At 66.2% G+C, this 113,156-nt stretch carries 103 protein-coding genes and 1 pseudogene (2 of these 104 cut by a window edge); 74 read left to right on the top strand and 30 right to left on the bottom strand.

The genetic code is table 11. The annotated features are described in order from the left end of the window. The 9 genes from pilW to ACAW63_RS26600 all read left to right on the top strand — a co-directional run. On the top strand, positions 1–146 hold the final stretch of the coding sequence (gene pilW, locus ACAW63_RS26640) for a type IV pilus biogenesis/stability protein PilW (RefSeq protein WP_371230400.1). 613 nt of this gene lie to the left of the window's left edge; only the last 146 of its 759 coding nucleotides appear in the window; its start codon lies beyond the left edge, outside the window; it ends in the stop codon at positions 144–146. After that, on the top strand, positions 143–1,174 hold the full coding sequence (locus ACAW63_RS26635; protein ID WP_371230398.1) for a helix-turn-helix domain-containing protein: 1,032 nt from the start codon (positions 143–145) through the stop codon (positions 1,172–1,174). The genes pilW and ACAW63_RS26635 overlap by 4 nt, the downstream gene beginning before the upstream one ends. Positions 1,175–1,176: 2 nt before the next feature. Continuing rightward, a complete protein-coding gene (gene ispG, locus ACAW63_RS26630; protein WP_275608359.1) occupies positions 1,177–2,289 on the top strand; it encodes a flavodoxin-dependent (E)-4-hydroxy-3-methylbut-2-enyl-diphosphate synthase in 1,113 nt (370 codons plus the stop codon). Between the two features lie 18 nt (positions 2,290–2,307). Continuing rightward, on the top strand, positions 2,308–3,597 hold the full coding sequence (gene hisS / locus ACAW63_RS26625) for a histidine--tRNA ligase (RefSeq protein WP_371230396.1): 1,290 nt from the start codon (positions 2,308–2,310) through the stop codon (positions 3,595–3,597). A 25-nt stretch (positions 3,598–3,622) separates the two neighbouring features. Beyond that, on the top strand, positions 3,623–4,267 hold the full coding sequence (locus ACAW63_RS26620; protein ID WP_371230394.1) for a YfgM family protein: 645 nt from the start codon (positions 3,623–3,625) through the stop codon (positions 4,265–4,267). A 1-nt stretch (position 4,268) separates the two neighbouring features. Further along, positions 4,269–5,411, top strand: coding sequence for an outer membrane protein assembly factor BamB (bamB, locus tag ACAW63_RS26615; RefSeq protein WP_371230392.1), 1,143 nt, complete (start codon positions 4,269–4,271; stop codon positions 5,409–5,411). 85 nt (positions 5,412–5,496) lie between these two features. Further along, complete coding sequence (der, locus tag ACAW63_RS26610; protein WP_275608355.1) at positions 5,497–6,984, top strand: ribosome biogenesis GTPase Der; 1,488 nt, start codon at positions 5,497–5,499, stop codon at positions 6,982–6,984. A gap of 81 nt (positions 6,985–7,065) precedes the next feature. Continuing rightward, on the top strand, positions 7,066–8,214 hold the full coding sequence (locus ACAW63_RS26605; RefSeq protein ID WP_371230390.1) for a pyridoxal phosphate-dependent aminotransferase: 1,149 nt from the start codon (positions 7,066–7,068) through the stop codon (positions 8,212–8,214). Continuing rightward, the gene (locus tag ACAW63_RS26600) at positions 8,202–8,996 is read left to right on the top strand and encodes an amidohydrolase (RefSeq protein WP_371230388.1); all 795 of its coding nucleotides are present in this window, start codon (positions 8,202–8,204) and stop codon (positions 8,994–8,996) included. Before ACAW63_RS26605 ends, ACAW63_RS26600 begins: the two co-directional genes overlap by 13 nt. 151 nt (positions 8,997–9,147) lie before the next feature. On the opposite strand, the gene ACAW63_RS26595 is transcribed toward ACAW63_RS26600, so the two are convergent. Next, entirely contained in the window at positions 9,148–10,101 is a 954-nt protein-coding gene (locus ACAW63_RS26595; protein ID WP_371230387.1) for an aldo/keto reductase, read from the bottom strand. A gap of 367 nt (positions 10,102–10,468) precedes the next feature. On the opposite strand from ACAW63_RS26595, the gene dapA reads away from it, so the two are divergent. Together dapA and ACAW63_RS26585 are read left to right on the top strand one after the other, a co-directional pair. Further along, complete coding sequence (gene dapA, locus ACAW63_RS26590) at positions 10,469–11,335, top strand: 4-hydroxy-tetrahydrodipicolinate synthase (RefSeq protein WP_371230386.1); 867 nt, start codon at positions 10,469–10,471, stop codon at positions 11,333–11,335. Positions 11,336–11,399: 64 nt separating this feature from the next. Continuing rightward, positions 11,400–11,732, top strand: coding sequence for a DUF5629 family protein (locus ACAW63_RS26585; protein ID WP_371230384.1), 333 nt, complete (start codon positions 11,400–11,402; stop codon positions 11,730–11,732). Positions 11,733–11,915: 183 nt separating this feature from the next. On the opposite strand, the gene leuA is transcribed toward ACAW63_RS26585, so the two are convergent. After that, positions 11,916–13,586, bottom strand: a complete 1,671-nt coding sequence (gene leuA / locus ACAW63_RS26580; RefSeq protein WP_371230382.1) for a 2-isopropylmalate synthase — start codon at positions 13,584–13,586, stop codon at positions 11,916–11,918. A gap of 396 nt (positions 13,587–13,982) precedes the next feature. On the opposite strand from leuA, the gene ACAW63_RS26575 reads away from it, so the two are divergent. The 5 genes from ACAW63_RS26575 (at position 13,983) to ACAW63_RS26555 (ending at position 19,266) form a co-directional block, all read left to right on the top strand. Beyond that, on the top strand, positions 13,983–14,474 hold the full coding sequence (locus tag ACAW63_RS26575; RefSeq protein ID WP_371230381.1) for a DUF2946 domain-containing protein: 492 nt from the start codon (positions 13,983–13,985) through the stop codon (positions 14,472–14,474). A 107-nt stretch (positions 14,475–14,581) separates the two neighbouring features. Further along, on the top strand, positions 14,582–16,675 hold the full coding sequence (locus ACAW63_RS26570; RefSeq protein ID WP_371230379.1) for a TonB-dependent copper receptor: 2,094 nt from the start codon (positions 14,582–14,584) through the stop codon (positions 16,673–16,675). A 51-nt stretch (positions 16,676–16,726) separates the two neighbouring features. Continuing rightward, on the top strand, positions 16,727–18,097 hold the full coding sequence (locus tag ACAW63_RS26565; RefSeq protein WP_371230377.1) for a PepSY-associated TM helix domain-containing protein: 1,371 nt from the start codon (positions 16,727–16,729) through the stop codon (positions 18,095–18,097). Positions 18,098–18,226: 129 nt separating this feature from the next. Continuing rightward, a complete protein-coding gene (locus tag ACAW63_RS26560; RefSeq protein ID WP_371230375.1) occupies positions 18,227–18,724 on the top strand; it encodes a copper chaperone PCu(A)C in 498 nt (165 codons plus the stop codon). Next, the gene (locus ACAW63_RS26555) at positions 18,724–19,266 is read left to right on the top strand and encodes a GNAT family N-acetyltransferase (RefSeq protein WP_371230373.1); all 543 of its coding nucleotides are present in this window, start codon (positions 18,724–18,726) and stop codon (positions 19,264–19,266) included. The genes ACAW63_RS26560 and ACAW63_RS26555 overlap by 1 nt, the downstream gene beginning before the upstream one ends. Here ACAW63_RS26555 and ACAW63_RS26550 read toward each other — a convergent pair. The 4 genes from ACAW63_RS26550 to xseA all read right to left on the bottom strand — a co-directional run bounded on the left by ACAW63_RS26550 (position 19,247) and on the right by xseA (position 22,737). After that, entirely contained in the window at positions 19,247–19,636 is a 390-nt protein-coding gene (locus ACAW63_RS26550; protein ID WP_371230372.1) for a DUF2809 domain-containing protein, read from the bottom strand. The genes ACAW63_RS26555 and ACAW63_RS26550 overlap by 20 nt on opposite strands. Continuing rightward, positions 19,636–20,472, bottom strand: a complete 837-nt coding sequence (locus ACAW63_RS26545; RefSeq protein ID WP_371230370.1) for a peptidoglycan DD-metalloendopeptidase family protein — start codon at positions 20,470–20,472, stop codon at positions 19,636–19,638. The genes ACAW63_RS26550 and ACAW63_RS26545 overlap by 1 nt, the downstream gene beginning before the upstream one ends. 123 nt (positions 20,473–20,595) lie before the next feature. Continuing rightward, positions 20,596–21,351, bottom strand: a complete 756-nt coding sequence (locus ACAW63_RS26540) for a M15 family metallopeptidase (protein WP_371230368.1) — start codon at positions 21,349–21,351, stop codon at positions 20,596–20,598. A gap of 6 nt (positions 21,352–21,357) precedes the next feature. Then, the gene (xseA, locus tag ACAW63_RS26535; RefSeq protein ID WP_371230367.1) at positions 21,358–22,737 is read right to left on the bottom strand and encodes an exodeoxyribonuclease VII large subunit; all 1,380 of its coding nucleotides are present in this window, start codon (positions 22,735–22,737) and stop codon (positions 21,358–21,360) included. Between the two features lie 148 nt (positions 22,738–22,885). Here xseA and guaB point away from each other — a divergent pair, with 148 nt between their 5' ends. The 5 genes from guaB (at position 22,886) to ACAW63_RS26510 (ending at position 29,804) form a co-directional block, all read left to right on the top strand. After that, positions 22,886–24,355 carry an IMP dehydrogenase gene (gene guaB / locus ACAW63_RS26530; RefSeq protein WP_371230366.1) on the top strand — a complete coding sequence of 490 codons (1,470 nt, stop codon included), beginning with the start codon at positions 22,886–22,888 and terminating at the stop codon, positions 24,353–24,355. Positions 24,356–24,435: 80 nt separating this feature from the next. Continuing rightward, positions 24,436–26,013: a glutamine-hydrolyzing GMP synthase gene (gene guaA / locus ACAW63_RS26525; protein WP_275608338.1), complete on the top strand. Its 1,578-nt coding sequence runs from the start codon at positions 24,436–24,438 to the stop codon at positions 26,011–26,013. A gap of 239 nt (positions 26,014–26,252) precedes the next feature. Then, positions 26,253–27,656, top strand: a complete 1,404-nt coding sequence (locus ACAW63_RS26520) for a multicopper oxidase family protein (protein WP_371230364.1) — start codon at positions 26,253–26,255, stop codon at positions 27,654–27,656. Next, positions 27,644–28,177, top strand: coding sequence for a tRNA adenosine(34) deaminase TadA (gene tadA / locus ACAW63_RS26515; RefSeq protein WP_371230362.1), 534 nt, complete (start codon positions 27,644–27,646; stop codon positions 28,175–28,177). The genes ACAW63_RS26520 and tadA overlap by 13 nt, the downstream gene beginning before the upstream one ends. A gap of 370 nt (positions 28,178–28,547) precedes the next feature. Further along, complete coding sequence (locus ACAW63_RS26510) at positions 28,548–29,804, top strand: aromatic amino acid transport family protein (RefSeq protein WP_371230360.1); 1,257 nt, start codon at positions 28,548–28,550, stop codon at positions 29,802–29,804. 76 nt (positions 29,805–29,880) lie between these two features. On the opposite strand, the gene mltF is transcribed toward ACAW63_RS26510, so the two are convergent. Then, positions 29,881–31,353, bottom strand: a complete 1,473-nt coding sequence (mltF, locus tag ACAW63_RS26505) for a membrane-bound lytic murein transglycosylase MltF (protein ID WP_371230359.1) — start codon at positions 31,351–31,353, stop codon at positions 29,881–29,883. A 289-nt stretch (positions 31,354–31,642) separates the two neighbouring features. Between mltF and purL the strand changes: the two genes are divergently transcribed. The 3 genes from purL to ACAW63_RS26490 all read left to right on the top strand — a co-directional run bounded on the left by purL (position 31,643) and on the right by ACAW63_RS26490 (position 36,405). Continuing rightward, complete coding sequence (gene purL / locus ACAW63_RS26500) at positions 31,643–35,539, top strand: phosphoribosylformylglycinamidine synthase (RefSeq protein WP_371230358.1); 3,897 nt, start codon at positions 31,643–31,645, stop codon at positions 35,537–35,539. 207 nt (positions 35,540–35,746) lie between these two features. Then, positions 35,747–35,896 carry a CDGSH iron-sulfur domain-containing protein gene (locus ACAW63_RS26495; protein WP_371234796.1) on the top strand — a complete coding sequence of 50 codons (150 nt, stop codon included), beginning with the start codon at positions 35,747–35,749 and terminating at the stop codon, positions 35,894–35,896. 191 nt (positions 35,897–36,087) lie between these two features. Then, a complete protein-coding gene (locus ACAW63_RS26490; RefSeq protein WP_207887456.1) occupies positions 36,088–36,405 on the top strand; it encodes a YqfO family protein in 318 nt (105 codons plus the stop codon). A gap of 49 nt (positions 36,406–36,454) precedes the next feature. On the opposite strand, the gene ACAW63_RS26485 is transcribed toward ACAW63_RS26490, so the two are convergent. Next, the gene (locus ACAW63_RS26485; protein ID WP_207887455.1) at positions 36,455–36,955 is read right to left on the bottom strand and encodes a murein L,D-transpeptidase family protein; all 501 of its coding nucleotides are present in this window, start codon (positions 36,953–36,955) and stop codon (positions 36,455–36,457) included. Between the two features lie 52 nt (positions 36,956–37,007). Beyond that, complete coding sequence (locus ACAW63_RS26480; protein ID WP_371230355.1) at positions 37,008–37,559, bottom strand: NUDIX hydrolase; 552 nt, start codon at positions 37,557–37,559, stop codon at positions 37,008–37,010. 139 nt (positions 37,560–37,698) lie between these two features. Here ACAW63_RS26480 and ACAW63_RS26475 point away from each other — a divergent pair, with 139 nt between their 5' ends. From ACAW63_RS26475 to ACAW63_RS26455, 5 genes are read left to right on the top strand one after another with little or no spacing between them, the layout of a single operon-like run. Next, complete coding sequence (locus tag ACAW63_RS26475; protein WP_371230354.1) at positions 37,699–38,295, top strand: CoA pyrophosphatase; 597 nt, start codon at positions 37,699–37,701, stop codon at positions 38,293–38,295. Positions 38,296–38,340: 45 nt separating this feature from the next. Next, positions 38,341–38,865, top strand: a complete 525-nt coding sequence (locus tag ACAW63_RS26470) for a gamma carbonic anhydrase family protein (RefSeq protein ID WP_371230352.1) — start codon at positions 38,341–38,343, stop codon at positions 38,863–38,865. Then, complete coding sequence (locus ACAW63_RS26465) at positions 38,862–39,050, top strand: DUF1289 domain-containing protein (protein ID WP_371230351.1); 189 nt, start codon at positions 38,862–38,864, stop codon at positions 39,048–39,050. The genes ACAW63_RS26470 and ACAW63_RS26465 overlap by 4 nt, the downstream gene beginning before the upstream one ends. A 53-nt stretch (positions 39,051–39,103) precedes the next feature. Next, positions 39,104–40,285 (top strand): formate-dependent phosphoribosylglycinamide formyltransferase, encoded by a 1,182-nt coding sequence (gene purT, locus ACAW63_RS26460; protein ID WP_371230349.1) that lies wholly within the window; start codon positions 39,104–39,106, stop codon positions 40,283–40,285. After that, the gene (locus tag ACAW63_RS26455) at positions 40,282–41,007 is read left to right on the top strand and encodes an SGNH/GDSL hydrolase family protein (RefSeq protein WP_371230348.1); all 726 of its coding nucleotides are present in this window, start codon (positions 40,282–40,284) and stop codon (positions 41,005–41,007) included. Before purT ends, ACAW63_RS26455 begins: the two co-directional genes overlap by 4 nt. Before the next feature lie 97 nt (positions 41,008–41,104). On the opposite strand, the gene ACAW63_RS26450 is transcribed toward ACAW63_RS26455, so the two are convergent. The 3 genes from ACAW63_RS26450 to ACAW63_RS26440 form a co-directional block, all read right to left on the bottom strand. Then, positions 41,105–42,418, bottom strand: coding sequence for an MFS transporter (locus tag ACAW63_RS26450; RefSeq protein ID WP_371230346.1), 1,314 nt, complete (start codon positions 42,416–42,418; stop codon positions 41,105–41,107). A gap of 286 nt (positions 42,419–42,704) precedes the next feature. Next, positions 42,705–44,000 carry an HlyC/CorC family transporter gene (locus tag ACAW63_RS26445; protein ID WP_371230344.1) on the bottom strand — a complete coding sequence of 432 codons (1,296 nt, stop codon included), beginning with the start codon at positions 43,998–44,000 and terminating at the stop codon, positions 42,705–42,707. Positions 44,001–44,049: 49 nt separating this feature from the next. Then, a complete protein-coding gene (locus tag ACAW63_RS26440) occupies positions 44,050–44,850 on the bottom strand; it encodes an inner membrane protein YpjD (protein ID WP_275608326.1) in 801 nt (266 codons plus the stop codon). A gap of 220 nt (positions 44,851–45,070) precedes the next feature. On the opposite strand from ACAW63_RS26440, the gene ffh reads away from it, so the two are divergent. From ffh to ACAW63_RS26410, 6 genes are all read left to right on the top strand, one after another. Beyond that, positions 45,071–46,444: a signal recognition particle protein gene (gene ffh, locus ACAW63_RS26435; RefSeq protein ID WP_275608325.1), complete on the top strand. Its 1,374-nt coding sequence runs from the start codon at positions 45,071–45,073 to the stop codon at positions 46,442–46,444. Between the two features lie 144 nt (positions 46,445–46,588). Then, the gene (rpsP, locus tag ACAW63_RS26430) at positions 46,589–46,837 is read left to right on the top strand and encodes a 30S ribosomal protein S16 (protein ID WP_015478455.1); all 249 of its coding nucleotides are present in this window, start codon (positions 46,589–46,591) and stop codon (positions 46,835–46,837) included. A 5-nt stretch (positions 46,838–46,842) separates the two neighbouring features. Then, entirely contained in the window at positions 46,843–47,379 is a 537-nt protein-coding gene (rimM, locus tag ACAW63_RS26425) for a ribosome maturation factor RimM (protein WP_371230342.1), read from the top strand. Between the two features lie 26 nt (positions 47,380–47,405). After that, the gene (gene trmD, locus ACAW63_RS26420) at positions 47,406–48,149 is read left to right on the top strand and encodes a tRNA (guanosine(37)-N1)-methyltransferase TrmD (protein WP_152225264.1); all 744 of its coding nucleotides are present in this window, start codon (positions 47,406–47,408) and stop codon (positions 48,147–48,149) included. 44 nt (positions 48,150–48,193) lie between these two features. Beyond that, positions 48,194–48,544: a 50S ribosomal protein L19 gene (gene rplS / locus ACAW63_RS26415; RefSeq protein ID WP_009616363.1), complete on the top strand. Its 351-nt coding sequence runs from the start codon at positions 48,194–48,196 to the stop codon at positions 48,542–48,544. 165 nt (positions 48,545–48,709) lie between these two features. Next, positions 48,710–49,123, top strand: coding sequence for an acyl-CoA thioesterase (locus tag ACAW63_RS26410; protein WP_371230339.1), 414 nt, complete (start codon positions 48,710–48,712; stop codon positions 49,121–49,123). Between the two features lie 124 nt (positions 49,124–49,247). On the opposite strand, the gene ACAW63_RS26405 is transcribed toward ACAW63_RS26410, so the two are convergent. Next, entirely contained in the window at positions 49,248–49,925 is a 678-nt protein-coding gene (locus ACAW63_RS26405) for a hypothetical protein (RefSeq protein WP_371230337.1), read from the bottom strand. Positions 49,926–50,023: 98 nt separating this feature from the next. Further along, on the bottom strand, positions 50,024–51,868 hold the full coding sequence (locus ACAW63_RS26400) for a cation:proton antiporter (protein ID WP_371230335.1): 1,845 nt from the start codon (positions 51,866–51,868) through the stop codon (positions 50,024–50,026). 92 nt (positions 51,869–51,960) lie between these two features. Between ACAW63_RS26400 and xerD the strand changes: the two genes are divergently transcribed. The 5 genes from xerD (at position 51,961) to ACAW63_RS26375 (ending at position 57,134) form a co-directional block, all read left to right on the top strand. Further along, positions 51,961–52,857 (top strand): site-specific tyrosine recombinase XerD, encoded by an 897-nt coding sequence (gene xerD, locus ACAW63_RS26395; RefSeq protein WP_371230333.1) that lies wholly within the window; start codon positions 51,961–51,963, stop codon positions 52,855–52,857. Positions 52,858–53,024: 167 nt separating this feature from the next. Next, positions 53,025–53,753: a DsbC family protein gene (locus ACAW63_RS26390; protein WP_275608319.1), complete on the top strand. Its 729-nt coding sequence runs from the start codon at positions 53,025–53,027 to the stop codon at positions 53,751–53,753. Between the two features lie 174 nt (positions 53,754–53,927). Next, entirely contained in the window at positions 53,928–55,232 is a 1,305-nt protein-coding gene (locus tag ACAW63_RS26385) for a homoserine dehydrogenase (RefSeq protein ID WP_371230331.1), read from the top strand. A 51-nt stretch (positions 55,233–55,283) separates the two neighbouring features. Next, positions 55,284–56,693: a threonine synthase gene (thrC, locus tag ACAW63_RS26380; RefSeq protein ID WP_371230330.1), complete on the top strand. Its 1,410-nt coding sequence runs from the start codon at positions 55,284–55,286 to the stop codon at positions 56,691–56,693. A gap of 159 nt (positions 56,694–56,852) precedes the next feature. Continuing rightward, positions 56,853–57,134, top strand: coding sequence for a DUF3509 domain-containing protein (locus tag ACAW63_RS26375; protein ID WP_371230328.1), 282 nt, complete (start codon positions 56,853–56,855; stop codon positions 57,132–57,134). Positions 57,135–57,484: 350 nt separating this feature from the next. Here the strand turns inward: ACAW63_RS26375 and ACAW63_RS26370 are convergent, their stop codons facing one another. Continuing rightward, positions 57,485–58,684, bottom strand: coding sequence for a CaiB/BaiF CoA transferase family protein (locus ACAW63_RS26370; RefSeq protein WP_371230327.1), 1,200 nt, complete (start codon positions 58,682–58,684; stop codon positions 57,485–57,487). A 259-nt stretch (positions 58,685–58,943) separates the two neighbouring features. Here ACAW63_RS26370 and ACAW63_RS26365 point away from each other — a divergent pair, with 259 nt between their 5' ends. The 11 genes from ACAW63_RS26365 to ACAW63_RS26315 all read left to right on the top strand — a co-directional run bounded on the left by ACAW63_RS26365 (position 58,944) and on the right by ACAW63_RS26315 (position 71,427). Then, positions 58,944–60,122 carry a diguanylate cyclase gene (locus tag ACAW63_RS26365; protein WP_371230325.1) on the top strand — a complete coding sequence of 393 codons (1,179 nt, stop codon included), beginning with the start codon at positions 58,944–58,946 and terminating at the stop codon, positions 60,120–60,122. Positions 60,123–60,183: 61 nt separating this feature from the next. Continuing rightward, a complete protein-coding gene (locus ACAW63_RS26360) occupies positions 60,184–60,723 on the top strand; it encodes a YaeQ family protein (protein WP_152225232.1) in 540 nt (179 codons plus the stop codon). A 68-nt stretch (positions 60,724–60,791) separates the two neighbouring features. Beyond that, a complete protein-coding gene (recJ, locus tag ACAW63_RS26355) occupies positions 60,792–62,507 on the top strand; it encodes a single-stranded-DNA-specific exonuclease RecJ (RefSeq protein WP_371230323.1) in 1,716 nt (571 codons plus the stop codon). Between the two features lie 79 nt (positions 62,508–62,586). Beyond that, positions 62,587–63,330 (top strand): histidine utilization repressor, encoded by a 744-nt coding sequence (gene hutC / locus ACAW63_RS26350; RefSeq protein ID WP_275608313.1) that lies wholly within the window; start codon positions 62,587–62,589, stop codon positions 63,328–63,330. 406 nt (positions 63,331–63,736) lie between these two features. Then, entirely contained in the window at positions 63,737–65,410 is a 1,674-nt protein-coding gene (gene hutU, locus ACAW63_RS26345; protein ID WP_371230321.1) for a urocanate hydratase, read from the top strand. Positions 65,411–65,420: 10 nt separating this feature from the next. Beyond that, positions 65,421–66,593: a CaiB/BaiF CoA transferase family protein gene (locus ACAW63_RS26340; protein WP_371230320.1), complete on the top strand. Its 1,173-nt coding sequence runs from the start codon at positions 65,421–65,423 to the stop codon at positions 66,591–66,593. Further along, on the top strand, positions 66,590–67,735 hold the full coding sequence (locus tag ACAW63_RS26335; protein WP_371230318.1) for an acyl-CoA dehydrogenase family protein: 1,146 nt from the start codon (positions 66,590–66,592) through the stop codon (positions 67,733–67,735). Before ACAW63_RS26340 ends, ACAW63_RS26335 begins: the two co-directional genes overlap by 4 nt. A 107-nt stretch (positions 67,736–67,842) precedes the next feature. Beyond that, positions 67,843–69,252, top strand: coding sequence for a cytosine permease (locus tag ACAW63_RS26330; RefSeq protein ID WP_371230316.1), 1,410 nt, complete (start codon positions 67,843–67,845; stop codon positions 69,250–69,252). A gap of 184 nt (positions 69,253–69,436) precedes the next feature. Beyond that, positions 69,437–69,757, top strand: a complete 321-nt coding sequence (locus ACAW63_RS26325) for a ferric uptake regulator family protein (protein WP_371230314.1) — start codon at positions 69,437–69,439, stop codon at positions 69,755–69,757. 91 nt (positions 69,758–69,848) lie between these two features. After that, positions 69,849–70,955 carry an NADH:flavin oxidoreductase/NADH oxidase gene (locus ACAW63_RS26320; RefSeq protein WP_275608307.1) on the top strand — a complete coding sequence of 369 codons (1,107 nt, stop codon included), beginning with the start codon at positions 69,849–69,851 and terminating at the stop codon, positions 70,953–70,955. A 142-nt stretch (positions 70,956–71,097) separates the two neighbouring features. Next, positions 71,098–71,427, top strand: a complete 330-nt coding sequence (locus ACAW63_RS26315) for a hypothetical protein (RefSeq protein ID WP_371230312.1) — start codon at positions 71,098–71,100, stop codon at positions 71,425–71,427. 158 nt (positions 71,428–71,585) lie between these two features. Here ACAW63_RS26315 and ACAW63_RS26310 read toward each other — a convergent pair whose 3' ends face one another. The 10 genes and pseudogenes from ACAW63_RS26310 to ACAW63_RS26265 all read right to left on the bottom strand — a co-directional run bounded on the left by ACAW63_RS26310 (position 71,586) and on the right by ACAW63_RS26265 (position 81,916). Beyond that, the gene (locus tag ACAW63_RS26310) at positions 71,586–72,416 is read right to left on the bottom strand and encodes a cache domain-containing protein (protein ID WP_371234795.1); all 831 of its coding nucleotides are present in this window, start codon (positions 72,414–72,416) and stop codon (positions 71,586–71,588) included. A 33-nt stretch (positions 72,417–72,449) separates the two neighbouring features. Next, positions 72,450–72,743: pseudogene (locus ACAW63_RS26305) on the bottom strand (methyl-accepting chemotaxis protein); the annotation flags it as partial. Between the two features lie 180 nt (positions 72,744–72,923). Continuing rightward, positions 72,924–73,400, bottom strand: a complete 477-nt coding sequence (locus ACAW63_RS26300; protein ID WP_371230310.1) for an ester cyclase — start codon at positions 73,398–73,400, stop codon at positions 72,924–72,926. A 103-nt stretch (positions 73,401–73,503) separates the two neighbouring features. Then, positions 73,504–74,928: a gamma-aminobutyraldehyde dehydrogenase gene (locus ACAW63_RS26295; RefSeq protein WP_371230309.1), complete on the bottom strand. Its 1,425-nt coding sequence runs from the start codon at positions 74,926–74,928 to the stop codon at positions 73,504–73,506. A gap of 103 nt (positions 74,929–75,031) precedes the next feature. Then, positions 75,032–75,838, bottom strand: a complete 807-nt coding sequence (locus ACAW63_RS26290) for an ABC transporter permease (RefSeq protein ID WP_017521096.1) — start codon at positions 75,836–75,838, stop codon at positions 75,032–75,034. Further along, a complete protein-coding gene (locus ACAW63_RS26285; protein ID WP_371230306.1) occupies positions 75,828–76,778 on the bottom strand; it encodes an ABC transporter permease in 951 nt (316 codons plus the stop codon). The genes ACAW63_RS26290 and ACAW63_RS26285 overlap by 11 nt, the downstream gene beginning before the upstream one ends. 1 nt (position 76,779) lies before the next feature. Next, complete coding sequence (locus tag ACAW63_RS26280; RefSeq protein WP_371230304.1) at positions 76,780–77,808, bottom strand: ABC transporter ATP-binding protein; 1,029 nt, start codon at positions 77,806–77,808, stop codon at positions 76,780–76,782. Between the two features lie 199 nt (positions 77,809–78,007). After that, complete coding sequence (gene ydcS / locus ACAW63_RS26275) at positions 78,008–79,153, bottom strand: putative ABC transporter substrate-binding protein YdcS (RefSeq protein WP_371230302.1); 1,146 nt, start codon at positions 79,151–79,153, stop codon at positions 78,008–78,010. 129 nt (positions 79,154–79,282) lie between these two features. Continuing rightward, positions 79,283–80,737 (bottom strand): gamma-aminobutyraldehyde dehydrogenase, encoded by a 1,455-nt coding sequence (locus ACAW63_RS26270; RefSeq protein ID WP_371230300.1) that lies wholly within the window; start codon positions 80,735–80,737, stop codon positions 79,283–79,285. Positions 80,738–81,004: 267 nt separating this feature from the next. Further along, positions 81,005–81,916, bottom strand: a complete 912-nt coding sequence (locus ACAW63_RS26265) for a LysR family transcriptional regulator (RefSeq protein ID WP_207888017.1) — start codon at positions 81,914–81,916, stop codon at positions 81,005–81,007. Positions 81,917–82,170: 254 nt separating this feature from the next. On the opposite strand from ACAW63_RS26265, the gene ACAW63_RS26260 reads away from it, so the two are divergent. The 4 genes from ACAW63_RS26260 (at position 82,171) to ACAW63_RS26245 (ending at position 85,190) form a co-directional block, all read left to right on the top strand. Continuing rightward, complete coding sequence (locus ACAW63_RS26260) at positions 82,171–82,887, top strand: tellurite resistance TerB family protein (protein ID WP_371230299.1); 717 nt, start codon at positions 82,171–82,173, stop codon at positions 82,885–82,887. A 197-nt stretch (positions 82,888–83,084) separates the two neighbouring features. After that, a complete protein-coding gene (locus ACAW63_RS26255) occupies positions 83,085–83,861 on the top strand; it encodes a tellurite resistance TerB family protein (RefSeq protein WP_371230298.1) in 777 nt (258 codons plus the stop codon). Positions 83,862–83,970: 109 nt separating this feature from the next. Further along, the gene (gene eco / locus ACAW63_RS26250) at positions 83,971–84,453 is read left to right on the top strand and encodes a serine protease inhibitor ecotin (protein ID WP_371230297.1); all 483 of its coding nucleotides are present in this window, start codon (positions 83,971–83,973) and stop codon (positions 84,451–84,453) included. Positions 84,454–84,644: 191 nt separating this feature from the next. Beyond that, positions 84,645–85,190 carry a DUF4256 domain-containing protein gene (locus ACAW63_RS26245; protein ID WP_371230296.1) on the top strand — a complete coding sequence of 182 codons (546 nt, stop codon included), beginning with the start codon at positions 84,645–84,647 and terminating at the stop codon, positions 85,188–85,190. Between the two features lie 147 nt (positions 85,191–85,337). Here ACAW63_RS26245 and ACAW63_RS26240 read toward each other — a convergent pair whose 3' ends face one another. Beyond that, positions 85,338–86,243, bottom strand: coding sequence for a LysR family transcriptional regulator (locus tag ACAW63_RS26240; RefSeq protein ID WP_371230294.1), 906 nt, complete (start codon positions 86,241–86,243; stop codon positions 85,338–85,340). Positions 86,244–86,366: 123 nt separating this feature from the next. Here ACAW63_RS26240 and ACAW63_RS26235 point away from each other — a divergent pair, with 123 nt between their 5' ends. From ACAW63_RS26235 to ACAW63_RS26225, 3 genes are all read left to right on the top strand, one after another. Further along, positions 86,367–88,031, top strand: a complete 1,665-nt coding sequence (locus ACAW63_RS26235) for a GMC family oxidoreductase (protein WP_371230292.1) — start codon at positions 86,367–86,369, stop codon at positions 88,029–88,031. Positions 88,032–88,214: 183 nt separating this feature from the next. Continuing rightward, entirely contained in the window at positions 88,215–89,837 is a 1,623-nt protein-coding gene (locus tag ACAW63_RS26230) for an MFS transporter (RefSeq protein ID WP_343572250.1), read from the top strand. 148 nt (positions 89,838–89,985) lie between these two features. Next, positions 89,986–90,270 carry a hypothetical protein gene (locus ACAW63_RS26225; protein WP_371230290.1) on the top strand — a complete coding sequence of 95 codons (285 nt, stop codon included), beginning with the start codon at positions 89,986–89,988 and terminating at the stop codon, positions 90,268–90,270. A 624-nt stretch (positions 90,271–90,894) separates the two neighbouring features. On the opposite strand, the gene ACAW63_RS26220 is transcribed toward ACAW63_RS26225, so the two are convergent. From ACAW63_RS26220 to ACAW63_RS26210, 3 genes are all read right to left on the bottom strand, one after another. Next, positions 90,895–91,287 (bottom strand): hypothetical protein, encoded by a 393-nt coding sequence (locus tag ACAW63_RS26220; RefSeq protein ID WP_371230288.1) that lies wholly within the window; start codon positions 91,285–91,287, stop codon positions 90,895–90,897. 63 nt (positions 91,288–91,350) lie between these two features. After that, entirely contained in the window at positions 91,351–92,961 is a 1,611-nt protein-coding gene (locus ACAW63_RS26215) for a methyl-accepting chemotaxis protein (protein ID WP_371230286.1), read from the bottom strand. 140 nt (positions 92,962–93,101) lie between these two features. Next, positions 93,102–93,539 carry a YqaA family protein gene (locus ACAW63_RS26210; RefSeq protein WP_371230284.1) on the bottom strand — a complete coding sequence of 146 codons (438 nt, stop codon included), beginning with the start codon at positions 93,537–93,539 and terminating at the stop codon, positions 93,102–93,104. A 215-nt stretch (positions 93,540–93,754) separates the two neighbouring features. Here ACAW63_RS26210 and ACAW63_RS26205 point away from each other — a divergent pair, with 215 nt between their 5' ends. The 16 genes from ACAW63_RS26205 to ACAW63_RS26130 all read left to right on the top strand — a co-directional run bounded on the left by ACAW63_RS26205 (position 93,755) and on the right by ACAW63_RS26130 (position 110,571). After that, positions 93,755–95,374, top strand: coding sequence for a methyl-accepting chemotaxis protein (locus ACAW63_RS26205; protein WP_371230282.1), 1,620 nt, complete (start codon positions 93,755–93,757; stop codon positions 95,372–95,374). Next, the gene (locus ACAW63_RS26200; RefSeq protein WP_371230280.1) at positions 95,349–95,858 is read left to right on the top strand and encodes a chemotaxis protein CheW; all 510 of its coding nucleotides are present in this window, start codon (positions 95,349–95,351) and stop codon (positions 95,856–95,858) included. The genes ACAW63_RS26205 and ACAW63_RS26200 overlap by 26 nt, the downstream gene beginning before the upstream one ends. Continuing rightward, positions 95,855–97,108, top strand: a complete 1,254-nt coding sequence (locus tag ACAW63_RS26195) for a CheR family methyltransferase (RefSeq protein ID WP_371230279.1) — start codon at positions 95,855–95,857, stop codon at positions 97,106–97,108. The genes ACAW63_RS26200 and ACAW63_RS26195 overlap by 4 nt, the downstream gene beginning before the upstream one ends. Then, positions 97,101–97,787 carry a chemotaxis protein CheW gene (locus ACAW63_RS26190; protein ID WP_371230277.1) on the top strand — a complete coding sequence of 229 codons (687 nt, stop codon included), beginning with the start codon at positions 97,101–97,103 and terminating at the stop codon, positions 97,785–97,787. The genes ACAW63_RS26195 and ACAW63_RS26190 overlap by 8 nt, the downstream gene beginning before the upstream one ends. Further along, on the top strand, positions 97,784–100,060 hold the full coding sequence (locus tag ACAW63_RS26185; protein ID WP_371230275.1) for a hybrid sensor histidine kinase/response regulator: 2,277 nt from the start codon (positions 97,784–97,786) through the stop codon (positions 100,058–100,060). Before ACAW63_RS26190 ends, ACAW63_RS26185 begins: the two co-directional genes overlap by 4 nt. Further along, complete coding sequence (locus tag ACAW63_RS26180; RefSeq protein ID WP_371230273.1) at positions 100,060–101,067, top strand: chemotaxis response regulator protein-glutamate methylesterase; 1,008 nt, start codon at positions 100,060–100,062, stop codon at positions 101,065–101,067. Before ACAW63_RS26185 ends, ACAW63_RS26180 begins: the two co-directional genes overlap by 1 nt. An 8-nt stretch (positions 101,068–101,075) precedes the next feature. Continuing rightward, complete coding sequence (locus tag ACAW63_RS26175; RefSeq protein ID WP_371230271.1) at positions 101,076–102,086, top strand: diguanylate cyclase domain-containing protein; 1,011 nt, start codon at positions 101,076–101,078, stop codon at positions 102,084–102,086. 120 nt (positions 102,087–102,206) lie between these two features. Then, positions 102,207–103,302, top strand: a protein-coding gene (gene prfB, locus ACAW63_RS26170; protein WP_275608282.1) for a peptide chain release factor 2 whose coding sequence is annotated in 2 segments (ribosomal slippage) — positions 102,207–102,278 and positions 102,280–103,302 — 1,095 coding nt in all. Because the reading frame shifts where the segments join, the coding sequence is not laid out codon by codon here. Between the two features lie 82 nt (positions 103,303–103,384). Continuing rightward, a complete protein-coding gene (lysS, locus tag ACAW63_RS26165; RefSeq protein ID WP_370599916.1) occupies positions 103,385–104,890 on the top strand; it encodes a lysine--tRNA ligase in 1,506 nt (501 codons plus the stop codon). A gap of 419 nt (positions 104,891–105,309) precedes the next feature. Next, positions 105,310–106,026 (top strand): TetR/AcrR family transcriptional regulator, encoded by a 717-nt coding sequence (locus tag ACAW63_RS26160; RefSeq protein ID WP_371230268.1) that lies wholly within the window; start codon positions 105,310–105,312, stop codon positions 106,024–106,026. Between the two features lie 98 nt (positions 106,027–106,124). Next, the gene (locus tag ACAW63_RS26155; RefSeq protein WP_371230266.1) at positions 106,125–106,688 is read left to right on the top strand and encodes a hypothetical protein; all 564 of its coding nucleotides are present in this window, start codon (positions 106,125–106,127) and stop codon (positions 106,686–106,688) included. Continuing rightward, on the top strand, positions 106,685–107,989 hold the full coding sequence (locus ACAW63_RS26150; protein ID WP_275608278.1) for a flavohemoglobin expression-modulating QEGLA motif protein: 1,305 nt from the start codon (positions 106,685–106,687) through the stop codon (positions 107,987–107,989). The genes ACAW63_RS26155 and ACAW63_RS26150 overlap by 4 nt, the downstream gene beginning before the upstream one ends. 46 nt (positions 107,990–108,035) lie before the next feature. After that, positions 108,036–108,782 (top strand): TIGR00266 family protein, encoded by a 747-nt coding sequence (locus ACAW63_RS26145; protein ID WP_371230264.1) that lies wholly within the window; start codon positions 108,036–108,038, stop codon positions 108,780–108,782. After that, on the top strand, positions 108,779–109,702 hold the full coding sequence (locus ACAW63_RS26140) for an alpha/beta hydrolase (RefSeq protein ID WP_371230262.1): 924 nt from the start codon (positions 108,779–108,781) through the stop codon (positions 109,700–109,702). Before ACAW63_RS26145 ends, ACAW63_RS26140 begins: the two co-directional genes overlap by 4 nt. Then, positions 109,699–110,022, top strand: a complete 324-nt coding sequence (locus tag ACAW63_RS26135; protein ID WP_275608275.1) for a hypothetical protein — start codon at positions 109,699–109,701, stop codon at positions 110,020–110,022. Before ACAW63_RS26140 ends, ACAW63_RS26135 begins: the two co-directional genes overlap by 4 nt. Positions 110,023–110,061: 39 nt before the next feature. Further along, positions 110,062–110,571, top strand: a complete 510-nt coding sequence (locus ACAW63_RS26130; protein ID WP_371230261.1) for an O-acetyl-ADP-ribose deacetylase — start codon at positions 110,062–110,064, stop codon at positions 110,569–110,571. A gap of 296 nt (positions 110,572–110,867) precedes the next feature. Here the strand turns inward: ACAW63_RS26130 and ACAW63_RS26125 are convergent, their stop codons facing one another. Beyond that, positions 110,868–113,156, bottom strand: the 3' portion of a protein-coding gene (locus tag ACAW63_RS26125; protein ID WP_371230259.1) for a heavy metal translocating P-type ATPase. The gene runs 69 nt beyond the window's last position; the window shows 2,289 of its 2,358 coding nt (coding positions 70–2,358); its start codon lies off the right edge, out of view; the stop codon is at positions 110,868–110,870.

Raw genomic sequence — 113,156 nt, 5'->3', positions numbered from 1 at the left:
GCCCGCAGACCGCGCGCAGCCTGCTGCTGGGAATTCGACTGGCGAAGATCTTTGACGACCGGGATACCGCTGCCAGCTACGGGCTGCAACTCAAGCGCCTGTATCCCGCTTCTCCTGAATACCAGGCATACCAGGCGGATAAATGATGAGCACGTCGCAGTCCGATGTCATCGGCACGACCCGCGCCAATCCTGGCGACACGCTGCGCCAGGCGCGCGAGAACAAGGGCTGGAGCGTTGCCCAGGTCGCGGGCCAGCTGAACCTGACCGAGCATTCCCTGCGCCAGCTGGAGCAGGGCTCTTTCGATCAACTGCCCGGCCATACTTTCGCCCGTGGCTACGTTCGCGCCTACGCCAAGCTGCTGGGCATGGACCAGGGACAGATGGTCCAGGCATTCGACCAATACACCGGCACCGACGCCACCGGCAGCAACGTGCACAGCCTCGGCCGCGTGGTCGAGCCGGTACGCCTGTCGCGTAATCTGCTGCGTCTGTTCAGCCTGATGCTGCTCGCCCTGCTCATCGGCTTCGGCTACTTCTGGTGGCAGGAGCGAGCCGCCCGCACCGCCGAGAGCGGCAGCCTGAACATGGAGCACGTCGAGGTCGAGAGCGCCGACGGCACCACCGAAATCCATACGCTCGACGAGCCGGAAGACCAGGCCGTCGCCGAAGACCAGGCCAATCCCTCGACCGTGCCTGCCGAGCCGGCCGGCGATAACGCCACTGCCGAGGCGCCGGCCGAAGGCACGCCGCCGGTTGCGGCCAACCCCGCTGCTCCGGCGCTGCCGAGTGCGCCCGTCGCCACCGAGGCCGCTCCGGCCCAGGCTCCGGCAGCTCCCGCTCAACCAGCCGGCGCTCCGCAACCTGCTGCACCGGTCGCTCCGGCTGCACCGGTCGAAGCCCAGCCGGCCGCTCCGGTGGTCGCCGCCGCGGGTCAGGGCGTGGTCAAGATCCAGTTCACTGAAGACTGCTGGACCCAGGTCACCGATGCCGATGGCAAGGTCCTGTTCGGCTCGCTCAAGCGCAAGGGTGACACCCTGGAGCTGGCGGCCAAGGCTCCGGTACAACTGCGCCTGGGCTTCGCCCGCGGTGCGCAGGTCAGCTACAACGGCCAGCCGGTCGCAGTGACCCCGGCGCGCGGCGGTACCGCGCGTGTGACCCTGGGTGGACAGTAACGATGCATTGCGAGTCTCCGATCAAACGCCGCCCGTCCCGCAAGATCTGGGTGGGTAACGTGCCGGTGGGTGGGGATGCCCCCATCGCCGTGCAGAGCATGACCAACACCGACACCCTGGATGTGGCCGCCACCGTTGGCCAGATCCGCCGTCTGGAAGAGGCCGGCGCCGACATCGTGCGCGTCTCCGTACCGGACATGGACGCCGCCGAGGCGTTCGGCAAGATCAAGCAGCAGGTCAAGGTCCCGCTGGTTGCCGACATCCACTTCGACTACAAGATCGCCCTGCGCGTCGCCGAACTGGGCGTCGACTGCCTGCGCATCAATCCCGGCAACATCGGTCGCGAAGACCGCGTGAAGGCCGTGGTGGATGCTGCCCGCGATCGCAACATCCCGATCCGTATCGGCGTCAACGCCGGTTCCCTGGAAAAGGACCTGCAGAAGAAGTACGGCGAACCGACCCCGGAAGCCCTGTTGGAATCGGCCATGCGCCACGTGGATCACCTCCAGCGCCTGGACTTCCAGAACTTCAAGGTCAGTGTGAAGGCCTCCGACGTGTTCATGGCGGTGGCCGCCTACCGCCTGCTGGCCAAGGAAATCGAACAACCCCTGCACCTGGGCATCACCGAAGCCGGTGGCCTGCGTTCGGGCACCGTGAAGTCCGCCGTCGGCCTGGGCATGCTGCTCGCCGAAGGCATCGGCGACACCATCCGCATCTCCCTGGCCGCCGATCCGGTGGAAGAGATCAAGGTCGGCTTCGACATCCTCAAGTCGCTGCGCCTGCGCTCCCGTGGCATCAACTTCATCGCCTGCCCGAGCTGCTCGCGGCAGAACTTCGATGTGGTGAAGACCATGAACGAGCTCGAAGGCCGCCTGGAAGACCTGCTGGTCCCGCTGGACGTGGCCGTGATCGGCTGCGTGGTCAACGGCCCCGGCGAAGCCAAGGAAGCCCACATCGGCCTCACCGGCGGCACGCCGAGCAACCTGATCTACATCGACGGCAAGCCGGCGCAGAAGCTGCAGAACGAAAACCTGGTGGATGAGCTGGAACGGCTGATCCGCGAAAAAGCGGCCGAGAAGGCCGAGGCCGACGCCGCACTGATCGTGCGCGGCTGACCGCAACAAGGACCCTACGTGAGCAAGTCCCTGCAAGCCATCCGTGGCATGAACGACATCCTGCCGGAGCAGACCCCGGCCTGGCGCTATCTGGAAAGTACCTTCGCCGAGCTGCTCGACGGCTACGGCTACAAAGAAATCCGCATGCCGATCCTGGAGTTCACCGAACTCTTCGCCCGCGGCATCGGTGAAGGCACCGACGTGGTCGACAAGGAGATGTACACCTTCCTCGACCGCAACGGCGAATCCCTCACCATGCGTCCGGAAGGTACCGCCGGCTGCGTGCGCGCGGTGCTCGAACACGGCCTTTCCGGCGGCGGCCAGGTGCAGAAGCTCTGGTACACCGGCCCGATGTTCCGCTACGAGAAGCCGCAGAAGGGCCGCTACCGCCAGTTCCACCAGATCGGCGTGGAAGTCTTCAACCTGCCCGGACCGGACATCGATGCCGAGCTGATCATCCTCACCTGGCGCCTGTGGCAGAAGCTGGGCATGGCCGATGCCGTGACCCTGCAGTTGAACACCCTGGGTTCCAGCGAGGCCCGTGCGCGCTACCGCGATGCGCTGGTCACCTATCTCCAGGATCGCTTCGACCAGCTCGACGAAGACAGCCAGCGCCGCATGACCACCAACCCGCTGCGCATCCTCGACAGCAAGGTGGAGAGCACCCAGGCCCTGCTGGTCGGCGCGCCGACCCTGCACGACTATCTGGACGAAGAGTCGCTCGCCCACTTCGAGGGCCTGAAGGCCCGTCTGGACGCGGTCGGCCTGCGCTACGAGATCAACCAGAAGCTGGTGCGCGGCCTGGACTATTACTGCCGTACCGCGTTCGAGTGGGTTACCGAGAAGCTCGGCTCCCAGGGCACCGTTTGCGGCGGTGGCCGCTACGACGGCCTGGTCAGCCAGTTCGGCGGCAAGCCGACGCCGGGCGTGGGCTTCGCCATGGGCGTGGAGCGCCTGGTGCTGCTGCTGGAAACCCTGGACCTGGTGCCCGAGGAACTCAGCCGTCCGGCCGACCTCTACCTCTGCGCCTTCGGTGAGGCGGCCGAGCTTGCCGGACTGAGCCTGGCCGAGCGCCTGCGCGATGCCATCCCCGGCATCCGCCTGCTGGTCAACGCCGGCGGTGGCAGCTTCAAGAGCCAGTTCAAGAAGGCCGACAAGAGCGGTGCACAGTTCGCAATGATTCTGGGTGACGACGAACTGGCCAACCGCGTGGTAGGTTTCAAGCCCCTGCGTGGCGAGGGCGAACAACAGAACATCGCCTGGGACGCTCTGCCCGAGCACCTGGCAGCCTGCCTGCAGCAGGCTTGAGAATCGAGCGGATAGGAGTATTGGGGTGAGTACGCGTACCGAAGAAGAACAGATCGCCGACATCAAGGACTGGTGGCAGCGCAACGGCATGCCCCTGCTGACCGGTGCCGCACTGGCACTGGTGGTGGTATTCGGCTGGCAAGCCTGGAAGAAGTACCAGAACAACCAGGCCCAGGGTGCCTCCGTGGTTTACCAGGCCCTGCTGGAAACCGCCCTGAACCCCACTGGCAAGCCGGATACCGCCAAGGTCGCCGAGCTGGCCAACAAGCTGACCAGCGAATACGCCGGTACCCCGTACTCCCAGTATGGCCGCCTGTTCGTCGCCAAGGTCGCGGTGGACAGCGGCAAGCTGGATGACGCCGTCCTGGAACTCAAGGCCATCGTCGACAAGCCGGTGGACGCCACCCTTGGCGAACTGGCGCGTCAGCGCCTGGCCCGCGTGCTGAGCGCCCAGGGCAAGGCCGAGGAAGGGCTGAAGCTGCTCGAAGGCAACGTCGACAAGGCCTATGTCGCCACCCGCGAAGAACTGCGCGGCGACCTGCTGGTCCAGCTCAAGCGTGAAGACGAGGCGCGCAGTGCCTACGAGAAGGCCAAGGCCGCCCTGCCGGAAGACGCCGCCGTCGGTGCCCTGCAGATGAAGCTCGACGACCTGGCCAAGGGAGACGCCTGACATGTTGCGCTGGAAACATGCCGCGCTGCTCGCGCTGACTCTGTTGGCCGTAGGTTGCAGCAGCAACAGCAAGAAAGAACTGCCGCCGGCGGAACTCACCGATTTCAAGGAAGAGGTTCGCCTGGAGAAGCAATGGAGCCGCTTGGTTGGTGACGGCCAGGGCGAGCTGTACAACCTGCTCGAACCGGCGGTGGATGGCCAGACCATCTACGCCGCCTCCGCCGAAGGCCGGGTCATGGCGATCCAGCGCGAAAGCGGCGACGTGCTGTGGAAAAAGGATCTCGATTTGCCGGTCTCCGGCGCCGTCGGCGTTGGCAACGGGCTGGTCCTGCTGGGCACCATGCGTGGCGACGTGATCGCCCTGGATGCCGGCAGCGGCGAACAGAAGTGGCGCGCCAAGGTCACCAGCGAAGTGCTGGCGGCCCCGGCCACCAACGGTGACGTGGTGGTGGTGCAGACCCAGGACGACAAACTGATCGCCTTCGATGCCGCCACCGGCAACCAGCGCTGGATCTACGAAGGCACCGTACCGGTGCTGACCCTGCGCGGCACCGGCGCGCCGCTGATCGACGGTCGCCTGGCGCTGGCCGGTCTGGCCAGCGGCAAGGTCGTCGCTGTGGACGTGCAGCGTGGCCTGCCGGTGTGGGAACAGCGCGTTGCCATTCCCCAGGGCCGTTCCGAACTGGACCGCGTAGTCGACATCGACGGTGGCCTGCTGTTGCAGGACGGCGTTCTCTACGTAGTCAGCTACCAGGGCCGTGCCGCTGCGCTGGACGAAACCACCGGCCGCGTACTGTGGCAGCGTGAAGCCTCCAGCTATGTCGGTGTCGCCGAAGGTACTGGCAGCGTGTTCGTCAGCCAGGCCTCCGGCACCGTGGAAAGCCTGGATTCCCGTGGCTCGTCCTCGCTGTGGAGCAACGACGCCCTGGCTCGCCGCCAGCTGTCCGCTCCGGCCGTGTTCTCGAGCAACGTGGTAGTGGGCGACCTGGAAGGTTACGTGCACCTGCTCAGCCAGGTGGATGGTCGTTTCGTTGGCCGCGAGAAGGTCGACGGTGACGGCGTGCGGGTTCGTCCGCTGGTAGTCGGCAGCTGGATGTACGTGTTCGGCAACAGCGGCAAGCTGGTCGCCTACACGCTCCGCTAAGCTGAGTGTTACTGCCGGCCGCTGCCGTGAAAAACGGCAGCGGCCGTCGTGTTTTCTGAAAATCTGAAATTTCCTGGAGAGCCGCATGGTTCCCGTAATAGCCCTGGTGGGCCGCCCGAACGTCGGCAAGTCCACCCTGTTCAACCGCCTGACCCGCACCCGTGACGCCATCGTCGCCGAGTACGCAGGGCTCACCCGCGACCGCCAGTACGGCGAGGCCAAGTGGCAGGGCAAGAAATTCATCGTCATCGATACCGGCGGTATCTCCGGTGACGAAGAGGGTATCGACGCCAAGATGGCCGAGCAGTCGCTGCAGGCCATCGAAGAGGCCGATGCCGTCCTGTTCATGGTCGATTCCCGCGCCGGCCTCACCGCCGCCGACGAGATGATCGCCGAGCACCTGCGCAAGAAGAACAAGCGCAGCTTCCTGGTGGCCAACAAGGTCGACACCGTCGATCCGGACATCGCCCGCGCCGAGTTCAGTCCGCTGGCCCTGGGGCACGCGATCCCGATCGCCGCCGCCCACGGTCGCGGCATCACCCAGATGCTGCAGGAAGCCCTGGGCGAGATGTTCGCTCCGGAGCCCGAGGCGCCGGAAGACAACGACCTGCCCGGCGAGCTGGAAGAAGTCGCCGAGGGCGAGGAAGCCAAGCGCATCCCCGGTCCGAGCGAGAAGGATGGCATCAAGATCGCCATCATCGGCCGGCCCAACGTCGGCAAGTCCACCCTGGTCAACCGCATGCTCGGTGAAGAGCGGGTGATCGTGTACGACCAGGCCGGCACCACCCGCGACAGCATCTACATTCCCTTCGAGCGCAACGAAGAGAAGTACACCCTGATCGACACCGCCGGCGTGCGCCGTCGCGGCAAGATCTTCGAAGCGGTGGAAAAGTTCTCCGTGGTGAAGACCCTGCAGGCGATCCAGGATGCCAACGTGGTCATCTTCGTCATGGACGCCCGCGAAGGCGTAGTCGAGCACGATCTCAACCTGCTCGGCTTCGTGCTGGAGACCGGCCGCGCGCTGGTCATCGCCCTGAACAAGTGGGACGGCATGGAGTCGGCCGAGCGCGAGTACGTGAAGACCGAGCTCGAGCGCCGGCTGATGTTCGCCGACTTCGCCGACATCCACTTCATCTCCGCGCTGCATGGCACCGGTGTCGGTCACCTGTACAAGTCGGTGCAGGACTCCTTCCGCTCCGCCGTGACCCGCTGGCCCACCAGCAAGCTCACGCAGATCCTGGAAGACGCCATCCAGGTGCACCAGCCGCCGATGGTCAACGGCCGTCGCATCAAGCTGCGCTATGCCCACCTGGGCGGCGCCAACCCGCCGCTGATCGTGATCCACGGCAACCAGGTGGATGCGGTGCCCAAGGCGTATACCCGCTACCTGGAGAAGACCTATCGCCGCGTCCTCAAGCTGGTCGGCACGCCGATCCGCATCGAGTACAAGGGCGGCGACAACCCGTTCGAGGGCAAGAAGACCCAGCTCACCGAACGCCAGGTCAACAAGAAGCGCCGGCTGATGTCGCACCACAAGAAGGCCGAGAAGAAGAAGAAAGACAAGCGTAAATAACGTCTGTCGGACTTCAGGCGTACGGCTGTAGGCGATAGAGTAGGGGCCTCCCTCTTATCGCCCGCAGCCTGTAGTCACGCCATGCTCACCAGCAAACTGCCGAACGTCGGCACCACCATCTTCACCCGCATGTCCCAGCTCGCCGCCGAATGCGGTGCGCTGAACCTCTCCCAGGGTTTCCCCGACTTCGACAGCCCCGCGCCCTTGCTCGAAGCCGTCGCCCGCCATGTGCTGGCCGGGCATAACCAGTACAGCCCGATGACCGGCCTGCCGGCCCTGCGCGAGCAGGTCGCGCTGAAGGTCGCCGACTTCTACGGCCGCAAAGTCAGCGCCGATGCCGAGGTGACCATCGTTCCCGGGGCTACCGAAGGGATCTTCTGCGCGGTGCAGGCGCTGATTCGCCCGGGTGACGAGGCCATCGTCCTCGACCCCTGCTACGACAGCTACGAGCCCTCGGTGGAGCTGGCCGGCGGCCGCTGCGTGCATGTGCCCCTGAGCCTGCCGGACTTCCGCATCGACTGGCAGCGCATGGCCGACGCCATCACCCCGCGCACGCGCCTGATCTTCCTCAATAGCCCGCACAACCCCAGCGGCGCGCTGATCGAGCGCGCCGACCTGGATCGCCTGGCGGCGCTGATCCGTGACCGCGAGATCTACGTCATCAGCGACGAGGTCTACGAGCACCTGATCTACGACGGCGTGCAGCATGCCAGCGTGCTGGCCCACGACGAGCTGTATCCGCGCGCCTTCGTCATCAGTTCCTTCGGCAAGACCTACCACGTCACCGGCTGGAAGACCGGCTACGTGGTGGCGCCACCGGCGCTGTCGGCGGAGATGCGCAAGATCCACCAGTACGTGAACTTCTGCGGCGTGACCCCGCTGCAGTGCGCGCTGGCCGACTTCATGGCCGCGCACCCCGAGCACCTGCGCGAACTGCCGGGCTTCTACCAGGCCAAGCGCGACCTGTTCTGCGACCTGCTGGAAGGCTCGCGCTTCCGCTTCCAGCGCGCCGCCGGCACCTACTTCCAGGTGGTGGACTACTCAGCGATCCGTCCGGACCTGGATGACGTCGCCATGTCCGAATGGCTGACCCGCGAACACGGGGTGGCCGCCATCCCGGTCTCGGTCTTCTACCAGCAGGCCCCGGCGGACATGCGCCTGGTGCGCTTCTGCTTCGCCAAGAAAGAGGAGACGCTGCGCCAGGCGGCGGAAAGACTATGCGCGATCTGAGTCAACTGCCCGACCTCAAGCTGGCCCTGGTGCAGACCACCCTGGTCTGGCATGACGCCAGGGCCAACCGCGAGCGCTTCGAGGCGCTGCTGGAAAGCGCCCGCGGCGCGGACGTGGCGATACTCCCGGAGATGTTCACCACCGGCTTCTCCATGGAGTCCGAGGCGCTGGCCGAAGGGGTGGAGGGCGAGACCTACGCCTGGCTGCGTGGGCAGGCCGCGAAGCTGGATGCCGTAGTCTGTGGCAGCGTGATCATCCGCGCCGCCGACGGCAGCCACCGCAACCGCCTGCTCTGGGCTCGCCCGGACGGCGAGGTGCAGCACTACGACAAGCGTCACCTGTTCCGCATGGCCGGCGAGCACAAGCACTACACGCCGGGCGAACAACAGGTGCTGCTGGAGTGGAAGGGCTGGCGGATTCGCCCGCTGGTCTGCTATGACCTGCGCTTCCCGGTGTGGAGCCGCGATGCCCGGGACACCGACCTGTTGCTCTACACCGCCAACTGGCCGGCCGCGCGCCGCCAGCACTGGAACCGTCTGCTGCCGGCGCGGGCCATCGAGAACCTGTGCTATGTCGCGGCGGTCAATCGCGTCGGCGAGGACGGCAAGGGCCACGCCTATTCCGGCGACAGCCAGGTGCTGGACTTCCAGGGCGACAACCTGCTGGCGGCGGGGAGTGCCGATGGCGTGTTCCAGATCGCCCTGAGTTCGGCGGAGCTGGCGGCTTACCGCGAGCGCTTCCCGGCCTATCTGGATGCGGACCGGTTCGATATCCAGCTCTGATATCAGTTCGTCCGCGATGCTCTTAAGAGTCCGACATTCCAGCGACCCAGGATCGATGCGGCTTTTGTAGGAGCGAGCTTGCTCGCGAACCACCCCGCTCAAGAGCCAGAGCGTTCGCGAGCAAGCTCGCTCCTACAGGTCTATTCGGCCTTCAGTACGCGCTGGCGGTGTTCAGCCGCTGGATCGCCTCATCGCCGAGCCTCAGCTCGATCGCCGCCAACAGGTCCGGTAACTGCTCCAGCTTCGATGCACTGGCGATCGGCGCGGTGATGGTCGGCCGCGCCATCAGCCAGGCCAGGGCGACCTGCGTCGGCGTCGCGTTCGATTCGTTGGCCACTTCCTCCAGCGCATCGATGATGGCGAAGCCGCGCTCGTTCATGAAGTTCTTCACCTTGTAGCCGCGCACGCTGCTCTTGTTAAGGTCCGCCTCGCTGCGGTACTTGCCGGTGAGGAAGCCCGCCGCCAGCGAGTAGAAGCTGATCACCCCGAGCCCCAGTTGCTTCACCGTGGGCTCCAGGTTGGTCTCGTAGTTGGCGCGGTCGTAGAGGTTGTAGTTGGGTTGCAGGCTCTGGTAGTTCGGCAGCTTCAGGCGGTCGCAGAGCTCGCGGGCCTCGCGCAGACGCCGGGCATCGAGGTTGGAGGCGCCGATCACCCGCACCTTGCCGTTCTCCACCGCCTCGGCGAAGGCGCCCATGGTTTCCTCCATGGAGGTGTGCGGGTCGTCGCAATGGGCCTGGTAGAGATCGATGTAGTCGGTCTGCAGGCGCTTGAGCGAACGCTCCAGGGCCTGCTCGATGTACACCGCCGACAGGCCCTTGTGGCCGTTGCCCATGTCCATGCCGACCTTGGTGGCGATCTGCACCTGATTGCGCTTGCCGGTCTTCTTCAGCCACTTGCCGATCAGGATTTCCGACTCGCCGCCGACGTGTCCGGGCACCCAGCGCGAATACACGTCCGCCGTGTCGATGCAGTTGATCCCGGCGTCGACCACCGCATCCAGCAGGCGAAAGGAGGTGGCTTCGTCCGCCGACCAGCCGAACACATTGCCGCCGAACACCAGGGGCGGAATCGCCAGTCCGGACTGGCCCAGTTCGCGACGTTTCATCTGTCAGGTCTCCCCCGGCTGCACTGTCGTTGAACCAGCATAGACGGCGGAGACGTGATAGACGTGGGACATGGTTGACAGGTGCATAGGAGCTTGCGCACTATCGGTGGCCTGATTTCGTACACAGAAATTGCCCATGCTTGCCAACCTCGACTCCTCGCTGCCGCTCCCGGGCTTCTCCGCCCAGGCTGGCGTATGCGTCGTCGTTGCCAAGAAATCGAAGAAACAGTCGCTCATTTGACCGGGGCGTGCTGTCCCGTCAGATGGGCTGACAGGACACAAGGCGCCAGGTCTTCAATTCTCCCCGCTTGATTCCCGCATCCCTCCCTGACGGCGACCAGACGGTCAGCCACAAGGAGTTTTTTGCATGTCTACGTTTCGTGGAATCTGGGTGGCCCTGGCCACTCCCTTCCGTGCCGGGGAAGTCGATTTCGCCGCGCTGCACAACCTGGTTTCCCGACTGCTGGAAGACGGCGTCGCCGGCTTCGTGGTCTGCGGCACCACTGGGGAGGCGGCGGCGCTGAGCCATAAGGAACAGCTCGCCGTCCTCGATGCCGTGCTGCAGTGGGTGCCGCCCGCGCAGGTGATCATGGGCCTGGCGGGCAACAACCTGCGCGAGCTGCTGGCCTTCCAGAAAGAGATCCAGCGCCGCCCGCTGGCCGGTCTGCTGGTACCGGCGCCGTACTACATCCGTCCGTCGCAGGCGGGGCTGGAGTCCTTCTTCCAGACCGTGGCCGACGCCGCCACTGTGCCGGTGGTGCTTTACGACATTCCCTACCGCACCGGTGTGCGCATCGAGCGCGAGACCCTGCGGCGCATCGTGCGTCATCCGCGCATCGCCGCGGTCAAGGACTGCGCCGGCGACCTCGAGACCACCCTGGCGCTGATCGCCGATGGCGAGGTCGAGGTGCTCACGGGCGAGGACCTGCAGATCTTCAACAACCTGTGCCAGGGTGGAGCCGGGGCGATTTCCGCGTCAGCCCATGTGCGCGCCGACCTCTATGTGCGGATGCAGCGCCAGGTCGAGTCGGGCGATCTGGCCGGTGCGCGGGCGACCTTCTACCGTCTGTTGCCCTGGATCCAGGTCGCCTTCGCCGAGCCCAACCCGGCGGCGGTCAAGGCGGCGTTGGCCTTGCAGGGGCTGATCGCCGACGAGCTGCGCGAGCCGATGCAGCGCTGTGCCCCGTCCACCATCGAACGGCTGCGCGGGGTGCTGGCGGCGCTGTCGGATTAGGAGGGGAGGGCCGGCAATGGGTTTTGCTCTATCATGACGGCCTGCCCATTGCCGAGTGCCCATCATGACCACGACTCCCTACCTGCTGGACCAGCTGGAAACCGCCGACATGCTGTTGATCGACGGCCTGCACGCCTGGCAGTTCGAGCTGAACGAGTCACTGCTGGACCAGGCCGATGCCGCCGCTCACTCGGACCAGCCCTTCGCCAGTGAGGAGGTGGTGCTGTTGATCGAGTCCATCGATGGCCGCGACCGCCGTCAGTGGGCCTTCACCTACAACGAGGTGATGGAGGCGCGCTATCAGGCTGGGGAGCAGGCATGGCTGCTGCACGCCGGTGACAAGGAGCATCGCCTGTGCTGCCTTGGCGCGGTGAGCGCCAGCGGCGACGACGAGTAAGACGTAAGGGCCCCGATGGGGCCTTCGTTGTTTTCTGGCCGTGCCCGGAGAAGCTCAGGCGTCCATGCCAGCGGTCAGGCAAGGATCAGGAGAAAAACGAGGGCAGCCCGCTCTCTCCTTCGAAAACAGCCCCGGACGCACAGGGCGTCCGGGGCAAAGGGGACAGCGGTGTTACCGGTCGGCTTACGCGGCTTTCGCGTGACCCAGCGTCACGGCGCGGTTCAGGGCGCTGAACAGCGCACGGAAGCTCGCGGTGGTGATGTTTTCATCGATGCCGATGCCGTGCAGCGAACGACCACCCTCGACGCGCAGTTCGATGTAGGCGGCCGCGCGGGCGTTGGTGCCGGCGCCGATGGCGTGCTCGTTGTAGTCCATGATCTCGACGTCCACCGGCAGCGAGGCGACCAGGGCTTCCAGGGTGCCCTTGCCCTTGCCGTGCCAGCGGTGCTGCTCGCCCTTGTGGGTCACGTCGATGTCGATGGCGCAGATGCCGTTCTCTTCCTGCAGGCGGTAGTTCTTCAGGCCGAACGGGGAGACGGCCTGCAGGTACTCGTTCTGCAGCAGGTTGTAGATCTGCTCGGCGGTCATTTCGAGGCCCAGGCGATCGGTCTCGTTCTGCACCACCTGGCTGAACTCGATCTGCATGCGGCGCGGCAGGCTGATGCCGTATTCCTGTTCCAGCAGGAAGGTGATGCCGCCCTTGCCGGACTGGCTGTTCACGCGGATGACGGCCTCGTAGCTGCGGCCGATGTCCGCCGGGTCGATCGGCAGGTACGGCACTTCCCACACGGCGTCGTCCTTCTGCTGGGCGAAGCCCTTGCGGATGGCGTCCTGGTGGGAGCCGGAGAAGGCGGTGTGGACCAGGTCGCCGACGTACGGATGGCGCGGGTGCACCGGAATCTGGTTGCACTCTTCGACCACCTTGCGCACGGCGTCGATGTCGGAGAAGTCCAGCTCGGGATCGATGCCCTGGGTGTACATGTTCAACGCCATGGTCACCAGGCACAGGTTGCCGGTGCGCTCGCCGTTGCCGAACAGGCAGCCTTCGACGCGGTCGGCGCCGGCCATCAGGGCCAGTTCCGAAGCGGCCACGCCAGTGCCACGGTCGTTGTGGGTGTGCAGGCTGATGATCACGCTGTCGCGCTTGTTGATCTGGCGGCCGAACCACTCGATCTGGTCGGCGTAGTTGTTCGGCGTGGCGCACTCGACGGTGGCGGGCAGGTTGAGGATCAGGCGGTTGGCCGGGGTCGGCTGGAACACGTCGATCACCGCGTTGCACACCTCGACGGCGAAGTCGGTCTCGGTGGAGCTGAACACTTCCGGCGAGTACTCGAAGCCCCACTGGGTTTCCGGTGCGGCGGCGGCCAGGCGCTTGATGGTCTGGCCGGCGGCCACGGCGATGGCCTTGACGCCAGCCTTGTCCTGGTTGAAGACGATCTTGCGGAAGCTCGGCGCGCAGGCGTTGTAGTAGTGGACGATGGCCTTCTTCGCGCCTTTCAGGGACTCGAAGGTACGCTCGATGAGGTCGTCGCGGGCCTGGGTCAGCACCTGGATGGTGACGTCATCGGGAATGTGGCCGCCTTCGATCAGCTCGCGAACGAAGTCGAAGTCGGTCTGCGAGGCGGACGGAAAGCCCACTTCGATTTCCTTCAGGCCGACCTGAACCAGGCACTTGAAGAAGCGCATCTTCTTCTCGGCGTCCATCGGCTCGATCAGCGACTGGTTGCCGTCGCGCAGGTCGGTGGACAGCCAGATCGGCGCCTTGTCGATGATCTTGTCCGGCCAGGTGCGGTCGGGCAGGGTGATCTGGGTGAAGGGGCGGTACTTCTTCGACGGATCTTTCAACATGCTCATGAGCGGAATCCTTGTTCTTTCTGGCCAGCGGGCCTGCGCGAAAAAATGAAAAAGAGATGAAACCGGGAAGAGGGTTCAGCCACGCAGTCGCGGGCTGACCAGGCGCAGGCAGGCGTGTTGGCGAAGCAGGATGAGGGTGTGTGCGGTTTTCATGAGTGCCAACCTAATGGCCTGAGAGGCCGATGGCAAGCATTCGTTAAAAATTGGTAGAAAAACTCTCTTAGTCGTTTATGGGGGTAAAAAATTGCTGGAACTATGATGTTCTAGCAATTTTTATTAGATGCCTTCGCTGTGCTTAACTGATTCTGCGTCCACGTGCCGCAGCGGAGCTGCGGAACTCCGTGCGATCATTGCGCACCCGCTCAAGGTGGGGCTTTCCATCCGCAAGGACATTTCGTGACCCGTCGCACCCGACAAGGCATAGGAACCTGGCTGGCGCTGTTCGCCATGCTGATGATCTATGTCGGCCCGCTGGTATCCCAGTCGCTGCCGATGGATCACCCTATGCCCATGGATCACGTCATGCCGATGGAGCATGGCGCGTCCGCGGCGCACCACGACGGGATGCGGCACGGCGCTGGCATGGCGGCGCACGACATGGCCGGCATGGACGAGATGGCCTGCTCCGACGGCCATCGCGCTGCGGACCAGCACGCCGCCCCGCCGCCCCACGACGGGAAGCCGTTCACCGCCGATGCCTTCATGGAGAAGTGCGGCTACTGCAGCCTGCTGATCCATAGCCCGCCGCTGACGCCGCCGCCGGTCCTGCTGGACCACGGCCAGCCTGCCGTCGGTACACCCGCTGTCCAGTTCACCTCCAGCTCCATTCCCGCCTCGCCGGTCTTCCCCGGCGCACGCTCCCGCGCTCCACCGGCCCTGATCGGCTGATCCCTTCTCCCCAACCCATCGACCGCAGGCGCGGATGACCGCTGTTGCCTGTGCGCCGTGCGTGTCTGCATGGAACGGGCGTATTCACCGATCATGGAATAGATGCAATGTCCCGCATGCCAATGCGCCGTCGGCCCCGTGCCGTCGGCTTGCGCGCCCTGTGCGCGCTGACCGCCCTTGGCGGTTTCACTGCTGTCCCGGCCCTGGCCGAGAATGATGAGCACGCCAGCCACGCGGTGGAGCTGGAGCCCAGCGTCATCACCGCCGTGGCGCAGAGCTCGCCGCTCACCGTCGTCACCGACCCGAAGCAGCCGCGCCAGCCGATCCCCGCCAGCGACGGCGCCGACTACCTCAAGACCATTCCCGGCTTCTCCGCCATCCGCAACGGCGGCACCAATGGCGACCCGGTGCTGCGCGGCATGTTCGGTTCGCGCCTGAACATCCTCACCAACGGCACCACCATGCTCGGCGCCTGCCCGGCGCGCATGGATGCGCCCACCTCCTATATCTCGCCGGAAACCTACGACAAGCTCACCGTGGTCAAGGGCCCGGAAACCGTGATCTGGGGGCCGGGCGCTTCGGCCGGCACGATCCGCTTCGACCGCGAGCCGGAACGCTTCGGCGAGCTGGGGTCGCGGATCAACGGCAGCCTGGTGGCCGGTTCCAACGGCCGCTTCGACCGTGTTCTGGATGCCGCCGCCGGAGGGCCGGAAGGCTACCTGCGCTTTACCGGCAACAAATCGCAGTCCGATGACTACGAGGATGGCGCCGGCGACACCGTACCCTCGCGCTGGAACAAGTGGAACGGCGACGTGGCCGTGGGCTGGACGCCGGACGCCGACACCCTGGTCGAACTCATCGCCGGCAAGGGCGACGGCGAGGCCCGCTACGCCGGGCGCGGCATGGATGGCTCGCAGTTCAAGCGTGAAAGCCTCGGCCTGCGCTTCGAGAAGTCCAATCTCGGCGAGGTGCTCGACAAGCTGGAGGCGCAGGTCTACTACAACTACGCCGACCACGTGATGGACAACTACAGCCTGCGCACGCCCTCGGGCACAGGGATGATGGCCGGCCCCATGGCCTCCAACGTCGACCGCCGCACCCTCGGCGGGCGCCTGGCCGCCACCTGGCGCTGGGACGACTTCAAGCTGGTCTCCGGTGTCGATGCGCAGACCAATGAGCACCGCGAACGCATGGGCATGGGCATCAATACCTACGATGACCAGCCGTGGAACAAGGACGCGGTCTTCCACAACTACGGCGCTTTCGGCGAGCTGACCTGGTACGCCGCCGAGCGCGACCGGGTGATCAGCGGCGCGCGCCTGGACCGTGCCTCGGCCAAGGACTACCGGCAGACCACGGGATCGGGGCACATGACCCATCCCAATCCCACCGCCGACGACACCCGCGCCGATACCCTGCCCAGCGGCTTCGTGCGCTACGAGCACGACCTGGCCGATACGCCGACCACCCTGTACGCCGGACTTGGCCACGTGCAGCGCTTCCCCGACTACTGGGAGCTGTTCTCCCCTGACAGCGGCCCGGCCGGCTCGGTCAACGCCTTCGACAGCATCAAGCCGGAGAAGACCACCCAGCTGGACTTTGGCGCCCAGTACGAGGACGAGAAGCTCAAGGCCTGGGCTTCCGGCTATGTCGGCGTGATCCGCGACTACATCCTGTTCGAATACAGCGACGGCATGATGGGCACCACCTCCCAGGCGCGGAACGTCGATGCACGCATCATGGGCGGAGAACTGGGCGCCGCCTATGCGCTCACCACGAACTGGACGACGGACGCGACCCTGGCCTACGCCTGGGGCAAGAACACCACCGACGACCGCGCCCTGCCGCAGATGCCGCCTCTGGAAGCGCGCTTCGGCCTGACCTACGAGCGGGACGCCTGGAGCGCCGGCGGTCTCTGGCGGGTGGTGGCGCGCCAGGGACGAGTCGCCGAGGGGCAGGGTAACGTCGTTGGTTACGACTTCGACGAAAGCCCGGGCTTCGCGGTGTTCTCGCTCAACGGCGCCTACAAGCTGAGCCAGCACTTCAAGGTCAGCGCCGGCGTCGACAACCTGTTCGACAAGGACTACGCCGAGCACCTGAACCTGGCGGGCAACGCCGGCTTCGGCTACCCGGCGGACAACCCCGAATCGATCCACGAACCGGGCCGTACGCTCTGGACCAAGGTGGACTTCAGCTTCTAAGCCTGACCGGCCCCCGCCGGTCGGGGGCCTCCTTGCGTGAGGAGACCACGAATGCAGAACAAGACATTCGATTTCTACAACCTGGCCTGGCGCTGGCACTTCTACGCCGGGCTGTTCGTCGCACCCTTCATGATCCTGCTGTCGATCACCGGGATCATCTACCTGTTCAAGCCGCAGCTCGATCCGCTGATGTACGGCGACCTGCTGCAGGTGACGCCGGGACAGGTGCGGCTGTCCGCCGACGAGCAACTGCTGCACCTGCATCAGCAGAACCCGCAGCTGCAGGTCAGTCAGTACCTGCCGGCACCGGCGGCCGATCGCAGCGCGCAGTTCGTTGCCCAGCTCGACGGGCGCGAGGTGAACGCCTTCGTTGATCCTTATAGCGGCAAGCTGCTCGGCCTGCAGGATGCCAGATCCAACCTGCAGGCCATGGCTCGTGCGCTGCACGGCGAGCTGATGATCGGCACCGTGGGTGACCGGCTGATCGAGCTGGCCGCCGGCTGGGGCATCGTGCTGGTGGTGTCTGGCCTTTACCTGTGGTGGCCGCGCAAGCGTTCGTTGCGCGTGCTGCTGTGGCCGGACCTGTCGCGTCGCGGCCGCGCGCTGTGGCGTGACGTGCACATGGTGGTCGGTTTCTGGGGCTCGCTGCTGATGCTGTTCATGCTGCTCACCGGCATGACCTGGACCGGCTTCTGGGGCAAATCCTTCGCCGACGTGTGGAACCGCTTCCCGGCGGCCATGTGGAACGAGGTGCCCAGGTCGGACCTTGAGGCGCGCACGCTCAACGAGGCGCACCGCCAGACCATCCCCTGGGCCATGGAGAATACGCCGATGCCGATGTCGGGCGGCGCCCACGCCGAGCACATGGCCCACGGCTCCAGCGGCATGGCCATGCCGCAGATCAGCCTGCAGCAGGTGGTCGATAGCGCCGACCAGGCCGGCGTGACACCGGGCTACGCCATCGCGTTGCCCAAGGGGGCGGAAGGCGTGTTCACCGTCTCGGTGTTCGCCGACGACTCGCGCAACGACGCCACCCTGCACATCGACCAGTACACCGGCAAGGTGCTCGCCGACGTGCGCTGGAAGGACTACGGGCTGGTAGCCAAGAGCGTCGAGTCCGGCGTGATGCTGCACGAAGGCAAGATGTTCGGCCTGTTCAACCAACTGCTGATGCTCGCCGTCTGCCTGATGATCCTGCTCAGCGCCGTCAGCGGCCTGTGGATCTGGTGGAAGCGCCGTCCGCAGGGCCGTCTCGGCGTGCCACCGATGCCCCACGCGCTGCCGGTGTGGAAGGGCGGCGTGGCGATCATGCTCATCCTCGGTGTCGCCTTCCCGCTGGTGGGCGCCTCCCTGCTGCTGGTGTGGGCGCTGGACTGGGCCGTGCTGTCGCGCATCAAGCCGCGCAGCCCGGACATGGGCTGATACGTGCGTTGTTTCAACCTGACGCCTGTCGCGAGGCAGGCTATGCTGCGGCGCGATCGTTGCGTCCGTGGCGCCAAGCTCTGCCGCCGTATTGGCGGACCCGATCACAAGCCAACTGGAGTTTCGAACATGCGTAAAACCCTGCTCGCTTTCGCTGCCCTGCTGGGCTTCTCCGGCGCCGCCATGGCTCATGAATACGAGGCTGGCAACCTGCACATCGATCATCCCTGGTCGCTGCTGCTGCCGGCCAATTCGGTGAACGGCGCCGCCTACTTCGTCGTGGAAAACCACGGCAAGGACGCCGACCGCCTGCTCGGCGCCGAGACCGAGCGCGCCGCCAGCGCCGAGATCCACCAGCACGTGGAGAAGGACGGCATGATGAAGATGCAGAAGGTCGAGGGCGTGGACATCCCCGCCGGCGGCAAGCTGGTCTTCGCCCCCGGCCAGTACCACCTGATGCTGTTCGGCCTGAAGAAGCCGCTGGCCGATGGCGAGCGCTTCCCGCTGACCCTGCACTTCCAGAAGGCCGGCGACGTGAAGGTCGAGGTCGCCGTGCAGAAGGAAGCTCCCAAGGGAACAGGCGGCACCGACATGGGCCACGATATGCACGGCATGAAGATGGACTGATGAGGGACCTGCTCCTGCGCCCGCTGGTGTGGGCGCAAGACGGTGAATGGCTGCGCGGGTTCGATGGCAGCTACTCGAGCGACTCGATCCTGCGGATCGAGTCCGCCGCCGATGGCTTCATCCTGCGCGAGGAGCGCCTGCCCGAGGCACAGACCAAGCGCTATCCCTTCGCTGATCTGGAAGACGATGTGGCGGCGGCCGACTGGACCGCCGTCGCCGTCGACGAGGAGGGCGAGCGCCTGGGCTTTGCCATTGCCCACTACGAAATCTGGAATCGCCGCGCGGTGCTGGACGACCTGTTCGTCCTCGCCGACGTTCGCGGGCGCGGTGTCGGCAAGCTCCTGCTGGACGCCTGCCTGGATTGGGCGCGAGGCACCGAGGCGCGCCACCTGTGGCTGGAAACCCAGAACCTCAACCTGCCGGCGGTGGCCTTCTACCGCTCCCGTGGATTTGCCCTGAGCGGCCTGTCCACCGACCTCTACGACCCGGCGCAGGTGCTGCCGGGGGAAATGGCGCTGTACTTCAGCTATCTGCTGCCCTGAGGGTGGGGCCCAGGCGGCGCGCCAACAGGATCAGTGCGAAGCCGATACAGTAGGCCAGTACATCCAGCCAGTCCGGCGTTGCGCCCAGCACGATGCGCAGGGCGCGGTTGCCGATCTGCCAGTGCAGCGTCGCGGCGAGGAACTGGCCGAACTCGATCAGCAACCCGCAGGCCAGCGCGGCAGCAGCCAGCCAGTGCGCCGGCGCAGCGAGTGCCGTGCGCAGCAGGCAATACAGCCAGATCACTGCCAGTACGTCACCACCGAAGCCACGTAGCCAGCCGAGGTTCGCCCCGGCCGTGGCAAGCCAGACCAGGGCGGCGAACCCGAGCAGGGCGAACACCGCGCTGCGTGAATCGAAGCGAAAGCGCATCAGGGCTTGAACGCGCCGATGAAGATAGCCGGATCGACCCGTGCGTCGTTCAGGCTGACGTTCCAGTGCATGTGCGGCCCGGTGGCGCGACCGGTGGCGCCGACGCGGCCGACCACGCCGCCGCGCGGGAGCTGGTCGCCGAGTTTCACGTCGATCTTCGACATGTGGCAGAACATGCTGATGAAGCCCTGGCCGTGGTCGACGAATACGGTGTTGCCGTTGAAGAAGTAGTTGCCGATCAGGATCACCTTGCCGGCGGCCGGGGTCTTGATCGGGGTGCCGGCGGGCACCGCGAAGTCCAGGCCCGAGTGCGGGTTGCGTTCCTCGCCGTTGAAGAACCGGCGCAGGCCGAAGGGGCTGGAGAGCGGGCCGCTGACCGGCTTGTCCAGCACCAGGTTGCTCGGCGTGCCGGGGCTGAAGCTGCGGTAGGCGGCGGTCTGCTCGGCCAGTTCGCGGTTGATGCGCTTGAGGTCCTCCGGCAGCGGGTTCACCTGGCGGGTGTTCTTCAAGGTGATGTGCTGCTCTTTATAGTGCTTGCTGCCGACGCTGAAACCGAGGTTGCGGCTGGCGCCGGACTGCTTCACGACGATCTGCTGGGCGCCGGCCTTGGTGGTCAGCGGGATGCCGACGATGGCGATCCAGTCACGGCCTTCCTCGCGCACCACCAGTACCGGCTTGCCCTGGAAGGTGGCTGTGGGCACGGCGGCGTCCTGGCCCAGTTGCACCACGGCGACGCCGCCCGGCACCGGCTTGTTCAGGGTGCGGCTGATGAAGCCTTCGGCGTGGGCGGTCAGGGCGAGGAGGGAGGCGATGAACAGGCTGCAGAGTCGGAGCATTTTGCTATCCGTGGACGTGTCGGCGGATGAAGCGGGCAGTCTACACGGGGCGATTCGGCGAGCGGGGCGATTTCGTCGAAAGCGGATCGCCGTGGCGGGTTGCTCTTCGTTAGGAGCGAAAAGCTACCGGCGCAGGCCTTCGAGTTGCTGGCGCCACAGCTGCTCCAGCGGCAGCACCTGCGCCGGACCGAAGATGGCGTGGGGCTTGCCCAGGTGTGCCGCCCACAGCTGGTCGCCATAGTCGTAATGCCACCACTCGCTGGACAGGTTGCTGAAACCGGCCGCGCTCATGGCATTGAACAGGATTCGGCGGTTGTCGCGGATCTGCCGCTGTTGCTCGTCCGGCGCGGCGATCTCTTCGTAATGACGGGTATAGGAACGCGGCGTGGCCTCGTCGAACAGGCTGCCCATGTCCAGCCAGCGGCCGTCGCGGTCGCACAGGGTGAGATCGATGGCGCCGCCGGTGAGGTGCGGGCTGGGCGACTCGGCGCGGGTACTGGGCGGGGCGACGAACTCTCGGGTGCGGCGGGTCAGCTCGGCCGTATCGGCGTCCGGTTCGTGCTGGCGGAGGATGTCGTAGAGCGTGTCGTACAGGTGCTGCTGCACCGCGAACGGCCGCCAGGCATCGAGGATCACCAGGCGCAGACCGTCCGGCAGTAGACGGGCGGCCTGCAACAGTCGCTCGAACACTTCGCTGCGGGCGTAGCACTCCGGTTGCGCATTGGGGACGCCCAGGCGGTGATAGGCCGGCCACACCGCGAACCCGGTGGCGATGCTCAGCGCCTGCAACGGCTGGCCGCATTCGACGATGGGCATGCGGAAGGCCTCGGCCCAGTCCGGTTCGGGCTGCGGCAGGATCGGTGCGAGCAGGTCGGTCATGGTTGATCAGTCCAGCAGCGACAGGGTGACGGGTGCCTGGTGGTTGTCCTCCACCCGCACCTCCAGTTCGCCTTCCGCCAGACGGGCTTTCAGGCGTTGGCCGTTCTTGGTCTGCGCGGCGCTGCGGATCGCCTGGCCACGGTCGTCCAGCAGGATGCTGTAGCCGCGCCCGAGGGTCGCCAGTGGGCTGACGATGTGCAGCGTCTGCATCAGATTGTCCAGGCGCTGGCGCTGTTCACGCAGGATGGCCTGTGTTGCGCGTGGGAGACGGGCGCTGAGGTTGTCCAGGCGCTGGCGCAGCAGGGCCAGGTTGCGGCCGGGGTGCTGGGCCGCAAGGCGGGTATCCAGGCGTGCGACGCGCTCCTGGCGGATGTGCAGCTGGCGCTCGAAGGCGCGGCGCAGGCGCATGTCCAGGTCGTCCAGGCGCTGGGCCTGCTGGCGCAGGCGTTCGCCGGGGTGGCGCAGGCGCCGGGCGGTGCCTTCCAGGCGCAGGCGCTCGCGGGTCAGGCGGTCCTGGATGCGCAGGATCAGCCGGCGGCGCAAGCCGTCCAGGCGCTGTTGCAGGTCGCCGCTATGGGGCGCCAGCAGTTCGGCGGCGGCCGAAGGCGTGGGCGCGCGCACGTCGGCGACGAAATCGCTGATGGACACGTCGGTTTCATGGCCCACCGCGCTGACGATGGGCGTCACGCAGGCGGCGATGGCGCGGGCCACCGGTTCCTCGTTGAAGCACCAGAGGTCCTCCAGCGAGCCGCCGCCACGGGCCAGGATCAGCGCGTCGAAGCCCTGGGCGTCGGCCAGCTTCAGCGCACGGACGATCTGCCCGACGGCCTCGCGGCCTTGCACGGCGGTGGGCACCAGGGTCAGCTCGACCTGCGGCGCGCGGCGGCGGAATACGCTGATGATGTCGCGAATCACCGCGCCGGTGGGCGAACTGACGATGCCGATGCGCCGGGGATGCGCCGGCAGCTCGCGCTTGCGCTCGACGGCGAACAGGCCCTCGGCGGCGAGCTTCTCTTTCAGCGCCTCGAAGGCCAGACGCAGGGCGCCATCACCGGCCGGCTCGACCGCATCGGCGATCAACTGATAGTCGCCGCGACCCTCGAACAGCGAAACCTTGCCGCGCACCCGCACGGCCAGGCCGTCGCGCAGGGCCTGGCGCACGCGCAGGGCGTTCTGCCGGAACAGCGCGCAGCGCACCTGGGCGTTGCTGTCCTTCAAGGTGAAATACATGTGGCCGGACGCGGGGCGGGCGAGGTTGGAGATCTCGCCCTCGACCCAGACCTGCGGGAACACGTCCTCCAGCAGGTGGCGGGCGCGCTGGTTGAGCTGGCTGACGGTCAGAACCTCGCGGTCGAGGCCCAGCCGTTGGAAGGGATCATTCTGCATGGCGAAGGATGATAAGCGCGCCCGCGGACAGGGGCCAGTACGCAAGGTTCGCAAAGGCTTTATTCAGATCGTCTGGTTACGTTGAGCCGCGCCCCCCAGCTGGGATATAATGCCGCGCTTCCATTTTTCCCGATCGGGAGCCCCCGCCATGCTGCGCATCAGCCAAGAAGCCCTCACTTTCGACGACGTCCTCCTGATTCCCGGTTATTCGGAAGTCCTACCCAAGGACGTGAGCCTGAAAACCCGACTGACCCGTGGCATCGAACTGAACATTCCGCTGGTGTCCGCCGCGATGGATACCGTGACCGAATCCCGCCTGGCGATCGCCATGGCACAGGAAGGCGGCATCGGCATCATCCACAAGAACATGGGCATCGAGCAGCAGGCCGCCGAGGTTCGCAAGGTCAAGAAGCACGAGACCGCGATCGTCCGCGACCCGATCACCGTTACCCCGTCGACCAAGATCATCGAGCTGCTGCAGATCGCCCGTGAATACGGCTTCTCCGGCTTCCCGGTGGTGGAAGAAGGCGAGCTGGTCGGCATCGTCACCGGTCGCGACCTGCGCGTGAAGCCGAACGTCGGCGACAGCGTTTCCGCGATCATGACCCCGAAGGACAAGCTGGTCACCGCCCGCGAAGGCACCGCCCTGGAAGAGATCAAGGCCGCGCTCTACGAAAACCGCATCGAGAAGATGCTGATCGTCGACGAGAAGTTCCGCCTGACGGGCCTCGTGACCTTCCGTGACATCGAGAAGGCCAAGACCTACCCGCTGGCTTCCAAGGACGACGAAGGCCGCCTGCGCGTCGGCGCAGCCGTCGGCACCGGCGCCGACACCGGCGAGCGCGTTGCCGCACTGGTCGCCGCCGGCGTTGACGTCGTCGTCGTCGACACCGCCCACGGCCACTCCAAGGGCGTGATCGACCGCGTTCGCTGGGTGAAGGAAACCTTCCCGCAGGTACAGGTCATCGGCGGCAACATCGCCACCGGCGAAGCCGCCAAGGCACTGGCTGACGCCGGCGCCGACGCCGTCAAGGTCGGTATCGGCCCGGGCTCCATCTGCACCACCCGTATCGTCGCTGGCGTCGGTGTGCCGCAGATCTCCGCCATCGCCAACGTCGCGGCCGCCCTCGAAGGCACCGGCGTTCCGCTGATCGCCGACGGCGGCATCCGCTTCTCCGGCGACCTGGCCAAGGCCATGGTGGCTGGCGCCTACTGCGTGATGATGGGTTCGATGTTCGCCGGTACCGAAGAAGCGCCGGGCGAGATCGAGCTGTTCCAGGGCCGTTCCTACAAGTCCTACCGTGGCATGGGCTCCCTGGGCGCCATGGCCGGTTCCACCGGTTCCTCCGACCGCTACTTCCAGGACGCCTCCGCCGGCGCCGAGAAGCTGGTTCCGGAAGGTATCGAAGGCCGTGTGCCGTACAAGGGCCAGCTGACCGCCATCGTCCACCAGTTGATGGGTGGCCTGCGCGCCGCCATGGGCTACACCGGCAGCGCCAACATCCAGGACATGCGCACCAAGCCGCAGTTCGTGCGCATCACCGGCGCCGGCATGGCCGAGTCCCACGTCCACGATGTGCAGATCACCAAGGAAGCCCCGAATTACCGCGTAGGTTAAGGGTTTCGGTAAATGAGTCGGACACGGGGCTGGTTGATACAGCCCCGTGTCGTTTAAGAATTTCGCTACGAGAGATGGCCATGTCCCAAGACATTCACGCTCACCGGATCCTGATCCTCGACTTCGGCTCCCAGTACACCCAGCTGATCGCCCGCCGCGTTCGCGAGATCGGCGTGTACTGCGAGATCCACCCGTTCGACATGAGCGACGACGAGGTGCGTGCCTTCGCCCCGCGCGGCATCATCCTGGCCGGCGGCCCGGAGTCGGTGCACGAAGCCAACAGCCCGCGCGCGCCGCAGGCCGTGTTCGACCTCAAGGTGCCGCTGTTCGGCATCTGCTACGGCATGCAGACGATGGCCGAGCAGATGGGCGGCAAGGTGCTGGGTTCCGACCTGCGCGAATTCGGCTACGCCCGCGTCGACGTGGTCGGCAAGGCCCGCCTGCTGGACGGCATCGAAGACCACGTCGATGAAGACGGCGTGTTCGGCCTCGACGTGTGGATGAGCCACGGCGACAAGGTCACCGAGATCCCGGAAGGCTTCCACATTCTCGCCAGCACCCCGAGCTGCCCGATCGCCGCCATGGCGGACGACGCCCGCGGCTACTACGGCGTGCAGTTCCACCCGGAAGTGACCCACACCAAGCAGGGCGGTCGCATCCTCTCCCGCTTCGTGCTGGACATCTGCGGCTGCGAAGCCCTGTGGACCCCGTCCAACATCGTCAACGACGCCATCGCCACCGTTCGCGCCCAGGTGGGTTCGTCCAAGGTACTGCTGGGCCTGTCCGGCGGCGTGGACTCCTCGGTGGTCGCGGCGCTGCTGCACAAGGCCATCGGCGACCAGCTGACCTGCGTGTTCGTCGACAACGGCCTGCTGCGCCTGCACGAAGGTGACCAGGTGATGGCCATGTTCGCCGAGAACATGGGCGTGAAAGTGATCCGCGCCAACGCCGAAGAGCTGTTCCTCGGCCGCCTGGCCGGCGTCTCCGACCCGGAGCAGAAGCGCAAGATCATCGGCAAGACCTTCATCGAGGTCTTCGACGAGGAAGCCACCAAGCTGCAGGACGTGAAGTTCCTCGCCCAGGGCACCATTTACCCCGACGTGATCGAGTCGGCCGGCGCCAAGACCGGCAAGGCCCACGTGATCAAGTCGCACCACAACGTCGGCGGCCTGCCGGAAGACATGCAGTTCGAACTGGTCGAACCGCTGCGCGAGCTGTTCAAGGATGAAGTCCGCAAGATCGGCCTGGAGCTGGGCCTGCCCTACGACATGGTCTACCGCCACCCGTTCCCGGGCCCGGGCCTGGGCGTGCGCATCCTCGGCGAAGTGAAGAAGGAATACGCCGACCTGCTGCGTCGCGCGGACCACATCTTCATCGAAGAGCTGCGCAACTTCGACTGGTACCACAAGACCAGCCAGGCCTTCGTGGTCTTCCAGCCGGTGAAATCCGTCGGCGTGGTCGGCGATGGCCGTCGCTACGCCTGGGTCGTGGCCCTGCGCGCCGTGGAAACCATCGACTTCATGACCGCTCGCTGGGCGCACCTGCCGTACGAGCTGCTGGAGAAGGTCTCGAACCGCATCATCAACGAGATCGAAGGCATCTCCCGCGTCACCTACGACGTGTCGAGCAAGCCGCCGGCAACCATCGAGTGGGAATGATCGGGGAGATTTAACATTCCCGTAATGAAGAGGGCGGCATGCTCGCCGCCTTCTTCAGCAGGCGGGGCGGGTGAAAGCCCGCCCTTGACCTGGCGCATGGGCGGCTCCGCCGTCCTCATGCAGAGTCACCTCCGTGCAGCCGGCCGCAAGAGCCTGGCGCCGGGCGCAAACGCGCCAACCTCCGTGAAAGCCGATGGGGTCGCAAGTCCCTTGAGTCCCTTGTTCGAGGATCTGGACCCATGTCGTTTACCCGTAGACAAGTACTCGGCGGTCTCGCCGGCCTGGCCGTGCTCGGCCTGGGCGCCGGTGGCGCGCGCATCTGGCTGGCCCGTCCGCAGGTCGCCGCCGAGCATGATTACGAGCTGATCGCCGCCCCGCTGGACCTGGAGCTGGTGCCCGGCCACAAGAGCCCCGGCCTGGCCTATGGCGGCCAGGCGCCGGGCGCGGAAATCCGCGCGCGCCAGGGTGACTGGCTGCGGGTGCGCTTCACCAACAAGCTGGACGAGCCCACGACCATCCATTGGCACGGCATTCGCCTGCCCATCGAGATGGACGGCGTGCCCTACATCTCGCAGCCGCCGGTGCAGCCGGGCGAGAGCTTCATCTATCAGTTCAAGACGCCGGATGCCGGCAGCTACTGGTACCACCCGCACCTGATGAGCAGCGAGCAGCTGGGCCGTGGCCTGGTCGGACCGCTGATCATCGACGAGCGCGAGCCCACCGAGTTCAGCAGCGAGAAGACGCTCTGCCTGAAGACCTGGCACGTGGACGAGGAGGGCAACTTCACGCCCTTCAGCGTGCCCCGCGAAGCCGCGCGTGAAGGCACCCGCGGGCGCCTGTCGACCATCAACGGCGAACGCACGCCGGTGATCGAGCTGCCGGCCGGCGAGATCGTCCGGGTGCGCCTGCTCAACGTCGACAACACCGTGACCTATCGTCTCAACCTGCCGGACGCCGAGGCGAAGATCTATGCCATCGACGGCCATCCGGTGGAGCCGCGCGATTTCGGCAAGGGCCCGAAGGACCAGTACTGGATCGGCCCCGGCATGCGCCTGGAGCTGGGTATCCGTGGTCCGGCCGAAGGTGCCGAGCTGTCGCTGCGCAATGGTCCTGTGCGCCTGGCAACCATCCGTGGCGTGGCCAACCCGAAGGCGCCCACGGCCAAGTGGCCGGCCGCGCTGCCGCACAACCCGGTGTCCGAGCCGGACCTGAAGAACGCCGAGACCATCAACTTCAAGTTCGAGTGGGTCGGTGCCATCTCCGACTACTCCAAGGGCCAGTCGGCGCCTTCGCTGTGGCAGATCAACGGCGTGGCCTGGCAGGGTGGCGAGGAGCACAAGCACAACGCGCCGCCCCTGACCAAGCTCAAGGAAGGCAACAGCTACATCTTCGTGCTGCGCAACATGACCCAATACCAGCACCCGATTCATCTGCATGGCATGACCTTCAAGGTGCTGGACTCCGACCGCCGGGACATCATCCCGTACTTCACCGACACCTACCTGCTGGGCAAGAATGAGACGGCACGCGTGGCGCTGGTGGCGGATAACCCCGGCCTGTGGATGTTCCACTGCCACGTGATCGATCACATGGAGACCGGTCTGATGGGAACCATCGCGGTGGGCGAGGCATGGTGCGGCTGACCAACAGCAAGGGGCATCCGACCGTGAAGGGGCTGCGGCCGATCATCGACCGCAGCCAGGATATCCCGTTCATGCGCGAAGCCCTGGCGCTGGCCGAGCAGGGCGCGGCCCTGGGCGAGGTGCCGGTGGGCGCGCTGCTGGTGCTGGACGGCCAGGTGATCGGGCGTGGCTTCAATCGGCCGATCACCTCCCATGATCCCAGCGCCCATGCCGAAATGGTCGCCATCCGCGAGGCCGCCGCCGCGTCGCAGAACTACCGCCTGCCGGGCGCCACGCTGTACGTCACTCTGGAGCCTTGCAGCATGTGCGCCGGACTGATCGTGCATTCGCGCATCCAGCGCGTGGTGTACGGCACCACTGAGCCCAAGTCGGGCGTGGTGGTCAGCCGCGGCGCCTTCTTCGAGCAGGACTTCCTCAATCACCGTGTACTGGTGGAGGGCGGCGTGCTGGCCGAGGCGTGCAGTGCCATGCTCTCCGCCTTCTTCAAGGCGCGCCGGGCGAAGAAGCCCCCAGTCGGTTGAGTTGTTCGATTGGGTGAACGCCCGGTCCTGGGCGGGCTTGATCGAGTTATTTTTCTTAAGCTCATATGTTTCAGTAACTTGCTGTAATTATTGAGGCGCTTTTTCTGCGCCTAAAGTCGTATCTCGCCTCCCGGACTCCTGTTTTCTGTGTGTTATTTTGCACGTCCGCCCTCGCGGCGGCGCTGACAGGCGCGCAAGTCCAAGAACAAAAGCCAGGACGCCTGCGGCACTCCAACGTTTCATGCTGCCCATGAACGACCCGGAGGCGCCCCTGTTCCTCGCTGTTCTGCAATGCCGTTGTCCTGGAAGGCCATCAGCACGCCGACGCTGGTCGCCCCGGAGCTCGTCATTAACATGTAGAGGACTTGTTATGAGCCAATCCGGGAACCCCACGTTCCAGGACCCCACCGCCAGCGAAGCGGTGGATTCGTCGGGCCTAGAGGTCAAGCGTCTGAGCTTCCTCGAAGCCGTGGCGATGATCGTCGGCACCAATATCGGCGCCGGCGTGCTGTCCATGGCCTACGCCAGCCGCAAGGCCGGCTTCATGCCGCTGCTGCTGTGGCTGGCGGTGGCCGGCATCTTCACCACCATCTCCATGCTCTACGTCTCCGAGACGGCGCTGCGTACCCGCACCCACAACCAGTTGAGCGGCCTGGCGCAGCGCTACGTCGGTTCCTTCGGCGCCTGGGCGATCTTCCTCTCGGTGGCGGTCAACAGCATCGGCGCGCTGATCGCCTACATGAGCGGCAGCGGCAAGATCCTCGCGGCCTTCTTCGGCATCAGTCCGGCGCTGGGCAGCCTGCTGTTCTTCATCCCGGCCGCCGCCGTGCTCTACATGGGCCTGGGCGCCATCGGCAAGGGCGAGAAGTTCATCAGCATCGGCATGGTCAGCATGATCCTGATCCTGGTGGCCGCCACCCTGCTGAACGAGAACACCGAGTTCGTCCGCCTGCTCGAGGGTGACTGGATCTACATGGTGCCGGTGTTCAACATCGCGGTGTTCTGCTTCTCCGCCCAGTACATCGTGCCGGAGATGGCGCGCGGCTTCAGTCATGCGCCCAGGCAGTTGCCCAGGGCGGTGATCACCGGGATGCTGACCACCTTCGTCCTGCTGAGCGTGGTGCCGATGTCGGTGATCGCGCTGACCGGTCTTGAGAACCAGTCCGAGGTCGCGACCCTGGCCTGGGGGCAGGCGCTGGGGCAGTGGGCCTTCTTCACCGCCAACACCTTCGCCCTGTGCGCCATGCTGACTTCGTACTGGGGCCTGGGCGGCAGCTTCCTGACCAACATCTTCGACAAGTTCCACAAGCTCGGCCCGGAAAGCCAGCCGAAGACCCGCCTGCTGGTGCTGGCCATCGTGGCGTTGCCGCCGTTCGTGCTGGCCTACAGCGGGCTGGTGGGCTTCGTCAATGCGCTGTACTTCGCCGGGGCCTTCAGCGGGGTGATCCTGTCGATCATGCCGATCCTGATGTTGCGTTCGGCGCGCAGGAACGGTGACTTCGAGCCGGCCTGGAAATGCGGCTGGATCGCCCACCCGGCGATCCAGGTGGTGATCGTGCTGATCTACCTGGCCAGCGCCGTCTATGCGATCTGCAGTGCGCTGAACCTGCTGCCTTCGGGCTGGTGAGTCGCGCGATCGCGCCATGAAAAAGCCCGGCTGATGCCGGGCTTCTTCATGTCTGGATGCTCTTTCGCAAGCGCGCTCAGAGCTTCTCGTCCTGCGGATTGTCCTGCGGCTTGGTCTTGTTCACCCCCGGCAGGTGCAGGCCGCTTTCGGCGAGCTGGCCACCTTCCATCTGCGGCTGGGTCACCCAGGTCAGGATGTCGTAGTAGCGCCGCACGTTCTGGACGAAGTGCACCGTCTCGCCGCCGCGCGCATAGCCGTAGCGGGTCTTGCGGTACCACTGCTTCTGCGACAGGCGCGGCAGCATCTTCTTCACGTCGAGCCACTTGTTCGGGTTCAGGCCTTCCTGCTCGGCGAGCTTGCGCGCATCGTCCAGGTGGGCGCCGCCGATGTTGTAGGCGGCCAGGGCGAACCAGGTGCGGTCCGGGTCCTGGATGCTCTCGGGCAATTCGTCCTTGATCTGGATGTAGTACTTGCTGCCGCCCTGGATGCTCTGCCGGGCGTCGAGGCGGTTGGCCACGCCCATCGCCTGCGCGGTGCGGTTGGTCAGCATCATCAGGCCACGCACGCCGGTCTTGGAGGTGGCGTCGGGCTGCCACATGGACTCCTGGTAGCCGATGGCGGCCAGCAGGCGCCAGTCGGCTTCGAGCTTCTGGCCGCTCTGGCGGAAGTGCGGCTCGTACTTGGGCAGGCGTTGCTGCAGGTGCTGGGCGAAGGTGTAGGCGCCGACATAGCCCAGTACGTCGACGTGACCGTAGTAGCGGTCCTTCAGGCGTTGCAGCAGCCCGTCCTGCTTGGCCTTGTCGAGGAAGGCGTTGACCTTCTCCTGCAGGCTGTTGTCGTCGCCGGCCGGCAGCGCCCAGGCAAGGCCTCGGGAGTCGCCGAGGTCGAAGGCGACGCGAACGTTGGGGAAGTACACCTGGTTCATCGCCAGTTCATTGGAGTCGACCAGGGTGAGGTCGATCTCGCCGACGTCCACCATGCGCAGCAGGTCGACCATTTCGTCGGCATCCGATTCGCGATACGTGATCTTGGGGAACTGCTTCTTCAGCTCGGCCAGCTGGGCGGCATGGCTGCTGCCCTTGAGCACGACGATGCGCTTGTCCTCGAGGTCTTCGGGACGGGTGGGGCGCTGCGCACCGTTGCGGTAGACGACCTGTGGGGTGACGTCCAGGTAGGAGTGCGAATAGCGCACCTGGGCGCTGCGATCACCGCCCGGAGTCAGGCCGGCAGCGGCCAGGTCCGGCCCGCCTTCGCGTCCGAGCTGGCCGTAGAGGTCTTCGATGTTGTCGGCGGTTTCGATCTGCAGCGAGACCCCCAGGCTGTCGGCAAAGCGTTTGGCCAGCTCGTATTCGAAGCCGGTATCGCCGTTGCGATCCTGGAAGTAGGTAGCGGGGCTGTTGCGGGTGATCACGCGCAGGACGCCGTCCTTCTGCACACGCTCCAGGGCTGTCGGGACTTTCGCCTCGGTACAGCCGGAAAGCAGCAGAAAGATACAGGTCGCCAAGAACCAGGCGGTGCGACGCACGCGGGACGCAGTCAGGGCAAGCATCGAGGCAGTATACGCAAAGGCCGTGCGGCGCCATATATCGACAGCTTGACGCTTCTCTGCTAGCTGACGTGCCGTTCGTCGGCATTTTGGCGCATAACACCGGGCCAGGCGGGCTGGGAAGGGGCCGGTCGAAGCTGTTCGAAGGTTAAAAACCGATTGGATGGCGATGGTGGCGAGGAAGGCGCTGGACAGGTGCCGCCGCCCCGCGCTTTACGGTAGAATGCACGGCCTCTGTGGGCCGGCCCGCCCGGCCCCACACACTTCCCCGTCTCCAGAGGCTGTTCCGACAATGCTGATCCTGCGCGGTGCTCCCGCCCTTTCCGCTTTCCGCCACGGCAAACTGCTCGACCTGCTGACCCAGCAGGTGCCCGCCGTCACCGGGCTGTATGCCGAGTTTGCGCACTTCGCCGAGGTCACCGGAGCCCTCAACGCCGAGGAAGAACAGGTCCTCGCCCGCCTGCTGAAATACGGCCCGAGCGTCCCGGTACAGGAACCCGCCGGTCGCCTGTTCCTGGTGGTGCCGCGTTTCGGCACCATCTCGCCCTGGTCGAGCAAAGCGTCGGACATTGCCCGCAACTGCGGCCTGGCCAAGATCGAGCGCATCGAGCGCGGCATCGCCTACTACGTCAGCGGTGAACTGAGCGAGGCCGACGCGCAAGCTGTCGCCGCCCGCCTGCATGACCGCATGACCCAGCTGGTCCTGAGCCAGCTCGAAGAAGCTTCCGCCCTGTTCAGCCACGCCCAGCCCAAGCCGCTGACCGTGGTGGACATCCTCGCCGGCGGTCGCGCCGCGCTGGAGAAGGCCAACCTCGACCTGGGCCTGGCCCTGGCCGAAGACGAGATCGACTACCTGGTGAAAAGCTTCGTCGAGCTGGGCCGCAACCCGCACGATGTCGAACTGATGATGTTCGCCCAGGCCAACTCCGAACACTGCCGCCACAAGATCTTCAACGCCAGTTGGGATATCGACGGCCAGGCTCAGGACAAGAGCCTGTTCGGCATGATCAAGAACACCTATGAAATGCACCGCGAAGGCGTGCTGTCCGCCTACAAGGACAACGCCGCGGTGATGAAAGGCTACGTCGCCGGTCGTTTCTACCCGAACGCCGAGACCCGCCAGTACGGCGCCAGCGAAGAGCCGGTGCACATCCTGATGAAGGTGGAAACCCACAACCACCCGACCGCCATCGCTCCCTTCCCCGGCGCCTCCACCGGCTCCGGCGGCGAGATCCGCGACGAAGGTGCGACCGGCCGTGGCGCCAAGCCGAAAGCCGGCCTGGTGGGCTTCACCGTCTCCAACCTGAACATCCCCGGTTTCGAGCAGCCCTGGGAAGTGCCCTACGGCAAGCCCGAGCGCATCGTCACCCCGCTGGACATCATGATCGAAGGCCCGCTGGGCGGCGCCGCGTTCAACAACGAATTCGGCCGCCCGAACCTGGCCGGCTACTTCCGTACCTTCGAGCAGGCCATCGCCACCCCGCGCGGCGAGGAAGTCCGTGGCTACCACAAGCCGATCATGATCGCCGGCGGCATGGGCAACATCCGCGAAGACCACGTGCAGAAGGGCGAGATCTCGGTCGGCGCCAAGCTGATCGTGCTCGGCGGCCCGGCCATGCTGATCGGCCTGGGCGGCGGCGCCGCGTCCTCCATGGCCACCGGCGCCTCCGCCGCTGACCTGGACTTCGCCTCGGTGCAGCGCGAGAACCCGGAAATGGAACGCCGTTGCCAGGAGGTCATCGACCGCTGCTGGCAGCTGGGCGACAACAACCCGATCAAGTTCATCCACGACGTGGGCGCGGGCGGTATCTCCAACGCCCTGCCGGAACTGATCAACGACGGTGGCCGCGGCGGCCGTTTCGAACTGCGCGCCGTGCCCAACGACGAGCCGGGCATGAGCCCGCTGGAAATCTGGTGCAACGAGTCGCAGGAGCGTTACGTCCTGTCCGTCGACGCCGCCGACTTCGAGACCTTCAAGGCCATCTGCGAGCGCGAGCGCTGCCCGTTTGCCGTGGTCGGCGAGGCCACCGAAGAGAAGCAACTGACCGTTGCCGACAGCCACTTCGGCAACAAGCCGGTGGACATGCCGCTGGAGGTGCTGCTCGGCAAGCCGCCGCGCATGCACCGCTCAGTCACCCGCGAAGCCGAGCTGGGCGATGACTTCGCTGCCGCCGGCCTGGACCTGACCGAGTCCACCGAGCGCGTACTGCGTCACCCGGCCGTGGCCAGCAAGAACTTCCTGATCACCATCGGCGACCGCACCATCACCGGTCTGGTGGCTCGCGACCAGCTGGTCGGCCCGTGGCAGGTTCCGGTGGCCGACTGCGCCGTCACCGCCACCAGCTTCGACGTCTACACCGGTGAAGCCATGGCCATGGGTGAGCGCACCCCGCTGGCCCTGATCGACGCCCCGGCCTCCGGCCGCATGGCGATCGGCGAGACCATCACCAACCTGGCCGCCGCCAGCATCGACAAGATTTCCGAGATCAAACTGTCCGCCAACTGGATGGCCGCTGCCGGCCACCCGGGCGAGGACGCGCGCCTGTACGACACCGTCAAGGCCGTCGGCATGGAACTGTGCCCGGCGCTGGGTATCACCATCCCGGTGGGCAAGGACTCCATGTCCATGAAGACCCGCTGGCAGGATGGCGACGCCGAGAAGAGCGTCACCTCGCCGATGTCGCTGATCATCTCCGGCTTCGCTCCGGTCAGCGACGTGCGCAAGACCCTGACCCCGCAGCTGCGCCTGGACAAGGGCGAGACCGACCTGATCGTCGTCGACCTCGGCCGTGGCAAGAACCGCATGGGCGGCTCCATCCTCGCCCAGGTCAACGGCCAGATCGGCCGCGCTGCGCCGGACGTCGACGACGCCGAGGACCTGAAAGCCTTCTTCGCCGTGATCCAGGGCCTGAACGCCGACGGCCACCTGCTGGCCTACCACGACCGTTCCGACGGCGGCCTGATGGCTACCGTGGTCGAGATGGCCTTCGCCGGTCATTGCGGCCTGGACCTGAACCTCGATGCACTGGCCGAAAGCCGCGAGGAACTGGTTGCTGCGTTGTTCAACGAAGAGCTGGGTGCCGTCATCCAGGTTCGCAGCGGCGCCACTCCGGAAGTGCTGGCCCAGTTCAGCGCCGCCGGTCTGGAAGACTGTGTCGCGGTCATCGGCCAGCCGGTCAACGGCGCCGACATCGAACTGGCCTTCAACGGCGAGCAGGTCTTCAATGCCCAGCGCCGCGATCTGCAGCGCATCTGGAGCGAGACCAGCTACCGCATCCAGCGCATGCGTGACAACGCCGACTGCGCCGACCAGGAATTCGACGGCCTGCTCGACGAGAGCAATCCGGGCCTGTCGGTGAAGCTGAGCTTCGACGTCAACGACGACATTGCCGCGCCGTACATCAAGAAGGGTGTGCGTCCGCAGGTGGCCATCCTGCGCGAGCAGGGCGTCAACGGCCAGGTGGAAATGGCTGCCGCCTTCGACCGCGCCGGCTTCGCTGCGATCGACGTGCACATGAGCGACATCCTCTCCGGCCGTGTCAGCCTGGAGCAGTTCAAGGGCCTGGTGGCCTGCGGCGGCTTCTCCTACGGCGACGTACTGGGCGCCGGTGAGGGCTGGGCCAAGTCCATCCTCTTCAACACCCGTGCCCGTGATGGTTTCCAGGCCTTCTTCGAGCGCAAGGACAGCTTCGCCCTGGGCGTGTGCAACGGTTGCCAGATGATGTCCAACCTGCACGAGCTGATCCCCGGCACCGAGTTCTGGCCGCACTTCGTGCGCAACCGCTCCGAGCAGTTCGAGGCGCGCGTGGCGATGGTCCAGGTGCAGGAATCGCAGTCGATCTTCCTGCAGGGCATGGCCGGTTCGCGCCTGCCGATCGCCATCGCCCACGGCGAAGGCCATGCGGAGTTCGAGAGCGAGGAGGCGCTGCTGGAAGCCGATCTGTCCGGCACCGTGGCCATGCGCTTCGTCGATAACCAGGGCAAGGTCACCGAGGCCTATCCGGCCAACCCGAACGGCTCGCCCCGTGGCATCACCGGGCTGACCAGCCGCGACGGCCGCGTCACCATCATGATGCCGCACCCGGAGCGCGTGTTCCGTGCCGTGCAGAACTCCTGGCGTCCGGATGAGTGGGAAGAGGACGGCGGCTGGATGCGCATGTTCCGCAACGCCCGCGTCTGGGTGGGTTGAGTCCGGTTTCCGGGTGAGACACGAAAAGGGGAAAGCTGCGGCTTTCCCCTTTTTCTTTGGGGGGTACGCCGTTTCATCCAGGACGCGGAGGAGAGGACTTTGGCTGATCAACGGCTTCCTGAAGTCCGCTCGGTCGAGGCGGGACAAGTTCTGCGCCTGTGCCGATGCGGGCGATGCCCGTGCCTCCCGGATGCCGCCGAAGACTGTGTGGACACGCTGGAGCTGAGCGTGGGGCGCGAGCGTCACCTGTTGCTCTGCCGCTGCGGTCGTTCGGCTAATCTGCCTTATTGCGATGGGGCCCATGCGCCGGACGCGCCGAGCTTGAGAGCTCGCTGGCAGCGCTTCATGGGGCGCTGATCTCGAAGTCGGTCACAGATTTCGGACAAAGTCGCCTGGGGGCGAACGCCCACGGCACCAGGCGGTCGAACTTTCCCGATGACTCGTGAGTCATAAGAGGCAATGTGCCACTACTTATGGCAGCATTTGTCATACGTGGCGTCATTCGCCACGGCGTTTCCTGTTTCGATCTCCCCGTTTCGGAGCATTCGATGTACAAACTTTGTTTCTACGTTCCAGAGAGTCACCTGGAACCGGTCAAGAAGGCGGTATTCGCCGCGGGTGCGGGACGCATCGGTGCCTATGACAGCTGCTGCTGGCAGGCGCTGGGACAGGGGCAGTTCCGGCCGTTGCAGGGCAGCAACCCGTTCATCGGCCAGGCTGGCACCGTCGAGCAGGTGGCCGAGTGGAAGGTCGAGATGGTGGTGGCCGACGAGCTGATCCATGACTCGGTCAAGGCCCTGAAGGCCGCGCACCCGTATGAGACGCCGGCCTTCGAGGTGTGGCGGTTGTCGGACATGGTGTTCTGACGTAAATGAAAAAGGCGCCCAAAGGCGCCTTTTTCATGGGTGTGTCCGGTCAGGGACGGATCTCGATCAGCGTGCCGTCCTTCACCAGGCTCCAGACCTCGCGCAGGTCGGCGTTGGTCATGGCGATGCAGCCGTTGGTCCAGTCCAGGGTGGAGAAGTACCACTCGGGGTATTCCTCATCCAGCGGGGTGCCGTGGATCATGATCATGCCGCCTGGCGACAGGTTCTTCTCCCGCGCCTTGGCCACGTCGCGCGCGTTGGGGTAGGAGATGTGCATGGAGAGGTTGTACTTGTCGCTGGTCTTGCGCCAGTCGATCCAGTAGAAGCCTTCCGGCGTGCGGTTGTCGCCCTCGGCGAGCTTCGGTCCTTGCGGGCGTTTGCCCAGGGAGACGCGGTAGCTCTTGAGAATCTTGCCGTTGCTCATCAGGTGCAGTTTGCGCTCGGACTTGAGCACGAGAATCTTGTCGATATGACCGTCGAGCGTAGGCGTCGCACTGGCGTTCGAGAACGCGGCGAAGGTAAGACAAAGGACGGCGATCAGCCAGCGCATTGAAACGTATTCCCCAGTGATCCTAATGCCTTAGAGGCGGTGTTCAGGTCTTTTAGTTCTTTTTCTGTGCCAGCATCGGTGCGATGGCTTCGTTGCGTACCGGGAAGCTCCGCTTGATCCGGTCCGCAAAGTAGCATTCTAAGGTACGGCCCACGGTGGGGAAAGCCAGCTCACCCCACGGGATGTCGGATTCTTCGAACAGATCTACCTCCAGGCTCTCCTCGCCGGCGCGGAAGTCCAGGTCGGCCAGTTCGGCGCGGAAGAACATGTACACCTGGCTGATGTGCGGCAGGTCGAAGAGGGTATAGAGCTGCAGGTCGTGGACGCGGGCGCAGGCCTCTTCGAGGGTTTCCCGCGCCGCGGCCTGCTCCAGGGTCTCGCCGTTCTCCATGAAGCCGGCGGGCAGGGTCCAGAAGCCCTGGCGCGGCTGGATGGCGCGGCGGCACAGCAGGATGCGGCCTTCCCACACCGGCAGGCAGCCGGCGACGATGCGGGGGTTCTGGTAATGCACGGTATGGCACTGGTCGCAGACGTAGCGCGGGCGGTTGTCGCCGCTGGGGATGCGCAGGCTCACGGGAGCGCCGCACTGACTGCAGAATTTCATGCCGGTTCCTTGTTCGAATATGCGCCCATCTTGCGCGCTGCGCCGGGCACGCAGCAAGGGGCGGGGCTTGGGCAGTTCGGTCTTTCGTGCCATGATCGTTCAATTAAAAGAATCGGCCCTTTCCCGCAGGATGTTCGGCATGCTGGACCAGCTGCGCCAACGCATACAGGCGCACACGCCTCGCGACTTCGAAACGGACCGCAGCTTCCCGGAAGCGGCGGTCCTGCTCCCCATCACTCCCCAGGAAGAACTCGTGCTCACCCTGCGCGCGACGGGGTTGTCCACCCACAGCGGCGAGGTGGCGTTCCCGGGTGGGCGGCGTGACCCCGAGGACGTCGACCTGATCCACACCGCCCTGCGCGAGGCGGAAGAGGAGATCGCCCTGCCGCCGGGACTGGTGGAAGTGGTCGGGCCGCTGAGCACCCTGGTTTCCCGGCATGGCATCGTGGTCAAGCCATTCGTCGGCTTCGTCCCGGATTTCGTCGAGTACCGGCCCAATGACGGTGAGATCGACGCGGTATTCAAGGTGCCGCTGGAGTTCTTCCGCGGCGACCCGCGGGAAACCACCCATCGCATCGATTACTTCGGCCGCAGCTGGTACGTCCCCAGCTACCTCTACGAGGGGTACAAGATCTGGGGTCTGTCGGCGATCATGCTGGTCGAGCTGGTCAACCTGCTGTATGACGCCCGCATCGACCTGCACCAACCGCCCGCACAGTTCATCAAGCTGAGCTGATTCATACAAGGAGCCGAACCAGCGGCCCCGCCTGAGGAGAAACCCATGAAGTACCGCCTGGGCTCGTCCCGAGTCGAAACCCATCCGGAAAGCTGGATCGCCCCCACGGCCACGGTGATCGGCAAGGTTCGCCTGGATGCCGGCGCCAGCGTGTGGTTCAACGCCGTGCTGCGCGGCGACAACGAGCTGATCCACATCGGCGAGAACAGCAACGTGCAGGACGGCACCGTGATCCACACCGACATGGGCTTCCCGCTGACCCTGGGCAAGGGCGTGACCATCGGCCACAACGCCATGCTGCATGGCTGCCAGGTGGGCGACTACAGCCTGATCGGCATCAACGCGGTGGTCCTCAACGGCGCGAAGATCGGCAAGTACTGCATCATCGGCGCCAACGCACTGATCCCCGAGGGCAAGGAAATTCCCGACGGCTCCCTGGTGATGGGCTCGCCCGGCAGGGTGGTGCGCGAGCTGACCGAGGCGCAGAAGAAGATCCTCGAAGCCAGCGCCGCCCATTACGTGCACAACGCCCAGCGTTACGCCCGCGAGTTGGCCGAGCAGGAAGAATGACAGTAGAACGTCCCGTGGCCTCGCCCTGCATGCATGTCTGCGCGCTGGATGACGCCGACATCTGCCTGGGCTGCCAGCGTAGCGCCGACGAAATCACCCGCTGGGGGCGCATGGACAACGCCGAACGCCGCGAGGTGCTCCGGCGTTGCGAAGAGCGTGCCCGCCAGCAGGGCGTGCTGGTCTAGCACGCCGCCGAGCTTTTTCGTTTCAACACTTTCCCTTCCCGAGGTTTCACACAATGCCCCGTATTGGAACTCCCCTGTCGCCGAGCGCGACCCGTGTACTGCTCTGTGGCTCCGGCGAACTGGGCAAGGAAGTGGCGATCGAGCTGCAGCGCCTGGGCTGCGAAGTGATCGCCGTCGACCGCTACGAGAACGCACCGGCGATGCAGGTGGCGCACCGTAGCCATGTGATCAGCATGCTCGACGGCGTCGCCCTGCGCGCGGTGATCGAGCAGGAAAAACCGCACTACATCGTGCCGGAGATCGAAGCCATCGCCACCGCGACCCTGGTCGAGCTGGAGAGCGAAGGCTACACCGTCGTCCCCACTGCCCGCGCCGCGCAACTGACCATGAACCGCGAGGGCATTCGCCGCCTGGCCGCCGAGGAACTGGGCCTGCCCACCTCGCCGTACCATTTCGCCGACACCTACGAGCAATATGCAGCCGGTGTCGCCGCCGTAGGCTACCCCTGCGTGGTCAAGCCGATCATGAGCTCCTCCGGCAAGGGCCAGAGCGTGCTGAAATCCGATGCCGACCTGAAGGCTGCCTGGGATTACGCCCAGGAGGGTGGTCGCGCCGGCAAGGGCCGGGTGATCGTCGAGGGCTTCATCGACTTCGACTACGAGATCACCCTGTTGACCGTTCGCCACATCGGCGGCACCACCTTCTGTGCGCCTATCGGCCACCGCCAGGTGAAGGGCGACTACCACGAGTCCTGGCAGCCCCAGGCCATGAGCCCGAAGGCGCTGGCCGAGTCCGAGCGCGTGGCCAAGGCGGTCACCGAGGCGCTGGGCGGTCGCGGCCTGTTCGGCGTGGAACTGTTCGTGAAGGGCGATCAGGTGTGGTTCAGCGAAGTCTCGCCGCGTCCGCATGACACCGGCCTGGTGACCCTGATCTCCCAGGATCTTTCCGAGTTCGCCCTGCACGCCCGCGCCATCCTCGGCCTGCCGATCCCGGTGATCCGCCAGCTGGGCGATTCCGCCTCGGCGGTGATCCTGGTGGAAGGCAAATCGCAGCAGGTTTCCTTCGGCAATCTCGGTGCCGCCCTGAGCGAGCCGGATACCGCGCTGCGCCTGTTCGGCAAGCCGGAAGTGGACGGTCAGCGGCGCATGGGCGTGGCCCTGGCGCGCGACGAGTCGATCGACGCGGCCCGCGCCAAGGCGACCCGTTCGGCCCAGGCGGTCAACGTCGAGCTGTGAGCCGCTGGGCGGGGTTGATGTGGTGGGCGGCGGCATTGCCGCTGCTGCCGCTGGCCCTGCCCATGGCCGTGCGCACCCGGCGCACGGCCTTGCGCCTGGCTGCCGCCGCCGGCGTCTGCGAAGGCCTCGCTGGCATCGAGCTGCCGGGCGAGCCCTTCCGCGTTCTTCTGCTGGGTGAGTCCACGGTCGCCGGGGTCGGCGCATCCTGCCTGGATTTCGCCCTGGCCGGGCGCCTGGCGCTGGCGCTTTCCACTCGGCTGGAACGTCCCGTCGCCTGGCGTGCGATCGGGGAGAACGGCATCACCGCCGGCGAGGCCTGCGAGCGCTTGTTGCCAATGGCGGCGGATCAGGACTACGACCTGGTGGCGCTGGTCTTCGGTGTCAATGACACCACCCATTTCAGTTCCAGCCAGCGCTGGTTGGGTGCCCTGGAGCATCTGATCGGGCATTTTCGAGCCCGTGGTACGCGAGTGGTATGCACGGCGGTGCCACCGCTGCAGCATTTCACTGCGCTGCCCTGGTTGTTGCGGCAACTGCTGGGTTGGCGCGCGGCCTTGCTGGATCGCCAGCTCAATGCGCTGGCTCTGGCCCAGGGCGCCGGTTATTGCGAGGTCAGCCTGGAAATGCAGCCGCAGTTCCTCGCCATCGACGGTTATCACCCCTCTGCGCTGGGCTATCAGGTCTGGGGCGAACACCTGGCGCAGTGGCTGGTGCAGTCGTAGGGCGTACAACCGTCCGCGGTTGTACGCCGTAAACCTTGGTCTGCCGCGCCTCCGGGGCTGAGCTCGGAGCGCCTTGCTCGCTCCCGCAGGTCGGACTTCAGTCGATATTGTCCAGATCGCTCTCGCGCGTCTCGCGCAGGCACAGCACGGCCAGCAGGCTCAATGCCGCAGCTACCGAGACGTAGCCACCCACCCAACTCAGTCCGCCCATGCCCACCAGCTTCTGCGCGATGTACGGCGCCACCGAGGCGCCGAGGATGCCGCCCAGGTTGTAGGCCGCCGAAGCGCCGGTGTAGCGCACGTGGGTGGGGAAGAGTTCCGGCAGCAGCGCGCCCATGGGGGCGAAGGTCACGCCCATCAGGAACAGTTCCAGCGCCAGGAAGATCGCCACCTCGACCGAGGAACCCTGGCTCAACAGTGGCTGCATGGCGAAGCCGGAAAGGATCGCGGCGATACAACCAACGATCAGCACCGGCCTGCGCCCGATGCGGTCACTCAGCCAGGCGGAAAGCGGCGTGGCGGCGGCCATGAAGAGCACGGCGAAGCACAGCAGGCCAAGGAACTGTTCGCGGCTGTAACCCAGGCTGGTCACCCCGTAGCTCAGCGAGAACACCGTGGAGATATAGAAGAGGGCGTAGCACACCACCATTGCCAGGGCGCCGAGCAGCGTCGGCCGCCAGTGCTTGGCCAACAGCTCGGCAATCGGCAGGCTGGAGCGTTCGTGGCGCGCCATGGCCTTGGCGAACACCGGGGTTTCCACCAGCTTCAGGCGCACGTACAGGCCGACGATCACCAGCGCGGCGCTGAGGATGAACGGGATGCGCCAGCCCCAGGCACGGAACTGCTCCTCGCTGAGCAGCATGGCCAGGCAGAGGAACAGGCCGTTGGCGGCGAGGAAGCCGATCGACGGGCCCATCTGCGGGAACATGCCGAACCAGGCGCGGCGGCCCTTCGGCGCGTTCTCCGTGGCCAGCAGCGCGGCGCCGCCCCATTCCCCGCCCAGCCCCAGGCCCTGGCCGAAGCGCAGCACGCAGAGCAGGATGGGCGCCCAGGCGCCGATGCTGTCATAGCCCGGCAGCAGGCCGATCAGGGTGGTCGAGACGCCCATCAGCAGCAGCGAGGCCACCAGGGTCGACTTGCGTCCGATGCGGTCGCCGAAGTGGCCGAACAGCGCCGAGCCCAGCGGGCGGGCGAGAAAGGCGATGCCGAAGGTGAGGAAGGCGCTCAGCGCCTGGGCGGTGCCCGATGTCTGCGGGAAGAACACCGGACCGATCACCAGCGCGGCGGCGGTGGCGTAGACGTAGAAGTCGTAGAACTCGATGGCGGTGCCGATGAAGCTGGCCACCGCGACACGGGTGGTGGAGTTGGTCTGTTCGGCCGGCTGTTCGGCGTCGAGGGTGGTGCTGGTCATGCGGGTCGGTCCCTGGCAGTCCTGCTCGGCGACGACTCTGCGGTCGTGTCCGGCATCACGAAGAGGCATCGCCGTGGCGCGAGAAGGAAGCGCGGCCCAGGGTCGGGGCAGGGGAGGCGCGGCTCGCGGCGGGTCAGGGCGAGGCCGGCTGCTTCGCAAGGCAACGACGCGGGGTCGAGGCTCGGCGGGGCGTGCGATTGACTGGCCAGCGGGGTGTCACGGGTAGCGGCGGGCGCTGGCGGGAGGCTGGGTAAGCCGTCCGGATTATAGGGGCGGGTGGGGCCGCTCAGGCAAGCTCGTCGCGGTGTGGCGTGGGTGGTGTAGGAATGCCGGGCTGCCAGACGCGCACGCTTTTCACGCGGTTCTCGCCGGACTGGAGGATTTCCAGGCGGTAGCGGCCGATCTTCAGGCATACCGCGCAGTCGGGAATCTGTTCGAGGGCTTCGGTGACCAGGCCGTTGAGGGTCTTGGGGCCGTCGCTGGGCAGTTGCCAGCCCAGGGCGCGGTTGAGGTCGCGCAGGTTGGCCGAGCCGTCGATCACATAGGTGCCATCGGCCTGCGGGTGGATATCGGGGTTGCGCAGGGCGTCCTGGTTGCTGAACTCGCCGACGATTTCCTCGAGGATGTCTTCCAGGGTGATGATGCCGATCACCTCACCATACTCGTCCACGACGATGCCGATGCGCCGCTTCTGCTTCTGGAAGTTGATCAGCTGGGTCGATAGCGGCGTGCTCTCGGGCACGAAGTAGGGCTCCAGGCACGCAGCCTTGAGGCTTTCCTTGGTCAGCTGGTTGTGGGTCAGCAGGCGGGCGATCTGGCGCATGTGCACCACGCCCTCGACCTGGTTGATGTCATTGCGGAACACCGGCAGGCGGGTGTGGGTGGTGTTGCGCAGCTGGCCGATGATGGTTTCCAGCTCGTCGTCCAGGTCGATGCCCTGTACCTCGTTGCGCGGCACCATCAGGTCGTTCACGGTGATCTTTTCCAGATCGAGGATGCTCAGCAGCATGTTCTGCCGGTTGGCGGTGAGCTTCTCGCTGGACTCGCTGACCACGCTCTTGAGCTCCTCGCTGCTCAGCGGCTTGCTGACGCGCTGGGTCGGGTCGAGGCCGCAGGCCCGCAGCAGCAGGTTACTCACCCCGGTCATCAGCCACAGCAGCGGGCTGAACAGCTTCTGCAGCCACAGCAGCGGCAGGCTGGCGGGGAAGGCGACGTTTTCCGGGCGCAGCGTGGCGTAGGTCTTGGGGGTGATCTCGCCGAAGATCAGCAGCACCAGGGTCAGGACGATGGTGGTCGGCGCGACGGCAGCCTCGCCCCACAGGCGCAGGGCCAGCAGGGTGGCCAGGGCGGAGGCGACAATATTGACGAAGTTGTTGCCGATCAGGATGGTGCCCAGCAGCCGGTCGGTGCGCAGCAGCAGCCAGCTGGTGCGCCGCGCGCCGCGGTTGCCCTGCTTGGACAGGTGGCGCAGGCGATAGCGATCGAGGCTCAGGACGCCGGTCTCGACGCTGGAGAAGAACGCGGAGCAGAGTAGCAGGAAGACCAGCAGGCCGATCATGTAGCCGGGGTGGATGTCGCCCATGCGTCGGGTTCCTTCGGCGTTTCGCGGCGGTGCGGCACCGTCGCCAGCGTCAGATGTGCAGGATGAATTCCTTGACCAGCTTGCTGCCGAAATAGGCCAGCATCAACAGGCAGAAACCTGCCAGGGTCCAGCGAATGGCCTTGTGACCACGCCAGCCGAGTTGGTGGCGGCCCCACAGCAGCACGGCGAACACCACCCAGGCGAAGCAGGAGAGGATGGTCTTGTGCGCCAGGTGCTGGGCGAACAGGTTGTCGACGAACAGCCAGCCGGAGATCAGCGACAGCGAGAGCAGCGACCAGCCACCCCAGAGGAAGCCGAACAGCAGGCTTTCCATGGTCTGCAGCGGCGGGAAGTTGCGGATCAGGCCGGACGGGTGCTTGTGCTTGAGCTGATGGTCCTGCACCAGCAACAGCAGCGCCTGGACCACGGCGATGGTCAGCAGGCCGTAGGCGAGGATCGACAGCAGGATGTGCGCGAGGATGCCCGGCTGCTCGTTGATCGGCTCGATGGTGCCGTGGGGTACGAACGCCGCCAGCAGGGTGGTCAGGGCGCCCAGCGGATAGAGGAAGATCAGCAGGTTGTGCACCGGGATGCGCAGGCAGGCCAGCAGCGTCAGTGCGGTAACTGCGGCGGAGATCAGGCTGGCGGCGTTGAAGAAGTCCAGCACCAGGCCGCCGGGCGTCAGCAGCTCCTGGCTCAGGCTGTAGGCCTGGCAAAGCAGGGCGGCCAGGCCCAGCAGGAGGAGCAGCGGTTTCTGCGGCGGGGTGCGGCGGGCCAGGCTAACGCTCTGGTAGACGGTAGTGCCGATATAGAGGACGGCGGCGATCAGGCTGGGCAGCAGAGGTTGCATAAGTCCTTGGAACAGTCCTTGGAAGGGGGACCCGAAAGGCCGTGAGTGTGGCACAGAACGGCCGGGTCTAGAAAGCCGCTGAGAACAGTTCGCTTCTGGCCTGGGCACGCTCCGTCACAGATGGATCATCGGCGGTGTTGGCGCTGGCCGCACTTCGCTATAATCGCCCGCTTGCTGACAAGCCAAACCCTGGTCCGACCGGACCTGATTAGGAACGCGCATGTTCGAAAACCTTACAGATCGCCTCTCGCAAACGCTGCGCCACGTCACTGGCAAGGCCAAGCTGACCGAGGACAACATCAAGGACACGCTCCGCGAAGTGCGGATGGCCCTGCTGGAGGCCGACGTGGCCCTGCCGGTGGTCAAGGACTTCGTCGCCAAGATCAAGGATCGCGCGGTCGGCACCGAGGTTTCCAAGAGCCTGACCCCGGGCCAGGCCTTCGTGAAGATCGTCCAGGCCGAACTGGTCGAGCTGATGGGCGCGGCCAACGAGGACCTCGATCTCGCCGCCGCTCCGCCGGCGGTCATCCTGATGGCCGGCCTGCAGGGCGCGGGCAAGACCACCACCGCCGGCAAGCTGGCGCGCTTCCTCAAGGAGCGCAAGAAGAAGTCCGTGCTGGTGGTGTCCGCCGACGTCTATCGCCCGGCGGCGATCAAGCAGCTGGAAACCCTGGCCAATGACATCGGCGTGACCTTCTTCCCGTCCGATACCAGCCAGAAGCCGGTGGCCATCGCCGAAGCTGCGATCCGCGAGGCGAAGCTGAAGTTCATCGACGTGGTGATCGTGGATACCGCCGGTCGCCTGCACGTCGACGCTGAGATGATGGACGAGATCAAGCAGGTCCATGCGGCGATCAAGCCGGTGGAAACCCTGTTCGTGGTCGACGCCATGACCGGCCAGGACGCCGCCAACACCGCCAAGGCCTTCAACGATGCCTTGCCGCTGACCGGCGTGGTGCTGACCAAGGTCGACGGCGACGCCCGTGGCGGTGCCGCGCTGTCCGTGCGCGCCATCACCGGCAAGCCGATCAAGTTCCTCGGCATGGGCGAGAAGAGCGAAGCGCTCGACCCGTTCCACCCCGACCGCGTGGCCTCGCGCATTCTCGGCATGGGCGACGTGCTTAGCCTGATCGAGCAGGCCGAGCAGAACATGGACCGCGAGAAGGCCGAGAAGCTCGCGAAGAAGATCAAGAAAGGCAAGGGCTTCGACCTCGAAGACTTCCGCGACCAGCTGCAGCAGATGAAGAACATGGGCGGCCTGGGCAGTCTGATGGACAAGCTGCCGATGCTCGGCGGCGTCAACCTGTCGCAGATGGGCAACGCGCAGAACGCGGCGGAGAAGCAGTTCAAGCAGATGGAGGCGATCATCAACTCCATGACCCCGGCCGAGCGCCGTGACCCGGAAGTGATCAGTGGTTCGCGCAAGCGCCGCATCGCCCTGGGTTCCGGTACCCAGGTTCAGGATGTCGGCCGTCTCATCAAGCAGCACAAGCAGATGCAGAAGGTAATGAAGAAGGTTACCGCCAAGGGTGGCATGGCGAAGATGATGCGCGGCATGGGCAGCATGTTCCCCGGCGGCATGCCCAAGATGTGACCCCAGACGGCTCGCCACCCGGCGGGCCGGACGCGCTGCGGCTTGCGGCGCGGGGCTTTAGCTCATAGAATATGCGGCCTTTCGGGCTCTGTGCCCGAGGGCTGCATTTCTTTTTTGCAAGCAAACCATAGGAACAACGTACGCATGGTAACCATTCGTCTGGCTCGTGGCGGCTCCAAGAAGCGCCCGTTCTATCACCTGACCGTGACCAACAGCCGCAACGCTCGTGACGGCCGTTTCGTCGAGCGCGTCGGCTTCTTCAACCCTGTTGCAACTGGTGCCGAGGTCAAGGTCTCGATCAACCAGGAGCGTCTGAACTACTGGCTGAGCCAAGGCGCCCAACCGTCTGAGCGTGTTGCTCAGCTGATCAAGGAAGCCGCCAAGGCTGCCTGAGATCGATGAACACGAAGCCTGCTCCCGCCGAGGAGATGATTGTTCTCGGCAAGATCGTATCGGTGCACGGCATTCGTGGTGAGGTGAAGGTGTATTCCTTTACCGATCCGTTGGACAACCTGCTGGATTACCGTCGCTGGACGCTCAAGCGTGGCAACGAGGTTCGACAGGCTGAGCTGGTTCAAGGTCGCGTGCAGGGCAATGTCCTGGTCGCGAAGCTGAAGGGACTGGATGATCGCGAGATCGCCCGCACCTTCGCTGAATTCGAAATCCTGGTTCCGCGCAGTGAGCTGCCGGTGCTGGACGATGGCGAGTTCTACTGGAGCCAGTTGGAAGGTCTCAAGGTGATCGACCAGAACGGGCAACTGTTCGGGATTCTCGACCACATGCTGGAGACCGGCGCCAACGATGTGATGGTAGTCAAGCCCTGCGCAGGCAGCCTGGACGACCGTGAACGCCTGCTCCCGTATACGGACCAGTGCGTACAGGCGGTGGACCTGGAAGCCGGTGAGATGCGGGTGGACTGGGACGCGGACTTCTAATTCATGTGGATGAGAGCCCTCAGCCGATGTGGATAGGAGTGATCAGCATCTTTCCGGAGATGTTTCGCGCCATCAGCGACTATGGCATCACGAGTCGCGCGGTCAAGCAGGAGCTGATTCAGCTTCAGTGCTTCAACCCGCGGAGCAACACCGAGGACCGTCACCAGACGGTGGATGACCGGCCTTTCGGCGGTGGTCCCGGCATGGTGATGAAAATCAAGCCGCTCGAAGGCGCACTGGGCGATGCCCGGCAAGCCGCAGGCGGACCGGCGAAGGTGATCTACCTCTCGCCGCAAGGTCGCAAGCTCACGCAAGCGGCCGTGAAAGAACTGGCGAACGAGGAGCGACTGATCCTGATCGCCGGGCGTTACGAAGGCATCGACGAGCGCTTCATTGAAGAGCATGTCGATGAGGAATGGTCAGTTGGCGATTATGTCCTGTCCGGGGGTGAGCTTCCGGCCATGGTGCTGATTGACGCGGTCACGCGATTGTTGCCCGGTGCACTGGGCCACGTGGACTCCGCCGAGGAGGACTCCTTCACGGATGGCCTGCTCGACTGTCCGCACTACACCCGACCTGAGGTGTACGCAGACAAACGTGTTCCTGAGGTGCTGCTCAGCGGCAACCACGAACACATCCGGCGCTGGCGTTTGCAGCAGTCCTTAGGCAGGACCTGGGAACGACGTGCCGATCTTCTGGATTGCCGCTCGCTTTCTGGAGAAGAGAAGAAGCTGCTGGAGGAATACATCCGCCAGCGGAACGATAGTTAACGTATCGATGGCGAGCGCCGAGCGCTTGTCTTAGGAGCACTGAAATGACCAACAAGATCATTCAGCAGATCGAAGCTGAACAGATGAACAAAGAGATTCCGGCGTTCGCCCCCGGCGACACCGTAATCGTCCAGGTTAAAGTGAAGGAAGGCGACCGTCAGCGTCTGCAGGCCTTCGAAGGCGTTGTCATCGGCAAGCGCAACCGCGGCCTGAACAGCGCGTTCACCGTTCGCAAGATCTCCAACGGCGTAGGCGTAGAGCGTACCTTCCAGACCTACAGCCCGCTGGTAGACAGCGTTTCCGTCAAGCGTCGCGGCGACGTGCGCAAGGCCAAGCTGTACTACCTCCGCGAACTGTCCGGCAAGGCAGCGCGCATCAAGGAAAAACTGGTCTAAGTCACCGGTCTTTCCCGAAAAAAGCAGCCCGCGGGCTGCTTTTTTCTTGCCCGGCGTTTGCCGGCTGGCCGCTCCGGCCCCTTTCCCATCTGCCCCCGGCAGCGCACTACAAGCACAATATCCGCAGCATCGGCAGCCACCTTCAATGCATCAGGTAGCAGTGGCATGAGCCCCAGAGAGCAAGAAATCCTTCGCCGCACGACGCTTTCGGAAACCCGCGTGACCAAGGCGATCTTCCCGCCCACCACGAACCACCACGACACCCTGTTCGGCGGCACCGCGCTGGCCTGGATGGACGAGGTCTCGTTCATCGCCGCGACCCGTTTCTGCCGCCTGCCGTTGGTGACCGTGTCCACCGACCGCATCGATTTCAAGCACCCGATCCCCGCCGGCTCCATCGTCGAGCTGATCGGTCGGGTGGTGAAGGTCGGCAATACCAGTCTGAAGGTCGAGGTGGAGGTATTCGTCGAGAGCATGTCCGCCGACGGACGCGAGAAGGCCATTCACGGGCTGTTCAGCTTCGTCGCCATCGATGACGAGAAGCGCCCGGTACCGGTTCTGCCTGGCTTCGAGGCCTGAAATGGAAGAAGGCGCCCGTGGGCGCCTTCTCAGTATTTTGTAGGAGCGAGCTTGCTCGCGAACTGCCTGACTCCGATGTGGCCGGTGAAATGGTTCGCGAGCAAGCTCGCTCCTACCCAAAGACTCAGTGGCGCAGGCTGATCTTCAGCGAAGCCTGGGACAGGTCGATGTTCTGCAGGCTCAGGCTGCCCATGCTCTGGGTTTTCGGCGCGCCGGCGACGCGAATGTTGTCGAAGCGCACTTCGCCGATGGAGCTGGGCAGGCGTACGTTGATCGAGCCGTCGGCATTGAAGGTCGAGGACGCGTGCTCGGTGTCGTACTGCACGTCACGCATGGAGGTTTCGGCGTCCAGGCTGTCCACCACCGGTAGCACCAGGCGCGCGAGCTGCTTGACGGTGCCCACGCCGTCACCGCTTTCAGCGCTGACCAGAAGGCTCTGCAGGGTGTCATCGAAGCCCTGGGCGTTGATGTTGCTCATCTCATGGTCGCTGAGCGGTTTCAGGCCGTGGGGGGCTTCGTGTCGGGTGATGCTGGCCGGAGCCTGGCGCTGCACGTCCGCGCTGGCCAACTGGAATGGGCTGAGCAATGCCGCCAGGAGCGTCGCCGCCAGGCGCACGTTGTTCTGCTTCTTCAGGGCCCGCCCGAGCTGACGTTCGCTGATCCAGCCCTGCTGGATCAGGGTTTCGCCCAGGCGCAAGCCGTTGCTGAGCTGGAGCTGGATGGCGTGGTCCAGCTGCTGGGGGGTGATCAGGCCCTTGCTGACCAGGATCTGACCGAGGCGGGAGTTCTGCTGACTGGGCATGGCGTTGAGCTTCATTGGTGCAATGATGGCGTGATGCAATCATTGTCTGTCAGGCGAATTCTGTCACCCACCTAAAGATAGGCTGACGCGGCCGATTGTCAGGTTATTGCGGCTTGCGCCGTTTCATTTGTACCCGCGGCATTTTCCGGGGCTTCCTCCACCAGCGAGATCACCGTCCAGCCGGTACCGGGCGTCAGCGGCCGGTCCGGGCTGGCGATGTGGAGGCGGCCGTTCGTGTCGCGGGCGAACAGCAGCAGCGCTCTGCTGCCGTGCTGGGCCTGGTATTCCGCCCAGCCGAAGTTGTCGCTGAGCAGCGTCGAGCGGACTTCCGCGCCGCGTGCGATCAAGCCGGCCATCTGTGGGTAGGTGATGGGCGTCTGGCCCAGGGGATGGCCGCGATGGCGGTCGCTGACGCGATGCTTCTCGTTGCGACGGCTGTCCTGGCTGCTGGGCAGGATGAAGCGCTGCCAGGGGCTGAATTCGTGGCGGAAGCTCATGCACATCAGGGCATTCAGCTCGGCGTTGGGGGACAGCGCCAGCAGATGTCCCAGGCCGATCAGATCCAGGTGCGCCTCGGCATGTTGCGAGGCGGGGTTGCCGAAGTAGGTTGGCAGGTTCTCCATGCGCGCGGCGCGGGTGTTCTCCCAACTGGAGTCGGTGAGCAGCACCTGCACCCCGGCGTTCTGCAGGCCGACGCCGATGGCCCGCGCCACCGGGTTGGCACCGACGATCAGGAAGCCGGTGGGCACCGGCTCGGCGACCTTCAGCAGGCGGGCCAGCGGGCGCGCGGTGGCGCTTTGCAGGACCACGGTGCCGATGATCACCAGGAAGGTGAGGGGTACCAGTACGCCGGCCTGGGCGTGGCCGGCTTCCACCATGCGAATGGCGAAGATCGCCGACACCGCCGCGGCGACGATGCCGCGGGGGGCGATCCAGCTCAGCAGCGCGCGTTCGCGCCAGTTCAGCGTGGAGCCGGCGGTGGAGATCATCACGCTCAGCGGCCGGGCGACGAACTGGATCAGCGCCAGCACCAGCAGTGCCACCGGGCCGAGGCCGAGCAGCGCCGACATGTCCAGGCGCGCGGCCAGCAGCACGAACAGCCCGGATATCAGCAGCACGCTGAGGTTTTCCTTGAAGTGCAGGATGTGCTTCACGTCGACGCCCTGCATGTTGGCCATGCGCAGGCCCATCACGGTCACGGCCAGCAGTCCCGACTCCGACATGACGTTGTTGGACAGCACGAACACGCCCAGGACCACGGACAGGGAAGCCAGGTTGTGCAGGTAATCCGGCAGCCAGTGACGGCGCAGGGCGACCCCCAGCGCCTGGCCGCCGGCCAGGCCGAAGGCGATGCCGCAGCCGATCACGCTGACGAAGGTCAGCAGGCTGTCGGCCCAGCCCTGGCCGGCGTCGCTGGCGGCGATGAAGGTGTAGACCACGACGGCCAGCAGGGCGCCGATGGGGTCGATGACGATGCCTTCCCAGCGCAGGATGTTGGCGATGGTCGCGTTGGGCCGTACCACCCGCAGCATCGGCACGATCACCGTGGGGCCGGTGACCAGGGTGAGGGCGCCGAACAGCAGGGCCATTTCCCAGGTGAAGTCCAGCAGGTAACGGGTCGCCAGGGCGATCACCCCCCAGGTGGTGAGCGCGCCGAGGGTGACCATGCGACGGACCACGGTGCCGATTTCCTTCCATTCGTCCAGGTGCAGCGTCAGGCTGCCCTCGAACAGCACCAGGGCCACTGCGAGGGATACCACCGGAAACAGCAGCGGGCCGAACAGCTGTTCCGGGGTCAGCAGGTGCAGGACAGGGCCGATCAGAATACCGCTCAGCAGCAGGAACAGGATCGCCGGCAGGCGCAGGCGCCAGGCCAGCCACTGGCTGAGCAGGGAGGCGATGCCAATGCCGGCGAAGGCAAAGTAAGTGCTGTGTTCGTCCATGGTGCAGCCGGGTCCTTGCGCTGTTGACGGTGGAGTTGCGGGGGGGGGCTGTGGAAGACTAGTTCCACGCTTTTCTATTGATATAGCCTGACATGATGCCGGTTTCACATTCACTGATCGACCGATTCCTCGACGCCCTCTGGTTGGAAAAGGGCCTCTCCGACAACACTCGCAGCGCCTACGGCAGCGACCTCGCGCTGTTCAACGGCTGGCTCGACGAGCGCGGGGTGGCGCTGGAGTCGGCAGGGCGCGAGGTGATCCTCGATCATCTGGCCTGGCGCCTGGGCGAGGGCTACAAGGCCCGCTCCACGGCGCGCTTCCTCTCGGGGCTGCGCGGCTTCTACCGCTACTGCCTGCGAGAAGGGTTGATCGAGGAGGACCCGACGCTGCTGGTGGAACTGCCGCAACTGGGCAAGCCGCTGCCCAAGTCGCTCTCGGAGGCCGATGTCGAAGCGTTGCTGGCGGCACCGGAGACCGACGATCCGCTTGGCCTGCGCGATCGCACCATGCTGGAGGTGCTCTACGCCTGCGGGCTGCGGGTCAGCGAACTGGTCGGGCTGACCCTGGAGCAGGTCAACCTGCGCCAGGGCGTGGTGCGCGTCATGGGCAAGGGCAGTAAGGAGCGGCTGGTGCCGCTGGGCGAGGAAGCCATCCTGTGGATCGAGCGCTACCTGCGCGAAGCGCGGGCGGACCTGCTGGGCGGGCGCCCCAGCGACGTGCTGTTCCCCAGCCTGCGCGGCGAGCAGATGACCCGCCAGACCTTCTGGCACCGCATCAAGCTGCACGCGAAAGTCGCCGGCATAGGCAAGAGCCTGTCGCCACACACCCTGCGCCATGCCTTCGCCACCCATCTGCTCAATCACGGCGCCGATCTGCGGGTGGTGCAGATGCTGCTGGGGCACAGTGATCTTTCCACCACGCAGATCTATACCCATATTGCCCGTGCGCGCCTGCAGGACCTGCATGCCCAGCATCACCCCCGGGGGTGATCCGGACGTTGTAGGAGCGAGCTTGCTCGCGAACCGAGCAGGCACGGAGTCAAGCGTTCGCGAGCAAGCTCGCTCCTACAAAACCTGTAGCTTTCAGCTACAAGCCCACGGCTCGGCCCGCGAGGGCTTGTGTGATAGTCTTCGCCGACCGACATCAGGAGTTTTCCATGCGTTTGTCCCGACTTCTGGCTGCCGCGGCCCTTGGCCTCGTCAGCACCCTTGCCCTGGCCGCCGAGCCGGACCAGGCAATCCGCACCACCCTGCAGTCCCTGCAGCCTGACCTGCCCATCGAGGCTATCGCCAAGAGCCCCCTCGAAGGCATCTACCAGGTGCAGCTCAAGGGCGGCCGCGTGCTCTATGCCAGTGCCGACGGCCAGTTCGTCGTTCAGGGCAACATCTATCAGGTGAAGGACGGCAAGCCGACCAACCTGACCGAAGCGGCCGAAAGCGCGGGCGTGGCGAAGACCATCAACGCTATCCCGACCGCCGACATGGTGGTCTTCCCGGCCAAGGGCGAGACCAAGGCGCACATCACCGTCTTCACCGACACCACCTGCCCGTACTGCCAGAAGCTGCACGCCGAAGTGCCGGAGCTGCAGAAGCGCGGCATCGAAGTGCGCTACCTGGCCTTCCCGCGCCAGGGCCCGAACTCGCCGGGCGATGCGCAGCTGCAGGCCGTGTGGTGCTCCAAGGACCGCCAGGCGGCCATGAGCGACATGTTCCACGAGAAGGAAGTGAAGGCCGCCAAGTGCGACAATCCGGTGAACAAGCAGCTGGAACTGGGCCAGATGGTCGGTGTGCAGGGCACCCCGGCGATCATCCTGGCCAACGGCCAGATGCTGCCGGGCTACCAGCCGGCCGGCCAGATCGCCAAGCTGGCGCTGGAAGCCAAGTAAGCCGCGGGCTGCGCTTGCATTGACTAATGGGGAACCGCTTCGTAATGTTCGGTTCCTTTTGACTATGGAACAGGCAGTCCGCCTGTTCTGATTTGGTGCCTGCTCCCATGCCCGCCTCGTTGCGGGCTTCGGTGCGTCAGGCGCCCCGATGCTGTAATCATGGGGAGTTTCAGCGTGAATCCGGTGAAAGTGGGAATCTGTGGGTTGGGGACCGTCGGTGGCGGTACCTTCAATGTACTCAAACGCAACGCCGAGGAGATTGCCCGCCGTGCCGGGCGTGGTATCGAGGTTGCGCAGATTGCCGCCCGTCGCCCCAATCCGAAGTGTGATACCGGCAGTACCCCCATTACTGCCGACATCTTCGACGTGGCGAACAACCCGGAAATCGACGTCGTCATCGAGCTGATCGGTGGTTACACCCTGGCCTACGAACTGGTGCTCAAGGCCATCGAGAACGGCAAGCACGTTGTCACCGCCAACAAGGCGCTGATCGCCGTGCACGGCAACGAGATCTTCGCCAAGGCCCGCGAGAAGGGCGTCATCGTCGCCTTCGAAGCCGCCGTGGCCGGTGGCATCCCGGTGATCAAGGCGATCCGCGAGGGCCTGGCCGCCAACCGCATCAACTGGCTGGCCGGCATCATCAACGGCACCGGCAACTTCATCCTCACCGAAATGCGCGAGAAAGGCCGCGCCTTCGCCGACGTGCTGAAGGAAGCCCAGGCGCTGGGCTACGCCGAAGCCGATCCGACCTTCGACGTGGAAGGCATCGACGCCGCGCACAAACTGACCATCCTGGCGTCCATCGCCTTCGGCATCCCGCTGCAGTTCGACAAGGCCTACACCGAAGGCATCACCCAGCTGACCACTGCCGACGTGAACTACGCCGAGGCCCTGGGCTACCGCATCAAGCACCTGGGCGTCGCGCGCCGTACCGACAGCGGTATCGAGTTGCGCGTGCACCCGACCCTGATCCCGGCCGACCGCCTGATCGCCAATGTGAACGGCGTGATGAACGCCGTCATGGTCAACGGCGATGCCGCCGGTTCCACGCTGTTCTACGGCGCCGGTGCCGGCATGGAGCCCACCGCTTCCTCGGTGGTCGCCGACCTGGTGGACGTGGTTCGCGCCATGACCGCCGACCCGGAGAACCGCGTGCCGCACCTGGCCTTCCAGCCGGACTCGCTCTCCGACCACCCGATCCTGCCGATCGACGCCTGCGAAAGCGCCTACTACCTGCGCATCCAGGCCAAGGACCATCCGGGCGTACTGGCCCAGGTGGCGACCATCCTCTCCGAGCGCGGCATCAACATCGAATCGATCATGCAGATGGAAGTCGAAGAGCATGACGGTCTGGTGCCGATGATCCTGGTTACCCACCGCGTGCTCGAGTCCCGCATCATCGAAGCCATCGCCGCGCTGGAAGCGCTGGATGACGTGGTCGGCAATGTCGTACGCATCCGCGTCGAACAACTGAACTGAATCGATCGCGGCGGCGCCTGCGCGCCGCCGCCCACCCGAAGGTTTCACACCATGCGTTACATCAGTACCCGCGGCCAGGCGCCCGCGCTGAACTTCGAAGACGTGCTGCTGGCTGGCCTGGCCAGCGACGGCGGCCTCTACGTGCCGGAAAACCTGCCGCGTTTCACCGTCGAAGAGATCGCCTCCTGGGCCGGCCTGCCGTACCACGAGCTGGCCTTCCGCGTGATGCGCCCGTTCGTTGCCGGCAGCATCTCCGACGCCGACTTCAAGAAGATCCTCGAAGAGACCTACGGTGTCTTCGCCCACAACGCCGTGGCGCCGCTGCGCCAGCTCAACGGCAACGAGTGGGTGCTGGAGCTGTTCCACGGCCCGACCCTGGCCTTCAAGGACTTCGCCCTGCAACTGCTCGGCCGCCTGCTCGACCATGTGCTGACCAAGCGCGGCGAGCGCGTGGTGATCATGGGCGCCACCTCCGGCGACACCGGCTCGGCCGCCATCGAAGGCTGCAAGGCCTGCGAGAACGTCGACATCTTCATCATGCACCCGCACAACCGTGTGTCCGAGGTGCAGCGCCGTCAGATGACCACCATCCTCGGCGAAAACATCCACAACATCGCCATCGAAGGCAACTTCGACGACTGCCAGGAGATGGTCAAGGCCAGCTTCGCCGACCAGGGCTTCCTCAAGGGTACCCGTCTGGTGGCGGTGAACTCGATCAACTGGGCGCGGATCATGGCCCAGATCGTTTACTACTTCCACGCTGCCATCCAGCTCGGCGCCCCGGCCCGTTCCGTGGCCTTCTCGGTGCCCACCGGCAACTTCGGCGACATCTTCGCCGGCTACCTGGCGCGCAACATGGGCCTGCCGGTCAGCCAACTGATCGTCGCGACCAACCGCAACGACATCCTGCACCGCTTCATGTCCGGCAACCGCTACGACAAGGACACCCTGCACGCGTCGCTGTCGCCGTCCATGGACATCATGGTCTCGTCCAACTTCGAGCGCCTGCTGTTCGACCTGCATGGCCGCAACGGCAAGGCCGTCGCCGAGCTGATGGACAACTTCAAGGCCACCGGCAAGCTGGCCGTCGAAGATGACCGCTGGACCGAGACCCGCCGCCTGTTCGACTCCCTGGCGGTGAGCGACGAAGAGACCTGCGAAACCATCGCCCAGGTCTACGCCGAATGTGGCGAACTGCTGGACCCGCACACCGCCATCGGCGTGCGCGCGGCCCGCGAATGCCGCCGCAGCCTCGCCGTGCCCATGGTCACCCTGGGCACCGCGCATCCGGTCAAGTTCCCGGAAGCGGTGGAGAAGGCCGGCATCGAGGCCGTTCCGGCGCTGCCGGCGCACCTGGCCGACCTGTTCCAGCGCGAAGAGCGTTGCACCGTACTGGCCAACGAACTGGCCAAGGTCCAGGCCTTCGTCAGCGCCCACGGCAACCGTGGCAAGCCGCTCTGATCCGTGACGGATCGATGAAAAAGCCCGCCTTCATGGCGGGCTTTTTCTTGGGGCGACGCTCAGGGCTTTATGGACCAGCGGTAATAAGCAGGACGAACTTAATCGCCGGCGGCGATGTCTTCTCTTCAGGTTTTTCATTTCGCAACAAGGAGATATGACATGGACCGGCTGAGCGTACTGCTGACCGAGACCTTCGCTCCCTATATTCCGTCCCTGGGCCTGGCGCGCCCCGATGGCGGCCGTATCCTGACCCTGACCAACGATGACGGCGAGGTTGTCCTGCGCCGGGTGATCGACGGCCAGCAACTGGCCGATGAGAACCAGCGCGAGGACGCGATCCAGTCGGTTCGCCGCGACCTGCTGATCCAGGAGGGGCGGATGGAGGACGATGTCATTGCTGCTCTGCGGCAGCGGGCGCAGGTGCTCAGCTACGGGACGTGATTTTTCCAGGTCTGCGCAAAGTAAAACGCCGCCCCCAGGGGCGGCGTTTGCGTTACTGGCCTGCTGCTACGGGGTGTGCTTTCGTAGGAGCAACTGTCTTCTTGGAAGCCCGAGCCCGCGCATGCCCTCACCCCAGCCCTCTCCCGGAGGGAGAGGGGGCGGATCGTGCCGGCTGATGTCATGGTTTCATCCTGCACCGAACGGTTCCCTCTCCCGCTTGCGGGAGAGGGTTAGGGGGAGGGGGAAAGCCCTGGCACAGACTCAGCCGGGACAAGACAGTTGCTCCTACGCAGGTTGTGTTCCTCGAGATCGGCTACGGCGCTGCGAAAAAGTGGGTGTAACGGCGCGCCCTACACCGCCCCCTGCTGACGCAACGCCGCAATGGCCGCCGCGTCATAGCCCAGCCCACCGAGCACTTCATCGGTATGCTCACCCAGGCCCGGGCCGATCCAGTCGGCCGAGCCGGGCGTGTCGGAGAGCTTGGGCACGATACCCGGCATGCGGAAGGGCTTGCCGTCCGGCAGCTTGGCCGAGAGGAACATCTCGCGGGCGAGGAACTGCGGGTCGGCGAACATATCCTCGGCGGAGTAGATGCGGCTGGCTGGCACTTCGGCTTCGCCCAGTACCTTCAGCACGGTGTCCAGGGGCTCGGAGCGCGCCCAGCGGTCGATCACGCCGTACAGTTCGTCACGGCGCTGGTCGCGTCCGGCGTTGTCGGCCAGTTGCGGGTCCTCCGCCAGGTCGGTGCGGCCGATGGCGAGCATGAAACGGCGGAAGATCGCGTCGCCGTTGGCGGCGATCTGCACGTGCTTGCCGTCGGCGGTGGTGTGCACGGAAGAGGGCGTGATGCCGGGCATGATGTTGCCGCTGCGCTCGCGGATGAAGCCGAACACGTCGAACTCCGGCACCATCGACTCCATCATGGCGAACACCGCTTCATACAGTGCCACGTCCACCACCTGGCCCTGGCCGCCGTTGACCTCTCGGTGGCGCAGCGCCATGAGCGCGCCGATGACGCCCCACAGCGCGGCGATGGAGTCGCCGATGGAGATGCCGGTGCGCACCGGCGGGCGGTCCTCGAAGCCGGTGATGTAGCGCAGCCCACCCATGGATTCGCCCACCGCGCCGAAGCCCGGCTGGTCCTTGTAGGGGCCGCTCTGGCCGAAGCCGGAGAGGCGCACCATCACCAGCTTGGGATTCAGCGCGTGGATCACGTCCCAGCCCAGGCCGAGCTTTTCCAGCACGCCGGGACGGAAGTTCTCGATCAGGATGTCGGCTTCGGCCAGCAGCTTCTTCAGCACCTCGCGCCCGGCCTCGTGCTTGAGGTTGAGGGTCAGCGAGCGCTTGTTGCGGGCCTGCACGAACCACCACAGCGAGGTGCCTTCGTAGAGCTTGCGCCACTTGCGCAGCGGATCGCCGCCGTCGGGCGATTCGACCTTGATCACCTCGGCGCCGAATTCCGCACACAGGCGCGAGGCGAAGGGACCGGCGATCAGCGTGCCCAGTTCGATCACTTTGAGGCCGGCGAGGGGTTTGGTGGTGGTGTTCATCGGTCGGTCCGTTCGGCGGGTGGTCGGCGGACTTTACCGCCCACGCGGGCGTTCGAACAGGCCGCCGGGCCGACCGCCTGCCATCGGAGCTTTGCGCCGGCGATGGGCACGCGTAGAGTAACCTTATCCAAGGACACTTCTGTCTGCTCGTCCGACTCTGGGCAGGGTAACCCCCGATGCGCGCGCTTCCGTCATTCCACTTTCCCGGCCCTCCGGCGCTCCCAGCGGGATGCGTGCAGGCGGATGGCAAGGGGGTGGCATGGTCCTGAGCCTGCCGACGCTGGTCCTGGTCGATCTCTACGTGCTCACCCTGGTCGGGGTGCTGATGGCGTTCGCCTGGCACAGCGGTCGCCGCGAGCCGACGCTCGGCTACATGAGCGCGATGCTCCTGCTGGGGGCGCTGGGCACCTTCCTGGGGACCTTGCGGGGAATGGGCATCGATCTGGTGCCGATCCTGCTGGGCAACGTCATCCTGCACCTTTGCGCGGCGATGAACTGGACGTCCATGCGGGTGTTCGCCGGGCGCCGCCCGCACTGGCCGCTGATCGGCGCTGGCGCAGCCCTGTGGGCGTTGCTGTGCCTCTGGCCGACGTTCTACGAGTCGCTGGAGGCGCGGGTTTTCGTCAGCACCTCGATCACCATTGCCTATTGCCTGGCCTCCGTCGGCGAGCTGCTGCGCAGCCGGCGCAAGCTGGAGGTGGAGCTGCGTCCGACCCTGGCGCTGATGCTGTTCCACGGCGGCTTCTACATGGTGCGCCTGGCGGTCGACCGCGGCATGCCCTTCGAGAGTGCCAGCAACAATGGCCAGGGCAGCACCTTCTTCACCCTGCTGGTCTTCGAAACCATGCTCTACGCCATCGGCATCGCCTTCGCGACCCTGGCGATGGTCAAGGAGCGCGCAGAGCTGGGTTTCCGCAGCGCCGCGCTGAGCGACCCGCTGACCGGCGCCGGCAATCGCCGGGCCTTCATGGATTCCGGCGAGCGCGCCTTGCGCCTGTGCGCCGAGCGCGGCGAGCAGGCCTCGCTGCTGCTCTGCGACCTGGACAACTTCAAGCGTCTCAATGACTCCTTCGGCCATCCCGCCGGGGACCGGGTGCTGGTGGAGTTCAGCCGCATTACCGCCTCGCGCATGCGCAAGCAGGACCTGTTCGCGCGCATCGGCGGGGAAGAGTTCGCCTGCCTGTTGGTGGCCGCCGATACCGAAGGCGCCTGCCAGGTGGCCGAGCGGGTGCGCCGCGAGTTCGCCGAGCTGCCGTTCATGGCCGAAGGGCAGCTCAGCGTGAGCATCGGCATCGCCACCACCCGCGAGGCCGGGCATGACCTGACGCGCCTGCTGGCGCTGGCCGACCAGGCGCTCTACGCCGCCAAGGCCAAGGGCCGCAACCGCATCGAACTGGCCGCCCCGGAACCGGGAACCGACCGCCGTAGTCGGGATTGAACCACCATCCCTGCGCTTTCGCGGTAGACTTGCCGCCTTCCAAAATTCGCCGGGAATCCCCATGGCCCTGTCCGCCACGCCCTACAAAGCCGATATCAGCCTGACCGACCTCGACCGTGGGGTCTACGAGACCCTGCGCTTCACCGTCGCCCGCCATCCCTCGGAAACCGAGGAGCGCCTGGCGGTGCGTCTGCTGGCCTACGTCATCTGGTACAACGAGCAGTTGGCCTTCGGTCGCGGTCTGTCGGACGTGGAAGAGCCCTCGCTGTGGGAAAAGAGCCTGGATGATCGCGTCCTGCACTGGATCGAAGTTGGCCAGCCGGACGCCGAGCGCCTGACCTGGTGTTCGCGCCGCTGCGAGAAGCTGACCCTGGTCGCCTACGGCAACCTGCGCGTGTGGACCACCAAGGTGCTCGACACCGTGCGCCACCTGAAGAACCTCAACGTCGTCGCCATGCCCCAGGAGCCGCTGGAGGAAATCTCCCGCGACCTGCCGCGCTCGATCAACTGGACCGTGATGATCAGCGAAGGAACCATCTTCGTCACCGACGAACGCGGCCAGCATGAGCTGCAGGTCGAGTGGCTGATGGGCGAGCGTTGATCGCCAGAGTTACCCGCTGTAACCAGGGCGCCGGGATCGGCGCCTGAGACGAAATAACCGGAACCTCCATGCGCATCGAATCCCGCCCGCTCCCGGAGCAATTGCCCGACCTCGGCGACCTGCCGCCGCTGCTGACCCGTCTCTACGCCGCCCGTGGCGTGCAGAGCGCCGCCGAGCTGGACAAGGGGCTGGCGCGGTTGATTCCGTACCAGCAGCTCAAGGGCATCGACGCGGCGGTGGCGCTGCTGGTCGATGCGCTGGAGAAGGGCCAGCGGATTCTCTATGTCGGCGACTTCGACGCCGACGGCGCCACCGCCAGCAGCGTTGGCGTGCTGGCGTTGCGCATGCTCGGCGCGGCCTGGGTCGATTACCTGGTGCCGAACCGCTTCGAATACGGCTACGGCCTGACTCCCGAGATCGTCGCCGTGGCGCTGGAAAAGCGCCCGGACCTGCTGGTGACCGTGGACAACGGCATCTCCAGCATCGACGGCGTGGCCGCCGCCAAGGCCGCCGGCCTGCGCGTGCTGGTCACCGACCACCACCTGCCGGGGCCGGAGCTGCCCGCCGCCGATGCCATCGTCAACCCGAACCAGCCCGGCTGCGACTTCCCCAGCAAGGCCATGGCCGGCGTTGGGGTGATCTTCTATGTGATGCTCGCCCTGCGCGCGCGCCTGCGTGAGCGCGGCTGGTTCGCCGCGCGCGGCATCGCCGAACCGAACCTCGCCGAATTGCTCGACCTGGTATCCCTGGGCAGCGTCGCCGACGTGGTGCCGCTGGACGCCAACAATCGCATCCTGGTGCACCAGGGCCTGGCGCGCATTCGCGCCGGCCGGGCCCGTCCGGGGCTGCGCGCGCTGCTGGAAGTGGCCGGGCGCGATTGCCGGCGGATCACCTCCACGGACCTGGGCTTCATCCTCGGCCCGCGTTTGAACGCCGCCGGCCGCCTGGACGACATGTCCCTGGGCATTGAAATGCTGCTCTGCGAGGACGAGGGCCTCGCCCGCGAGATGGCGGTGCAGCTCGACGCGCTCAACCAGGACCGCAAGGCCATCGAGCAGGGCATGCAGCGCGAGGCGCTGGCCCAGCTCAAGGAGCTGCCGATGGAGGAGATGCCCTTCGGCCTGTGCCTGTTCGACCCGGAGTGGCACCAGGGCGTGATCGGCATCCTCGCCTCGCGCCTGAAGGAGCGTTACCACCGTCCGACCATCGCCTTCGCCGACGCCGGCGACGGCACGCTCAAGGGCTCGGCGCGTTCGGTGCCGGGTTTCCACATCCGCGATGCGCTGGACGCCGTGGCCGCGCGCCATCCGGGGCTGATCAGCAAGTTCGGTGGCCACGCCATGGCTGCCGGCCTGTCGCTGCCGCAGGAAAACTTCGGCGCCTTCGCCGCCGCCTTCGACGCCGAGGTGCGCCGCCAGCTGGATGAGGAGGACCTCACCGGTCGCCTGCTCTCCGACGGCCAGCTCGGTGCAGAGGAGTTCCACCTGGAGCTGGCGCGGGCGATCCGCCAGGCCGGCCCCTGGGGGCAGCACTTCCCCGAACCGCTGTTCCACGGCGTGTTCCAGATCGTCCAGCAGCGCGTGGTCGGCGAGCGTCACCTCAAGCTGGTGCTCAAGACCGAATGCGGCTCGCTGCAGCTGGATGCCATCGCCTTCAACATCGACCGTGAAGTCTGGCCCAACCCCACCGTGCGCTGGGCGGAGGTGGCCTACAAGCTCGACGTCAACGAGTTCCGCGGCAATGAAAGCGTGCAACTGATGGTGGCGCATATCGCGCCGCGCTGATCTGTGGTGGCGCCGCGTAGGCGGCGCCATGGTGGAAGGTTAAACTGACCGTCGTCCCCACCCGTGAGCAGGAGCTGCCGTGTCCCAAGATCATTCCTCCCTGGCCGCGTTCGCGCTGGAAACCCCGGCTCCGCTGTACGCGCGGGTCAAGGAGATCATCCTGCAGCAGATCCGCAACGGTGTCTGGAAGCCCAACTCCAAGCTGCCGTCGGAGAGCGAACTGTTCACCCTGCTGGGGGTGAGCCGGATGACCATCAACCGTGCGCTGCGCGAGCTGACCATCGAGGGGGTGCTGGTGCGTCTGCAGGGCGTCGGCACCTTCGTCGCCGAGCAGAAGGGCCATGCTGCGCTCTTCGAGATCCACAACATCGCCGAGGAGATCGCCGCTCGCGGTCACGAGCACCGTTGCGAGGTGGTGCTGCTCGAGCCGCTCCCCGAAGGGGCGGACCTGGCCATGCCGTTCGAACTGGAGAACGTCAGCCGTATCTTCCATTCGGTGGTGGTGCACTACGAGAACGAAGTGCCGGTGCAGCTGGAGGAGCGCTTCGTCAATGCCGAAGTGGCGCCCGAGTACCTGCAGCAGGACTTCACCCGCATCACGCCCTACGCCTACCTGATCCAGCTGGCGCCGCTCACCGAAGGTGAGCACGTGGTGGAGGCGATCAATGCCGAGGCGGCGGACTGCAAGCTGCTGCGGATCAAGCGTGGCGACGCTTGCCTGCTGATTCGCCGGCGTACCTGGTCGGCGAAGGGGCAGGTGGGCGCGGCACGGCTGGTCTATCCGGGATCGCGCTATCGCCTCGAAGGCCGCTTCGGGCAGTAACCGTTCCGTGGCCGTTCCGGGGCGGAATCGCCGCTCCGGATGCACCGTTTTGTTACTTTCGCGCACCGCGCTGTTACTTTTTCTCCTTTCCTTCCCGCGTCGTAGTTCGCCACCTGCACCTCTTGCAGCTTCCTTCCTGAAGTTTTTTGGCGACTTCATCTATTTGAAATAAAAGAACTTTTATCCGGTCTTGGGAACCTGTAGGCGGCTACCTGTCTCTTCTGGCCCTTGCTTTGCATTATCTTGTATATACAGGTTGATATAAGGCTATATACATATCAGGTGACAGTAGATGACCAAGTTGCCGACCAGGGCAGCGGAGCCTCTTCTGCGCACCCTTTTCCGCCACGCCGGGATGGCTCCTGGCGATCCCCTGGCGACACCACCCGCAAGCGAGGAAGACCCGATGAGTTCCACCGGCCGTTACCGCGATACCGAAATCCGTGCCCCGCGCGGCACCCAACTGAACGCCAAGAGCTGGCTGACCGAAGCGCCGCTGCGCATGCTGATGAACAACCTCGACCCGGAAGTCGCGGAGAACCCGAAGGAGCTGGTGGTGTACGGCGGCATCGGCCGCGCCGCGCGCAACTGGGAGTGCTACGACAAGATCGTCGAGACCCTGAAAGCGCTGAATGAGGACGAGACCCTGCTGGTGCAGTCCGGCAAGCCGGTCGGCGTGTTCAAGACCCACGCCAACGCCCCGCGCGTACTGATCGCCAACTCCAACCTGGTGCCGCACTGGGCCAACTGGGAACACTTCAACGAACTGGACGCCAAGGGCCTGGCCATGTACGGCCAGATGACCGCCGGCTCCTGGATCTACATCGGCAGCCAGGGCATCGTCCAGGGCACCTACGAAACCTTCGTCGAGGCCGGCCGCCAGCACTACGACGGCAACCTCAAGGGCCGCTGGGTGCTCACCGCCGGCCTGGGCGGCATGGGCGGCGCCCAGCCGCTGGCCGCGACCCTGGCCGGTGCCTGCTCGCTGAACATCGAATGCCAGCAGAGCCGCATCGACTTCCGCCTCGCCAGCCGCTACGTCGACGAGCAGGCCAAGGACCTGGACGACGCCCTGGCGCGCATCGCGAAATACACCGCCGAAGGCAAGGCCATCTCCATCGCCCTGCTGGGCAATGCTGCGGAAATCCTCCCGGAACTGCTCAAGCGCGGCGTGCGCCCGGACATGGTCACCGACCAGACCTCCGCCCACGACCCGCTCAACGGCTACCTGCCGGCCGGCTGGACCTGGGAGCAGTACCGCGACCGCGCGCAGACCGAACCCGCCGCCGTGGTGAAGGCCGCCAAGCAGTCCATGGCCGTGCACGTCAAGGCCATGCTGGCGTTCCAGAAGCAGGGCGTGCCGACCTTCGACTACGGCAACAACATCCGCCAGATGGCCAAGGAAGAGGGCGTCGAGAATGCCTTCGACTTCCCCGGCTTCGTTCCGGCCTACATCCGCCCGCTGTTCTGCCGTGGCATCGGCCCGTTCCGCTGGGCCGCGCTGTCCGGCGATGCCGAGGACATCTACAAGACCGACGCCAAGGTCAAGGAGCTGATCCCGGACGACGCCCACCTGCACAACTGGCTGGACATGGCCAAGGAACGCATCAGCTTCCAGGGCCTGCCGGCGCGCATCTGCTGGGTCGGCCTGGGCCAGCGCGCCAAGCTCGGCCTGGCGTTCAACGAGATGGTCCGTCGTGGCGAGCTGAAGGCACCGATCGTGATCGGCCGCGACCACCTCGACTCCGGCTCGGTGTCCAGCCCGAACCGCGAGACCGAGGCCATGCGCGACGGCTCCGACGCCGTGTCCGACTGGCCGCTGCTCAACGCCCTGCTGAACACCGCCAGCGGCGCCACCTGGGTCTCGCTGCACCACGGCGGCGGCGTGGGCATGGGCTTCTCCCAGCACTCGGGCATGGTGATCGTCTGCGACGGCACCGACGAGGCCGCCGCGCGCATCGCCAACGTACTGACCAACGACCCGGGCACCGGCGTGATGCGCCACGCCGACGCCGGCTACCAGATTGCGATTGATTGCGCCAAGGAGCAGGGCCTGAACCTGCCGATGATCACCGCCTGAGGAATCGCGCATGAGCAATGTGACTGAACTGCCCACACCGCAGCCGCTCAACGGCGTGCGCGTACTGGATCTGAGCCGCGTACTGGCCGGCCCGCACTGTACCGCCATGCTGGCCGACCTCGGCGCCGAAGTGATCAAGTTCGAAGTGCCCGGGCATGGCGACGACAGCCGTCACCTCGGCCCATTCAAGGATGGCGAGAGCGTCTATTTCGGCCTGATCAACCGCGGCAAGCGTAGCGTTGAACTGGACTTCAAGGCGCCGGAGGACCTGGCGCGCTTCTATCAACTGGTGGCCGATGCCGACGTGGTGGTGGAGAACTTCCGGCCCGGCGTCACCCAGCGCCTGGGCATCGACTTCGATAGCCTGCGCCGGCACAACCCGAAGCTGATCTACGCGAGCATTTCCGGCTTCGGCCAGAACGGCCCGCTGTCGCGCCGCCCGGCCTACGACATCGTCGCCCAGGCGATGTCCGGGCTGATGAGCGTCAGCGGTTTCCCCGAGACCGGCCCGACCCGCAGCGGCGAGGCGCTCGGCGACCTGTGCGCCGGCGTCTACGCGGCCTGGGCGATCAGCAGCGCGCTGTTCGCCCGCGAGCATCAGGGCAGCAGCGCGCAGTACATCGACGTGGCGATGTTCGATGTGCTGGTCAGCCTGCAGATGACCGGCCTCTCCAACCTGTTCGCCCATGGCAGGGCTCCGGGCCTGGTGGGCAACCGCCACCCGGTATCGACGCCCTTCGACACCTACCGCGCCGCCGACGGCCTGGTGGTGATCGCGGTGGCCAGCGACAAGCTGTTCCGGCGCTTCTGCGAAAGCATCGGCCGCGCCGAACTGGCGGACGATCCGCGCTTCGCCGACGACCCCTCGCGTACCCGCAATGAGCAGGCACTGCGTGCCGAGATCGAGGCCTGGACTACTCAACGCGGTGTCGAGCAGGCCTGCGACCTGCTGCTGGATGCCGGTGTGCCGGCCTCCCCGGTGTGGAACCTCGCCGAGGCCACCGGCAGCGAGCAGGCGCAGGTGCGCCAACTGCTGGTGCAGGGCGCCGACGACCAGCCGCCGCTGGTGCCGCAACCGGTCTACTTCAACGGGCGCAAGCCCCACGCCGCCACGCGCGCCCCGCAACTGGGCGAAGCCAACGCCGCGTTCGGCCTCACGAAAAAAGCAGGAGCTGTGCAATGAACTTCGACATCGACGCCACCGAACTGGCCATCGTCGACTCCGCCGAGCGGGTCTGCCGCGACGTACTGGCCGCCAACGCCCAGCGCTATGACGAAGAGGAAAGCTTCTGCGCGGAAAGCCTGCGGGCCCTCGGCGAGCTGGGCTTCATGGGCATCAACCTGCCGGAAACCTATGGCGGCTTCGGCATCGGCAGCCTGGCCATGAGCCGGGTGGTCGAGGCGGTGTCGGCGGCCTGCGCCTCCACCGCGTCAGCGTTGACCGCGCACTTCCTCGCCACCGATTCGATCCTGATTGGCGGCAGCGAGGCGCAGCGCCAGGAATGGTTGCCGTGCTGCGCCAGCGGTGAACTGCTCGGCGCCTTCGGTCTGACCGAACCGGCTGCGGGCTCCAACCCGGCGGACATGCGTACCCGCGCCGTGCGCGAGGAGGACGGCTGGCGCATCCGTGGCAGCAAGCACTACATCACCAACGCCCGCGAAGCCGACTTCATCGTGCTCTACGCCAAGACCGACCCGGACGCCGGTGCCCGTGGCATCAGCGCCTTCCTGATTCCCAAGGGCACCGCCGGCGTCACCTTCGCCAACCCGGAAAAGACCATGGGGCTGCGCGGCAGCACCATCTACGAGCTGGCGCTGGACTGCTGGCTGCCGGCGGATTCCTTGCTGGGCGAGGAGAACCAGGGCTTCCGCACCGCCATGGAAGTGCTGGATCGCGGCCGCGTGGAAGTCGCCGCCATGTCGCTGGGGATCGCCCGTGCGGCCATGGAATATGCGCTGAAGTGGGTGGACGAGCGGCAGATCGGACCCAAGCCGCTGTCGGCCTACCAGGGCACCCAGTGGCGCATCGCCGACATGCACGCGCAGTTCCAGGCAGCGCGCCTGCTGACCATGCAGGCGGCCGCGCGTCGCGACAGCGGCGAACGCTTCAGCCTCGAATCGGCCACCGCCAAGCTGTTCGCCGCCGAGGCCTGCGGCTTCATCACCGATGCTGCGCTGCAACTGCACGGCGGCTACGGCTACATCCGCGATCTGCCGCTGGAGCGCTTCGTGCGTGATGCGCGGATCCTGCGGATCTTCGAGGGAACCTCCGAGGTGCAGAAGATCATCATCTCCCGCGCCGTTCTGGATGCCGCCCGCCATTGACGGCAGGTACGGGGCGGCTGTCCTGGCCGCCCCGGCGAATCAGGAAACGCTGTGCATAACAACAACAGCGCGGCCGGGTGCATCTCCGGCCGCGAGGAGAACGCTTCATGGCTGGTAAGTCCCTGATCGAAACCCGTTCCATCGATTACATCCCCGAATCCGAGCGGCATGGCCGGCTGTTCAGTCAGTTCACCCTGTGGTTCGGCTGCAACCTGCAGATCACCGCGATCGTCACCGGCGCCTTGGCCGTGGTGCTGGGCGGCGACGTGTTCTGGTCGCTGATCGGCCTGCTCATGGGCCAGGTCTTCGGCGGCGTGGTCATGGCCCTGCATGGTGCCCAGGGGCCCAAGCTGGGCCTGCCGCAGATGATCTCCAGTCGCGTGCAGTTCGGCGTGTTCGGCGCGGTCATCCCGCTGGTGCTGGTGTGCGTGATGTACGTCGGCTTCAATGCCACCGGAACGGTGCTGGCGGGGCAGGCCGTCGGCCAGCTGGCGCAGGTCAGCGATACCGTCGGCATCCTGGTCTTCGCGGCGGTGATCGTGGTGGTGACGGTTTGCGGCTACCGCGTGATCCATTGGCTGGGCAAGGCCGCCAGCGTGCTCGGCATCGTCGCCTTCGCCTACCTGTTCGTGCGGCTGCTGTCGGTCAACGACATCGGCGTGCTGCTGGAGAACCGCCACTTCGCCTGGAACACCTTCCTGTTGGCGGTCTCCCTGGCGGCGTCCTGGCAGATCGCCTTCGGCCCTTATGTCGCCGACTACTCGCGCTACCTGCCCAGCCAGACCTCGTCGCCGAAGACCTTCCTCGCCGTGGGACTGGGCTCGGTGCTCGGCTCGCAGACCTCGATGGTGCTCGGCGTATTCGCCGCGGCGCTGGCCGGCAAGGCCTTCTCCGGCCAACCGGTGGCCTACGTGGTCGGCCTGGGCGCCAGCGGCATGATGGCCGCCGCACTGTTCTTCAGCGTCGCCTTCGGCAAGGTCACCATCGCCACGCTCAACGCCTACGGCAGCTTCATGTGCATCGCCACCATCATCAGCGGCTTCCGTGGCCACCTGGAGGTGACGCGGCTGCAGCGCCTGCTGTTCGTGCTGCTGATCGTCGGCCTGTCCACCGGGCTGGCGCTGGCGGGGCAACACTCCTTCCTCGCCGCGTTCAAGTCGTTCCTGCTGTTCCTGCTGGCGTTCTTCACCCCCTGGAGCGCGATCAACCTGGTGGACTACTACTGCATTACCCGCGAGCGCTACGACATCCCGGCGCTGTCCGACCCGGACGGGCGCTATGGCCGCTGGAACTGGACCGGCATCGGCGTCTACTGCTTCGGCGTGCTGGTGCAGATGCCCTTCATCGACAGCGGCTTCTACACCGGGCCCATGGTGGAGACGCTCGGCGGGGTGGACATTTCCTGGCTGGTCGGCCTGGTGTTGCCGGCGCTGGCCTACTACCTGCTGGCGCGCAACAGCCAGGGGCATGTGCCGGCGCGGTTGATCTCGCCGGAAGCGGGCGACCCGGCGAGCTGAGCCGGCAAGGGAAGCATGCCGATGTGAAATCCCTTTGCAGGTTTTGCCCCGCTCATTCGTCTTGTTAGTCAGGAGCGTGCGCTTCGTTGCGGCGAGGCGCCACGCAGACGACAAGAACGGAGGCCCGAATGCCTGTTTCCCCTCGCTACGAACCCGTGCGTGCCATCCCGCTGGAGGTGCGCCCATGACCGTCGTCGCGGAGCTCTCCGCCCGCCGTACCCAGCGCCGCTCCCGCCAGTTGCTGGCGCTGGCCGGGCTGCGCTGCAGCCTGCCGCGCCTGAAACTGCTCGACGCGCTGTCGGTGCTGGGCAGCAGCACCGCCGCCGAGCTGCATGCGCACCTGCAGGGCTGCGGTCCGTCGATCGGCTTCGATTGTGTCAGCCAGAGCCTGCGCCGCTTGCACCAGAGCGGCATGCTGGTACGCGACACGCGCAAGCGCTACAGCCTCGCTCCCGCCTTCGATGGCGCCGTGCCGGCCAGGGCGCCGGCGCTGGCCGACGGCTGAAGCGCGGCAGCAGGCGACGATTGCCTGCATCGTCCGGCGAACCCGGTCTACAGTTGTAGTACAAGAACTGAAGACCACAGGGAGTTTCGCCATGAGCCAGTTGTTCGAGCCCTTGACCCTGCGCCAGCTGACCTTGTCCAACCGCATCGCCGTTTCCCCCATGTGCCAGTACTCCGCCCAGGACGGGCTGGCCAACGATTGGCACCTGGTCCACCTGGGGAGCCGCGCCGTGGGGGGCGCCGGGCTGGTGATAGTCGAGGCCACGGCTGTCGCCCCGGAAGGGCGGATCAGCGCCGAGGACCTGGGTATCTGGAATGACGAGCAGATCGAACCGTTGCGCCGCATCACCCGCTTCCTGGAGTCCCAGGGCGCGGTGGCCGGCGTGCAACTGGCCCATGCCGGGCGCAAGGCCAGCACCTGGGCGCCTTGGCTGGGCAAGCACGGCTCGGTGCCGATCAGCGAGGGCGGCTGGACTCCGGTGGCGCCGTCAGCCATCGCCTTCGACCCGCAGCACACCGCGCCCATCGCCCTGAGCGAAGAGCAGATGGAAACCATCAAGCAGCAGTTCGTGCGCGGCGCCGAGCGCGCCCTGGCCGCCGGCTTCAAGATCGTCGAGGTGCACGCCGCCCACGGCTACCTGCTGCATCAGTTCCTCTCGCCGCTCTCCAACCAGCGCCGCGACCAGTACGGCACCTGTTTCGAGAACCGCATCCGCTTCCTCCTGGAGGTCACCGAGGCTGTGCGCGCGGTATGGCCGCAGGAATTGCCGCTGTTCGTCCGCCTGTCCGCCACCGACTGGGTGGAGGACGGCTGGAACCCTGACGAGACGGTGGAACTGGCGCGCCGCCTGAAGGACCTGGGCGTGGACCTGATCGACGTGTCCTCCGGCGGCACGGCAGTGAACGCCGAGATTCCGGTAGGGCCGGGCTACCAGACGCAGTTCTCCGAGCGCGTGCGCAAGGAGGCCGGGGTTGCCAGCGGCACCGTCGGCATGATCACCGAGCCGGTCCAGGCCGAGCACATCCTGCGTACCGGCCAGGCCGACCTGATCCTGCTGGCCCGCGAGCTGCTGCGCGATCCTTACTGGCCGTTGCACGCCGCCGACGAGCTCGGCGGCCAGCCGGTCCCGTGGCCGCCGCAGTATCTGCGTGCCGCCCAGCGTGGTACGCCGCAGCGCAAGGCGTTCGGGCAGGTCTGACGCCTCACCGGGTCACGCGGGGTTGGCTCCGCGTGACCCGGTCATGCAAAAAATGAAATGTGATGTGTGTCACAGCTCGCCATTCCGGTGCTAGGCTTGCACTGCTCGCGCAAGGACTGCGCAATCACCCACCGGAGCACGCATGGACGCACCTGCCACGCCCGTCGCCATCCCGCAATCCGAGATCGCCTTGTTGGCGAACATCCTTGCGCTCGCCACCCGCAACATGACCAACCTCAGCACCCTGATTACCCAGCTGTCGGTGGAGCTCGGCCACAGTCCGGACCCGCACCTGCAACGCGTGGGGCAGCGGGTGCTGGCGGATGTGGACGTGTTGTCGAAGTCGCTGGACACCCAGTGGGAACTGATCGGCGCCCTGGCGCGCTATTGTCCGCTGCTGGCGCGGACGCCGCTGGTGAAGCCGACGCTGGTGACGGAAATCCATATTACCGAGTTGCCGGACAGGGCGTAGGGCGTACAACCGTTCGCGGTTGTACGCCGGTACACCGAACGTATCGACGGCCCCGCAGCCAGGTTCGGAGCGCCCTGAGACAGTCGTCAGGCGGCATATAACGTCCAACGTTATACGCCCCATGTGTCCAGGCGCCCTAAGGGCGCCCCTGCCGACTTTCACTCCCCCGCCTGCGCCAGCTCGAAGCTCATCATCAGGGCCCAGGGGGCATCGCTGTCGCCCACGCGGATGGGCTCCAGCAATTCCACGCGACGGCCTTTCACCTGCTCCCAGCGCTTGCCCTGGGCGATGGCGGCGCGCGCTTCCTGTGACAGTTCGCCGGCCTTGTCGCCCAGACGGCGGGCGTCGGGGTGGGTGACGTAGACGCCGGCATTCGAGATCAGCGTGTAGTGGCCGTTGCCCATGGGCGTGAGCTTGCCGAGGCTTTCCTGCAACTGGTGCAGGGTGTAGTCGGCGCCGAGGATGCCGAGGAAGCGGCCGTTGGCGAACATCGGCGACATGAACGAGGTCATCAGCACGGTGCTGCCGCCGACGCTGTACTCGTAGGGCTCCATGAACACGTCGCGGCCCTTGTCGCGGGGAATCTGGTACCAGTCGCCGCTGCCGTCGGCCTTGTCGTAGCCGACCAGGCATTCGCGCTGGGCTACGCCGCTGCCGCGGTGCCAGTAGGCCATGAGGCGACCGCTGGCGTCGTGCCCCGGCGCGCCGACGAACTCGGCGTCGCGGCCGTCGAAGGCGTTGGGCTCGCAGCCGCAGGCGAAGGCCAGCAGGTCGGGATTGCGGGTCAGGTATTCGTGCATCACCGCGTCGATCTGCTCGCGCTGCGGGCCGAGGTTGCGGGTTTTCATGCCGATCAGGAAGTTCTTCAGGCCGTAGAGCGCGGTGGCCATCACGGCGAAGCGCGCCTCCAGGCGCTGGGTCTCGCTGGCCAGGACGACGCGGGCGGTGTCCAGCAGGCTGGAATGTTCGGCCTGTTCGACGTCGGCCAGGGCCTTGGCGCTTTCGCTCTTGATCGAGGCGACGACGTTGCCGATGTCGGCGGTGGCGTTGGCCGACTGGGTGGCCAGGCGGCGCACCTCGTCGGCGACCACCGCGAAGCCGCGCCCGCTTTCCCCGGCGCGGGCGGCTTCGATGGCGGCGTTCAGCGCCACCAGGTTGGTGTTCTTGGCGATCTGCTTGATGACTTCCGAGACCTTGCTGATCTGCGTCCAGCGCACGTTGAGGTCGGCGATCAGCTGCTTGACCTGGTCGATGGTGGAGCGGGTGCTGGAGCTGTCCTCGGCCTTGGCGGGCCGTTTTTCGAGTGTGCTTTGCATGGCTTGCGACTGCTGTGACGGGTGAGGGCAGATGGGAAGGTGAGGGCCGCTTTCTTCTAGTGTCAGCCGCGCCCGGAGGCGCGGCTGTGCGAGGCGCTGGTGGTCGCTACGCAGGGCGAATAATGCACAGCGGGCGGATAGCCCGTTCCGGGCTATGCGCCCTGCGTTTCTGTGGCGGCCTTACCAGCCGAGCTGCTTGTGCAGGCCCAGGGCGTCGTAGTAATCCCCCTGGTAGACGATCTTGCCGTTCTTCACCTTCACGTAGCTCACGCCGTCGAACGACAGCGGCTTGTTGGTGGCCGGGGTCTGGGCGTCCCAGGCGCCGGTGTTGGTGCCGCTGAAGGTCCACTGGAAGGCGATGCCGTCCTTGTCGACGATCGGCTTGCCATTCATCTTCCATTTCAGGTCCGGCACGGCCCCCACGAACACCTTGATCACGTTGTCGCGCGCGGCTTCGCGGCCCTTCTGCGGGGTGCCGACGGTGACGTCGAAATACTCCGCATCCTTGGCCAGGTAGCCGGCGGCCTTCTCGGCATCGTGGGCGTTCCACGCGGCCATGTAGGCGTCGACGATCTGTTTGGGCGACTCTGCCGCCTGGGCCAGGCCGGCGAGGGTGAACAGCGACAGCAGGTAAAACGCTCTGACGAGGTGACGCATGCTTGCCTCCGTTGCGGGCGTGCCCGCGGGTTGTCGGCCGGGCGGCCGATGAGTGCGGCGCCACGCACGGCGTGGCGCCGGGTTCTACTGACTGTGGTCAGGATCAGTGCTTGATCATCACGTGACGGATCGCGGTGTAGTCTTCCAGGCCGTACATGGACATGTCCTTGCCGTAGCCCGACAGCTTCATGCCGCCGTGGGGCATCTCGGTGGTCAGCATGAAGTGGGTGTTGACCCAGGTGCAGCCGTACTGCAGGCGGGCCGACAGGCGATGGGCGCGGCCGATGTCGCTGGTCCACACCGAGGAGGCCAGGCCGTAGTCGGAGTCGTTGGCCCAGGCCAGTGCCTGCGCTTCGTCGTCGAACTCGGTGACCGAAACCACCGGGCCGAAGATTTCGCGGCGGACCACTTCGTCGTCCTGGCGGGCGCCGGCCAGTACGGTCGGCTCGAAGAAGAAGCCCGGACGGTCGGCACGCTTGCCGCCGGTGACCACTTCGATGTGCGGCACCTGGCGTGCGCGCTCGACGAAGCCGATGACGCGTTCCAGGTGCTGCTCGGTGATGACCGGGCCCAGCTCGGTGTTCGGGTCGTCCTGCTCGCCGTACTGGATGCTGGCCACCGCTTCGCCGAGCTTCTGCACGAACTTGGCATAGATACCCTTCTGCGCGTAGATGCGGCAGGCAGCGGTGCAATCCTGGCCTGCGTTGTAGAAGCCGAAGGTGCGGATGCCTTCCACGGCGGCGTCGATGTCGGCGTCGTCGAAGATGATCACCGGAGCCTTGCCGCCCAGTTCCATGTGCATGCGCTTCACGGTGTCGGCGGTGCCGGCGATGATGCGGCTGCCGGTGGCGACCGAACCGGTCAGGGAAACCATGCGCACTTTCGGGTGGGTGGTCAGCGGCTCGCCGACGCTCGGGCCGCGGCCGAAGACCAGGTTGACCACGCCGGCGGGGAAGATGCCGGCCATCAGCTCGGCCAGGCGCAGGGCGGTCAGCGGGGTCTGCTCGGAGGGCTTGAGCACCACGGTGTTGCCGGCGGCCAGGGCCGGGCCGAGTTTCCACGCGACCATCATCAGCGGGTAGTTCCACGGCGCGATGGAGGCGACCACGCCCACCGGGTCGCGGCGGATCATCGAGGTGTGGCCCGGCAGGTATTCGCCGGCGGCGGAGCCTTGCATCACACGGCAGGCGCCGGCGAAGAAGCGGAACACGTCGGCCACGGCCGGCAGTTCGTCGTTCAGCGCGGCGGTGTAGGGCTTGCCGCAGTTGTTGGATTCCAGGCGGGCCAGTTCCTCGGCGTTGGCGTCGATGGCGTCGGCCAGTTGCAGCAAGAGCAGGGAGCGGTCTTTGGGCGCAGTCTGCGACCAGCTGTCGAAGGCGGCGTCGGCGGCCAGCACGGCGGCGTCGACCTGGGCCGGGGTGGCCTCGGCGATCTCTACCAGGGTGGTGCCCAGGGATGGGTTCAGGACGGCGAGTTTCTCGCCTTCGCCAGCGACCAGTTGGCCGTTGATCAGCAGTTTGGTTTGCATGGTTGGGTCCTCTTGTTCAGGAGCGTGGTGCAAATTCGGTTGGGGTGTTTCTTTTTAGGGGCCTGCCGGTTTTGGGGCGGCGGGCCTGAGGGGTTCTGTTGGCTTACTTGCCGCTGCCCGCCACGCCCTCGCCACCCTTGGTCAGGTAGTAGGCGCCAAGGATCGGCAGCATGGTCACGATCATCACCAGCATCGCCACCACGTTGGTCACCGGCACGTCGCGCGGGCGGCCCAGCTGGTTGAGCAGCCAGATCGGCAGGGTACGTTCGTGGCCGGCGGTGAAGGTGGTGACGATGATCTCGTCGAAGGACAGCGCGAACGCCAGCATGCCGCCCGCCAGCAGCGCCGAGCCGAGGTTCGGCAGGATCACGTAGCGGAAGGTCTGCCAGCCGTCGGCGCCCAGGTCCATCGAGGCTTCGATGAGGCTGTGGGAGGTACGGCGGAAGCGTGCGATGACGTTGTTGTAGACGATCACCACGCAGAAGGTGGCATGGCCGATGACGATGGTCAGGAAGCCCGGCTCTATGCCGAGGGTCTTGAACGCCGACAGCAGCGCGATGCCGGTGATGATGCCGGGCAGGGCGATCGGCAGGATCAGCATCAGCGAGATGCCTTCCTTGCCGAAGAAGTCGCGGCGATACAGCGCGGCCGCGGCCAGGGTGCCCAGCAGCATGGCGATCAGCGTGGCGATGCTGGCGATCTTCACCGACAGCTCGATGGCTTCGAGCACGTCCTGGCGCGCGAAGGCGACGCTGAACCAGTGCAGGGTGAAGCCCTTGGGCGGGAAGCTGAAGGCCGCGTCCTCGGTATTGAAGGCGTACAGGAAGATGATCAGGATCGGGAAGTGCAGGAACACCAGCCCGCCCCAGGCGGCCGCTTTGAGCCCCCAGGATGCTTTCTCAGAGTGCATCGAAGGCCCCCAGACGTTTGACGATGGACAGGTACACGGCGATCAGCACGATGGGCACCAGGGTGAAGGCGGCGGCCATCGGCATGTTGCCGATCGCGCCCTGCTGGGCGTAGACCATGCTGCCGATGAAGTAACCGGGCGGGCCCACCAGCTGCGGCACGATGAAGTCGCCCAGGGTCAGGCTGAAGGTGAAGATCGAGCCGGCGGCGATGCCGGGAATCGACAGCGGCAGGATCACCTGGAAGAAGGTCTGGCGCGGGTACGCGCCGAGGTCCGCCGAGGCTTGCAGCAGGGACGGCGGCAGGCGTTCCAGGGAGGCCTGGATCGGCAGGATCATGAACGGCAGCCAGATGTACACGAACACCAGGAAGCGTCCGAAGCTGGAGGTGGACAGGGTGTTGCCACCGACGCCCGGCAGGCCCAGCAACAGGTTCAGCACGGGCTCGAGACCGAGGTGCTGGACGAACCACATCGCCACGCCGCCCTTGGCCAGCAGCAGGGTCCAGGCATAGGCCTTGACGATGTAGCTGGCCCACATCGGCATCATCACGGCGATGTAGAAGAACGCCTTGGTCTTGCCGGTGGTGTAGCGCGCCATGTAGTAGGCGATGGGGAAGGCCACCGCGCCACTGGCGATGGACACCGCGACCGCCATCAGCACGGTGCGCTGGATGATGTCGAAGTTGGAGCCGCTCAGCAGCGAGCCGAAGTTGGCCCAGGTCAGGTCCGGCGTCACCGTCATGGTGAAGTCGTCGAAGGTGTAGAAGCCCTGCCACAGCAGCGTCAGCAGCGAGCCGAGGTAGATCGCGCCGAACCACAGCAGCGGCGGGATCAGCAGCAGCGAGAGGTACAGCGTCGGCTTGCGGTACAGCAGGTTCGACAGCCGGCGCAGCGGGCCATTGGCAGCCGCCTGTACCGGTGCATTCATCGTCAGTTCCATGTCACGCGCCCTCGTTCAGCGCCACCATGGCCTCACGGGACCAGCGAGCGGTCACGCGCTGGCCGGGCTGGTGGGCGAGGTCGACGTCGGCCCACTGGCTGTTGGCCTGGCTGAGGCAGAGGTTCTGGCCGTTGTCCAGACGAATCTCGTAGCGGGTCGCCGCGCCCTGGTACTGGATGTCGTGCAGCAGGCCGCTGATCTCGATGTCCGAGGCGGCGCGCTCGCCAGTGGCGAAACGGATGTGCTCGGGGCGGATGGAGAAGGGCTGGGCGTTGCCGGTGAGATGCTGGGCGATGTCACCGCGCAGTACGTTGGAGGTGCCGACGAATTCCGCCACGAACGGCGTGGCCGGCTTCATGTAGAGGTTGCGCGGGGTGTCGACCTGCTCGATGCGGCCCTTGTTGAACACCGCGACGCGGTCGGACATGGACAGCGCTTCGCTCTGGTCGTGGGTCACGAAGATGAAGGTGATGCCCAGCTGGCGCTGCAGCTTCTTCAGTTCGCTCTGCATCTGCTCGCGCAGCTTGAGGTCGAGGGCGCCGAGGGGTTCGTCCAGCAGCAGTACGCGCGGACGGTTCACCAGGGCGCGGGCCAGGGCCACGCGCTGGCGCTGGCCGCCGGAGAGCTGCACCGGCTTGCGCACGCCATAGCCGCCCAGGGCGACCATGCCGAGGGCTTCTTCGGCGCGCTTCAGGCGCTCGGCCTTGGCGATGCCTTTCACCTTCAGGCCGTAGGCGACGTTCTCCAGCACGCTCATGTGCGGGAACAGCGCGTAGTCCTGAAACACGGTGTTGACGTCGCGCTGGTAGGGCGGCAGGCCGGCGGCCTCCTCGCCATGGATGCGGATGGAGCCTGCGCTGGGTTGCTCGAAGCCGGCGATCAGGCGCAGGCAGGTGGTCTTGCCCGAGCCCGACGGGCCGAGCATGGAGAAGAACTCGCCGTCCTTGATGTCGATGGACACCCGGTCAACGGCTTTCACCTCGCCGAACTGGCGGGAGACCTGGGTGAATTGAACAGCGGGGGTGGTCATGGTGCACGCTCCAGGGGGCAGGAATCCGGCGTAGGGGAGCCCTGCCCGTGAATCTGAGATACGGGTGAATCGATGCGATCGGATGGATGCCGTGGTTCGCCGGGAGGCGATCCGCACGGGGCGGGTTCGCGAGCAAACTCGCTCCTACGAAGAGCCGGACTCCCTGTAGGAGCGAGCTTGCTCGCGAACGCTCTGCGGCTTAGCGGCCGCCCATGATCCCGATGTAGTCCTGGGTCCAGCGGCTGTAGGGGACGAACTTGCCGCCCTCGGCCACCGGGGTCTTCCAGAACGCGATCTTGTCGAACTGGTTGTAGCCGTTGGTGGCACAGCCTTCGCCGCCCAGCAGGGTGCTGGCCTTGCAGCCTTCCGGCACCGCCGGCACGGAGCCGAACCAGGCCGCCACGTCGCCTTGCACCTTGGGTTCCAGCGACCAGTTCAGCCACTTGTAGGCGCAGCTCGGGTGCTGGGCTTCGGCATGCAGCATGGTGGTGTCGGCCCAGCCGGTGACGCCTTCCTTCGGGAACACGGTGCCGATCGGTTGACCTTCGGCCTTCAGGGCGTTGGCCTGGTACGGCCAGGCGCCGGAAGCGGCGACGCCTTCGTTCTTGAAGTCGCTCATCTGCACGGTGGTGTCGTGCCAGTAGCGGTGGATCAGCTCATGCTGCTTGCGCAGCAGTTCGACCACGGCCGCGTACTGCTTCTCGTCGAGCTGGTACGGGTCGGTGATGCCCAGTTCCGGCTGGGTGGCCTTCAGGTACAGCGCGGCGTCGGCGACGTAGATCGGGCCGTCGTAGGCCTGCACGCGGCCCTTGTTCGGCTTGCCGTCGGGCAGGTTCTGCGCCTCGAAGACGACCTTCCAGCTGTCCGGCGCGGTGGGGAAGACCTTGGTGTTGTACATCAGCAGGTTCGGGCCCCACTGGTACGGCGCGCCGTAGGTCTTGCCGTTGACCACGTACCAGGCGGCGTCCTTCAGGCGCGGGTCGATGTTCTTCCAGTTGGGGATCAACGACGGGTCGATCGGTTGCACGCGCTTGCCGTAGATCAGGCGCAGGGAGGCGTCGCCCGAGGCGGTGACCAGGTCGTAGCCGCCCTTGGCCATCAGACTGACCATCTCGTCGGAAGTGGCGGCGGTCTTCACGTTGACCTGGCAGCCGGTGTCCTTCTCGAACTGGGTGACCCAGTCGTAGTTCTTGTCGGACTGGCCGCGTTCGATGTAGCCGGGCCAGGCGATGATGTCCAGGCGGCCTTCGCCCTTGCCGACTTCCTTCAGGGCCTCGGCGGCCTGGACGCCGGCGCTGGCCAGCAGGGCGGTGGTGATGGCACTGAGCAGTGCGGTCTTGCGCATCGGGTGTCTCCCTCTCGTTGTTGTCTCTATTGGTGGGGCAGTTCAATCGAGCAACCACCCTCGTGCGAGCGGGCGCGCCGATTCGCCGGGGTGTTTTCTTATGGGCCGGCGGGGCGCCGCCGGGGTCGTTCAATCCAGTTGCTGGCCGTGGCGCGCCATGATGTGGCGCACCACGCTGTAGTCCTGCAGCGAGTCGCTGGACAGGTCCTTGCCGTAGCCCGAGCGCTTGAGCCCGCCGTGGGGCATCTCGCTGGCGAGCATGAAATGGGTGTTGATCCAGGTGCAGCCGTACTGCAGGCGGTTGGCGATCTGGAAGGCCTTGTCCAGGTTCTGCGTCCACACCGAGGAGGCCAGGCCGTACTCGGAGTCGTTGGCCCAGTCCACCGCCTGTTCCAGCTGGTCGAAGCGGGTCACGGTGACGACCGGGCCGAACACTTCGCGCTGGACGATCTCGTCCTGCTGCTTGCAGCCGGCCAGCAGGGTCGGCTGGTAGTAGAAGCCGGGGCCCGAGTGCACGGCGGCGCCGGTGACGCGTTCGATGTGCGGCTGGCCGAGGGCGCGCTCGACGAAGCTGGCCACGCGGTCGCGTTGGCGGGCGCTGATCAGCGGGCTGATCTCGTTGTCGGCGTCGCGCTTGCGGGCGAAGCGGATGCTCGCCACGGCGTCGCCCAGTTCGGCGACGAGACGGTCGTGGATGCCGGCCTGGGCATAGATGCGGCAGGCGGCAGTGCAGTCCTGCCCGGCGTTGTAGTAACCGTGGGTGCGTATGCCCTGGACCACGGCTTCGAGGTCGGCGTCGTTGCAGACGATCACTGGCGCCTTGCCGCCCAGTTCCAGGTGGGTGCGTTTGAGGGTGCGCGAGGCGGCCTGGAGAATCTTCTGCCCGGTAACGATGTCGCCGGTGAGCGAGACCATGCGCACCTTCGGGTGGCTGACCAGGTGGCTGCCGACACCTTCGCCGCCGCCGCAGACGATGTTGATCACGCCGGCCGGGAGGATTTCCGCCAGGGCCGGCGCCAGCGCCAGGATGCTCAGCGGCGTGTGTTCGGACGGCTTGAACACCAGCGTGTTGCCGGCGGCCAGGGCGGGGGCGATCTTCCACGCCGCCATCATCAGCGGATAGTTCCACGGTGCGATGGAGGCGACCACGCCCACCGGGTCGCGGCGCACCATGCTGGTGTGTCCGGGCACGTATTCGCCGGCCAGTTGGCCCTGCTGGCAGCGCACGGCGCCGGCGAAGAAGCGGAACACGTCGGCGGTGGCCGGGATGTCGTCCTGGCGCGCCAGGTGCAGCGGCTTGCCGCAGTTCAGCGATTCCAGTTGGGCGAGATCGTTGGCGCGCTTGTCGATGGCATCGGCGATGGCGAGCAGGGCGGTGGCGCGCTGCGCGGGCGTGGTGCGAGCCCAGGCGGGGAAGGCGCGGTGCGCGCTGGCGATGGCCTGCTCGACCTGGTCGATGGAGCCGTCGGCGATGCTGATGAGGGTTTCGCCCGTGGTCGGGTTGATGATCGGTTCGGCCATGCCTTCGCCGGCGACCAGTTGGCCGTCGATCAGCAAGGCGGTATGCAGGGTGGCACCGGTCATCTTGGAAACTCGTCTTTTATCTGTCTTGTTTTCGGGGGCCATGTGCGTGCTCCGGCGTAGGGGCATTGCCCGGAACTGGCCCTTTGGTATGGGACGAGAGACTAGAGTCCGGGCGTGGGGTCGACAAATTCTAATTACTGAAAGCGCCATTCGATTAAATCGAATGGCTGGAAGTCGTAGGGCGCATAACGCTCCAGGCGTTATCCGCCGCAGATTCAGCGCCAAACCTTATCGGCGGATAACCGCAAGCGGTTATTCGCCCTACGTCTAAATGGACAGCCTCTTCGCGTTGGGCTGCTCGCGGGCGACGGTGAGGAACGGGTCCACCAGTGGCGGCCGCGCGGTGCCGCGACGCCAGGCAAGGCCCACGTCCAGTGGTTCGGACAGGTCCACCAGCGGCCGCGCCTCGATGATGTCGCCTTCCAGTGACCAGGGGCGGTAGGTCATGTCCGGCTGGATCGAAAGCCCCAGGCCTGCCGCCACCAGGCTTCGTACCGCTTCCACGGACGCCGTGCGCAGCGTCACCTGCGGCACCAGTCCGGCGCGGGACCAGATGCGCTGGGTATGCAGGCCCATCTCGTCGGCGTTCAGCTGGATCAAGGGTTCGCCGGCCACATCGGCCAGGCCGATGCTGTCGCGCTCCAGCAGAGGGTGCTGCGCCGGCAGCCAGAGGCGGTGCGGCGAGTGGGTCAGCACCTCGGTCTGCAGGGCGTGGCGGTCTTCCAGGTTGGAGAGGATCAGCACGCCGACGTCGATCTCGCCGCTGACCAGCAGGTGCTCGATGTACGGGCGCTCGTCCTCCACCACGCGGGTCTGCACGTTGGGGTAGGCGCGCTGGAAACGGTTGATCAGGTCCGCCAGGTAGTAGCCCGCCACCAGGCTGGTCACGCCGATGGTGAGGCTGCCGGCCACCTGGTCGGTGCTCTGCTGCAGGCTGCGCTTGGCGTTCTCCACCGTGGCCAGGATCAGGTGTGCCTGGCGCAGGAACTGGTGCCCCTGGTGGGTCAGGGTCATGCCCTTGGCGTGGCGGTCGAACAGGCGTACGCCGATTTCCTCCTCCAGTTGCTGGATGGCCAGCGTCAGGGTCGACTGGGAAATGAATACGGCCTGGGCGGCAGCTGAGATCGAGCCGGTCTCGGCGACGGCGATGAAGTGGCGGATCTGGCGGAGCGTCATCATGGGCGGTGGGCCGCTTGCGAGTCGGTGATGGCAGAGTGCGTGCGTCTAGGACGGCACTCCAGCGATTTTCATTGTTGATTATCGAAAATCTATAGGAGCATTCTTTTTTATCGAATGAAAGCCGCTTATCGCACTGCGGGTCCGCTGGGAAAGGCTCGCAATATTCGGAAGCACACTGCAGCTCCGTCTGAATCGCCCGTCGGGCTAGAGTCGGAATCCACATTTTTCGATTCCAAGAGACAGTGGAGATCGCCATGAACACACGCGGCCTGCTCGACCAGTTGCTCAGATCCGGCCAGGACCTCCTGCAGAACAAGGGCGTGGCCCGGCAGGACGGCGGCCAACCCTCTTCGTCCGGCAAGGGCGGCCTGGACCTCGGCAGTCTGCTCTCCGGCGCCGGTGGTGGCGCCCTGGCGGCGGGCGCGCTGGGCCTGCTGATGGGCAGCAAGAAGGCGCGCAAGATCGGCGGCAAGGTCGTCACCTACGGCGGCCTCGCGGCACTCGGCGTGCTCGCCTACAAGGCCTACGGCGACTGGCAGCAGAAGCAGGCCAGCGCTCCGCGCGGCGAACCGCAGACCGTCGACCGCCTGCCGCCGGCCCAGGCCGAACAGCACAGCCACGCGATCCTGCGGGCCATCGTTGCCGCCGCCAAGGCCGACGGCCATATCGACGATCGCGAACGCCAGCTGATCGACGGCGAGATCGCCAAGCTCACCGGCGATGTCGAGCTGCAGGGCTGGCTCGACCGCGAACTGGCCAAGCCGCTGGATCCGGCCGAAGTCGCCCGCGCCGCCACCAGCGAGGAAATGGCCGCCGAGATGTACCTGGCCAGCCTGCTGATGATCGACGAAACCAACTTCATGGAACGCGCCTACCTCGACGAGCTGGCCCGCCAGTTGAGCCTCGACGCCGGCCTCAAGGTCGAACTGGAAGCCCAGGCGCACAAGGCCCTGCAAGCCGTGCCGGCATGAAAGGCGTGATCCCCCTCGCAATCGCCCGCAATGGCTCGCGCCGGGACGCCTGGCTCCGGTATTGAGCGCGTCGGCCCGATAGGCTCCGTCGCCGGGGGGGCCGACCACTGCGGGCCGGCCGGCGGACAGCGCTGGCGCATCGGTGTGGCAGGACTATCGTTGCCCAACGCACACCGCGCGAAGGCGAGGGACTTGTCATGAACACAACCGATCTACTGGAACAACTGCTGCGGGCCGGGCAGGGCTCGGCGGCGCAACAGCAACAGGGCGGCGCGGACCCGCTGGGTGGCCTGGGTGGTCTGCTCGGCGGGCTGCTGGGTGGCGGCGCCGGCGGTGGCCTGGGTTCGATCCTCGGCGGCGGTAGTGGCGGTGGCGCGGGTGGTCCTGGCGGCCTGGGTGGTGTGCTGGGCAGCATGCTCGGCGGTGGCAACAGCGGTGGTGGCGGTATGCCGCAAGGCCGCTCCAGCGCTGGTGGCGTCAACTACGCCATGCTCGCCTCGCTGGGCATGATGGCCTTCCAGGCCTACCAGAACTGGCAACGCCAGCAGAGCGCCAACGTCGCGCAGCAGCCGTCGCTGACCACCGTCGACCAGCTCGAAGGTCCGGAGGCCGAAGCCCACAGCCACGCCATTCTGCAGGCCATGCTGGCGGCGGCCAAGGCGGACGGCCGTATTGACCAGCGCGAACAGGCCGCCATCCGGGCCGAGTTGCAGCGCCATGCCGGCGAGCCGCAACTGCAAGCGTGGATCGACGCCGAGATGCGCAAGCCGCTGGATGCCGCCGAAGTCGCCCAGGCCGCTCAGGGTGATCCCGCCGTGGCCGCGGAGATGTATCTGGTCAGCGTGATGTTGGTGGACGACCAGCAGGACGCCGAACGTACCTACCTCGACGAACTCGCCTACAACCTCAACCTCGCTCCCGAGCTGCAGGCGCATCTGGAGCAGCAGGCGAAGGCTGGTGGCGAAGTAGCTTGATACAACTCAGGGCAAAGCTGTAGGAGCATTCGTACAGTTTCAGGGTCAGAGGGCTTCGACGAACGCACCCATGCGGTGCGTTCGTTCTTCAATTCTGCAAGGAGGCTTCATGCCGTTCATTCGATTCATCCTCCCCACCGCGCTGCTGCTCGGCGCCACCGCCACCCTGGCCAATGCGGCCAAGCTCGAAGACGTCGCGCCCTATCCCAAGGCCGAGGATGGCTTTGTCCGCCAGGTCATCCACCTGCCCAGGCAGGCCCATGAAGAAGACTTCAAGGTCGAAGTGCTGGCCGGCAAGACGCTGACCGTCGACTGCAATCGCCAGCGTCTGGGCGGCACCCTGGAAGAGAAGACCCTGGAAGGCTGGGGCTACTCCTACTACCGCCTGGACAAGGTCAGCGGCCCGGCGAGCACCCTGATGGCCTGCCCGGACGGCAAGACCCGCAAGGACTTCGTGCCGGTGGTCGGCGACGGCTTCGTGCTGCGCTACAACAGCAAGCTGCCGATCGTGGTCTACGCGCCCAAGGACGTGGAAGTGCGCTATCGCATCTGGTCGGCGTCCGATACGGTCCAGCACGCCCGCGCCGAGTAACCCGACTCCCTGCGGGGCATCCCCTGTAGGAGCGAGCTTGCTCGCGAACAAACGCCTCGTCGGCCCCGAAGCCTGACACGTTCGCGAGCAAGCACCCGGCGCCGCCCCGTCTCCTGAGAAGGCGCCGAACGAGCATTGCCGCTACGCTGAGCCGACCCCTCGAAGGACTGGCTGCTCGAATGGAGACCCCGATGAACGCCAAACAACGCACCGACCTGGTGAGCGTGCTGCAAGCACGTTTCGAAAAGCACGCCAGCCGTCATCCCGATATCGACTGGGCCCGGGTCCAGGCCCGGCTGGAGTCCAGCCCGGAGAAGCTGCGTTCGCTGCAGGAAATGGAAAACACCGGCGGCGAACCGGACGTGGTCGGGCAGGACGAGTCCACTGGCGAATACCTCTTCGTCGACTGCTCCGCGGAAAGTCCCGCCGGCCGTCGCAGCCTCTGCTTCGACCGCGAGGCGCTGGATGCCCGGAAGGAGAACAAGCCCGCCGGCAGCGCCCTGGAGCAGGCCCAGGCCATGGGCATCGAACTGCTCAGCGAAGCGCAGTACCGCGAACTGCAAACGCTCGGCGAGTTCGACCTCAAGACCTCCAGCTGGGTGCAGACCCCGCCGGCCATTCGCAAGCTCGGTGGTTCGCTGTTCTGCGACCGCCGCTACGACACCGTGTTCGTCTACCACAACGGCGCGCAGTCCTATTACGCCGCGCGTGGGTTCCGGGGTGTGTTGCGGGTGTGATGTCGCTTGCTCTTTGTAGGACGACAGCGATCTCCGCTCTGGATGCACCGGTAGAGCTACGCTCCTACGAGATCAAGAGCTTCACACCCTAATCCTCTCCCAGCTTTCGACCTTGAAGCCGTCGATCAGCAGAGGCGCATCGGCGCCCTACGTCAGCGTTGCGCCCTTGCCGCCGACCAGCATCTGTTGTTCGCGCTCGCACAGCGCGAGCAGAAAATCCCACACCAGTCTCAGCCTCACCGACCGGTGCAACTCCCGCCGCGTGCACATCCAGTATTCCCGCTCGATGAATTCCTCCGGCAGCACCGGCACCAGCAGCGGGTCATTCAGGCCCATGTACTGCGGCAGGATGGCGATACCAATGCCGGCCTGGGCAGCCTGCTGCTGGGCGACCACGCTGGTGCTGCGGAACACCACCTGCGGGTGGCGGCAGAAGCTGTGGTGGAACAGCAGTTCCTGGCTGAACAGCAGGTCGTCGACGTAGCCGATCCAGGGATGCTGGCTCAGGTCCTCGCGGTCGCGCAGGGGCGGGGCGGAGGCGAGGTAGGCGGGGCTGGCGAACAGGCTCAGGCGGTAGCGGGTGAGGCGGCGGCTGATCACCAGGTCGGCGCTGGGGCGTTCCAGGGTGATGGCGATGTCCGCCTCGCGGTTGGTGATGCTGACGAAGCGCGGCACCGAGACCAGTTCCACTTCCAGCCCCGGGTAGCGGCGCATCAGTTCGCCCATGCGCGGGGCGAGGAACATGGTGCCCAGGCCTTCGGTGACGCCGATGCGGATCTGCCCCAGCGGCGAGATGGCCTGGCTCATTTCCTCCTGGGCGAGCAGGGCGGTGTTCTCCATGGCCTCGGCGTGCTTGAGCAGCGCCTGCCCGGCGGGGGTGAGCTGGTAGCCGCCGGTGTGCTGGGCGAAGAGCTGGGTGCCGAGGTCGCGCTCGATGTTCTCGATATGCCGCGCCACCGTGGCGTGGGTGGTGTTTAGACGCTTGGCGGTGGTCAGCAGGCGGCCGCTGCGGTGCAGCTCCAGGAAGTAGCGCAGGTCATTCCAGTCGAACATCTCGGCGGTCCTTGTTGTTAGAAAACGCACAGCAGCTGACTCGAAACGATTGTTCTTTTATCACGAACGAACGACTAGGCTCGGTCGTCATACAAAAAGAACAAGTACGACGAGGGACTTTCCATGCCCCAGGCACTGGATGCTTATGACTACCTGATCGTCGGCGCGGGCCCCGCCGGATGCCTGCTGGCCAATCGTCTCTCCGCCGACCCCGCCAACCGCGTGCTGCTGCTCGAAGCCGGCGGGCCGGACAACTACCCCTGGATTCACATCCCCGTCGGCTACCTCTACTGCATCGGCAACCCGCGCACCGACTGGTGTTTCGACACCGAGCAGGTGCCGGGCCTGAACGGTCGCGCCATCAAGTACCCCCGTGGCCGCACGCTCGGCGGCTGCTCCTCGATCAACGGCATGATCTACATGCGCGGCCAGGCGCTGGACTATGATGGCTGGGCTGCCGAGGGCAATCCCGGCTGGGGCTGGAACGACCTGCTGCCGCTGTTCATGAAGATGGAGGACCACTTCGCCGGTACCAGCGAACTGCATGGCTCCGGCGGTGAGTGGCGGGTGGAGAAGCAGCGACTGTCCTGGACGATTCTCGATGCCTTCCGCGAGGCGGCGGCGCAGTCGGGTATTCCGTCGGTGGAGGACTTCAACGGCGGCGACAACGAAGGCTGCGGCTACTTCCAGGTGAACCAGCGCAGCGGCGTGCGCTGGAATGCGTCGAAAGCGTTCCTGCGACCTATCGCCAACCGCCCGAATCTCACCGTGCTGACCCACGTCGAGGCCCTCCGCGTGCTGCTGGAGAACGGCCGCGCCACCGGGCTGGAAGTGAACTGGCAGGGTGCGCGCCGCGAGCTGCGGGCCAGGCGCGAAGTGATCCTCTGCGCGGGCGCGATCAACTCGCCGGTACTGCTGCAACGCTCCGGCATCGGCCCGCGCGACCTGCTGGAGAAGCACGGCATCGGCGTGCGCCATGAGCTGTCCGGCGTCGGCGGCAACCTGCAGGATCACCTGCAACTGCGCCTGATCTACCGCATGAGCGGCGCGCCTTCGCTGAATCAGATCGCCTCGACGCTGTGGGGCAAGATGGGCATGGGCCTGGAGTACCTGTTCAAGCGCAGCGGCCCGTTGTCCATGGCGCCCAGCCAGCTCGGCGCCTTCGCCAAGTCCGACCCGGGCCAGCGCTCGGCCAACCTCGAATACCACGTGCAGCCGCTCTCCCTGGAACGCTTCGGCGAGCCGCTGCACAGCTTCCCGGCGTTCACCGCGTCGGTCTGCGACCTGCGGCCGCTGAGCCGGGGCTCGGTGACGCTGCGCTCGCTCGACCCGCGCGACAAGCCGATCATCCAGCCCAATTACCTGAGCCACCCGGAAGACCTGCGGGTGGCCGCCGACGCCATCCGCCTGACCCGGCGCATCGCCGCGGCGCCCGCGCTGGCGCGCTTCAACCCGGTGGAGTTCAAGCCCGGCCCGGATTACCAGAGCGAGGAAGACCTGCACCGCGCCGCCGCCGAGATCGGCACCACCATCTTCCACCCCGCCGGCACCTGCCGCATGGGACAGGGTGCGGGGTCGGTGGTGGACAGCCAGCTGCGGGTGCACGGCATTCCCGGCCTGCGCATCGCCGACGCCTCGATCATGCCCAGCCTGACCTCCGGCAACAGCTGTTCGCCGGTGCTGGTGATCGCCGAGAAGGCGGCGCAGATGATTTTGAGCGAACCCGCGCGCAACCCGGAGGTCATCCCCTCTAGTGCGCAAGCGCAGCAACAAGCTCCCGTGGCGTGACGGCGATCCCGTCGCCCACTGCTGTGACGTGAAACTCCGCTCCCTGCCGCCGAGGTGTCAGGCGGTTCGCGAGCAAGCGCTCCTACAAGGAGCAACACCGAAACGCTATCGCGCGGTGTGAAAACCGCGGCAGTCGAGGCCGAAACAACAATAAGAGCCCCAGAAGGGGCAGGAGAGCCCGCAATGACCGATGTAGCGCAATCCAGTTCCTACGAGCGGCATGTGTCGTCCCGCCGCGAAGAGCGCAAGGTGATCTTCGCCTCGTCGCTCGGCACGGTGTTCGAGTGGTACGACTTCTTCCTCTACGGCGCGCTGGCGGCGGTCATCAGCAAGCAGTTCTTCGCCGGGGTGAACGACACCACCGCCTTCATCTTCGCCCTGCTGGCCTTCGCCGCCGGCTTCCTGGTCCGTCCCTTCGGGGCGCTGGTGTTCGGTCGCCTGGGCGACATGATCGGGCGCAAGTACACCTTCCTCGCCACCATCCTGCTGATGGGCCTGTCGACCTTCGCCGTCGGCCTGCTGCCATCCTACGCCACCATCGGCGTGGCCGCGCCGATCATCCTCATCGCGCTGCGCATGCTCCAGGGCCTGGCGCTGGGCGGCGAATACGGCGGCGCGGCGATCTACGTGGCCGAGCACGCCCCGGCGAACAAGCGCGGCAGCTACACCAGCTGGATCCAGTCCACCGCCACCGGCGGCCTGCTGTTGTCGCTGCTGGTGATCCTCACCTGCCGCCAACTGACCGGCGATGAGTTCGAAACCTGGGGCTGGCGCCTGCCGTTCCTGCTGTCGATCGTGCTGCTGGGCATTTCCACCTGGATTCGCCTGTCGATGCAGGAGTCTCCGGCGTTCCTGAAGATGAAGGCCGAGGGCAAGACCAGCAAATCGCCGCTCAAGGAGTCCTTCACCAACTGGAAGAATCTGCGCATCGTCCTTACCGCGCTGTTCAGCATCAACGCCGGGCAGGCGGTGACCTTCTACACCGCGCAGTTCTATGTGCTGTTCTTCCTCACCCAGGTGCTGAAGGTGGACGGCGCCCTGGCCAACGAACTGCTGATCGTCGCCCTGGTGATCGGCGCGCCGTTCTTCGTGGTGGCCGGCTGGCTGTCCGACAAGATCGGCCGCAAGCCGGTGCTGCTGGCGGGCCTGGCGCTGGCGGCGGTGGGCTACTTCCCGCTGTTCCAGGCGCTGACCCATTACGCCAACCCGCAGATCGACCAGGCCTCGCGCACGGCGCCGATCACCGTGATGGCGGACCCGGCGACCTGTACCTTCCAGTTCGACCCGGTGGGCAAGGCCAAATTCGACAGCCCCTGCGACCAGGTGAAGACGCTGCTGGTGAAGAGCGGCGTGCCCTACAGCAGCGAGGCCGCGCCGGCCGGTAGCGGCGTGGTGGTGACGGTAGGCGAGAAACGCATCGAAGGCTTCGACGCCGCCGCCCTGAGCGCCGCGGTGAAGGAGGCGGGCTACCCGGCCAAGGCGGATTCGTCGATGGTCAACAAGGGCATGGTGATCACCATCCTGGTGGCGTTGGTGCTGATCTCCTGCCTCTGCTACGGCCCGCTGGCGGCGCTGATGGTGGAGCTGTTCCCGACCCGCATCCGCTACACCTCGCTGTCGCTGCCGTACCACATCGGCAACGGCTGGTTCGGCGGCCTGCTGCCGACCCTGTCGTTCGCGCTGGTGGTGTACACCGGGGATATCTTCTACGGCCTGTGGTACCCGGTGCTGATCGCGGCGGTGAGCCTGGTCTGTGCGCTGCTGTTCCTGCGCGAGACGCGCCACAACGACATCCATGCCGATTGATCGGTGAGCTTTTCACGAAGGGCGCCTGCGGGCGCCCTTCGTGTTCATCCGGCGCGATCCGGGCTCGCCTGGGCGGCGCCGCTGGAATACCCTTGCCGCATTGCCCGGTGCGCGTTGCGCCGGGGCCCTTTGCGGAGATCCAGCGAACATGAGTCAGGCATTCCTCACCGTTACCGTCAGCGCCGAGCACTGGGGGCGTGAAACCGAGGCGGTGGACAACCCGCGCGTGCCGGCCAGCCTGAGCGCGCCGGAGCCGGGCATCATCAAGCTGAGCTTCGACGGCCAGTTGGATGCGCCGGAGGAGCCCACCCATGTCTGCGTGACGCTGGACAACGGGTTGTCCTACTACGGCGAAATCCGCGATGGCGCGGCGAACGAACAGGGCGGTTGGCTGACGTTCGAGGGAGAGTTGATCGATCTGGAAGGGTTCTGAGTCCTCAACGGGGGCCTTGGGGGGCATACCGGTCAGGCCCGGCACGGCTCCCGTAGGAGCGGACTCTGTCCGCGATGCTCTTCTGAGTTGGGTGTTTCTGCGCCGCTTCGGCGTGGGCTGAGAGATTTTGTTTCGCCCCCTCGGGCGACCCACTTTGGCAAACGACCCAAAGTGGGCAAAAGTCTCTGCCCCATCATCCGGGTCCCGCTTCGCGGGACTCCCCTCGCTCCATCGAAGTTTCAGGGGCCCGCGTCGACGGGCCATCCATGGCCCAACGACGCTCTCGCGGCATCCATGCCGCTCAACCCCTGAAACTCCGATTCCACTCGGCCTCCTGAAGGGGCGCTCCGGAGTGCGCGGATACTTCGCTGGAAATCCTCAATAGCCAGAGCCAGAGCCAGAGCCAGAGCCAGAGCCAGAGCCAGAGCCAGAGCCAGAACGGGAGTGCTCTTCGTAGGAGCGGACCTTGTCCGCGAAATCCATCGCGGATGACTCGGTGTCCCCTGGTGAACACCGGCGTCGTACGCCCGCGCAATTGCGGGCTCTGTCCTCGACGCATCGACAAAACGCGCCCAATAAAAAACCGGCCACACGGGCCGGTTTTTTACTGGCTGTGGATGACCCTCACTGCCGCGGGATCATGCCCTCGATGCGCTTGGCAAAGGCATTGGCCAGGTCGCCGTCGGCGAGCAGCAGCAGGTAGTCGTGATCCGACTTGGCCGCCGGGGCGATGCGGTATTTCAGGGTGCCGGACGCCACCTGCCCAACCACCGGTACCGACAGCGTGCCGACGCATTCCAGCACGCCGCTGTCCGGGTCCTTCTCGATGATCGCCACGTCCTTCAGCTCGGCCTTGGTCAGGGCATCGGCCTGACTGGACAGCGCCCCACTGAGGAAGATCTTCACCAGTTGGTTCTTCACGTCGTCCGACCCGCAGACCTTGGCCTGGTTACTGCCACCGCAGGCGCTCAACAGCGCAGCAGCAGCCAGCACGGCCGACAATTTCAATACCTTCATCTATCCACCCCGTGGCGTTCCATGATGGCCATTAGATACGTCAGCGTAGGAAAAATTCCCTGATTAGACGACAAATCGCGCCACCATGCCGTTCAGGTCCACCGCCAGGCGTGACAGTTCCTGGCTCGCCGCGCTGGTCTGGGTGGCGCCGGCGGAGGTCTGGGTGGCCAGGTCGCGGATCGCCAGCAGGTTGCGGTCCACCTCACGAGCCACCTGGGCCTGCTCCTCGGTGGCGCTGGCGATCACCAGGTTGCGCTCGTTGATCTGCGACATGCGCTCCAGAATCACCTCCAGCGAGGCGCTGGCTTCCTCGGTGCGGGCTACGGTGCGTTCGGCATGGGCGCTGCTGCTGAGCAGGGCGGCCACGGTCTGGTCGCTGCCGGTCTGGATGGCCGAGACCAGTTCCTCGATTTCACGGGTGGAACTCTGGGTGCGCTGCGCCAGCGAGCGGACTTCGTCGGCGACCACCGCGAAACCGCGCCCGGCTTCGCCCGCCCGCGCCGCTTCGATGGCGGCGTTGAGCGCCAGCAGGTTGGTCTGCTCGGCGACGCTGCGGATCACTTCCAGCACCTTGCCGATGTTCTGGGCCTGGTTGGCCAGCGTCTCGGCCTGCTGCGAGGCGCTGCCGACCTCGCCGGCCAGGGCGCCGATGGAGTTGGAGGTCTCATGTACCCGGCCTTGCCCGGAGCGGGCGGCCTCGATGGCCTCGCGGGAGGCGGCGGAGGTCGAGGCGGCATTGTTTGCCACTTCCTCGACGGCGCTGGTCATCTGGTTGACGGCCGTGGCGGCCATCTCGATCTGGTCGCTCTGCTGCTGTAGCGCACGGCTGCTCTGTTCCATCACACTGTTCATCTCTTCGGCGGCGGAGGCGAGCTGGCTGGCGGAGTTGCCAATGCCGCGGATGGTTTCGCGCAGTTGCCCCTGCATGTCGGCGAGGGCATTGAGCAGTTGCGCCGGCTCGTCGCGGCCCTCGACGCTGAAGCGTTGGCTGAGGTCGCCGCCGGCGATGGTCTGCGCCACCCGCACCGCCTGCGCAATCGGCACCACGATGCTGCGGGTGAGCTGCCAGGCCAGTACCACGGTCAGCGCGATGCTCAGGAGCAGGACGCCGGCGACCACCAGGCGGCTGTTCCGGTACTGCTGAACAGCGCGCTCGGTAGCGGCAGCGGCGCCGTGTCGGTTGAATTCGATCAGCGTGGTCAGGCGCTGGTTGAGCTCTTTCCCTTGCTGGGCGATGTTGCCGTTGAGCACTTGCAACGCGCCTTCGCGGTCGTCCCGGCTGACCTTTTCCAGCAACTGGTCGATGTGCCCGAGATAGGCGTCCAGGGTGCGCGTCAGCTCATCAGTGTGCTGTTGTTCCTCCGCGCTGAGGATCAGGCGACTGTAGTCGCGCAGTACGTTTTCCTTGCTCCGGCGGGCGTCGGCGATCAGGTCGAGGCTGCGCTGCCGGGCGGCGGCGTCCTGGCTGACCAGCAGGCGCATCGACTCCAGACGGATGCGGGCGACGTCGTTGGACAACTGGGTCATGTGGTTGAGACTCAGCAGCCAGTTGTTGTCGATCTCTTCCGAGGCGGCGCGCAGGGTGGACAGCTTGAGCAGCGAGAACGCGCCGAGGAACACCAGCAACAGGCCCATGACGGCAAAACCCAGCGACGCACGACGACCGATACTCATGCTTCTGTACATAGCGAATTCCCTTTCTGTCGTTGGCACAAAATAATGGCGCAGTGACATTATTGACGCCTTTCTTCAGGGCGCCGGCACAACAAGACGAACGGACAGAGAATTCTGTCAGCCCGCGGTGGGCGGGCATTTCAGTCCAGCGTCAGCCAGGCCAGCACGGCGTAGCGGCTGACCTTGGCCAGGGTCACCAGCAGCAGGAAACGCCAGAGCGGCTCGCGCATCACTCCGGCGATCAGGGTCAGCGGATCACCGATCAGCGGCGCCCAGCTCAGCAGCAACGACCAGCAGCCAAAGCGCCGGTAGCGCGCCTGGGCCTTTTCCAGTGCTTGCCGGCTGAGCGGGAACCAGCGCTTGTCGTGCCAGCGCTCGATGCCGCGCCCCAGCAACCAGTTGACCAGCGAGCCGAGCACGTTGCCCAGGCTGGCGACCAGCAGCAGCGACCAGGGCGGGTACTGCCCGCCGAGCAGCAGGCCGACCAGCACGGCTTCCGATTGCAGGGGCAGCAGGGTGGCGGCGCCGAAGGCCGAGAGGAACAGGCCGGCATGGGCGGCCAGGGCGAGGGACAGCATGGATGACGTTCGACGACCTTCCGTGGCGGGAAAGAATGCAGGGGGGGTTTTGGAATAAATGTGCTGGAAATTTGGAATAAAGAGGTGAGCTTTATGCGTCTCCAGATACTATATGTCCTATCTTGCTGAGGAATTAGTAGGAATTTGCATTTGCGAGCCTAAGCTCTTTCGGATGCACTTCCATCGGCATGTCTCGAACATCTCTGGGGAACGCTGTGAAGAACTGGACTCTACGCCAACGCATCCTGGCCAGCTTTGCTGTCGTCATCGCGATCATGCTGCTGATGGTGGTGATCTCCTATATCCGCCTGCTGGACGTGGAAGAAAGCACGAAGCGGGTCAGCGAGGACGCCATGCCGGGTACCTACGCCCTGACCACCGTACGCTCGGCCTGGACCGACAGTATCCTGATGGTGCACATGCTGGTCGGCCTGAACGACGACAAGCCGCTCGACGCAACGGACCGCCAGGCGTTCATCTCCAACCGTGACGTGCTGTTCGAGCGCATCGCCAAGTACGAAGTGACCATCCATGAGGATGACGATCGTCAGCTGCTGGGGCGCTTCAAGCAGGAGGCGCAGAGCTACGAAACGATACTGGACCAGATGCTGAATACCTACGGCGAGGACCGCGCCGCGGCACGCAAGATGATTCTGGATAAGCTGGACCCGGCTTGGGATGCGGGGCGAAAGACGCTCAACGAGCTGATCGACCTGAACAAGCGGATTGCCGATGTGGCGGCTGAGGACATCGTCGTCGAAGTGCAGCGGGCCAAGCTCATCATGCTGGTGTCGCTGCTGCTGGCCATCGTCGTGGCGGCAATCTGCGGCCTCATGCTGATGCGCGCCATTACCGAGCCGGTTCGGCAGGTGGTACGCGGATTGGGCTCGATGGGCAGTGGCGACCTGACCACCCGCCTGGCGCTGGAGCGCAACGACGAGTTTGGCGTGATCGAGACCGGTTTCAACGGCATGGCCGAGGAGCTCAAGTCGCTGGTGGCGCAAGCGCAGCGCTCGGCGATCCAGGTCACCACTTCGGTGACCGAGATCGCAGCGACCTCCAAGCAGCAGCAGGCCACCGCCACCGAGACAGCCGCCACCACCACCGAGATCGGCGCCACCTCGCGGGAGATCGCCGCCACCTCGCGCGACCTGGTGCGCACCATGACCGAGGTTTCCTCGGCTGCCGAACAGACCTCCACCCTGGCCGGTTCCGGCCAGTTGGGCCTGGCGCGCATGGAAGAGACCATGCACCACGTGATGGGCGCCGCCGAGCTGGTCAACGCCAAGCTGGCGATCCTCAATGAGCGCGCCGGCAACATCAACCAGGTGGTCACCACCATCGTCAAGGTGGCCGACCAGACCAACCTGCTCTCGCTCAACGCCGCCATCGAGGCGGAGAAGGCCGGCGAGTACGGCCGTGGTTTCGCCGTGGTGGCCACCGAGGTGCGCCGCCTGGCCGACCAGACCGCCGTGGCCACCTACGACATCGAGCAGATGGTGCGCGAGATCCAGTCTGCCGTGTCCGCCGGCGTGATGGGCATGGACAAGTTCTCCGAGGAAGTACGCCGCGGCATCGCCGAAGTGGGCCAGGTCGGCGAGCAGTTGTCGCAGATCATCCAGCAGGTGCAGGCGCTGGCGCCGCGCGTGCAGATGGTCAACGAGGGCATGCAGGCCCAGGCCACCGGCGCCGAGCAGATCAACCAGGCACTGGTGCAACTGGGCGAGGCCACCGGGCAGACCGTGGAATCGCTGCGCCAGGCCAGCTTCGCCATCGATGAGTTGAACCTGGTAGCCAACGGACTGCGCAATGGCGTCTCCCGCTTCAAAGTCTGACGCAGCGGTGGCGGGCAGGCTCTACCTGCAGTTCCGCCTCGGTGCGGACCGCTACGCGCTGGACGTGCAGGACGTCCTCGAAGTGCTGCCCCTGCCGGCGCTCAAGCGTCTGCCCGAGGCACCGGCCTGGGTCGCCGGGCTGTACGCCCATCGAGGCGAACTCCTGCCGGTGCTCGACCTCAGTCAGCTCGCCTTCGGCCACAGCGCACCCCGGCGCACCAGCACACGCCTGGTGCTGGTGCGCTATCGCGCGGCGGTGCAGGCCGTCGAGCAGCACCTGGGACTGATCCTGGAGCAGGCCACCCATACCCTGCGTCGTGATCCGGCGGCGTTTCGCGACTATGAACTGGATAACGGCGGCGCCCGTTACCTCGGCCCGGTGCTGGAGGACGAGCAGGGGCTGTTGCAGCGCGTGCGGGTCGACCAGTTGCTCACCGAAGAGGCGCGCGAGCGTCTGCTGCGCGACGCGGGGAGTGCGGCATGACTGACCCGCGCATCGCCCAGCTGCTCAAGGAGCGCATCGGCCTGGATGCGGAGTCCGTCGGCGAGGCGGTGATCGGCCGCGCCATACGCCAGCGCAGCACCAAGGTTGCCGGGGGGGATGTCGGGCTTTACTGGGAACGCCTGCAGGCGTCCGCCGAAGAGGTGCAGGCGCTGATCGAAGCGGTGATCGTCCCGGAAACCTGGTTCTTCCGCTACCCGGAGTCCTTCGCCGCGCTGGCCCAGCTAGCCGGTCGCCGCGTCTGCGAGCTGGCCGGGGCGCGCCCCTTGCGCCTGCTCAGCCTGCCGTGTTCGTCGGGCGAGGAGCCCTATTCGATGGTCATGGCGCTGCTCGATGCGGGGCTGGCCCCTTCGGCCTTCCAGGTCGACGCGCTGGACGTCAGCCGCTCGGTGCTCGAGCGCGCCGAGGAGGGCCGCTATGGCCGCAACTCCTTCCGTGGCGACAACCTGAGCTTCCGTGACCGCTATTTCGCCGGCGAGAACGGTGACTTCCAGATCAGCGAGGCGGTGCGGGCGAAGGTGCAGTTTCGAGTGGGCAACTTGCTGGCGCCCGCGCTGCTGGCCGACGAGGCGCCCTATGACTATGTGTTCTGCCGCAACCTGCTGATCTATTTCGACCGCGTTACCCAGGAGCGGGTGGTGGACGTGCTGCGCCGCCTGGCCCGCGAGGACGGGGTGCTGTTCATTGGCCCCGCCGAGGCCAGCCTGTTGTCTCGCCAGGGGCTGCGACCGCTGGGCGTGGCGCAGTCCTTCGCCTTTCCGCTGGACAATCCGGCGCCGTCGGCGCGGCCGGCCTTCGTGCCGCCCTCGCCCAAGCACACACCGATGCCGCCCAGTCCAGGCGCCGCGCCGGCCCGCCCGCGCCATCCGAGGCCGAGCACCCCGGTGCCCGCTCCGGTCCCGCCCCAGCGCGCCGTGCCGGCCAGCAGCGGTCTGGCGGACATCGCCCGGCTGGCCAATTCCGGGCAGACCGCCGAGGCCCGCCAGCGTTGCGAGGCGTTGCTCGCGGAGCAGGGGCCCAGCGCCGAAGCCTTCTACTGGCTGGGGCTGCTCAGCGACGCTCAGGGGCAGGGGGCGCAGGCGCAGGGCTACTACCGCAAGGCGCTGTACCTGCAACCCGATCATCAGGAAAGCCTCCTGCATCTGGCCGCGCTGCTCGCCGCCCAGGGCGACACGGAGGGAGCCCGGCGCCTGCAGGAGCGCGCCGCGCGAGGAGTGAAGCGCGATGCCTGAGCACGACTATGAGTTGCAACTGGATGCCCGCGCCGAACCGGTGGACGACTGCTGGAATCGCATTGGCGTGCGCGGCGACAAATCCTGCCCGCGCCTGGTCGAGCACATCCACTGTCGCAACTGCCCGGTCTACGCGGCAGCCGCCATTCGCCTGCTGGACCGTTATTCGCTGGGCGACGAGTCCACCGTGGGGGCGCCGCAGGCCGATGACGCGGCGCCGGCGGAGGGGCGTGCCTACCTGATCTTCCGCCTCGGTGATGAATGGCTGGGGCTGCCGACCCGCGCCCTGGCGGAGGTCGCCTCCGAGTCGGCGGTGCACTCGCTGCCGCACCAGCGCTCGCCGGCATTGCTGGGCGTGGCGAACGTGCGCGGCACCCTGGTGGCCTGCATCTCCCTGGGCGAACTGCTCGGCCTCGACCGTCGCACCGCCGCCACCGAAGGCCGGCGGGTGGTGCCGCGCATGCTGATCCTGGCGGCTGCCAGCGGTCCGGTGCTGTCGCCGGTGGATGAAGTGGACGGCATTCACACCCTGGACAGCGATGCCGTGATCGCTGCTTCCGGGCAGTCGCTGGCGGCCAACGATCGTTTCACCCACGGCGTGTTGCAGTGGAGCGGACGCAGTGTCCGCCTGCTCGACCCCGAGGCGTTGCTCGAAGCCGCCACCCGGAGCCTTGCATGACGCCGGACCAGATGAAGGATGCCTCGATGCTGGAGCTGTTCCGCCTGGAGGCGGAGGCCCAGACGCAGGTGCTCAACCAGGGCCTGTTGGCGCTGGAGCGCAACCCGACCCAGGCCGACCAGCTGGAAGCCTGCATGCGCGCCGCCCATTCGCTCAAGGGCGCGGCGCGGATCGTCGGGTTGGATGCCGGCGTGCAGGTCGCCCACGTGATGGAGGATTGCCTGGTCGGCGCCCAGGAAGGGCGCTTGCTGTTGGCGCCGGAGCACATCGATGCGCTGCTGGCCGGCACCGATATCCTGCTGCACATCGCCGATGCCCAGGCTGAGCGCGCTGAGCAGGCCCAACAGGCGGTCCCGGCCATGGTGGAACGCCTGCAGGGGCTGGTGAGCGGGCAGACTCCGATCCGCAGCACATCTCCCGCGCCGTCGCCGACCCCTGTGCCCCTGGAGGCGCCTCCACCCGAGCCGACGGTCGAGCCCGAGCCCGCCAGCGAGCCGCCGCCGCGCCGTCGCGCCAACGACATGGATGACGCCGGAGATCGCGTCCTGCGGGTCACCGCCGAACGCCTGAACCAGTTGCTCGACTATTCCAGCAAGGCGCTGGTGGAGTCCCAGCGGCTGAAGCCGCTGCTCGACTCGCTGCAGCGCCTGAAGCGCGTGCAGGCCAGCGCCAGCCGCGTGCTCGACGGCGCCCGCGATGCCGTCGGCGGCGCCAATCTCGATCCCGAGGCCCAGGCTTACCTGGCCGACGCGCGGAGGTTGGTCGGCGAGTGCCAGCAACTGCTCAGCGAACAGATCGCCGAGCTCGACGAGTTCAGCTTCAAGGCGGGCCAGCGCGCCCAGTCGCTCTACGACACCGCGCTGGCCTGCCGCATGCGGCCCTTCTCCGATGTGCTCAGCGGGCAGACCCGGATGGTCCGCGACCTCGGCCGCTCGCTGGGCAAGAGCGTGCGCCTGGAGGTGCAGGGCGTTTCCACCCAGGTCGACCGCGAGGTGCTGGAGAAGCTCGAAGCGCCGCTTACTCACCTGCTGCGCAATGCCGTCGACCATGGCATCGAATCCCCCGAGGCGCGGCGCCAGGCCGGCAAGCCGGAGGAGGGGACCATCCAGCTGCTGGCCCGGCACCATGCCGGAATGCTGGTCCTGGAGCTGCACGACGACGGCGCGGGCGTGGATCTCGACCGCCTGCGCACGGCCATCATCCGCCGCCAGCTGTCCACCGAGGAGACCGTGGCGCGGCTGACCGAGGACGAGCTGCTGACCTTCCTGTTCCTGCCCGGCTTCAGCATGCGCGAGCAGGTCACCGAGGTGTCCGGCCGTGGCGTTGGTCTGGATGCCGTGCAGCACATGGTGCGCCAGCTGCGCGGCGGCATCCGCATGGAGCAGGTGAGCGGGCAGGGCGCGCGCTTCCACCTGGAAGTGCCGCTGACGCTGTCCGTGGTGCGCAGCCTGGTGGTGACCATCGGCGGCGAAGCCTATGCCTTCCCGCTGGCGCACATCGAGCGCATGCGCCGCCTGGCGCCGGACGAGATCGTCCAGCTCGAAGGCCGCCAGCAGTTCTGGCACGAGGGCCGGCACCTCGGCCTGGTCGCGGCCAGCCAGTTGCTGCAACGCCCCGAGGGGGGCGCCAGCGACGACGAGATCGCCGTGGTGGTGATTCGTGAGCGCGACATGGCCTACGGCGTGGCGGTGGAGCGCTTCATCGGCGAGCGGACCCTGGTGGTGCTGCCGCTCGATCCGCGCCTGGGCAAGGTGCAGGATGTTTCCGCCGGCGCCCTGCTGGACGACGGCACACCGGTGCTGATCCTCGATGTCGAGGACATGCTGCGTTCGGTGGAGAAGCTGCTGGCTACCGGTCGCCTGGAACGCATCGACTCCAGCAGCCGCCTGAGCGGCTCGGCGCGCAAGCGCGTGCTGGTGGTGGACGACTCGCTCACCGTGCGCGAGCTGGAGCGCAAGCTGCTGCTGGGCCGCGGCTACGATGTAGCGGTGGCGGTGGATGGCATGGACGGCTGGAACGCCCTGCGTTCGGAGCATTTCGACCTGGTCATCACCGATATCGACATGCCGCGCATGGACGGTATCGAGCTGGTGACCCTGATTCGCCGCGACAACCGCCTGCAGTCGCTGCCGGTGATGGTGGTGTCCTACAAGGACCGCGAAGAAGACCGACGGCGCGGGCTCGACGCCGGCGCCGACTATTATCTGGCCAAGGCCAGCTTCCACGATGAGGCCCTGCTGGATGCGGTGGTCGACCTGATCGGAGGTGCATAGTGCGGATAGGGATCGTCAACGATATGCCCCTGGCGGTGGAGGCGATGCGCCGCGCGCTGGCGTTCGAGCCGGCGCACCGCGTGATCTGGGTCGCCTCCAATGGCGCCGAGGCGATCGAGATGTGCGCCGCGCAAAGGCCCGATGTGGTGCTGATGGACTTGCTGATGCCGGTGATGGATGGCGTCGAGGCCACCCGCCGGATCATGGCCCAGAGCCCCTGCGCGATCATCGTGGTCACCGTCGACCTGGAACAGAACATGACCCGGGTGTTCGACGCCATGGGCCATGGCGCGGTGGACGCGGTGAACACCCCGGCCATCGGCGCCGGCGATGCCCAGGAGGCGGCCCGTCCGCTGCTGCGCAAGCTGCAGAACCTCGTCTGGCTGAATGCGCCGCGCGATACCCGTCCGACCACCACCATCGAGCCGCTGCGCAAGGGCGGCGGCGCGCGCAAGCTGGTAGCCATCGGCTCCTCTGCCGGCGGGCCGGCGGCGCTGGCCGAACTGTTCAGCCAGTTGCCGGCGAGCTTTCCCGCCGCCGTGGTCGTCGTGCAGCACGTCGATGAGGTGTTCGCCGCCGGCATGGCCGAGTGGCTTTCGACCCAGTCACGCATCCCGGTGCGCCTGGCCCGCCAGGGCGAGCCGCCGCAGCCCGGCTGCGTGCTGCTGGCCGGCACCAATCACCATATCCGTCTGCTGGGCAACGGCGAGCTGGCCTACACCGCCGAACCGAGCAGCCATATCTACCGTCCGTCCATCGACGTGTTCTTCGACAGCGTGGTGGAGAACTGGGGTGGCGACGCCGTTGGCGTGCTGCTCACCGGCATGGGCCGCGACGGTGCCGAAGGACTCAAGCACATGCGCGAGCGTGGCTTCTTCACCCTGGCCCAGGATCAGGGCAGCAGTGCCGTCTACGGCATGCCAAAGGCCGCAGCGGCGATCGGCGCCGCCGTGGAGATACGTGCGCTGGGCGACATCGCTCGCCGTCTCGCCGACGTCTGCGGCTAGGAGCTTTCATGAACCCGACACAGAGTAACTACCCCGTGACCACTCCAGGCGATTCCGCCGTGATGGTGTTGCTGGTCGACGACCAGCCGATGATCGGCGAGGCCGTGCGCCGCGCCCTGGCGGACGATCCCAGCATCGATTTCCACTTCTGCGCCGATCCGCAGCAGGCGATTGCCCTGGCGATCCAGATCAAGCCGACGGTGATTCTCCAGGACCTGGTGATGCCCGGTGCCGACGGCCTGGCGCTGGTGCGCGACTACCGTGCCAACGTGGCGACCCGCGACATCCCGATCATCGTCCTGTCGACCAAGGAGGAGCCGTCGGTGAAGAGCGCGGCCTTCTCCGCCGGGGCCAATGACTACCTGGTCAAGCTGCCGGACGCCATCGAACTGGTGGCGCGCATCCGCTACCACTCGCGCTCCTACCTGGCGCTGCTGCAGCGCGACGAGGCCTATCGCGCGCTGCGCGAAAGCCAGCAGCAGCTGCTGGAAACCAATCTGGTGCTGCAGCGGCTGATGAATTCCGACGGCCTCACCGGGCTGTCCAACCGCCGCCATTTCGACGAATACCTGGAGATGGAGTGGCGCCGCGCCCAGCGCGAGCAGAGCCAGCTATCGATCCTGCTGATCGACGTGGACCACTTCAAGCCCTACAACGACACCTTCGGCCACGTGCAGGGCGACGAGGCGCTGCGCCAGGTGGCGGCGGCGATCCGCGCCAGTTGCAGCCGTCCGTCGGACCTGCCGGCACGCTACGGCGGCGAGGAGTTCGTCCTGGTGCTGCCAGGTACCTCGCCAGGCGGTGCGCGCCTGCTGGCGGAAAAGCTGCGGCGCTCGGTGGAGGACCTGGGGATCGCCCACGAACTGCCGCAACCCGGCGCGCCGCTGACCATCAGCATCGGCGTGGCCACCATGACGCCGCAGGCCGGCCAGCCTTACCGCCAGTTGATCGAGATGGCCGACGAGGCGCTCTACAACGCCAAACATGGCGGCCGCAACCAGGTGGGGATCGCGGGCTGAGCGACGGAGGAGGGCGGTGGAAACGACGGCGGTGCTTTGTCGTAAAGCCTGAAAGGCTTGCGAAAAATCACGTATACTTGCCGGCTTTTCTACGCCCTTTACCCGTGAGAGATGCCCGTCATGGAAATCCAACCGATCCTCAACAGCATCAAGGACCTCTCCGACCGTACCCAGTCCATTCGGGGGTATCTTTGACTACGATCTGAAACATGATCGTCTGATCGAAGTAAACCGCGAGCTGGAAGACCCGGCGGTCTGGAACAAGCCCGAATACGCCCAGAACCTGGGCCGCGAGCGCGCCATGCTGGCGCAGATCGTCGAAACCCTCGACGAGCTCACCGGCGGTCTGGCCGACTCCCGCGACCTGCTGGACATGGCGGTCGAGGAGAACGACGAAGGCGCCGTCGGCGACGTCGAGACCGAAGTCCAGCGCCTGCGCGAGATCCTCGAGAAGCTGGAGTTCCGCCGCATGTTCAGCGGCGAGATGGACCCGAACAACGCCTACCTGGACATCCAGGCCGGTTCCGGCGGTACCGAAGCCCAGGACTGGGCCAACATGCTGCTGCGCATGTACCTGCGCTGGGCCGACAAGCACGGCTTCAGCGCCGAGATCGTCGAACTGTCTGAAGGCGAAGTCGCCGGCATCAAGGGCGCCACCGTGCACATCAAGGGCGAATACGCCTTCGGCTGGCTGCGCACCGAGATCGGCGTGCACCGCCTGGTGCGCAAGAGCCCGTTCGACTCCGGCAACCGTCGTCACACCTCGTTCACCGCGGTGTTCGTGTCGCCGGAAATCGACGACAACATCGAGATCGAGATCAACCCGGCCGACCTGCGCATCGACACCTACCGCTCCTCCGGCGCGGGCGGTCAGCACGTGAACACCACCGACTCGGCGGTGCGTATCACCCACGTACCGACCAATACCGTGGTGGCGTGCCAGAACGAACGCTCCCAGCACGCCAACAAGGACACCGCCATGAAGATGCTGCGGGCCCGGTTGTACGAGCAGGAGATGCAGAAGCGCAATGCCGCCTCGCAGGCGCTGGAAGACTCCAAGTCCGATATCGGCTGGGGCCACCAGATCCGCTCCTACGTGCTCGACCAGTCGCGCATCAAGGACCTGCGTACCGGCGTGGAACGCAGCGATTGCGACAAGGTGCTGGATGGCGACCTGGACGAATATCTGGAAGCCAGCCTGAAACAGGGCCTGTGATCCGCACCCGCAGGGGCGGGCCGGGCGGCCCGCTCCTGCCAGTAACCCCATTTGATTTAGACGCCAGGCAGATAGAACGACCATGAGCGACCAACAACTCGACGCTACCGAACTGCAACAGGAAGAAAACAAGCTGATCGCCCAGCGCAAGGAAAAGCTTGCCGCCGTGCGTGAAGCCAAGGCCATCGCCTTCCCCAACGACTTCCGCCGCGCGAACTACTTCGCGGACCTGCAGAAACAGTACGAAACCGCGACCAAGGAAGAGCTGGAAGCCGCAGCCATCCCGGTCAAGGTCGCCGGTCGCATCATGCTCAACCGCGGTTCCTTCCTCGTCCTGCAGGACAGCAGCGGCCGCCTGCAGGCCTACGTCAACCGCAAGACCCTGCCGGAAGAGACCCTGGCCGAGATCAAGACCTGGGACCTGGGCGACATCATCGGCGCCGAAGGCACCCTGGCCCGTTCCGGCAAGGGCGACCTGTACGTCGAGATGACCAGCGTGCGCCTGCTGACCAAGTCCCTGCGCCCGCTGCCGGACAAGCACCACGGCCTGACCGACACCGAGCAGCGCTACCGCCAGCGCTACGTCGACCTGATGGTCAACGAGGAGACCCGTCACACCTTCCGCGTGCGTTCCCAGGTCATCGCCCACATCCGTCGCTTCCTGTCCGATCGCGGCTTCCTCGAAGTGGAAACCCCGATGCTGCAGACCATCCCCGGCGGCGCGGCGGCCAAGCCCTTCCAGACCCACCACAACGCGCTGGACATGGCCATGTTCCTGCGTATCGCCCCGGAGCTGTACCTCAAGCGCCTGGTGGTCGGTGGCTTCGAGAAGGTCTTCGAGATCAACCGCAACTTCCGTAACGAAGGCGTCTCGACCCGGCACAACCCCGAGTTCACCATGCTCGAGTTCTACCAGGCCTACGCCGACTACGAAGACAACATGGACCTGACCGAGGAGCTGTTCCGCGAGCTGGCCCAGGCCGTGCTCGGCAGCACCGACGTGCCCTACGGCGACAAGGTCTTCCACTTCGGCGAGCCGTTCGCCCGCCTGTCCGTGTTTGACGCCATCCTCAAGTACAACCCGGAACTCACCGCGGCTGACCTGAACGACGTCGAGAAGGCCCGCGCCATCGCCAAGAAGGCCGGCGCCAAGGTTCTCGGCCACGAAGGCCTGGGCAAGCTGCAGGTGATGATTTTCGAGGAACTGGTCGAGCACAAGCTGGAACAGCCGCACTTCATCACCCAGTACCCGTTCGAAGTCTCCCCGCTGGCCCGCCGCAACGACAACGACCCGAGCGTCACCGACCGCTTCGAGCTGTTCATCGGTGGTCGCGAGATCGCCAACGCCTACTCCGAGCTCAACGACGCCGAAGACCAGGCCGAGCGCTTCATGCTGCAGGTCAAGGAGAAGGACGCCGGTGACGACGAGGCGATGCACTACGACGCCGACTTCGTCAACGCGCTGGAATACGGCATGCCGCCCACCGCCGGCGAAGGCATCGGCATCGACCGCCTGGTGATGCTGCTGACCAACTCGCCGTCGATCCGTGACGTGATCCTGTTCCCGCACATGCGCCCGCAGGCGTAAGCGCTGGAACTGGGAAAGAGGCCGCCTTCGGGCGGCCTTTTTCGTTCCTGCTCCGCAGCGAAAACGAACCGTAGGAGCGGACCTTGTCCGCGAAATCCGTCGCGGCGGAATGCATGCCGACCGGTAAGCACCTTGGTGTCGCGCCCGGTTCCGCTGGGTGTTCATCCTTCAGTTCCGGATTGGCGGCGGGGGCTTTCGCGGACAAGGTCCGCTCCTACAGGTTCCGGCGCTCGTCCGACGAGTTGAAGTGGCCCGAACGCCCTGTGGCACGTCATACACCCCAGACCGGATATTCCGCCGCCCGCACTGCCATGCCAGACCCGTGCTGTTGCAATGAAACAAGCGCAAGGCGGCGATTGATTCCCCATCGAAAAGCCCGAACAATGCGCCATCAGGCCGCGCCGCCGGAGGTAATGCCAGTGACCCCAGTGTCCCCGCGAGACAGCGCCGCGCAAGTCGCCAGCGCCATCGCCGAAAGTGTCAAATACCAGGGCCGCAAGGCCAGCCGCCAGGGCAGCGAGCAGCGCCGCCAGGCGATCCTCGACGCCGCGCTGCGGATCATCGTCCGCGACGGCGTGCGCGCCGTGCGCCATCGCGCCGTCGCTGCCGAGGCCGGTGTGCCGCTATCGGCCACCACCTACTACTTCAAGGACATCCAGGACCTCATCACCGACACCTTCGCGCTCTTCGTCGAACGCAGCGCCGAGGCGCTTTCGGCGTTCTGGGCCAGCGTCGAGGGCGACCTGCAGGCGATGGCCGCGAGCCTCGGCCAGGACGACCCCCACGCACGCCGCGCGCTGACCGACAATATCGTCGAGCTGGCGATCAAGTACGTGCAGGCGCAACTCACCTCGCGCCGCGAGCACCTGCTGGCCGAGCAGGCGTTCCGCCAGGAGGCGCTGCTCAATCCGAGCCTGATGGAGCTGGCGCAACGGCACCGGCGCATCCTCTCCCTGGGCGTCGTGCATTTCTTCGAAGTGCTCGGCTCGAAGCAGCCGGAACAGGATGCCAAGGTGTTGACGGCCATCATCCTGCAGATGGAGTATCAGGGCCTGCTGGACGGGGCCGAGCACCTGCAGGTCGACGAAATGCGTGCCATCCTTGGCCGCTACCTCGACCTGGTGATGGGCCTGTAAGCACCACAGCATTGCAACCCCGCCATCCGGCGGGGTTTTCTGCTCCCGACGCGATTTTCCCTTCCATATGAGGGGCGGCGGGACCTAAGGAGGGCGTGATGAAAGTCTGGCGTGCACTGCTGCTGTTGAGCATCTGCCTGCTCAGTGGCTGCCTGGTGACGTTCAAGGACCCGATTCCGGCCAACGAGGCTGCGCCGGCCCATCTGCTGGGCCAGTGGTCGCGGGTGAACGAGTACGGCGAGGAGCAGTTCCTCGAGGTCACCCGTTCCGGCTCCAACGTCTATCGCGCGATCAGTTACCTCGACAGCAAGGACAACACCGACAGCGTCGAGGACTTCGGCTTCACCGTCGCTCACCACGGCAAGCGCTGGTACCTCTCGGCCGGATTGCCCAAGAGCATGGGCGGCAACTTCGCCCTGGCCGGCTTCGAGATCACCGACAAGGACGAACTGGTGATCTATAACCTGGATGTCGAGCACATCCTGCAGGACATGGGCGAAGGCGCCCTGAAGGGGCAGAAGGTGGACACCGAGCAGGGCGAGGGCGCCCTGGTGAGCAGTCCGCTGGCCCAGGTGATCGCCTACCTGAACGACCCGGCCAACTCGGACGTGTTCGTCGAAGCCCTGCGCTATTCGCGCGTGACTCCGGGAGAACGGCAATGACGCCGCGCCGCAAGCAGACCTCGCCCACCGAATACCAGCAGATCATCCGCGGTCTGTCCGACCGCATCGTCGAGGCGCAGACGCCGATCCGTGTGCTCGACGCCATCAAGTGGGACGACGGCATCCGCGACGACTTCCTCAAGGGCCGCGGCAAGCACGCGCCCAAGGTCGACCGCAGCTACTACGACGGGCGCCCGCTGGCCTTCGACGCCAGCGCCAAGAAGCAGGAATTCCAGAACATCGAGCGTGACATCACCCGCCACCTGGGGCAGTTCAACCCGGTCGGGCAGATCATGCGGCGCATGTGCAAGGAATACCGCATGGTGATCCGCATGCTCGAAGCGCGTGGCACCCAGGACTTCGGGCTGATTTCCCAGGAGCTCTATGGCTCGGCCTCCGACGCCTTCCACGCCGGCGACCCGACCCTGGCCGACCTCGGCCTGATGCTCTCGGACTACCTGAACAACATCGCCGACCGTGGCGACCTCAAGGACGAGCCCAAGACGCTCACCGCCACGCAGGTGGTGGGGATGCTGCAGGAGCGCCTGAACAAGGTGTTCGACGACAAGGAAGACACCATTCGCGTCTTCGAGTCCGACGGCATCGTTGCGGACGCCGCGGCCGGCGCCGACTACATCAAGGTGCGCGCCGACGCGCTGTTCAACGAGCGCGACGTGCGCGCGCTGGAGGTCCACGAGGGCCTGGTGCATGTGGGCACCACCCTGAACGGGCTCAACCAGCCGATCTGCACCTTCCTCGCCAAGGGCCCGCCGTCCTCCACCGTGACCCAGGAAGGCCTGGCGATCCTGATGGAAGTGATCGCCTTCGCCTCCTACCCGACGCGCCTGCGCAAGCTCACCAACCGCACCCGCGCCATCCACATGGCGGAGGAGGGGGCGGACTTCCTCGAGGTGTTCCACTTCTACCGCGAGCAGGGCTACAGCATGGAGAGCAGCTACCAGAACTCCAGCCGGGTGTTTCGTGGCTCGACGCCGGACGGCCTGCCGTTCACCAAGGACCTGTCGTATCTCAAGGGCTTCATCCTGATCTACAACTACATCCAGCTCGCCGTCCGCAAGGGCAAGCTGGAACAGATCCCGCTGCTGTTCTGCGGCAAGGCCACCCTGGAGGACATGCGTACCCTGCGCCAGCTGGTGGACGAAGGCCTGGTGGTGCCGCCCAAGTACCTGCCGCCGCAGTTCCGCGACCTCAACGCGCTGTCGGCCTGGATGTGCTTCTCCAACTTCCTCAACCACCTCAGTCTCGACCGCATCGAGGCGGATTACGCCAACATCCTCTGAACGGCGCGCCCGCACGGATTCGCACGGGCGGCCAGGAGTGCCCGCTATGCCCAGCCATGACCTCGACTACCGCATCCTCGGCGAATCCATGCAGACCGTGGAGATCGAACTGGACCCCGGCGAGACGGTGATCGCCGAAGCCGGCGCCATGAACTACATGACCGGCGGCATCCACTTCGCCGCACGCATGGGCGACGGCTCGGACTCCAGCCTGCTGGGCAAGTTGTGGAGCGCCGGCAAGCGCAAGTTCAGCGGCGAATCGGTGTTCATGACCCACTTCACCAACGAGAGCCAGGACAAGCAGCATGTTGCCTTCGCCGCACCCTATCCCGGCAGCGTGGTGCCGGTGCGCTTGGGCGAGGTCGGCGGCAAGCTGATCTGCCAGAAGGACTCGTTCCTTTGCGCGGCCTATGGCACCAAAGTCGGCATCGCCTTCGCCAAGCGCCTGGGCGCGGGCTTCTTCGGGGGCGAAGGCTTCATCCTGCAGAAGCTGGAGGGGGACGGCCTGGTCTTCGTCCATGCGGGCGGCACGGTGATCCGCCGCGAGCTGAAGAACGAGACGCTGAGGGTGGACACCGGCTGCCTGGTGGCCTTCACCGATGACATCGACTACGACGTGCAGCTGGCCGGCGGCCTGCGCAGCATGCTGTTCGGCGGCGAGGGCATGCTGCTGACCACCCTCAAGGGCACCGGCACCGTCTGGTTGCAGAGCCTGCCGTTCTCGCGCCTGGCCGAGCGCATCTACGACGCCACCTACCGTGCCCGTGAAGAGGTAAGGACCAACTCCGAATGACCGCCCTGCGTCTCTCCCTCGTCACCTGCCTGGCCCTGCTGGCCGGCTGCAGCTCGCTGCTGTTCTATCCCAGCCCCGATGTCGCCATCACCCCCACGCGCGCCAGGCTGGAGTATCGCGACGTCACGCTGACCACCGCCGATGGCGTGAAACTCTCCGCCTGGTGGCTGCCGGCCAAGGCCGGTGTGCCGGTGAAGGGCACCGTGCTGCAGTTGCACGGCAACGGCGGCAACATGGCCTGGCACCTGGGCGGTACGTACTGGCTGCCGGAGCAGGGCTACCAGGTGCTGATGGTCGACTACCGCGGCTACGGCCACTCCGGGGGCGAGCCGAGCCTGCCGGCGATCTACCAGGACATCGACGCCGCCTTCGCCTGGCTGGACAAGGCTCCGGAGGTACAGGGCAAACCGTTGGTCCTACTCGGCCAGAGCCTGGGCGGCGCCATGGCGGTGCACTACCTGGGCGTGCACCCACAGCGGCAGAAGCAGTTGCACGCCGTGGTGCTCGACGGCGTTCCGGCCAGCTACCGGCAGGTAGCGCGCTACACCCTGGGCAATGCCTGGCCGACCTGGCCGCTGCAGGTGCCGCTGTCCTGGGTGGTGCCGGATGGCGACAGTGCGATTCGTTCGATCCCGCGACTTTCTGGCGCACCCGTGCTGTTCTTTCACAGCATCGACGATACCATCGTGCCCCTGGACAACGGCCTGAGCCTCTACAAGGCCGCGCCGCCGCCGAAAGTCTTCCAGCTGACCCGCGGCAACCATGTGGAAACCTTCGGCGAACCGGTCTGGCGCGAAGTGATGTTGCGCTTCCTCGACGATCCGCAGCGCTTCACCGGATTGCGCCGGCTGGCCGAAGTCCCGAACTCGTCAACGCCGGAACCCGCCCCAGCGGATTCCACAGAACAAGGCAAGCCATGAACGACCGCAATCCGATCTCGTACATTCTCACCGTCATCGCCACCATCTTCGTGTCGGTCGGCACGCTCTGGTACTACGGTTACCTGCACTTCGCCAAACCCGAGGATGCGCTGGAGCTGAGCCAGTTCACCATGCTGAAGAGCATTCCCGGCCAGGACACCAAGCTGGCGCTGGACCCGGCCGACCAGCAGGCGCAGTGCATCGACGGCGTGCTGGTGATGTTCGACATGACCCAGAAGGGCCTGACCGGCGTGCTGGTCGACGGCCGCAAGCGTGCCGTACGCTGCATGGGTCAGGAGACTCCCCAGCAAGTGAAGTGACGGGAGAACCCTGGCGCCGCTGACAAGGGAGGAAGCAGCATGAGCCACCCCGAAGTCCGCGTCTGGCAGGGCGACATCACCCGTCTCGACCTCGACGCCATCGTCAATGCCGCCAACAGCTCGCTGCTGGGCGGCGGTGGTGTCGACGGCGCCATCCACCGCGCCGCCGGCCCCGAACTGGTCGCCGCCTGCCGCCCGCTGGGTGGCTGCCGGACCGGCGAGGCGAAGATCACCCCCGGTTTCCGCCTGCCGGCGCGTTTCGTCATCCACACCGTCGGGCCGGTCTGGCGCGGCGGCGGCCACGGCGAGCCGGAACTGCTCGCCCAGTGCTATCGCAACAGCCTGCAACTGGCCGAGGACAGGGGCCTGGCCAGCATCGCCTTTCCGGCGATCAGCACCGGTATCTATGGCTACCCCGCGGATGCGGCGGCGCAGATCGCCGTCGATGAGCTGCGTCGTGCGCGTCCGGCGACGAGCTCGCTGGAGGCGCTGGTGCTGGTGGCGTTCTCGGCCGAGATGGCGGAGCTGTACCGGCGGTTGTTGGCCTGAGGGTCTATTCGCCGTTGCAGGAGTCTCGTACGTAGGATGGCGTGGAGCGCAGCGATACCCATCGCGGCGGATAACGCTGCGCGTTAATTCGCCCTACAGGCCTCCAGGAGCAGAGCCGGGAGCGTAGGGCGTATAACGTTCGACGTTATACGCCGTTTGACCTTGGCTTCCGGGCGTACCGATTCCATCCCGAGCCCCAGCCATAGGGCGCTCCGAGTTCGACCCAGGCACCCGCTGATGATCGCGGTGTATCGGCGTACAACCGCTAACGGTTGTACGCCCTACGGCGGTTTTCCTCAGCCCTGATAACGCAACAACCGCAACCCGTTGAACACTACCAGCAGGCTGGCGCCCATGTCGGCGAACACCGCCATCCACAGGGTGCCCTCGCCGGCCAGGGTCAGGGCCAGGAACACCGCCTTGATGCCCAGCGCCAGGCTGATGTTCTGGATCAGCACGCGGTGGGTCTGACGCGACAGGCGGATGAAGGATGGCAGCTTGCGCAGATCGTCGTCCATCAGCGCCACGCCGGCGGTCTCGATGGCGGTGTCGGTACCCGCCGCGCCCATGGCGAAGCCGATGTCGGCGCGGGCCAGGGCGGGAGCGTCGTTGATGCCGTCGCCGACCATGCCGACGCGGCGGCCGCCCTCCTGACGCTGCTTCACTTCATTGAGCTTGTCCTCCGGCAGCAGGTTGCCCTGCGCCGCATCGATGCCCACCTGGGCGCCGATGGCAGCGGCGGTGTGCGGGTTGTCGCCGGTGAGCATCAGGGTTTTCACGCCCAGCTCATGCAACTGTGCAACCGCCTCGCGGCTGGTTTCCTTCACCGCATCGGCCACCGCGAACAGGGCCAGCGGACCTTCGGCATCGAGCAGCACGATCACCGTCTTGCCCTGCTGTTCGAGGGCGTCGAGGCGGGCTTCCAGCGCTTTCGAGCAGAGACCGAGTTCCTCCACCAGACGGTGGTTGCCCAGGTGATAGAGACGGCCATCGATCTCGCCCTTCACGCCACGGCCGGGCAGGGCGGTCAGCTCGCCGACGCCGTAGAGCGCGAGATTGTCCGCTTCGGCGGCGCGGGCCACGGCCTGTGAGACCGGGTGATCGGAGCGCGCAGCCAGGCTGGCGGCGAGGATGCGCACGTCGGCTCCGGCCAGTTCACGCAGAGCCGTGTAGTCGGTCTGGCGCGGACGGCCTTCGGTCAGGGTGCCGGTCTTGTCCAGGGCGATCCAGTCCAGCGAGCGGCCCAGTTCGAGGAACACCCCGCCCTTGATCAGGATGCCCAGGCGCGCTGCCGCCGAAAGGCCGCTGACGATGGTCACCGGGGTGGAGATCACCAGCGCGCAGGGGCAGGCGATCACCAGCAGCACCAGGGCGCGGTACACCCAGTCCAGCCAGGCGCCGCCGAAGAACAGTGGCGGCAGCAGGGCGGTGGCGATGGCGATGAGGAACACCACCGGCGTGTAGATGCGCGAGAACTGGTCGACGAAGCGCTGGGTCGGCGCGCGCGAGCCCTGGGCTTCTTCCACTGCGTGGATGATCCGCGCCAGGGTGCTGTCGTCGGCGACGCGGGTGACGCGGTATTCCAGTGCGCTCTCACCGTTGATGGTGCCGGCGAACAGCGTATCGCCCGCCTGTTTCTCCACCGGCAGGCTCTCGCCGGTGATGGGCGCCTGGTTGACGCTGGAGCGACCGTCGAGCACTTCGCCATCCAGTGCGATGCGTTCGCCGGGGCGCACGCGTACCCGCGCACCGAGGGTGACGGACTTGGCGGACAGCTCCTTCCATTCACCGTCCACCTGTACCGTGGCCTGTTCCGGCGCCAGTTGCAGCAGGCCACGAATGGCGTTGCGCGCGCGTTCCAGGGACTTGGCTTCGATCAGCTCGGCGATGGCAAACAGCACGGCGACCATCGCCGCTTCCGGCCACTGGCCGATCAGCATGGCGCCGGTCACGGCGATGCTCATCAGCGCGTTGATGTTCAGGTTGCGGTTCTTCAGCGCGATCCAGCCCTTGCGGTAGGTCGGCAGGCCGGCGCCGAGGATGGCCGCTACCGCCAGCGCTGCCACCAGCCACTGCGGGCCGATGGCGAACCATTCGAAGAACTCCGATGCCGCCGCGGCCACGCCGGCCAGCGCCAGCGGCCACCAGGGTTTCTGCCTGGCGGCGGGGGCCGCGGCCGGGGCATTCTCGTCCAGCGGCTCGGCCTGCATGCCCAGCGAAGCCACCAGTTTCTGCAGCGGTTCGATGCTGTCGAAACGGTGCTGCACCCGCAGCAGGCGCTGCATCAGGTTGAAGTCGAGGCTTTCCACCGCCGACACGCGTCCGAGGGCGTCGCGCAGCAGGCGTTCCTCGGTGGGGCAGTCCATGGCTTCGATGCGCAGGCTGGTCCAGCGCAGCTCGCCGCTGGCTGCGCCGCTCACCGCGGTTGCAGCGTCAAGGGCCAGCGCGCTGCGATCCTCGCCGTGATCGTGATCGTGATCGTGATCGTGATCGTGATCGTGATCGTGGCCATGGTCATGCGCATGATGGGCAGGTGCAGCTGCCGGCGCGCGCAGCAGCGCGCCCTTGTCGCAGCCGCAGCAACT

This window comes from Pseudomonas sp. QE6 (assembly GCF_041379005.1).
Lineage (GTDB): Bacteria > Pseudomonadota > Gammaproteobacteria > Pseudomonadales > Pseudomonadaceae > Pseudomonas.
This window is presented reverse-complemented; position numbering and strand designations above follow the sequence as displayed.

What these genes read in the sequence shown, in the direction of transcription:
- ACAW63_RS26370 (WP_371230327.1), bottom strand. Translation starts at nt 58,684, where the DNA reads ATGAACACCACCACCAAACCCCTCGCCGGCCTCAAAGTGATCGAACTG.
- ACAW63_RS26135 (WP_275608275.1), top strand. Translation starts at nt 109,699, where the DNA reads ATGAACGACCGCAATCCGATCTCGTACATTCTCACCGTCATCGCCACC.
- ACAW63_RS26265 (WP_207888017.1), bottom strand. Translation starts at nt 81,916, where the DNA reads ATGATGACGCTCCGCCAGATCCGCCACTTCATCGCCGTCGCCGAGACC.
- ACAW63_RS26185 (WP_371230275.1), top strand. Translation starts at nt 97,784, where the DNA reads ATGACGCCGGACCAGATGAAGGATGCCTCGATGCTGGAGCTGTTCCGC.
- ACAW63_RS26295 (WP_371230309.1), bottom strand. Translation starts at nt 74,928, where the DNA reads ATGCAAACCAAACTGCTGATCAACGGCCAACTGGTCGCTGGCGAAGGC.
- ACAW63_RS26540 (WP_371230368.1), bottom strand. Translation starts at nt 21,351, where the DNA reads ATGACCGACCTGCTCGCACCGATCCTGCCGCAGCCCGAACCGGACTGG.
- ACAW63_RS26480 (WP_371230355.1), bottom strand. Translation starts at nt 37,559, where the DNA reads ATGAAATTCTGCAGTCAGTGCGGCGCTCCCGTGAGCCTGCGCATCCCC.
- ACAW63_RS26390 (WP_275608319.1), top strand. Translation starts at nt 53,025, where the DNA reads ATGCGTTTGTCCCGACTTCTGGCTGCCGCGGCCCTTGGCCTCGTCAGC.
- ACAW63_RS26245 (WP_371230296.1), top strand. Translation starts at nt 84,645, where the DNA reads ATGAACGCCAAACAACGCACCGACCTGGTGAGCGTGCTGCAAGCACGT.
- ACAW63_RS26560 (WP_371230375.1), top strand. Translation starts at nt 18,227, where the DNA reads ATGCGTAAAACCCTGCTCGCTTTCGCTGCCCTGCTGGGCTTCTCCGGC.
- ACAW63_RS26465 (WP_371230351.1), top strand. Translation starts at nt 38,862, where the DNA reads ATGACAGTAGAACGTCCCGTGGCCTCGCCCTGCATGCATGTCTGCGCG.
- ACAW63_RS26475 (WP_371230354.1), top strand. Translation starts at nt 37,699, where the DNA reads ATGCTGGACCAGCTGCGCCAACGCATACAGGCGCACACGCCTCGCGAC.
- ACAW63_RS26130 (WP_371230261.1), top strand. Translation starts at nt 110,062, where the DNA reads ATGAGCCACCCCGAAGTCCGCGTCTGGCAGGGCGACATCACCCGTCTC.
- ydcS (WP_371230302.1), bottom strand. Translation starts at nt 79,153, where the DNA reads ATGCGCAAGACCGCACTGCTCAGTGCCATCACCACCGCCCTGCTGGCC.
- ACAW63_RS26360 (WP_152225232.1), top strand. Translation starts at nt 60,184, where the DNA reads ATGGCCCTGTCCGCCACGCCCTACAAAGCCGATATCAGCCTGACCGAC.
- ACAW63_RS26545 (WP_371230370.1), bottom strand. Translation starts at nt 20,472, where the DNA reads ATGCTCCGACTCTGCAGCCTGTTCATCGCCTCCCTCCTCGCCCTGACC.
- ACAW63_RS26510 (WP_371230360.1), top strand. Translation starts at nt 28,548, where the DNA reads ATGAGCCAATCCGGGAACCCCACGTTCCAGGACCCCACCGCCAGCGAA.
- ACAW63_RS26375 (WP_371230328.1), top strand. Translation starts at nt 56,853, where the DNA reads ATGGACCGGCTGAGCGTACTGCTGACCGAGACCTTCGCTCCCTATATT.
- ACAW63_RS26215 (WP_371230286.1), bottom strand. Translation starts at nt 92,961, where the DNA reads ATGAGTATCGGTCGTCGTGCGTCGCTGGGTTTTGCCGTCATGGGCCTG.
- ACAW63_RS26200 (WP_371230280.1), top strand. Translation starts at nt 95,349, where the DNA reads ATGGCGTCTCCCGCTTCAAAGTCTGACGCAGCGGTGGCGGGCAGGCTC.
- ACAW63_RS26335 (WP_371230318.1), top strand. Translation starts at nt 66,590, where the DNA reads ATGAACTTCGACATCGACGCCACCGAACTGGCCATCGTCGACTCCGCC.
- ACAW63_RS26270 (WP_371230300.1), bottom strand. Translation starts at nt 80,737, where the DNA reads ATGACCGGTGCCACCCTGCATACCGCCTTGCTGATCGACGGCCAACTG.
- ACAW63_RS26140 (WP_371230262.1), top strand. Translation starts at nt 108,779, where the DNA reads ATGACCGCCCTGCGTCTCTCCCTCGTCACCTGCCTGGCCCTGCTGGCC.
- ACAW63_RS26565 (WP_371230377.1), top strand. Translation starts at nt 16,727, where the DNA reads ATGCAGAACAAGACATTCGATTTCTACAACCTGGCCTGGCGCTGGCAC.
- mltF (WP_371230359.1), bottom strand. Translation starts at nt 31,353, where the DNA reads ATGCTTGCCCTGACTGCGTCCCGCGTGCGTCGCACCGCCTGGTTCTTG.
- ACAW63_RS26470 (WP_371230352.1), top strand. Translation starts at nt 38,341, where the DNA reads ATGAAGTACCGCCTGGGCTCGTCCCGAGTCGAAACCCATCCGGAAAGC.
- ACAW63_RS26585 (WP_371230384.1), top strand. Translation starts at nt 11,400, where the DNA reads ATGACCACGACTCCCTACCTGCTGGACCAGCTGGAAACCGCCGACATG.
- rplS (WP_009616363.1), top strand. Translation starts at nt 48,194, where the DNA reads ATGACCAACAAGATCATTCAGCAGATCGAAGCTGAACAGATGAACAAA.
- ACAW63_RS26445 (WP_371230344.1), bottom strand. Translation starts at nt 44,000, where the DNA reads ATGGGCGACATCCACCCCGGCTACATGATCGGCCTGCTGGTCTTCCTG.
- ACAW63_RS26235 (WP_371230292.1), top strand. Translation starts at nt 86,367, where the DNA reads ATGCCCCAGGCACTGGATGCTTATGACTACCTGATCGTCGGCGCGGGC.
- purL (WP_371230358.1), top strand. Translation starts at nt 31,643, where the DNA reads ATGCTGATCCTGCGCGGTGCTCCCGCCCTTTCCGCTTTCCGCCACGGC.
- ACAW63_RS26255 (WP_371230298.1), top strand. Translation starts at nt 83,085, where the DNA reads ATGAACACAACCGATCTACTGGAACAACTGCTGCGGGCCGGGCAGGGC.
- ACAW63_RS26150 (WP_275608278.1), top strand. Translation starts at nt 106,685, where the DNA reads ATGACGCCGCGCCGCAAGCAGACCTCGCCCACCGAATACCAGCAGATC.
- bamB (WP_371230392.1), top strand. Translation starts at nt 4,269, where the DNA reads ATGTTGCGCTGGAAACATGCCGCGCTGCTCGCGCTGACTCTGTTGGCC.
- ACAW63_RS26570 (WP_371230379.1), top strand. Translation starts at nt 14,582, where the DNA reads ATGTCCCGCATGCCAATGCGCCGTCGGCCCCGTGCCGTCGGCTTGCGC.
- ACAW63_RS26330 (WP_371230316.1), top strand. Translation starts at nt 67,843, where the DNA reads ATGGCTGGTAAGTCCCTGATCGAAACCCGTTCCATCGATTACATCCCC.
- ACAW63_RS26145 (WP_371230264.1), top strand. Translation starts at nt 108,036, where the DNA reads ATGCCCAGCCATGACCTCGACTACCGCATCCTCGGCGAATCCATGCAG.
- lysS (WP_370599916.1), top strand. Translation starts at nt 103,385, where the DNA reads ATGAGCGACCAACAACTCGACGCTACCGAACTGCAACAGGAAGAAAAC.
- eco (WP_371230297.1), top strand. Translation starts at nt 83,971, where the DNA reads ATGCCGTTCATTCGATTCATCCTCCCCACCGCGCTGCTGCTCGGCGCC.
- ACAW63_RS26210 (WP_371230284.1), bottom strand. Translation starts at nt 93,539, where the DNA reads ATGCTGTCCCTCGCCCTGGCCGCCCATGCCGGCCTGTTCCTCTCGGCC.
- guaA (WP_275608338.1), top strand. Translation starts at nt 24,436, where the DNA reads ATGTCCCAAGACATTCACGCTCACCGGATCCTGATCCTCGACTTCGGC.
- ACAW63_RS26280 (WP_371230304.1), bottom strand. Translation starts at nt 77,808, where the DNA reads ATGACCACCCCCGCTGTTCAATTCACCCAGGTCTCCCGCCAGTTCGGC.
- ACAW63_RS26190 (WP_371230277.1), top strand. Translation starts at nt 97,101, where the DNA reads ATGCCTGAGCACGACTATGAGTTGCAACTGGATGCCCGCGCCGAACCG.
- ACAW63_RS26520 (WP_371230364.1), top strand. Translation starts at nt 26,253, where the DNA reads ATGTCGTTTACCCGTAGACAAGTACTCGGCGGTCTCGCCGGCCTGGCC.
- ACAW63_RS26365 (WP_371230325.1), top strand. Translation starts at nt 58,944, where the DNA reads ATGGTCCTGAGCCTGCCGACGCTGGTCCTGGTCGATCTCTACGTGCTC.
- ACAW63_RS26410 (WP_371230339.1), top strand. Translation starts at nt 48,710, where the DNA reads ATGAGCCCCAGAGAGCAAGAAATCCTTCGCCGCACGACGCTTTCGGAA.
- ACAW63_RS26440 (WP_275608326.1), bottom strand. Translation starts at nt 44,850, where the DNA reads ATGCAACCTCTGCTGCCCAGCCTGATCGCCGCCGTCCTCTATATCGGC.
- xseA (WP_371230367.1), bottom strand. Translation starts at nt 22,737, where the DNA reads ATGCAGAATGATCCCTTCCAACGGCTGGGCCTCGACCGCGAGGTTCTG.
- ACAW63_RS26405 (WP_371230337.1), bottom strand. Translation starts at nt 49,925, where the DNA reads ATGCCCAGTCAGCAGAACTCCCGCCTCGGTCAGATCCTGGTCAGCAAG.
- ACAW63_RS26325 (WP_371230314.1), top strand. Translation starts at nt 69,437, where the DNA reads ATGACCGTCGTCGCGGAGCTCTCCGCCCGCCGTACCCAGCGCCGCTCC.
- ACAW63_RS26550 (WP_371230372.1), bottom strand. Translation starts at nt 19,636, where the DNA reads ATGCGCTTTCGCTTCGATTCACGCAGCGCGGTGTTCGCCCTGCTCGGG.
- ACAW63_RS26605 (WP_371230390.1), top strand. Translation starts at nt 7,066, where the DNA reads ATGCTCACCAGCAAACTGCCGAACGTCGGCACCACCATCTTCACCCGC.
- recJ (WP_371230323.1), top strand. Translation starts at nt 60,792, where the DNA reads ATGCGCATCGAATCCCGCCCGCTCCCGGAGCAATTGCCCGACCTCGGC.
- ACAW63_RS26485 (WP_207887455.1), bottom strand. Translation starts at nt 36,955, where the DNA reads ATGCGCTGGCTGATCGCCGTCCTTTGTCTTACCTTCGCCGCGTTCTCG.
- ACAW63_RS26155 (WP_371230266.1), top strand. Translation starts at nt 106,125, where the DNA reads ATGAAAGTCTGGCGTGCACTGCTGCTGTTGAGCATCTGCCTGCTCAGT.
- ACAW63_RS26285 (WP_371230306.1), bottom strand. Translation starts at nt 76,778, where the DNA reads ATGGAACTGACGATGAATGCACCGGTACAGGCGGCTGCCAATGGCCCG.
- ffh (WP_275608325.1), top strand. Translation starts at nt 45,071, where the DNA reads ATGTTCGAAAACCTTACAGATCGCCTCTCGCAAACGCTGCGCCACGTC.
- ACAW63_RS26450 (WP_371230346.1), bottom strand. Translation starts at nt 42,418, where the DNA reads ATGACCAGCACCACCCTCGACGCCGAACAGCCGGCCGAACAGACCAAC.
- hutU (WP_371230321.1), top strand. Translation starts at nt 63,737, where the DNA reads ATGAGTTCCACCGGCCGTTACCGCGATACCGAAATCCGTGCCCCGCGC.
- rimM (WP_371230342.1), top strand. Translation starts at nt 46,843, where the DNA reads ATGAACACGAAGCCTGCTCCCGCCGAGGAGATGATTGTTCTCGGCAAG.
- ACAW63_RS26220 (WP_371230288.1), bottom strand. Translation starts at nt 91,287, where the DNA reads ATGAAGGTATTGAAATTGTCGGCCGTGCTGGCTGCTGCTGCGCTGTTG.
- purT (WP_371230349.1), top strand. Translation starts at nt 39,104, where the DNA reads ATGCCCCGTATTGGAACTCCCCTGTCGCCGAGCGCGACCCGTGTACTG.
- tadA (WP_371230362.1), top strand. Translation starts at nt 27,644, where the DNA reads ATGGTGCGGCTGACCAACAGCAAGGGGCATCCGACCGTGAAGGGGCTG.
- ACAW63_RS26320 (WP_275608307.1), top strand. Translation starts at nt 69,849, where the DNA reads ATGAGCCAGTTGTTCGAGCCCTTGACCCTGCGCCAGCTGACCTTGTCC.
- leuA (WP_371230382.1), bottom strand. Translation starts at nt 13,586, where the DNA reads ATGAGCATGTTGAAAGATCCGTCGAAGAAGTACCGCCCCTTCACCCAG.
- ACAW63_RS26290 (WP_017521096.1), bottom strand. Translation starts at nt 75,838, where the DNA reads ATGCACTCTGAGAAAGCATCCTGGGGGCTCAAAGCGGCCGCCTGGGGC.
- guaB (WP_371230366.1), top strand. Translation starts at nt 22,886, where the DNA reads ATGCTGCGCATCAGCCAAGAAGCCCTCACTTTCGACGACGTCCTCCTG.
- ACAW63_RS26340 (WP_371230320.1), top strand. Translation starts at nt 65,421, where the DNA reads ATGAGCAATGTGACTGAACTGCCCACACCGCAGCCGCTCAACGGCGTG.
- ACAW63_RS26260 (WP_371230299.1), top strand. Translation starts at nt 82,171, where the DNA reads ATGAACACACGCGGCCTGCTCGACCAGTTGCTCAGATCCGGCCAGGAC.
- thrC (WP_371230330.1), top strand. Translation starts at nt 55,284, where the DNA reads ATGCGTTACATCAGTACCCGCGGCCAGGCGCCCGCGCTGAACTTCGAA.
- rpsP (WP_015478455.1), top strand. Translation starts at nt 46,589, where the DNA reads ATGGTAACCATTCGTCTGGCTCGTGGCGGCTCCAAGAAGCGCCCGTTC.
- ACAW63_RS26195 (WP_371230279.1), top strand. Translation starts at nt 95,855, where the DNA reads ATGACTGACCCGCGCATCGCCCAGCTGCTCAAGGAGCGCATCGGCCTG.
- ACAW63_RS26600 (WP_371230388.1), top strand. Translation starts at nt 8,202, where the DNA reads ATGCGCGATCTGAGTCAACTGCCCGACCTCAAGCTGGCCCTGGTGCAG.
- ACAW63_RS26595 (WP_371230387.1), bottom strand. Translation starts at nt 10,101, where the DNA reads ATGAAACGTCGCGAACTGGGCCAGTCCGGACTGGCGATTCCGCCCCTG.
- dapA (WP_371230386.1), top strand. Translation starts at nt 10,469, where the DNA reads ATGTCTACGTTTCGTGGAATCTGGGTGGCCCTGGCCACTCCCTTCCGT.
- ACAW63_RS26400 (WP_371230335.1), bottom strand. Translation starts at nt 51,868, where the DNA reads ATGGACGAACACAGCACTTACTTTGCCTTCGCCGGCATTGGCATCGCC.
- ispG (WP_275608359.1), top strand. Translation starts at nt 1,177, where the DNA reads ATGCATTGCGAGTCTCCGATCAAACGCCGCCCGTCCCGCAAGATCTGG.
- trmD (WP_152225264.1), top strand. Translation starts at nt 47,406, where the DNA reads ATGTGGATAGGAGTGATCAGCATCTTTCCGGAGATGTTTCGCGCCATC.
- ACAW63_RS26240 (WP_371230294.1), bottom strand. Translation starts at nt 86,243, where the DNA reads ATGTTCGACTGGAATGACCTGCGCTACTTCCTGGAGCTGCACCGCAGC.
- ACAW63_RS26225 (WP_371230290.1), top strand. Translation starts at nt 89,986, where the DNA reads ATGAGTCAGGCATTCCTCACCGTTACCGTCAGCGCCGAGCACTGGGGG.
- ACAW63_RS26300 (WP_371230310.1), bottom strand. Translation starts at nt 73,400, where the DNA reads ATGCGTCACCTCGTCAGAGCGTTTTACCTGCTGTCGCTGTTCACCCTC.
- ACAW63_RS26635 (WP_371230398.1), top strand. Translation starts at nt 143, where the DNA reads ATGATGAGCACGTCGCAGTCCGATGTCATCGGCACGACCCGCGCCAAT.
- ACAW63_RS26175 (WP_371230271.1), top strand. Translation starts at nt 101,076, where the DNA reads ATGAACCCGACACAGAGTAACTACCCCGTGACCACTCCAGGCGATTCC.
- xerD (WP_371230333.1), top strand. Translation starts at nt 51,961, where the DNA reads ATGATGCCGGTTTCACATTCACTGATCGACCGATTCCTCGACGCCCTC.
- ACAW63_RS26315 (WP_371230312.1), top strand. Translation starts at nt 71,098, where the DNA reads ATGGACGCACCTGCCACGCCCGTCGCCATCCCGCAATCCGAGATCGCC.
- der (WP_275608355.1), top strand. Translation starts at nt 5,497, where the DNA reads ATGGTTCCCGTAATAGCCCTGGTGGGCCGCCCGAACGTCGGCAAGTCC.
- ACAW63_RS26230 (WP_343572250.1), top strand. Translation starts at nt 88,215, where the DNA reads ATGACCGATGTAGCGCAATCCAGTTCCTACGAGCGGCATGTGTCGTCC.
- ACAW63_RS26555 (WP_371230373.1), top strand. Translation starts at nt 18,724, where the DNA reads ATGAGGGACCTGCTCCTGCGCCCGCTGGTGTGGGCGCAAGACGGTGAA.
- ACAW63_RS26490 (WP_207887456.1), top strand. Translation starts at nt 36,088, where the DNA reads ATGTACAAACTTTGTTTCTACGTTCCAGAGAGTCACCTGGAACCGGTC.